Source organism: Streptomyces sp. NPDC012827, from assembly GCF_042900905.1.
Lineage (GTDB): Bacteria > Actinomycetota > Actinomycetes > Streptomycetales > Streptomycetaceae > Streptomyces > Streptomyces gulbargensis.
In genome coordinates this window covers 55,566-169,606 of record NZ_JBIBBY010000006.1, presented here as the reverse complement: position 1 = coordinate 169,606, position 114,041 = coordinate 55,566, and the positions used below count along the sequence as shown (strand labels likewise).

Genomic DNA, 114,041 nt, shown 5'->3' with positions numbered 1-114,041 from the left:
GCCACCGAGCGGGCGCCGGCCGGCATCAGACCGCTCGCCACGAGCACGTCACAGTCCTCGGCCGCCCGGGCGACCGTGTCGAAGTGCGCGGCGACCAGCTCCGCCGCGAACGCGGCCGCGTCCGACGGCGGTGCCCCGGTCCGCAGCGCGCGTACGTCCCGGCCGAAAGGGACCAGCTCCGCGCCGACACCGGCCACCAGTTCCGCGAACTCCTCGTCCGGCGGCGCGCAGACGCGCACCTCCGCCCCGTGGTGACGCAACTGCGCCGCCAGTCCCGCGAGCGGCGCGATGTCGCCGCGCGATCCGTACGCCATCAACAGCACACGCATGTCGTCCTTCTCATCTCTGTGGAGGCCGGCCTGGGCCGGTGCTCGAGGCCTGCCGGGGCCGCGGCGCCGCCAGGGAGTCAGGGGTCAGCGAGCCCAGGGCAGTTCACGGGTCCCCTCGGTGCCGGGTACGGAGGCCACCCCGTCCGCGCGCATGGAGACGTGGGCCTCGGCGTGCTGCGGGGCATGGACGCGGCGGACGAGGCCCGGCGGCAGGATGAAGGTGTGTCCGGCCGGAACCTGCTCGGTGCGGCCGTCGCAGGTCACCGCCAGGGCGCCCGCGGTGACCGTCCAGACCTGCTCGCGGTCGACGGAGTGCTCGGGGCCGGTCGCGCCGGCCTCCATCACGACCGTCCAGGTGCTGAGTTCGGCGCTGCCGCGGCTGGGCGCCGCCAGGCCGGTCATGGTGGCGTTCGGGGAGACGGTGACGTCGTCGGGCGAGGGAACGATCACACGCAGGGCGGCGGGGCTTTCGTGACCGCCCCCGTCGGGGGCGGTCACGGCCCGTTCGACGAGCTGGACGACGACCCCGTTGGGGTCGGTCAGCCGGAACGGCCGCTCGCGCAGGAACTCCTGTCCGGGAGGCGTGGTGACGGGGGCACCCGCCGCGCGCAACCGGGCCTCCTCCGCCGCCAGGCCGGTGACCGTGAGCGTGAGGACGAGGCCGCCCGCCTCGCGGTCCCGCCGGCCGGTGGGGAGAACTTGCGTACCCCTGCGGAGCAGGACGACGTCGACGGCGGCGTCGTCGCGGGTCAGCGAGCAGACTCCGTCGTCGGCCATGGCCACCTGGTAGCCGAGGTGGGTGCACAGGAAGTCACGCGAGGCGTCGACGTCGGCGACGGTCAGGGAAAGAGTGGAGGCGGACACGCGCACGGAAGCTCCTCGGAAGGTGCGGGCGGGGGAGTGGGTGGGACGGAGGGAGGAGGGCAACCGCTCAGGCGGCGGGCAGGTCGAGCTGGTATTCGTGGGTGCTGCGGTGGAAACGGAAACCCAGCCGGCGGTTCACGGCGAGCATGTGGGTGTTGTCCTGTGCGTTGTCGGTCTCGATCTCCACGATCTCGGGGTGCTCCGCGCGGAGCCTGCGCACCATCGCGGCCTTGACCCACAGCCCGAGACCCTGGCCACGATGAGCGGGCACCACGACGGTGTCGTACTGCAGGGCCCGGCGGGTCTCGCCGGCCCGGATGACGATCTCGGTGTATCCGGCCATCTCCCCCTCGCCGAGCGCGGCCGTCGTCAGCAGCAGGTCACCGCGATCGGCCAGCACTTCGGCCATGGCGCGGACGCGGTCCGCGGTCCAGGTCCGGCTGCCGTAGTCCATCTCGCCGGTGGGCATGTCGTTCATCGCGTTCTTCGCCGCGGCGAACGCCTCGGCCAGCTCGTCGGGAACCGTACCGGTCCAGACGACCAGCTCGTGACCCGGGTGCTCGACGTCGGCCTCGGCGTCGTCGGCGTCCGCGACGTCGAGCAGCAGGTGATCGAGCGCCAGTACGCGCCGGAAGCCACGCGCCGCGCAGAAGGCGCCACTCGGTCCGTCGCCCGGCGCGGCGGCCACCAGGCTGCGACGCCGGTCGGCCGTCGCCGCCCTGACCGCTGTGGCCAGCAGGTGCGAGCCCACCCCCGAGCGCCGCCGCTCCGGGGTGACGTGCAGCTCCAGCTCCGCCAGGTGGCGTTGCCCGGACGAGGTGAACAGCCGCAGCCCGGCCGCGCCGAGCACCGCACCGTCGGCGGCGCGGGCCAGCCACAGTGATCGGTGGTCGTCCCGGCCCGCGACGGCGAGTCGGGCGTGGACCTGTTCGACGGTGGGCAGGGGCTCCTCGGGCAGATCGTGGGCGAGCGAGGCCGCCACGACCGTGTGCCAGTCGGTGGCGTCCGCGGTCGAGACCTGGCTGAGGGGAACGATGTCGATCAAGGGGGACTCCTCGCTGAGGATGGTGCGGATGCGTCGGGGCGCGGGCCGGGACATCGGGTTCGGTCCGTCCGGCGGGAAGGCGTCCTGGTGTGCGTTCAGGTCGTCACGTTCCTTCAGTCGGTGTGGCGCACGAGCGGCCAGTCGATCTCGACGCGCGCCGCGGTGGCCAGGTAGGCGGTGAACACGCCGAGCGCCACATGGGCGATGACCTCGACGACGTGCCCGTCGGAGAGGCCGGCCCGCCGCGCCGTGTCCAGGTGCGCGTCGGACACGACGCCGTGGTTCCGGACCACCACGGCGGCCAGGTCCAGGACGGCGGCGGCCCAGGGGTCCTCGGCCTCGCCGTGCCGTGCGCGGGCGGATTCGGCGCTGGTCAGCCCGGCCAGTCGGGTGCCGCGGAACGCATGCACGGACAGGCAGTAGTCGGATCGGTTCTCCTGCGCCACCAGCAACGCGATGCGCTCGCGCACACCCGCCGACAGGGTGCCCTCCGCGCTCAGGGCGCTGACGACGCCTACGTATCCCTTCAGTACGGCCGGGCTGTTGGCCATCACCCTGGTCAGGTTGGGAACGACCCCCAGTACCTGGTGCGTGGCGGTGAACAGGGTCGCGGCTTCGCCGGTCGCCTCTTCCGGATCGACGGTGTGGAGGTGCATGCCGGCAACCCTGCCGGGGGGTCTTGATACATTCCCGATGCTTCTTCGATGCGCGCGCCGACGACCCCCGGAGTGACGGAATGCGGTTCAGGATCCTCGGCCCGGTGGAGGTCGTGGCTCCCGGCTCGGACGCTCCCGGCCTGGCGCCCCGTCACCGGGCGGTGCTCGCTTACCTGTTGTTGCACGCCGGCGTCGCGATCAGTACCGATCGCCTGGTCGACGCGATGTGGGGGCCACGGCCGCCGGACTCCGCCCGCGCGCAGATCCAGACCACGATCGCCGCGATCCGCCGGATGCTGCGCGCATCGGAAGCCGACCGGATGCTGGCCACGCGGCCGGCCGGATACGTGATCACCCCCGAGCCGGGGCAGCTCGATCTGGACGAGTTCACCAGCCTGATCGCCAAGGCGCCGGCCGTCTCCGACGACCCCGGGGACATCGCCGACCGGATACGTGCCGCGCTGGCGCTGTGGCGGGGAGAGCCGCTGGCCGGCATCACCGCCCCTTACGTGGAGAGCGCGAGAGCACGCCTGACCGGGCAGCGGCTGACCGCCGTCGAACGCCTGGCCGAGTTGGAGCTGGCCCGGGGGCGGCACGAGGACCTCATTGACGAACTGTCCGTCCACACGGCGGCGAACCCGTTGCGGGAACGGCTCTGCTGCCGGCTGATGCTCGCCCTGCACCGCGCCGGACGCCAGACCGATGCCTTGCACGTGGCCAGAACCTTCCGGTCGACCCTGGCCGAGCGGCAGGGACTGGACCCCGGCCACGCGTTCAACAAGCTGGAACAGGACATCCTGCGCGACGCCCCCGACCTCCGGCCGCCCGTCACCCCACCGGTCACCGCGCCCGCGCAGGCCAGGCCGCAGGGAGGCAACTTCCTGCCGTACGACGTCCCGGACTTCACCGGACGCGAGGGCGAGCTCGACGGGCTGATCCGCCTGTGGTCGAGCGACAGAGGCGGTGTCGTGACGATTTCGGCGATCGACGGCATGGCCGGGGTCGGCAAGACGACCCTCGCGGTCCACGCGGCTCACCGGCTCGCGGACCACTTCCCGGACGGACAGCTCTTCGTCGATCTGCAGGCGCACACCGCAGGCCAGGCGCCCCTCGACGCCGGTGCCGCGCTCGCATTGCTCCTGGGCCAACTCGGCGTACCCGCCTCCCTCGTACCGGCATCGGTCGCCGATCGCGCGGCACTGTGGCGGTCCGAACTTTCCGGCCGCCGGGTGCTGGCCGTGCTGGACAACGCCCTCGGCGCCGACCAGGTCCGCCCGTTGCTGCCCGGCGCCTCCCGCGCCCTCGTCCTGATCACCAGCCGCCGACGGCTGACCGACCTGGACGGGGCCCAAGCCCTGTCCTTGGACGTGCTGCCCGCCGCGGACGCCGTGGAGCTGTTCACGGCCATCGTCGGCGAACGGGCGTCCGCCGAACCCCTCGCCGTCCTCGACGTCCTGCAGCTGTGCGGATTCCTGCCGCTGGCCGTCCGCATCGCCGCCGCCCGACTGCACCACCGTCCCCGCTGGACCGTCGCCCACCTGGCCGGCCGTCTCCGTGACCAGCGCCGCAGGCTCTCCGAGCTGGCCACCTCGGAGCGCGGGGTGGCAGCGGCGTTCACCTTGTCCTACGAGCAGTTGACCGCGGATCAGCAACGCATGTTCCGGCTCCTGGGTCTCCAGCCGGGCCGTGACATCGGCCCCGAGGCGGCGTCCGCGCTGGCCGGTCTGCCGCTCGACGAGGCGGAGACCCTCCTGGAGGACCTGTTGGACGCCCATGTCGTGGCTCAGCACCAGCTCGGCCGCTACACCTTCCACGACCTGCTGCGCGAACACGCCCTCGCCACCGCGGCCGACCAGGAGCCCCCGAGTGCCCGGCGCGAGGCCCTCGGCCGGCTGTTCCACCATTACCTTCACACCGCGAGCGAGGCCATCGACCACCTTTACCCCGAGGGCAGGAACCGCAGGCCGCGCATCCCCGCGCCGGACGCCCCGGCACCGCCCCCGCAGGACGAGGCCGAGGCGATCGCCTGGCTGGACGGCGAACGCGCGAACCTCATCGCGACCGGTCAGTACGCGGCCGAGCACGACTGGCTCACCCACACCAGCCACCTGGCCGCCACCCTGCACCGCTACCTGCTGGGCCACGCCCATCAGGCCGACGCGCAGGCCCTCCACGAACTGGCCCTGCGAGCCGGCCGCCGGAGCGGTGACACGGCCGCCGAAGCACGCACGCTCATCGATCTCGGCGAGGTGCACTTCTGGTGGCACGGCGCCCACGAGCGAGCGGCCGAGCACTACCGGCAGGCCTTGGACCTCGCTCGCGGGACCGGCGACCGGGGCGCCGAGGCCCGCGCGTCGGCCGGCCTCGGCACCGTATCCAGGCGGCGGAGGGAGTACGACCGGGCCCACGAACACTGCGCACGGTCCCTCGTGCTCTTCCGTGAGCTCGGCGACCGTGGCGGCGAAGCCAGATGCCTGACCGATCTCGGCGTCATCCACGAACGGAGCGGACGGTACGAGGACGCCCACGAGTGCCACAGGCAGGCGCTGCGGGTGTACCGCGAGACCGGATCCCGCATCGGCGAGATCATCGTGCTGAACAACACCGGACTGCTGTACCAACGGCAGGGCCACTACGAAGAGGCCCGGCGCCGCCATCACGACGCCCTGGAACTGAGCCGCAGCTCCGACTTCCCCGGCGACGAGGCCGAGTCCCTCAACGCCCTCGCCGAGGCGGCCCGTTCCATGGGTGACCTCGACCGGGCGGCGGTCGAACACGACGCCGCGCTGACCCTCGCCCGCGAGTTCAGCTACCGCCCCGAACAGGCCCGCGCGCACCACGGTCTGGCCAAGGTCCACCGTGACCTCGACCGCGTCGACCTCGCCCACGACCACGCCCGACAGGCCCTCGACCTGTACACCGCCCTCGCCCTCCCCGAGGCCGAGGAGATCCGCACCTTCCTCACCGACCTGGCGCCGACCGCGGACGGGTCCCAGCGGTCGGAGACACCCGCCGCCCCCCGGCAGACACCTCCACCGACCGTGCCCGTTCCCTGACCGCACGAGCCGCACGAGCCGCACGATCCCTTCGGCCCGGCACGGTCCGCGCCGCCGCCATGAGGGGCCGCTCAGCGCGTGGCGTCGGCAGGGCCGTCCTCTCCCTCGTCCTGGGCGGACGGCTGCGGCGAGGGGGACGCGCCCGCCGGTCCCGCCGGGGGCCGGTCGGGTTCGGCCGACGCGTCGTCGGGCGTGTAGCCGCGCGGTTCGGCGGTGGACAGCAGGAAGGCGAGCTCCTGCGGGGTCAGATCACCGACCGGGACCCGGTCGTCCTGGCTCATCGTGCGTCACTCCTCACTGTGCGCCGGCCGGTCGGTCCGGTGGTCCGGGGGGTCGAGCAGTTCCAGTACGGCGACGTCCTCCGCCCGCACGTACAGGCCGGAGGTGCTCCCCACCCTGGCGCCGAACGTGCCGTCGGCCGCCATCCGGTAGGCGGACTCCAGGAACAGTTCCGGCCCCTGCGGGTAGGACGTCGCGTACGACTTCGTGCCGTACCAGCCGCCGACCCAGGTGCCGTCCTTCAGCCGGATCCTGACGAAACAGCCGCCCCGGTCCCGGAACATGTGGTCCCAGGCGGTCGGGGTCCCCCGGTACCGCGCCCGCAACCGCCGCTGTTCCGCCCAGGACACCGCCAGCGCGCCGAGCGCGGGGACGGCGAACAACAGGACGAGGGCGTGCAGGGCCGCCTCGCGCGTCCGGTCGGGAAAGCTCTCCGGCCGCAGCAGCGCGACGAGTTCGCCCCCGCGGACCAGGAAGTACAGGCCGTCCAGCACGACCGACGCCGTGAGCGCCCGCAGGAGCCGGTGGCCGAGGTCCGTCTCGCCGGGGACCGGACCCCGCCGGTGCTCGCGTACGAACTGGTAGACGACGCCGGGCAGAAGGGCCACCACCATCAGCACCAGCTGGATCACCGATGAGGGTGGTTGCATCGCATTCGTCACCTTCCGCGAGGGCGCGTCCCTGATAGTGGACAGGCTAGTCGGACGAGGGTACGGACGTGGGGGGAGCCGGAGATGCGGCGGGATCCGGGCCAGGTGGTGGCCGCGTTCATCGGATGGGTCGAGGAGGTGCTGGCGGCGCGCGACCGGGAGCGGCTGACCGACGACGAACTGGACCGGCAGGCGGCGAAGGCCCTCCGGCGGGCGAGGGGCAGCTATTCGCTCTGCGCGACGGTCTTCCGTACGCTGTCCGTCCTGCACCGGGAGCGTGGCCTCGCGCTCGACGGCGCAACGGCGGCCACGCACCACGATCTGGCCCTGCTGTTCCTCCACTCGCGGTACGCGGAGCGGCCGTTGGCCCTGTTACGGGAGGCGGACACCCTGGCCGGCGGCCGCCACCGGCCGGGAATCCGGCCGCGGCGCGGTGACCAGCGGCCGTTCACGGAGTACCTGTCCGGGAAGCGCACCCTGGTGGCGCAGCGGGGCGGTGTGCCGGGCGACGACGTGCTGCGGGACGCGCGCATGCTGTCCGAGGCCTTGCGCGACCCGTACCTGAAGGCCGACGTGGACGCCTTCCTGAGGTCGCTGGGCGCGGAGCCTCCGAAGCGGCCCGCACCTTCTCCGAAGGCGCCTTCCGCGTCCCGTACGGCCTCCGCCCTCTCCTCCGGTCCCACGGCCGCGGGGGCGGCGCCGCCCGCGCCACGGCCCCGGGTCCCCGGGCCGTCGGCGGAGCCCTCGCCGGCGGACCGGGACGAGGATGCCGCCGAGGAGACGTGGCGGGAGGGGATGGTCGCGCTCGCCCGGATCGCCCGTGGCGGATCGCCCGACGCGCCCGAGGCGGCGTCCCTGCTGCGGGAGTTCGGGACGCGGGCGCTGCGGGAGGCGGACGAGCAGGAGGGCCTGTACCACCGCACCGATGACCTCCACGCGCTCGAGCGGGCGATGAGGAGCACGAGCAGGGCGTCCCTCTGCGCCGTTCTGGCCGGCGACACGATGGGCGCGCTGGGGCACGGCATGAACGTCGGACGGCTGCACGCCGTGCGCTTCGCCCGCCTCGGCGTCTGGGACGACATCGTCCACGCCGTCGGCAGCATGCGCACCGTGATCGCGCAGCTGCCGCCGGACGACCCCGTCGAGGTGGGCTGCCGGATCCAGCTCGCCGTCACCCTGGCGGCCGCCCAGGAGCACATGACCGCCGTGTACGGGACGCACGGCGGTACGGAGAACGCCGACGCGGCCGTCGCCGAACTGCGCGAGGCGCGCCGGCTGGCCGAGCGGGGGATCGTTCCGCCCGGCGACGACGATCTGCCCGCGACGGTCCTGGTCCATCTCGGCCACGCCCTGATGTCCCGGGCCGTCGTCCAGGTCGCCGCCGACGCGGCGGAGCGGGATCTCGCCGAGGGGCTGGAGCTCCTTGACCGGGCCGCCGTCCTGCTCGGCGACGGAGGCGACGATCCCGACCGGCCCCTGGTCCCCGGCCGGGGGGCGCCGGGACGCGCCGAGGTCGTCACCCTGCTGCGGTTGTACCGGACGCAGGGGCGGCTGCTGCGCGCCGTCGCCGACGGCGACGTCACCGGCGCCGAGGAGGTGATCGCCACCGTGCGCGAGCGCATCCGTACCGGCGGCGACCCGCTGACCCGCCCGCAGTGGCAGACGCTCCTGGGCAACGCCCAGGTGTTCGCGGCCGCGTCGGCGGGCCGGAACGCCGTGGATCCGTCGGTGCCGGCGGTGCTGCGCGAGGCCGCGCGAGGACTCGACGGTCACCAAGGGCCGCAGCCTGCCCTGCGCGCCGCTCGCCTCGCCGCCTCGGTCGCGCTGGGGCAGGGCCGGTGGTCCGAGGCCGCCGAACTGCTGACCGGGGCGCTGGAACGGATCCACGACCTGCACGGACACGGCATTCCCGGCTCCGCACGGCGCGCCTGGCTCCGACAGGGACGCGATCTGACCGGCGACCTGGTCTCCTGCCTCGTCGCCCTCGGCCGCGAGCGGGACGCGGTGGTCGCGTTCGAGCGGCACCGCGCGGTCCTGCTGTCGGAGGTCCTCGGCGAACGGGTGGACACGGCGGGGCTCGACGAGGCCGCACCGGACCTCGCGCGGGCCCACCGGGCGGCGACGCGGGAACTGCGCCGGTTCGAGGCGGGTGCCGACGCGCATCGTCCCCATCACCCCGAGCGCCGCCGCCGGCTGCTCGGCGAACGTGAACGGGTGGCCGAGCGCGTCCGGGCGGTCCGGGGCTTCGAGCGGTTCGGGCAGGCGCCTCGGTACGAGGATCTGACGGCGGGCGGAGAGCAGGGGCCGACGGTCCTCCTGAACGTCGGCTCCCTGAGCGGTCAGGCCCTGATCCTCCAGGACGGTGACGTGTCCGCCGTTGCGCTGCCGGACATGCGGCGGGACCGGCTGGAAGGGGCGACCGGTGCGCTGCACCGGGCGCTCGCCGCCGCGGAGAAGGCCCGCGCGGACCGCGACGGCTCCGCGTACCTGCGGCACCAACGTGCGGTCGGATCGGTCCTGGAACAGCTCTGGGACGCGGTGGCGGCTCCGGTGTGGGAACGGATCGGTGCCGGGGAGACGGCGGGGGAGGCACCGCGGCGGGTCTGGTGGGTGCCGTCCGGGCCCCTGTGGTTCCTCCCGCTGCACGCGGCGACGGCAGCCGGGGGACCGTCCCTCACCGACCTCGCCGTCTCCTCGTACGCCCCCACCGTGCGCATGCTGCGGCTCGGCCGCCGGCGCGCGCCGGGCCGTCTGCGCCGTCCGCTCGTGGTCAGCGTCCCCCACGCGCCGGGCGCGGCACCGCTGCCGGGCGCCGCGGCGGAGGCGGACCTGCTGCGGGACCTGGTGCCGGGAACCGTGGTCCTGGAGGGGCCGGAAGCCACCCGCGACGCCGTGCTCGACGCCCTGGGCCGCCACCCCTGCCTCCACTTCGCCGGGCACGGGATCAACACGCCCGACGGCACGCTCCTCCTGCTCCACGACTGCCTGGAACGGCCCTTCACGACCCAGGACGTGCTGGACCGGGATTTGCCCGGCGGCGACCTCGCCTACCTGTCCGCCTGCGAGGCCGCGCAGACCTCCGTGCTGCTGCCCGACGAGGCCACGCACTTCGGTGCCGCCCTGTCGGTGGCCGGTTACCGGCACGTGATCGGCACGCTGTGGCGCGTCGACGACGAAGTGGCGCTCGGCGCAGCGGAGAACTTCTACGGTCGGCTGGCCCGCGCAACGGTCTTCGATCCGGCCCTCGCCCTGCACGAGACGGTACGCGCCTTGCGCACCGCCTACCCGAGCATGCCGGGCCTGTGGGCGGCGCACGTCCACATCGGTCCGTGAGCCCGTGACGGAAGCGGGGCGACCCGTCGCGGTCAGGTCAGGAAGTGGGCCGGTACGGCCACCGAGAGCAGGAGACCCGCGGCGGCCATCACCTTGGCGGCGGCCGGCCTCCGGCGCGGGTCCGAGCCGAGGGCCAGGAGCAGGTGGAGCACCGAGGGGAAGAAGACGAACATCCCGGCCATGGCGCCGACGAAGGACCAGAACAGCAGCACCGGGGCGAGACAGCCGATGAGGACCGCGAAGCCGGTCCGCCGGGCGTGGAGGACCAGGGGGAGGGCGATCACCACCATGGTGAGCACGGCGGCCGGCAGGTCGACGTACCCCTCGGCGGCGGCGACGACCACCGCGGGCAAGGGGGTGAGCGCCGCGAGCACGACGAGCCCGAACTGCCATGGATGAATGCTGTCCCGCGCCGTGCCCGGCATGACCCCGCCCCCCGGTTCGGTTACTTGAACGCGTTCAACTTACCTCAGGGCGGCGCCGGCCCGGTCGCCGGGGCGGGAGCGGCGTACAGGACGAGGTTCTCGTCGTACTGTCCGGCCTCGGGGTCGTAGTCACCGGCGCAGGTGAGGAGGGCGAGCCGCGCGGGGCCGGCCGACGAGAAGAGGTCCTCGGGGAGTTGGGTGCGCGGATAGGTCCGGCGTGCCGTCACCCGGTAGGCGTGCACCCGGCCGTCGGCCGAGTTCACCTGCACGCGGGTGCCCACGCCCAGTGCGTGGAGCGCCTCGAAGGAGCCGGGGCCCGCCGGGGTGTCGAGGTGCCCGGCCAGCAGGACCGTCCCCCGTGCCGCACCGGGCGCGGCGCCCAGCGCCCACCAGCCGGCGCTGTCGCCGTCCTCCGGGAGGTCGAGGCCGCCCTCACGGGTGGCGGCCACGGCCGCGACCGTGACGTGCAGCCGGTGCGGCCCGCTGACGGCCAGGGCGACCGGCGGCGAGGGCGGCGGCGCCGCCCGGCCCGGGCCCTGTGTCCGCAGGGCGACGGGCAGGGCCCCCTCGTCCCGCACGGGGCGGGAGTCGAGGAGGGTCCAGCCCGTCGCCATCAGCACCCCGCCGGCCACGACCGCCACCACGGCGCAGGCCTGGTGGAGTCGAGCCACGTCCGGTCAGCTCCCGCCGGCCGCCCGGCGGCGCCCGCGCAGGGCCCACCATCCGGCGCCGGCCGTGAGCAGTAGACCGCTCGCCAGGGTCGCCCCGGCGAGGGCATCACGGTCGTTGGCCGCGGCCGCGACGTGGCCACCGGAACCCGCTCCGACGGTCTTCGGCGCCTTCGCCGCGTGACAGGTTCCGGCCCGCACCATGTCGAGGTGCATGGCCACGACCGGCCGGGCCGAGCGGGCGGCGGCGAAGACCTCGCTGTTCCGGCCCTCCTCCAGCTCCCGGTCGATCAGCGCGAGCGTCTTGGTGTGGGCGACCTCCTGGTCGGCCAGCCAGGCGGCGTCGTAGGCCGGCGTGCCCGCCTTCGCACGGACCGCCGCCAGCTTCCGCTCGTCCTCCGGCGCCGGACCCGCGGGCAGGGACACGCCCAGCTTCGCCGAGAGTGCCGTCGTGGCCGCGTCGAGCTTCCGGTGGTCGCGCACCAGGGCGGCGCCGACCGTCTTCACACACTCCGTGGTCGCGTTCCTCTGGGCGTCCTGGCCCGCGGCGATCTCGGCCAGGTTGCCCTGGTGCGCCGCCTTGAGGAACGTCCTGTCGTGCTCGCCGAGCTCGGCCGCCAGGGCCTGCGGCGCCGCGAGAAGGGTCGCGGCGGCTATGAGTGCGGTGGTGGACGACATGACACTGATCCGCATGGGGTTCTTCCTTTCGCCCGGGGAGCGTCCCTCGGGCACGTCGTACGGGCGCCTCGATAGCACCTGTGTACGAGGCTTCCCCGCACGACACTCCGGAGCGTCACCGTGTCATCGCATTTCGCTACAACGGGTGAGTGGCCGCGCCGTCCGGTGCGGCGACACGGCCGCCTTCGCCCTGCCGTTCTCCGGCTTTCGCGCCGTCGGCCGCCGGCCGGCCTGCCCGCGGTGACCGCGGCCGAACGGCCGATCGGCCGTACCCTCCCGGTCCGGCACGGGGCGGTGCCGGACCGGGGACCGGTTACCTGTCAGAGGCCGTTGGTGAAGACCAGCCGGTTGGGCGAGGTCGGGCTGACGGACCGGAGGACGTCCTTGGTGGAGCTCCGGTCGAGCCAGGCGGCCACGTCCGCGCTGGAGGAGCTGGGGTTGGCGGCGAGGTAGAGGGCGGCGACGCCCGCGACGTGCGGCGCGGCCATCGAGGTGCCGTCCAGTGCCACACTGCCGCCGCCCAGCTTGGCGGACTCGATGTCCTGGCCGGGGGCGTAGAGCGACAGACACGGTCCCCAGTTGGAGAAGGAGGTCTGCTCGTCGTTCCGGTTCGTGGCACCGACCGTGAAGGCGCCGTCGGCGCTCGCGGGGGAGACGCCGCAGGCGTCGGCGGCGCTGTTGCCCGCGGCGGCCACGGGCAGCACACCACTGGCGTACAGGGCGTCGGCGGCGTCGTTCACCGCGGCGGAACGCTGGCCGCCGAGGGAGGCGTTGACGACGGCGGGCTTCACCGCGTTCTTCGCGATCCAGTCCATTCCCGCGATGATCCCGGCCCAGTCGCCCCTGCCGTCGCACCCCAGCACCCGGACGCTGACCAGCGAGGCCTTGCGGGCGACACCGTACGTGTCGCCGCCGATCGTCCCGGCCACGTGCGTGCCGTGGCCCTGGCAGTCCGCCCCCGCACGGCCGTCGCTCATCGCGTCGAAGCCGAACGACGCCCGCCCGCCGAACTCCGCGTGCCCGTAGTCGATCCCCGTGTCCAGCACGTACGCCCGCACACCGGCGCCGTCGCCGGCCGTGGTGAAGTCACCGTCCAGCGGAAGGGCCCGCTGGTCGATCCGGTCCAGGCCCCAGCTCTCGGCAGGGGCCGCCGGGCGGCCGCCCGCGCTGTTCACCACGACCTCGGCGTTCTCCTCCACGGCGGCGACCAGCGGCGACTTCCGTACGAAGTCGAGCTGCGCGTCGGTCAGGGTCGCCGCGAACCCGGAGAGCGCGGTCCCGTACGTGAACCGGGGTTTGGTCATGAGCGGGATCCGCGACACGAACGCCGACGAGTCCGCGCCCTCCTTCAGCGTGACGATGTAGCTGTCCGGGATCGGGACACCGGCGGTCCGCGTCACCGGGACGGGCACCCGCCGTTCTTCCTGGGCGGAGGCGCCGGGCAGGGCCAGCACGGGGGTGAGGACAAGAGGGACGGCGAGTGCCGCGCAGCGCGCGATCAAGCGCATGGAGTGCTCCCACGGTGAGTCGGTTTCCTGGGCGGACGGGGGACCGGCACCCGCCGGAGCCGCTCCCCGCGTCCCCGCACCGTTTCGGCAACTCCGGCCCGCCGCTGCACTCCCGACCGGCCACCCGGCCCACACGCCTCCGGCGGCGAACCTCCAGGTCACACCCCCGTACGCACCCACCGCCCGCACCCGCAGAAAGGATTAATCACAACCCCGCCAAGCCTCCGGCCGCCCTCGGCGCGCCGGTGGCCGGATTTCACCCGTAGGTTCGACGGCCGGACGCCCCGTTCGCTCGTACGGGGGAGGGGCGGCGGGAGCGCGGGGTGCAGCCGCCCGTCGTACGCCGGGCCGGGCGCGTCTCCACCGGCTTCGCGCGGCTCACCGCCCGGCCGCCACCGCCGTCCGATCAGTCACCGCCCGGCAGGTCCAGCCGGGCGGCCTCGGCCCGGTCCGCCGCCTCCCGTGCCCGGTCGAGAGCCCGGTCCGCCGCCTCCACCGCGCCGTCGGCCGCCGTCACGGCCTCCCGCGCCCGCCGCGCGGCTTCCTTCGCCCCCGCGAGTTCGCGCTCCAGGCGCTCGACCCGGCCGCCCGCGTCCTCCGCCTTCGCGGCCGCCGTCCGCCGCCGCTCCCGGGCACCGTCGCGTTCCCGCTCCCGGCGCGTGACGACCGCCGCCGCCTCCCCGGCCGTCGCGCGGGCACGCTCCAGCGCCCGCAGGCGCCGCGCCTCCCGGCGGCGCTCGGCGTCATCCGGCGCGGGCTCGGACGACGACCGGCGCTCGGTGTCCTTGCCCGGTCCGGGCCTGGGCCGGGACCGCCGCTCGGTGTCCCCAGGCGCGCGCCGTGACGGCGACCGCCGTCCGGGACCGGGCTTCGGCGCGGGCGCGGGCGCGGAGCGGGGCGGCAGGGCGTCCGGGGTGACGACGCCGAAGCCGACCGCCGCTTCCGGCACCTTGGCAAGGCGCCCCCGGGACCACTGCTCGGCGACGTCCGGACGGGCGAGCACGGCGTGCAGCGTCTGCTCGATCTCGGCCAGGACCGTGTCACTCACCGACTGCCCCGCCTCGCCCGCCAGCTCCGCCGCCGTCCGGGCCAGCGCGGTCACCAGCCGGTGCTGCTGACGGCTCGCCGTCCGCAGCTGGGCGCCGTCGAGCGAGCGGTGCGCCTCCCGCAGCATCTCCCCGAGGCGCAGGAGCTCCCCGGCCCGGTCCGGCTGCCGGCGGGCCAGCAGGTTCGCCGCCCAGGCCGCGAGCGTGGGACGCCGCAGGGCCGCGATCGCCTTCGCCGCCTCCGGGTCCTTCACCCGGCGCGCCTCGGCCGCGTACCGGTCGCGCGCCGCCGTGAACGCGCCCGGCGTCAGCCCGTACAGCTCGTCCGTGACCTCCTCGACGTCCACCCGTCCACCTTGCCCCGTCCTCCGAGGCCCCACCGGCCCGCGTCCGCCAGGTGCCCGCCGACATCACCCTCCCCGCCGTGACGGACCCACCGGCGAGTACCCGTCACGGCGGAGCGGAAAGGGCCTGGGCCGAGCCCGTGAAGTCGCGCCCGGCACCTGGCCTCTTCCCCGGAGCCCTTCGGGCCCGGGAGACGCTCCCGGCGTCACCGGTCACCCGCACGCCCGGTACGAGGGCGACCCGGTCGTCCCCCGGGCCCCGCGGCCGACGCCGTTACTTTCCGGACTTGCCCTCGCCCATCGTGCGCCGGATCGCGTCCCGCGTGCGGTCCATCAGGGCCGCCACCGGCCCCACGGCGAGGTTCGCGGCGGCGCTCTCGACACCCGGATGCGGGTGCGTCGGCGCGGTGGCCTCCGCCGCACGGACCGCCTTCGCCAGCAGGGTGAGCCGGGCCGGTGAGGTGGTGCGCCGCAGCAGCGCGAACTCGTACCGCTCCTCCGCCCGCGCGTGCACCAGGACCGCGTGCACGACCTCCTCGGCCGTCTCGTGCACCGCGAGCAGGCGCACCGGACGCCGGAAGGCGGCCGTCCCTCCGGAAGGGGGAGGCGGCCGCCGCGCGTGGGGACGGGCGCAGTGGGTAGCCGCCATGAGCCGCGGCACCACCACGGGGAGACACGACCGTCACGAGGAGCTGAGGGCCATGGTGATCCACATCGAGCGGGGGCTGAGGCCGCGCGTCTCGGATCCGTCCCACGTCCTGCGTCAGGGAGTGCACGACCAGATCCTGGGTCTGCTGATGTTCGCGGTCGGGGTGCTGCTCCTGGTCATGCCGATGATCACGGAGACGGGTCCCAAGGACGCGCAGATGAACGAGCTGCTGGTCGGGCTGGTCGTCGCGTTCACCGCGGGGTGGCGCGTCTACCGGGGCGCGGGGCTGTGGTCCGACGCCGTGATCGGTCTCGCGGGCGTCTGGCTGATCGTCTCGCCGTTCGTCCTGGATCTCCAGAACACGGCGGTCCACACGGCCGACCGCATGCTCGCGTTCGTGACCGGCGGCGTCCTGGTCGTCCTGAGCCTGCTGTCCCTGGCCGTCTGGCGCCTCGACCGCAAGCGCACCGGCCGTCCGTAGGCGGCGGGCCGCCGGCCGCGACGGGGAAGCGCCCCCTCCCGGACGACCGGGAGGGGGCGCCGCGCGCGGGGCGGTCAGGAGGTCGGCGGGTACGGGGCGTACTTCAGGCGCCGGGCCAGGTGGGCGGTGTTCGCGGCGAGGGTGCGCGTGGCGCGGGCGGTGGCCTCGGGGACCTTGTCGAGGTCCTGGTAGTCCGTGCCCTGCATCGCCTCGCCCACCCAGTAGGTGACGGCGTTCGCGGCCAGGGTGAAGCCCACGTCGTTCAGGCCCTGGAAGAGATCGGCGCTGACCTTGTGGGCGCCGTCCTCGTTGCCGACCACACAGACCGCGGCGACCTTGCCGAACGTGAGCAGCCGGCCCTCGTCGTCCGTCTCGGAGAGTTCCGCGTCCAGGCGTTCCAGGACCCGCTGGGCGATGCTGGAGGGGTGGCCGAGCCAGATGGGGGTCGCGAGGACGAGGATGTCGGCGCCCATCACGGTGTCCCGGATCTCCGGCCAGGCGTCGCCCTCACCCATGTCGAGCTGTACGCCCGGCCGCACGTCGTGGTCGGCGATCCGGATCGTCTTCCCCGTGACCCCGTGCTCGCTCAGCGCGGCCATGGTCTGCTCGGCGAGGAGCTGCGAACTGGAGGGGGCCGGGGACGGGGACAGCGTACAGACGAGCGCTACGGCCCGCAGGGGCGTGGTGTCGGTGGGTTCCATGATGGTCCGGATACCCCTGGTTCGGCGGGGCATCCCGGATCTCTTCATGACGAACCGGGTTATCTCACACCCGGCGGGCTTGCTCCCACGCCCCCGCGTACTGCCATGCTTCGGGTATGGCGGATGTGACGCAGGAGAGCGACGACTTCTTGGCGCGGGTGAGCGCACGGCTGCCCGGCGGCTGCGCTCGCGCCGGGGAGGCCCTGCCCGGGGCGGAGGTGGAGCGGGCGAAGGGCGTTCTCATGGCGCTGTCCGGCGCCTCCGCGGAGGCCGCCGAGGCGGAGCTCGTACGGCGCGCCGTACGAGCGGGCCGCTCCCTGACCGACGAGGTCAGGACGCTGCTGGCGGGCCTGCGCCCCCACGAGGCCGCCCCGGGAACCGGACCGGAGGTCCCGCTGGCGCTGCCGCCCGCCTTCGGGCCGGTCCCCGACCCCCTCGGGACGGCGGCGATCGCCCCGTGGGCGGCCCCGGGAGCCTTCGAAGGGGCGGGCGAGGCCGGGGAGCCCGGAGCGGAGGGCGGGGTGGACGGAGCCACCGTGCGCCTGTTCGAAGCACTCCCCGGAATGGTGGTTCTTCTCACCCCGCTGCGCGGCCCCGACGGGGACGTGACCGACTTCCGCATGGACGCCGCCTCGTCCGGGGCCGTCGACATCTTCGGCGTCTCCGGGCGGGACCTGATCGGGCGGCGGCTCCTGGTGGAGTACCCGCACCTGCGCGGGACCCCGCTGTGGGACGGCTACCTGACCGCGCTCGCGACCTCCACGGTCTGGAGCGGCGACCCCGTCGAGATGGAGGACGCCGCCGGCGGCGTCGTACGTCTCTCGCGGTTCTCGGTGCGCGCCGCCCCCTGGCGCGGACGGCTGGTCCTGTCCTGGATCCGGCTCAACGCCGACGCACGTGACCAGCGGCGGCTCGACATCATGCAGCGGCTCGGGAACCTCGGCTGGGCCGACTGGGACGTGGCCGCCGACACCGCCACCTGGTCCGAGCAGGCGTACGTGATCCTCGAGCGCGACCCCGCCGACGGCCCCGTGACACTCGCGGGGCTGTCCCGCCTCGTCGCGGGGGAGGACGCCGCGGGCCTGGAGGAGGACGTACGGCTCCTCCTCGCCGACGGCACCCCGGTCGACCGGACCTGCCGGATCGGCGCCCCGTCCGGGCTCCGGTACGTGCGGCTCGTCGCCGAGGCGGAACGGGCCGCCGACGGCACACCGATCGAGGTGCGCGGCTTCCTGCAGGACGTGACCGCCACCAAGCGGGCCGAGCAGGAGATCCTCGCGCACGAGCGCAACGCCCACCTGCAGCTCGGCCGGCTGCGCGCCGAGCGGGCGCTGGCGGCCCGGCTGCAGGAGGCGCTGCTGCCCATCGCGCAGCAGACCCGCACCCTGGCCGGGCTCCAGGTCGACGTCGCGTACCGGCCGGCCGAGCAGGGCCTGAACGTGAGCGGCGACTGGTACAGCGCGGTCGAGCTGCCCGACGGCAGCGCGCTCCTGGTCCTCGGGGACGTCGGCGGCCACGGCCTCGACTCCGTCGCCACCATGGCCCAGCTCCGCTTCACCGCCAAGGGCATGGCCGTCACCGGCACGCCGCTGCCGGACATCCTCGCCCGGCTCAACACGGTCCTGCTGCACACGGCGGACGGCCACATCAACACCGCGACCATGATCATGGCCCGCTACCGGCCCGACACCCGCCGCCTCTCCTGGGTGCAGGCCGGTCACCTGCCGCCGCTCATGATCCATGACGGCCTCCCCCTGATCCTCGACAGGCCCGCGGGCGTCCTCCTGGGGGCGACCCCCGACCCCGTCTACACCGAGGCGGTCGTCACCCTCGACCCCGGCGACGAGCTGGTCCTCTACACCGACGGCCTCATCGAGAAGCCGGGCGAGTCCCTCGACGACGGCTTCGCCCGTCTCACCGCCACCGCGGCGGCCACACCTCCCGGCGTCAACCTTCTCGACCATCTGCTCGCCCGGCTCGACGCCCCCGGCGGCCGGCGCGACGACATCTGCGCCCTGCACGTCCTGGCCGGCGCCTGAGGGGACGGCGCCTTCCGCACCGGCAGGTTTCGCGGCGCGGGGCCCGGTCATACGGACCTTCCCGGAAGTGACGATCACTCGGAAAGGAGCCGTCATGGCGGCCGACGAGAAGACGCGGGCCAAGGGCGAGAAGATCAAGGGCGCGGTCAAGGAGGAGACCGGACGCGCGCTCGGCAACGAACGGCTCACCGCGGAGGGCCGCGCCGAACAGGCCCGCGGGGACGCCCGTGAGGCCAAGGAGAAGACCAAGGACATCTTCAAGCACTGAGCCGCACGACCGGCACCCCCGCGGTCCCGCCCCTCCCGTAAGGGGCGGGACCCGCGTCGTACGGGCCGGCTTCCGGCGGTGGAAGTGGTGGGGGCGCGGAGCCCCCACGGGAGGACCGCGCCGCGCGGGGGCCGGCGCCGGGACGGTGCCACGGGGGACACGGGCGGGGAAGCGTCGACGAGCAGGGGAGGGGCTCCGGTGACAACGGCCGACGAGAACAGGGGCGCGCCGAGGCGCGGCTCCGCGGCGACGGCGCGGGATGCGGTGCTGGCGGTCGGGCTGGTCGGCATATGCGGCGGCGGCCTGGCCCTCTTCCTCCGGACCGCCGACCTGGCGGGGACCCCGGGAACCGGCTGGGGACTGCCGCTCGCCATCATCGCCGTGCTCGCCGTGGGAGTGGTCATGGCCCGCTGGGGCGTGGCCCCCGCCCGCCGCCGCCCGCCGCGCGCCGGGCCGGCGGCGCCGCCCGCCGACCTCCCCGAGGTCGGCGCCGACGCCCTCGACCACGCCGAGGCGGATCCCGACGGCTTCGAGCACACGGTCGCCGCGCTCTGCGTACGGGACGGCTGCGCCACCGTGGAGGTGGTCGGCGGCGCGGGCGACCTCGGCGCCGATGTCGTGGCGACGACCGCGGACGGGCGGCGCGTGGTCCTGCAGTGCAAGCACTACGCCGAGGACCACCGCGTCGGATCCCAGGACCTGCAGAGGTTCGGCGGCACCTGCTTCACCGTCCACCAGGCCGACGTGGCGGTCCTGGTCACCACCAGCTCCTTCACCGCCCCGGCCCTCGACTACGCCGCCACCTGCGGGATCGTCTGCGTCGACGGCGACGCGCTCGCCGCCTGGACGGAGTCGTCCGCGCCCCCGCCCTGGGAGGACTACGCCCGCACCGGCGCGGACGCGGCCGGCGACCGGGAGGCGGACCCGGCATAGCCCCGCTCCCGCTGGCCCTGCCCGGTGGCCCCGGGCGTGCTGCCCCGGGGGCCGACGCCGCTACTCCTCGGACCCGGTCCGGCCGGGCGCCGGAGGAAGGCTCCGGGGGCCCACGCAGCGGGCGCCGGTCTCCTCGACGCGGCGGCGCAGTTCCCGGTCGGCCGTCACGACCAGACACGGCCGGCCCCGCGCCGCGCGGGCCAGCTCGGCGATGAGGTCGTCACCGCTGCCGGGCGCCTCCTCGACGCGTACTCCCGGCACCGAGGCGACACCCCGGGCACGCCCCTCCAGCACCAGGACGATCTCGTACGGGCCGGGGTACGGTCCGTCGACGGGCCCGCCGGCCGCGGCGAGGCGGTCGCGCAACCGCTCGGCCGCCCCGCGCCGGTCGCGCCACCAGCCGTCCGGAACGGATCCCACGACGTTGGCCCCGTCCACGACGAGCAGCGGACGGGGCTCCGGGTCCTCAGCGTTCATGCCCCCAGCATGTCAGCCCCGCCGCCACCTCCGGCCGGCCCGGCCGGGTCACCGCGCCTCGCGGATCCGCAGCAGATAGGCGGCCGTCACGGCCACGGCGCGGTCCTCGTCCCGGGCGAGCTCCACGAGGGCGTCCGAGGCGGTGGCACTGGGGATGTCCGCCAGCGCCTGCGTGAGCCGGACGCGGGCGGGCGCCGGCGTCGCCCCGTCGGAGAGCCGGGCGAGGAGACCGCCGGCGATCCGGTCGGCCGCCGCCGTTCCGGCGGCGAGGACGCTCAGGGTGTCGGCGGCGTCGGTGTCCCGCATCCCCGCCACGATCATGTCGAGGAGCTCCGGCACCGCGGCGGCCGCCCCCCGGGCGCCGAGGGCCAGGGCCGCGTGCCCGCGGACCACGGCGTCGGCATGCCCGAGGGCGTCGCGCAGCCGGTCGGCCGGTTCGTCCCCGGGCAGGGCGGCCAGCGCCAGGACGGCGCGTTCCCGCACGGCGGCCAGCGGCGAGTCCAGCCCCTCCGCGAGCAGGGCCGTCCCACCGTCACCCGCGCGGGCAAGGGCCCAGCGCAGCGCCCCGGCGACATTCAGCTCGGTCTCCGCCAGAACCGCCTCGACCAGGGCCTCCACGGGCACCGGCACCTCGTCGACGGAGGCGAGGGCGGCCCGCTGCCGGGCGCCGGGGCTGTGCGACCGCAGGGCCTGGAGGAACGCCACGGCCTGCAGGACGTCGTCCCAGGCGGCGGGCTCCGCGGCGTCGATCCGGCGCAGCCGCGTGAGCAGCTCGGTCTCCGCCGCGATGCGCTCGCGTGTCTGCCGGATGAGGTCCTCCACCAGCGCGGAGGGCGCGAAGGCGGGGTCGTCCAGGGCGCGGCCGATCTCCCGCAGCGACAGCCCCAGCGAACGCAGGCTCTCGATGTGGAAGATGCGCCGGATGTCCTCGTCGGCGTACTCCCGGTAGCCGGTGCCCGTCCGGCCGGAGGGCCGGACCAGTCCGAGCGATTCGTAGTGCCGGAGCATGCGGGCGCTGACCCCCGACCTCCGCGCCACCTCGCCGATCAACACGTCCTATTCTCCTTCCCGCCCGGTCCCGCCCAGGGCCACGACGCGCTTCGCCTCCTCGATGGCGAAGGCGAATCCGGTGTCCGGGTCGCGCAGCAGCCGCTCGGTGGCGAGCGCGTGGGCCCGGGCGGCGGGACCGGCGCCCGCCGCCGCGGCGCGCACCACCGGCAGCACGCCCTCACCCAGCCCCACCAGGGCCCGGCTCAGACTCAGCTGCGTCTCGTGTCCGCCGCGCCCGAGCCGCGTGGCCAGTGTCTCCGCGAGACCGTTCTCCTCGCCCTCCGGTACGAGGACGACGGCGGCCCGCCAGGCGCTCCGGGCGACCTCCTCGTCGCCGTCGCACAGCAGGGCCCGGGTGATCGCCGGCCAGGCCCGTCCGTCCCCGATCTTCGACAGGGTGTGCAGTGCCTGGCTCCGTGCCTGCGTCCGTTCCGACCGCAGTTCGCGCAGCAGCGCGGGGAGCGTCAGCGCCACGGGGTGGCGGGTCAGCGCCCAGGTCAGCATGTCGCGGACGTAGAACTCGCTCTCCACCGCGCACCGTTCGACCAGCGGGCCGACGAACCGGTCCGCCGGCTCCGTCCCCACCGCCATCGCCGCCCGCAGCCGCACGGACGAACGGCCGTCCTCCAGGCCTCGCAGGGCGTCCTGGCTCGTCATGGTCATCGGGACCACCTCCTCCGCAGCAGTGAAGGGCTTGTCACCGTGTCAAGGTCAAGCGACGGGTGCCTGCCGGGGCGGGGGAGGGGACCGGGGCCCGGTCAGAAGGTGCTGGGAGGCAGCGGAAGGGGCAGGCCGGGCAGGCCGTCGATGCTGCGGGCGATGTGTTCCTTCTTGGCGAAGTACGCGCTCAGCGAGGCGTCGTCCTCGCGCGCGAAGCGCCGGCCGTGCAGGTCGCGGTCCTCGTCGTACGTCATGAAGGGCACGCCGTAGCCGCAGGAGTCGCGGACGAGTTCGGCCGTCACCACGATGATCGCGCGCAGCCCGTGCGCGCCCGGGTCGATGTCCGGGAAATGCGCGAGGAGCTCGGCGAAGCGCGGGTCGTCGCGGAAGACGGGCTCGCCCCGGCCGTGCACGCGGACGATGTTCGGCGGCCCTTGGAAGGCGCACCACATCATCGTGATCCGGCCGTTCTCCCGCAGGTGGGCGACGGTCTCGGCGGTGCTGCCGGCGAAGTCGAGGTAGGCGATCCGCTGCTCGTCGAGCACCGCGAAGGAACCCTTGAGGCCCTTCGGGGAGAGGTTGACCGTGCCGTCACCGGCCAGCGGTGCGGTCGCCGTGAAGAAGATCGGCTGCTGCTCGATGAAGGCACGCAGACGCCCGTCGATACGTTCGTAAGTCTTTCCCATGCCTAAGGATCATGCAAGAAAAATGTTCGCCTGTCTCACGAAATCCGGTCGTTCGGCGGGCCGGAAACGCGAACCGGGGCCCGCACCGGTGTGGTGCGGGCCCCGGCCGGGGTGCCTGGGTGATCAGGCGGGAACGATGTTCTCCGCCTGCGGGCCCTTCTGGCCCTGCGTGACGTCGAACGAGACCCGCTGGCCCTCCTGGAGCTCACGGAAGCCCTGGGTGGCGATGTTCGAGTAGTGGGCGAAGACGTCCGGGCCGCCGCCGTCCTGCTCGATGAAGCCGAAGCCCTTTTCCGAGTTGAACCACTTCACGGTTCCCTGTGCCATGACATTCTCCTTCTGTAGGCAGAGGCCCCATCCGGAGATGCCGGAAACAAAGAATGCGCCTGCGGAACTGCATTCCGGTCAGGCGCACACAGGTTCATGGGTACCAAAACTGCAACTCCCGTAACCGTAACACATCCCCGCCGCTCCCCTCACCGAGGGGAGCTCCGCGTATCGCCGGAGTGACGGGCGCCGTCAGGCGGCGGCCCGAGGGTCGCCGGGCGCGCCCGCGGAGCCGCGGGTGCGCCGGTCGAAGGTGAGGATGCCCGTGAGGCCGATCCGCAGGAGGGCGCGCAGTTCGACGTGCAGGGGCACCTTCGCGTCGGCGCTCCGGGTCCAGCGGTAGAGAAGGCCCAGGTAGGCGTCCCGGAGCATGTTGCCGGCCATGGCGGGGTCGACGTCGCGGGCGATCTCGCCACGGTCCTGTCCCGCGGAGATGACCTTGGTGAAGACGTGGCCGGCGTAGTCGGGCTCCTCCAGGAGCGGCTGGCCGGACTTGACCCACGCGGTCAGCATCACGCGCGTGAGGTCGTGCTCGGTCTCGTTGAACTCGGAGAGGGCCGCCATGCAGCGCTCCAGCTGGACGGTGACGTCGTCGTCCTCCCGGGCGAGCGAGTGCTCCATGAAGGCGCGCAGCTTGTCCCGGCGCTGCTCGGCCCACGTGGTGACGAGGTCTTCCTTGCGCTGGAAGTGGTTGAAGAAGGTCCCGCGGGCGACGTCGGCCCGTTCCGTGATCTGGTCGATCGTGGTGCGTTCGTATCCTTGCTCCGCGAAGAGCTCCAGCGCCGAGGTGTACAGGCGGTCGTGCACGTGCTGCCTGTTCCGTTCTCTTCTGCCGGGCGGACGCGTCTGCTGGGATTCCTCAACCGTCATCGGCTCTCTCTTTCTCTCGGCCCCCGTCGAGACGTCTCCCGTGAACTCTCCGGTACGGGCGGGGCGCGCGTCGGCCGTCGCGCCGGACGGGCCCTCCACGGGTCCCCGTGTTTGTACCATAGTCCATCGATGGATTGTGGTGCTAGAAGGGGGGCGGGGGAGCGGCCGCACCGCGCGGGAAGGCGCGGCCGCTCCGTCCCTGGATCAGCCGATGTCGGCGGCGATGCTGGCCGCGCTCTCGTCCCCGAGCAGGCGGCTGGCCGGGATCTCCACCCCGAGATCCTGCCGCAGCGTGTTCTTCAGCTGAATGGCCATGAGGGAGTCGAGGCCCAGGTCGCGCAGCGGACGGCGCGGATCCACCCGGTCCACGGTCGTGCCGAGCACCCGCGCCGTGTGGATGAAGAGACGGCTCACCGACGGCGTGCCGGCCCGAGTCCCTCCCGCCCCCGGCTCCTGCGGCCGGTCGGCCGGTTCCGCCACCGTGACCGGTGCGTGCGGTGACACCGGCTCGCGCGGTGCCACCTGCTCGTGCGCGGCCGGCGCGCGCACCAGGCGCACGCCCCGGAAGTCGGCCAGCACGCGTCCCTCCGGCGAGGTGAGCAGAAGGTCGCAGTGGACCCGCTCCGCGCCGGCGCCGCCGGTGCAGCGCGCCGTGCTCCAGACCTCCCCGCCCGGCTCCCCGGCCAGCAGGACGCTCTCGAAGGAGAGCGGCAGGTACGCGGCCCCCGCCCCCTCGGGGCCCGGCCAGGCGCCGGCCATCACCAGCAGCCCGGCCTCCAGGGCCCCGCCCGGGCAGGACGCCGGTATCCGCAGACGGGCCACCGCCTCGTTCTCGCCGCGCCACAGCTGCTCCACCGCGCGCAGCTCGGGCGCCACCGTGTATCCACGGGCCCCGACCTCACGGTAGAAGTCCCCGCCCGGCACGTACGTGCCGCAGCGGGCCAGCGCTCCGTCCCGCTGCCCCGGCCCGGGTTCGTACGACGGTACGGTCCCGGCCCGCGCCGTCCCCGTCACGCACGGCACCGCTCCACCGGTCCGGCCGGAGAGCGCCTCGACCGTGAAGCGCACCTCCCCCCACTCGGCGGCCTGTTCGAGACGGATCCGCAGACTGGTGTCCCCGGCGTCGGCGAGGTCCGGCAGCGCCTCCCCGAGCCGGACGTCCCGCAGCAGTACCGCCGCCTCGCCCGTGAGGTCCCGTACCGCCTCGGCCACCGCGTGGAGGTGCACGGCGGGCGGGACCGGCGAGAGCCCGCGGACCGACACGCCTCTGCCCAGCCGGTCGACGCCCAGGCGGGAGAGGCGGACCCGGCGTTCGGAGAGGACCGCCCCGGTCGCCCCGGGCGCCGCCGGCGCGGGGGAGGGCACCCGGCCGGCGCCGTGTCCGTGGTCCGGTTCCGGGCGGAACTCCTCGGTGTCCCACGGGTACCGCGGCAGCGGCACCCGGGTGCCGCCGCCCGCGCCGTACCAGCGCGCCCAGTCGACCCGTACCCCCAGGCAGAACGCCCGGCCCACGGCCCGGACGGACGCCCGCCCTTCCGCGTGCCCCCGGGTCAGCGTGGACACGGCCTTCGGCGGAGAGCCGAGCGCCCGCTGCGCCTCCGTGACCGCCTGGGACAGCAGCGGATGCGGGCTGACCTCCACGAACACCGCGTCGTGCTCCTCCGCGATCCGGCGCACGGTGTCGGCGAAGCGCACCGGCCGGCGCAGGTTGTCCACCCAGTACCGGGCGTCGAGTTCCCCGTCCCGCACCGGCGCGCACCGGACGGTGGAGAACATCGCGGTGCGCGGTGCGGCCGGCCGCACCCCGGCGAGCCGGTCGAGGAGGTCGTCGCGGATCTCGTCCATGACGGGGGAGTGCGAGGCGACGTTGACCTTGACCGGCCGGCAGAGGACACCGCGCGCCTCCAGCTCGCGGGCGATCCCGTCGAGCACCGTCACGTCGCCCGCCAGCACCGTGGCGCACGGCGAGTTCTCCACCGCCACGCAGACCTCGTCGCCGTACCCGGCGAGGAGGTCGTGCGCCTCGGCAGGCGAGAGCTCCGTCGCGAGCATCGCGCCCCGCCCGGCGAGCCGCTGCATCAGGGTGCTGCGCCGGCAGATCACCCGGGCCGCGTCCCGTACGGACAGGGCACCGGCCACGCACGCCGCGGCGGTCTCGCCCATGCTGTGGCCGACGCACAGGTCCGGTTCCACGCCCAGGGCCCGCCAGTGGGCGGCCAGCGCGACCTCCACGGCCCACAGGACCGGCTGCACGACGTCGACGGCGTCGGGCAGCTCCGCCTCCTCGTCCAGGAGCCGGTCCACGACCGACCAGCCGAGCTCCTCGCGCACCGCGGCGTCGCACTCCAGCAGGGCCGCGCGGAACGCCTCGGAGGTCGCCAGGAGCTCCCGCCCCATGCCGTGCCACTGCGAGCCCTGACCGGGGAAGACGAACGCCGCGGGGCGGGGGCCGGCGAAGCCCGCCTCCTCGGTTCCGCCGTCGGGGGTCGATCCGTCCGCCGCCAGGACCCGCAGCACGCCCGCCAGTTCGTCGTGGGAGTCACCGACGGCCCAGAGGCGGAAGGGCAGTGCGTCCCGGCCGGTCGCCGCCGAGCGGCACAGCTCCCGCAGGTCGTGGCCGCGGCCCGCGCCGCCCGGCTCCAGGTGGGCGGCGTACCGGGCGGCCAGACGGCGCAGGGCCCGGGGGGAGCGGGCGCTCAGCACCAGCAGGTGCGGGCGGGCCGTCTCGGCCGGAGCGGGCGCGGAGGTGTCCGGCACCGTGGTCGCGGCCCGCGCCCCGGGCGCGTCCGGGGCCGGGACGTACGTACCGATCACCGCGTGGGCGTTGGTGCCCGAGAGGCCGAAGGAACTCACTCCGAGCACCGCGCGCCCGCTCCGGCGGGGCAGCGGGGTGTTGCGGTCCACCACCCGGACCGGGCTGCCGGGTGCCGTGAGCGCGCTTCGGGGGGACGTCAGATGCAGTGAGGCCGGGACGAGGCCGTGCCGGGCCACCAGGACCGCCTTGATGAATCCGGCGATGCCCGCCGCGGCCTCCGCGTGGCCGATGTTGGTCTTCACGGAACCGACCAGGACCGGCTCCCGTACGTCCTCCCCGTCGCCGCCCAGCGCCTCGGCCAGCGCCCGCAGTTCCACGCCGTCGCCGACGGTGGTGCCGGTGCCGTGCGCCTCCACGTAGTCCACCTGCGCCGGTGTCACGCCCGCGCTGCGCCATGCCGCGCGCAGCATGGCCGCCTGCCCCGGCACGGCGGGCTGGAGGAGCAGACCGCTGCCGTCGCCGTCGTTGGTGACCGCGCTCCCGAGCAGCAGCGCGTGCACGGGGTCGCCGTCGGCGAGGGCGTCGGGGAGCCGCTTGAGGAGGACCGCGCCCACGCCCTCGCTGCGGACGAAGCCGTCCGCGGCGTCGTCGCCGAACTTGCAGCGGCCGTCCGGCGCGAGCATCCGGCCCTGGGAGTAGGCGATGGCGTCCGTGGGGGCCAGGATCGCGTTGACGCCGGCGGCGACGGCGAGGTCGCACTCCCCGGTCAGCAGGCTCTGGCGCGCGGTGTGCACGGCGACCAGCGAGGAGGAGCAGGCGGTGTCGAGGACGAGGCTGGGGCCGCGCAGGTCGAAGGCGTGGGAGACGCGCCCGGCGGTGACGGCGCGGAGCCGGCTGCCCGCCATCGCGCGGACGTCCGCCGAGGCCGGCGCACCGGTCGTCTCGCCGTAGTCGGCGGTCGCCTGGCCGACGAAGACGCCGGTGGTGCTGCCGCGCAGTGAGGAGGGGGGGATGCCGGCGTCCTCCAGGGCCTCCCACACGACCTGGAGGAGGAGGCGCTGCTGCGGGTCCATGGCCCGGGCCTCGCGCGGCGAGATGCCGAAGAAGGCGGCGTCGAAGCCGAACAGGTCGTCCAGGAAACCGCCGTGACGGGAAATCAGCTTGCCCGGGGTCGCGGGCTCGGCGTCGTACCAGGCGGAGACGTCGAATCTGTCCCGTGGGACCTCCGCGACGGCGTCGGTGTTGTCCACCAGCAGTCTCCAGTAGTCCTCCACCCCAGCTGCCGAGGGGAACCTGCACCCCATGCCGATGATCGCGATCGGGTCAACCGTGTTCACTCGAAGGCCTTCCTGACGGTCCAGCGGTCCAAAACTATACCCAAGGGCAAATTTGTTCTGGAGTCTTTCATGTGACGACCTGATGAGCGGAGTGTTACGCCGGAGTGAGCGGCGAAGGCAGGCCACTTGACCGGCTTTTGGGACGTCCTTGACCTGGCCTGTTCCCTCGGCGGCGAGGGCGAGTAAGGCATGCTCCATGGGCTCCGGTCAACTGTTGAACTCAAGTCCATGTTTGTGCTTCAGTGAGCGGGCCGAGAGGCGGCCCCGCGGATCCCGCGCCGGTCCGCCGCCCTCGTCCGCCCTGCGCGCGGCCCCGCCCCGCGTCACCCCCACCCCCTCCATCCCTCACCCCCACCACGAGGAGCAGGCATGCTGAACACCAGGAAGCTCGGCCGACAGGGCCTGGAGGTCTCCGAACTCGGCCTCGGCTGCATGGGCATGAGCCAGTGGTACGGCGCCACCGACGACCGCGAGTCGATCGCCACCGTCCACCGGGCCCTCGACCTCGGCTACACCCTCTTCGACACGGCCGAGGCCTACGGCCCCTACGACAACGAGGTCCTTCTCGGCCGCGCCCTCGCCGGCCGCCGCGAACGGGCCGTCATCGCCACGAAGTTCGGCTTCCCCATGAAGCTCAAGGACGGCAGCACGGCCGAGGCCGACAGCCGGCCCGCGCACATCGTGGAGGTCGTCGAGGCCTCCCTCCGGCGCCTCGGAACCGACTACATCGACGTGCTCTACCAGCACCGGGTCGACCCCAAGGTGCCGATCGAGGACGTCGTCGGCACCATGGCGGAGCTCGTCCGGCAGGGCAAGGTCCGCCACATCGGACTCTGCGAGGCGGGCGAGAACACCATCCGGCGCGCCCACGCCGTCCACCCGCTCTCCGTCGTCCAGAGCGAGTTCTCCGTCTGGGAGCGGAACCTCGAGGACGGCATCCTGCCGCTGCTGCGCGAACTCGGCATCGGCCTCGTCGGGTTCTGCCCGCTCGGCCGCGGCTTCCTCACCGGCGGGGTCCGCCGCGCCGAGGAGTACCCCGAGGACGACTTCCGCCACCACGACCCCCGCCTGCAGGGCGCCAACTACGACCAGAACATGGTGATCGCCGCCCGGGTCAGGGAGGTCGCGGAGCGCCACGGACTCACCCCCGCGCAGCTGGCCATCGCCTGGGCGCTCCACCAAGGCGACGACATCGTGCCGATCCCCGGCACCAAGCGGCGCACCTACCTGGAGGAGAACACGCGCGCCGCCACCGTCACCCTCGACGCCGCCACCCTCGCCGAACTCGACGGCGCCGTCCGCGCCGGCACGGTCGCGGGCCCCCGCTACAACGAGCGAATGATGGCGTACATCGACCGCTGAGCCTCCGCCTCCCGCAGCAGCAATCCGGCACGGCCGGACCCCGACCTCTCAGGAGCAGCAGTGGAGACATCCCCCATACCGTTCTGGCAACAGCGCTGGCAGGAGCGCCGCTCGCCCTTCGCGGAGGAGTGCCGGCAGGCCCGGGACGCCCTCCTGGCCGACCTCAAGCAACCGGAGGCGGCCCAGCGGCGCGTGCTCGCCGACGTCATCGACGTGAGCGCCGGCTCGGTCCACTGGAAGGAACGCGGCTACAGCGCCGTGGCCGAGAACCACGACCTGTTCCGCACGGTCCTCCCCGTCATGCGGTACGAGGACTTCGTCCCCGAGATCGAACGCGAGACCCGCACCAAGGGCGGCGTGCTGACGTGCAGCCCCGTCCTGCGCTGGTTGAAGACCAGCGGAACAACCGGCGTGCCCAAGCGCGTCCCCTACACCCTCCACTGGCTGCTCACCTACCGCATTCCCGCCATGAAGGCGATGTGGGGCACCTACCTGGAGCACCACCCGGAACTGCTGGCCCACCCGTACGCCACCCTCGACACCCAGACCGTCCGCGAGGACGTCTTCGACTTCGTGCACGGCATCGGCCACCAGGCCGTCAGCAACCGGCACCCGCGGATCAACAGCCACGACTGGAACCCGCCGTGGTACGAGTCACCGTGGTTCGGGCCCGACGTGCCGAACACCCATGAGGGCCGCATGTACCACCGGCTGCGGCACCTCGTCGGCAAGGACCTCCACACCATCTCGGCCATCAACCCCAGCACGCTGATCTCCCTGCGCGACCTGCTCGCCGAGCACGGTGCCGAGCTGGTGCGCGACCTGCGCGCCGGGACCCTCGAAGGCCGGCCGTACGGCGCACCGGACGAGGAGGCCGCCCGGCACCTGGAAACGGTGCTGCGCGACCCGGACTTCAGCCTCACCGACGTGTGGCCCTCCCTCTCGCTCTACACCTGCTGGCTCTCCGCCTCCGCCGGGCTGTACGCCGCCAAGCTCGACGCCGTCTTCCCCGGCGTGGCCAAGCTCCCGTTCATGAGCTGCGGCACCGAGGGCGTCACCACCATCCCGGTCGACGACTCCCTGCACAGCCAGCCGCTCGCCGTCGGCCAGGCGTTCTTCGAGTTCGTCCCCGCCGACGTGCCGCTCGGTGAGCTGGTCGAGCGCGGCGAGCCGGTGGAGACGCTGCTGTTCGACCAGGTGGAGCCGGACCGCGACTACCACCTGATCATGACGCAGGGCAACGGGCTCTACCGCCTGTGGACGGGCGACATCTACCACGTCGACCGGATCGTGGACGGCACCCCCTGGGTCCACTTCGTGCACCGCGCCGGCATCTTCCACTCCTTCACCGGCGAGAAGATCACCGAATCGCAGGTCACCCAGGCCATCGAGCGGGGCCTCGCCGCCCACGGGCTCGGCACCGGCCTCTACATGTGCGGACCGCACTGGGGCGAACCGCCCCACTACATCGTCGTCACCGAGGCCCCCGAGCCGTCCCCGGCACTGGACCTCTCCCTCTCGGCCGCCGTCGACACCGCCCTGCACGACATCAACATCGAGTACGCCTCCAAGCGGGACAGCGGCCGGCTCGGCGCCCTGGAGGTCGTCACCGTGCCGCACGACGCCATCACCGCCTACATCGAGAGCCGCCGCCAGGCCGGCAACGCCACCCAGTACAAGTACAAGCCGTTCCAGCAGGACATCGAGTTCGTCGCGGCCGTCACCGGCCGCTGAAGGGGGGAACGCGGAACATGATCGAGACCAAGAGGCCACCGCAGAACATCCGCCGCGAGATCATCGGACTGCCCGTCGACGGCGCCGAACTGGCCCTGCACCTGTGGCGGCCGCGCGGACCGGTGAAGGGCGCCGTCTTCTACTTCCACGGCCTCCAGTCGCACGCCGGCTGGCTGTGGGAGGTCGGCCCCCAGTTCGCCGACAACGACATCGCCTTCTTCGTCCTGGACCGGCGCGGCAGCGGTATCAGCGGCGGCCCCCGGCACGAACTGCCCGACGCCGACACCGTCCTCGCCGACTACGCCACCGCCGTCGCACACGTACGCGACACCATCGGCGACGACATCCCGCTCTCCCTCTTCGGCCACTGCCTCGGCGGCTCCTTCATGGCGGCCCTGATGCACCACCCCGACTTCACCACCCGCTACGACGCCGCCGTCTTCTGCTCCGCCTGGCTGGGCAAACTGCACGCCACCCTGGACGACGAGCAGCGGCGCCGGCTGGCCGCCGAGACCGCCACGGACCTGTGGGACGCCGGACTGCGGTCCGAGGACTTCACCGACGAGCCGCGCCACCGCCACTTCATCGACCACGACGACCTGGCCGTCCGCGCCCTCACCCGGCGCTCCCGTGCCACCCTCCTCGCCCTGGAGGAGCTGTACATGCGGCCGAGCCGCACCCTGCCGCCGGTCCCGGCCGCCTTCGTCTCCGGCATCGCCGACCCCCTCTGCGACCTCGACGACGCCCGCCGCACCTTCCTGCGGATGACCGGCAGCCACGGCGCCCTGCTCCAGTTCGCCACCGACAAGCACTACCTCTTCTACACCGGCGTACGGGAGCGGCTGGTCGACTGGGCGTCCACCTTCACCCTCCTCCAGGGGCTGGACCGCGATGCCTGAGGACGCCGGGGCCACCCTGTACCGGGTGCGGACGCCGATGGCGGTCGGCTTCGACCACCCCGCCCAGCGCCGCACCCGCGCCGACAGCCTGCTGCTGCGGCTCGACGCCGGCGGGACGAGCGGCCTCGGGGAGTGCGCCCCCCGCGCCTACGTCACCGGGGAGACCACCGCCTCCGTCACCGAAGCGCTCCAGGACGTGCCGATGGACGCCGTCCTCCACCGGCTGCGGACCGACGACCCCGCCGCGCTCCTCGCCGCGCTCCTGGACCGGGGCTTCTCCGAGACCTTCGGCGTCCGGGGCGGCAACAACCTCCTGTGCCTCCTGGAGACCGCCGTCCTCGACCTGCTCGGCCGCCGGCTCGGCCTCGGCGGGGAAGGGCTCGTGCCCCGGGACGGCGCCCCCGCCGCCCGCCCGGCGGCGCTGCCCGTCTCCCAGGTGCTCGACCTCGGCCTGGACGTCGAGGAATTCCTCGACACCCGCGGGCCCTTCCACTTCGTCAAGGTCAAGGCCTCGCGGGACATCCGCCGCGACCTCCGCACCGTCACCGCGATCCGCGCACGGCTCGGCGACCGGGTTCCCGTCCTGGTCGACGCCAACATGAGCTGGACGCCCGAGGAGGCCCCCGGTCACCTCACCGCCCTGCGCGACCACGGCACCGACTACGTGGAGGAGCCCCTCGCCAAGGGTTCCTGGGCGGACCTCGCCCGGCTGCGCGCCCTCGGCGGTCCCCGCCTCATGCTGGACGAGTCCGTCTGCACCCCGGGGGACCTCATGACGGCGGTCGCGAGCGGAGCCTGCGACCTCGTCAACATCCGCGTCGCCAAGAACGGCGGACCGGTCACCGCCGGGAAGATGATCGACCTCGCCCGGCGCGGCGGCCTCGCCTTCCAGATCGGCGTCCAGGTCGCGGAGGTCGGACCGCTGATCACCGCCGGTCGCGCCCTCGCCTTCGCCCACGCCGACGCGGTCACCGTCGAAGCCGGCCAGTCCGACCGCTTCTTCCCCGAGATGGTCGTCTCCCCGCGCCCCGCCGTGGACCGCGCCGCCAACACCGTGAGCCCCCCGCCCGGCCCCGGATTCGGGCTCGAACCCAACGCCCACGCCGCGCCCTGGGCCGTCCTGCGCCACCGTGCCGGCGACCCGGCCGGGTGGCGGGCCGCCGCTCCCGGAGGGCCGGACGGCCACCACGGCGCGGAGCCCCAGGACCGCCGCCCCGCGTCCCGTACGAAGGAACACGCATGACGACCACCTACTTCTCCGACCTCGTGGTCGAGTTCCTGCACCAGCAGGGCATCGACAAGGTCGCCTTCAACCCCGGCGCCTCCTTCCGCGGCGTCCACGACTCCCTCGTCCACGCCGACAACGCCGGCATCGCACCCGGCATCGTGATGACCTGCCACGAGGAGATCGCCGTGGCCGTGGCCCACGGCTACCACAAGGCCAGCGGCCGCCACATGGGCGTCCTCGTGCACGCCAACGTCGGTCTCCTGCACGCCTCCATGGCCGTCTTCAACGCCTGGTGCGACCGGGTCCCGCTGTTCGTCCTCGGCGGGAACGGACCCGTCGACGCCGGCAAGCGCCGCCCGTGGATCGACTGGATCCACACCTCGCAGAACATCGAGTCGGTCGTCAAGGACTACGTGAAGTGGTGCGACCAGCCCGTCGGCCAGCGCGCCACCGTCGAATCCCTCTACCGCGCCTTCAAGCTCATGAACACCCCCATGCACGCCCCCGTGTTCGTGGCGCTCGACTTCGACGTGCAGGAACAGCCCCTGGAGGACGGTGTACGGCTCCTCCCGGCGAGCGCCACCGAGCCGGCGCGGCTGCCCGCCCTCGGCGACGAGGACCTGGACGACCTGACCCGCCGGCTGCTCGACGCCCGGCTGCCCGTCCTGGTGGTCGACTTCTCCGGCCGCGACCCGGGCACCGTGGCGCCGCTCGTCGCGCTCGCCGAGGCCCTCGGCCTGGCCGTCGTCGACCGCGGCAACCGCATGAACTTCCCCACCACCCACCCCCTCAACGTCAGCCACACCGGCACCGACCTGCTCGCCGAGGCCGATCTGGTCGTCGCCCTCGAGGTCCAGGACCTCGTGGGCGCCCTCGGCGCCATCCTCCCGCTCACCGATCAGGGCACCCCCGCCAACGGCGCCGACCTCGTCACCATCGGCTTCAACGAACTCCTCACCAGCAAGTGGGCCGCCGACTACCAGCAGTTCGTACCCGTCACCCGGGCCGTCGCCGCGGACACGGCGGGCACCGTCGCCGCCCTGCGCGCCGCCGCCGAGGACCCGGACGGTCCCTTCGCGGCCCCCGCGTTCGTGGAGCGCCGCGAGGAACGCGCCAAGGTGTTCGCCGCCCGGCACACCGAGGCCCGCGCCGACTGGGCCCGGCAGGCCGAGGAGACGAAGGCCCGGCCCCGGATCCACGTGGCCGGCGCCGTGGACGAGATCCACCGGGCCGTACGGGACGAGGAGTGGATCCTCACCAACACCGGCAGCCTCACCATCGACGGCTGGGTGAAGAAGCTCTGGCCGCTGGAACGGCCCGGCAGCTACCTGGGCCTCAACGGCGGCGGCGGTCTCGGCTACGGTCTCGGCGCCTCCATCGGCGCCGCCCTCGCCCACCAGGACGGCCCGGCGCTCTGCGTCGACCTCCAGGCCGACGGCGACCTCCTCTACACGCCGAGCGCGCTGTGGACCCTCGCCGCCTACGACGTCCCGCTCCTGGTCGTCGTCATGAACAACCGCCTCTACCTCAACTCCACCCAGCACGCCGCGCGCATCGCCGGCCGGCGCGACCGCGACATCGACCGGGCCCACATCGCCACCAGCTTCTACGACCACCCCGTCGACTTCGTGACGATGGCCCGCTCGTACGGCATCCACGCCCTGCCGCGCGTGGAGCGCATCGACGCGGTCGCGCCCGCCGTACGCGAGGCCGTCGCCCACATCAAGGAGCACGGCAAGCCGGCCCTCGTCGAGATCCTCATGGAGTGAGCGCCCCCGCGCGCAGGACCCCGCGCGCCGAACCCCCGCCCCCCTCACGTACGTCCTCCAGGAGGCACCCACCATGACGGTGGTCTTCGAATGCGTCCACGACAACCGGCGGCACCTCGGAACCGGTGTGCCCGACGACGGAGCCCCGCTGCTCCTCCACCCCCTCGGCGACGACACCCTGGCCGGCCTGCTGCGCGGCACGGACGGCTCCCCGGAGGCCGTGTCCACCGTCCTCGCGGAGCGCGGCGCGCCGGTGAAGGTGCCGGCCGCCGAGCGCCACCGGGTGCGCATGCTGCCGCCGCTGCTGCCCGACCACCCGGGCGACGCCCTGGTCAGCGGCTTCATGATGACGCACAACGTGAAGGTCGACGCCGAGGTCCCGGACCAGCCGAACTGGTTCGTCAAGGGGCTCGGGGACGTCCTGAAGGTGTCCGGCGAGCCGCTGCGCGTGCCCGGGGACGCCGTGGCGGTGTGCGAGGAGGCCGAGGTCGTCCTCGTCTACACGGGCGACGAGCACGGCGTCCCGCGCTACACCGGCTACACCTTCGGCAACGACGTCACCGACATCGGCCGGTTCAAGCGGCACCCGGGACACCTGTCGTACGCGAAGCTCTGCGACGCGGGCGTGGCGCCCTGGCTGCACCTCGGCCCGCCGCCCCGCTCGGTGACCGGCGAGGTCACCGTCGAGCGGGACGGCGCCCCGGTGTGGAAGGGCCCCTTCACGACCGGCACCGACGCACTCCACTACGACCTGCCCACGATGATGTCCCGCCTCTTCGCGCACGAGGCGCTGCACCGCCCCGGCCGGACGCACTACGTGTACATCGGGGCGGACCGGGGCAGCTTCCACGCCGGCTTCCGCACGGCCGACGGCGACCGGGTCACGATCGACGTCGCGAGCCACGGCGTACGGCTCTCCCACACCCTCGCGTGGACCGGCCGGCCGCAGGCCGGCCCGGGGCGGGAGTGAGCGCCGTGACGGTCACGGCCCCCCAAGGCGCGGGGAGCGGCGTGGCCGCCCCGGCCGCCCGCCGGCTCAGCGACATCGAGGCCTCGTTCGCCTGGACGCACGCCCTCATGCGCGGAACGACCCAGGTCACCACCCATGTCACCGTCCGCGGCGACCTCGACCCCGCCCGTCTGGGGGAAGCCGTCCGGCGATGGGCCGCCGCGCTGCCGATCCTGTCGCTCCGCATCGACGAACGGCCCGACGGCCTGTGGTTCCGCCCGGAGCCCGGTGCCCCGCCCCCGCCCGTCCGCACCGGCGTGCCGGACCCGGGCACCAGCCCCGACGACGTGCTGCGCGAAGAGCTCAACGACGTCCTGGACACCGGCGGTCCGCTGTGGCGGCTGCGCCTGGTCCGCGACCCGCGCGGCGGGTCCGCGCACCTCTACTTCACCCGCAACCACGCCATCTCCGACGGGCATTCGACCGGCGCCGTCCTCCGGTCCCTCCTCGACCTGCTGTACGGCCGGGGCGAGGGGCCGGGCAGTCCGTACGACGTGGGCCGCCCGGCGCCCAACGCGGACGAACTGCCCTGTCCGCCCCCGGCGGCCGGGACCGGCACCCGGCCGGACGGTCCGGAGGTGCCGGCCGCCGGCGGCCCCGCACCGCTGCCGTTCGCCGACCACCGGCCGTGGGATGAGCGGGGCACCGACATGGTCCCGCTGGCCTTCACGGCGGAGGAGAGCCTCGCCGTACGGGCCTGGTGCAAGGAGCACGGCACCACCGTCAACCAGTTCTTCGCGGTGGCGCTCGCCGCCTCGTTCGCCCAGGTGACCGGCCGGACGGAGATCTCCTTGTACACGGCCGTGTCGCTGCGGCGGCGGTACGCGCCCCCCACTCCGCTGCCCGACGTGGGCTGCTTCATCAGTGTCCTCCCCGTCCCCCTGCGGCTCGACGGCGACGACCCGGTCCGGCAGGCACGCGCCTACGCCACCGCCCTGGCGCGGGCGGACGCCGCCTGGCGCCCGCCCCGGCGGGACCACGCGGAGATCCGCCGTGCGGTCGGAAACCTGGCCGCCGCCCGGTCCTCCCCGGGGATCTGCCTCACCAACGTGGGCGTGGTCGATCCGGCGCTCGGCCCGCACGCGGGCCGGGTCACCGGATTCCGGACGGTCGTCAACCGCACGGGCGCCAACTACGGCACGGTGCTCCATCTCGGCACCCTCCACGGAGCTTTCACCGCCACCCTCGCCTTCGGCACCCCGAGCACGGACCCGGCGACGGTACGGGGCGTGGCGAAGGCCCTGCGCGACCGCGTGCGCCACCCGGGACGCGCGGCTCCCTAGGGGGTGTCCTCGTCGCCGGAGCGCAGCACCAGGTCCAGCAGGCCGGGGAAGCGGGCGTCGAACTCGGCGCGCCGCAGCCGGTTGAGGCGCTTGGGGCCGGCGTCCCGCTGCTCCAGGAGGCCCGCCTCGCGCAGGACGGCGAAGTGCCGGCTCAAGGTCGCCTTGGTGACGGGCACGTCGAAGCTGCCGCAGGCCCGCTCCCAGTCCGCGGCGCCCGCCAACTCCCGTACGAGGGTCCGCCGTACGGGGTCGGCGAGTGCCGTGAGGGCCGTCTCCAGGGGGACGTCTGCGGGGTCCGCGTGGACCGGGGGCGGGCGGTGCCCCGCGGGCTCCGCCGCCCGCCGGACCTCCTTCCGCTCCCCACGTGCCGTCCGCCCCGTCCGCTCTTCCGATGCCGTCATACCGGCCGCTCCGTCCCGCTCCGGCGATCCGTGACACGGCCGTCACGGATTGCAGAGTGTTCGATGATCTGCGTACACTCAATCATGTTCGTCTATGGACGAACACTCTAGCGGAGCCGGTGACGTCCTGCCCGGACCGACCGCCTCCCCCTCACCCCTCCACCCGTCCTCACCGGCCGCCGCACCCGGCGCGCAAGGAAGGAAGACCCGTGACCCCCACCCCGACACCCCACGCCCGGCCGGGCCTGACGCTGTTCGCGGCCTGCCTCGGCTTCGTGGTCGTCATCCTGGACGTCAGCGTCGTCAACGTCGCCACCAAGGCCCTCGCCGAGGACTTCGGGAACAGCCTGTCCGGCCTGGAATGGGTGATCAACGGCTACACCCTCACCTTCGCCGCCTTCCTCCTCACCGCCGGCTCCCTGGGCGACCGCTTCGACCCCAAGCGGATCTTCATCGCGGGCTTCGGCCTCTTCGCCCTCACCTCCCTGGCCTGCGGCGCCGCCCCCTCACTCGTCACCCTCATCGTCGCCCGGATCGTCCAGGGCGTCGGCGCGGCGATGATCGTGCCCTCGTCCCTCTCCCTGGTGAACACCAACTTCCCCGACGCGGCCGGACGCACCCGCGCCGTCAGCCTCTGGGCGGCGGCCGGCGGACTCGCCCTCGCGCTCGGCCCCGTCGTCGGCGGCGTCCTGGTCGACTCGCTCGGCTGGCGGTCCATCTTCTACGTCAACGTCCCCATCGCCGCCGTCGGCATCCTCCTCGTCCGGGCCTACGCGCTGCCCGCCACCCGCACCCCCGCCGCCGGCGCGCCGGCCCGCCGCTCCCTCGACCTGCCCGGCCAGATCCTCGCCGTCCTCGCCCTCGGCGCGCTCACCGGAGCGATCGTGGAGGCCAACTCCCAGGGCTGGACCTCCCCGCTGGTCCTGAGCTGCGCCGCCGTCTTCCTCCTCTCCCTGGCCGCCTTCCTCGCCGTGGAGCGCCGCAGCGCCGACCCGATGCTGCCGCTGCACCTCTTCCGCCGGAGGGCGTTCAGCTCCACCTCCCTCATCGGCGTCCTGCTCAACTTCTCCTTCTACGGCCTCATCTTCGTCTTCAGCCTCTACTTCCAGCAGGTGTGGGCCTACTCGCCGCTCGGCGCCGGACTCGCGTTCCTGCCCATGACCGCCGCCATCATGGCCGCCAACCTCGCCTGCGGACCGCTCGTCAAGCGCTACGGCGCCCGGGCCGTCCTCCTCACCGGCAACACGCTGGCCGCCGTCGGCTACCTGGCCACCGTCCCGTTCGTCGACTCCGCCTCGTACCCCGTCATGATCGTCCAGTTCGTCGTGGCCGGCTTCGGCATCGGCCTCGTCGTGCCGTCCATGACCAACGCCATGCTCGGCGCCGTCGACCCCGCCAACGCGGGCATCGCCTCCGGCGTCCTCAACGCCTCCCGCCAGCTCGGCGGACTGATCGGCGTCGCCGTGATGGGCCTCCTCGTCGGCCAGGCCTCCGCCGGTCACTTCCTCTCCGGGCTGCGCGCGGCCCTCGTCTGGGCCGTCGTCGCCCTCGCCGCCGGCGCCGTACTGAGCGCGACGGGCATCCGCAGGCCCGAGCAGGCCACGGTACGGGCCCCCGGGGCCGCCGCCCGCGCGGCCGCGGACGCCCGCTGACACCGCCGCACCGCACCGCCCCCTCTCGCCGAAGGAGCTCTTGTGCCCCACCTCGTCCTCGAATACTCCGGCAACGCCCGCGACCGCGTGGACCCCGCCGTCCTCTTCGCCGAACTCCACCCCGTCCTCGCGGAGGCGGGAGGCTTCCGCCTCCAGGACTTCAAGAGCCGCGCCGTCCGCATGGACCGGTTCTTCATCGGCGACGGCACCCGCGAGCAGTCCTTCGTCAACCTCGACGTACGGACCTTCGCCGGCAAGTCCCCCGAGAGCCGGGCGGCGATCACCCGGGCCGCCCTGGACGTCCTCGCCCGCGCCTTCCCCGCCACCCTGCGCGAGACCGCCTGCGACATCTCGGTCCAGATCACCGAACTGGACCGCCCGAGCTTCGCCCGGACCCGCTCCGGTGACGACGGGGACGCCCACCGCGCGGCCTGACCGCCGCCCCGCCCCTTCCCCGTACCCAAGCCCCTCCCTCACGTACAGGAGCAGACCCCTCATGAACAGCTTCACCGGCCGGCGCGTCCTCGTCGTCGGCGGCACCTCGGGCGTCGGACTCGCCACCGCGCGGGAGTTCACCGCCCGCGGCGCCGACACCGTCATCGCCTCGCGCTCGGCCCGCAAGGTCGACACCGCCCTCGCCGCGCTCACCGCCGGCGGCGGCAAGGCCACCGGACTGCCCCTCGACATCCGCTCCGACGACGAGGTGGAGCGCTTCGCCGCCACCGCCGGAACCTTCGACCACGTCGTCGTCACCGCCGGCGAGACCCCCATGGGCCGCGTGGACACCCTGCCGCTCGCCGACGCCTACGCCGCCATGGACAGCAAGTTCTGGGGTGCCTACCGCGTCGCCCGCGCCGTCCGCGTCGCACCCACCGGCTCGCTCACCCTGGTCTCCGGCTACCTCTCCCAGCGGCCCGGCCGGGCCTCCGCCCTGCAGAGCGCCATCAACGCCGCCCTCGAAGCCCTGGTCCGCGGCATGGCCCTCGAGTACGCGCCGCTGCGCGTCAACGCCGTCTCGCCCGGCCTGCTGCGCACCCCCCTGTGGGAGGGCCTGGACGACGCCGACCGCGAGCGGATGTACGAGGCGGCGGCCGGCCGGCTGCCCGTACGGCGCGTGGGCGACCCGGACGACGTCGCCGAGGCGGTGCTGTTCGTCGCCGGGAACGCGTACACGACCGGGACCACCCTGTACGTCGACGGCGGCGGCATGATCGCCTGACGCGACCCGCCGTCCGGGGCGGCGTGGACGCGCCGGGCCCCACGGACCGAGGGCCGCGCCGCAGCCACCGCCCGGGCCTCAGCCCGTGAGGCCGTCGGGCGTCCGGTCCGGGGGAGCCGTCCGCCCGCCGCCCCGCCGCTCCTCCGCCGTACCCAGGCCCGCCGTCTCTGCCGCCTCGGCCAGGACCTCACGGAGCATGTCCACCGTCAGCCGGCCGGTGAACACATTGCGCTGGCTCACGTGGTAGCAGCCGAACAGGCGCAGCGGCGCGCCCCGCCCGTCCGCCGGCGCGAGGGCGGTCCGCGTGCCGTGGCCGAACACCGGCCGGGGCCGGGGCACCGCCCAGCCCGCCGCGCCCAGGGCCGGCAGGGCCGCCTGCCAGCCGAAGGCGCCGAGGACGACGACGGAACGGACCGTGGGACGCAGCAGCTCCAGCTCGCGGGCCAGCCACGGACGGCAGGTGTCCCGCTCGCCGGGGGTGGGCCGGTTCGCCGGAGGGGCGCAGTGCACCGGCGACGTCAGCCGCACCCCGTACAGCTCCAGACCGTCGTCCCTGTCCTCCACCGTCCCCCGGGAGGCGAGCCCGAGCTCGTGCAGGGTCGCGAACAGCACGTCGCCCGCCCGGTCCCCGGTGAACATCCGGCCGGTCCGGTTCCCGCCGTGCGCCGCCGGCGCGAGCCCCACGACCAGCAGGGACGCGTCCGGCGGACCGAAGCCGGGCACCGGACGCCCCCAGTACGTCCAGTCACGGAACGCCGCCCTCTTGACGGCGGCGGTCTCTTCCCGCCAGGCCACCAGCCGCGGACACGCCCGGCACTCCACCAGCCGCCCGTCCAGTTCCGTCAGCGTCGCGGCCCCGGGGGCCTGCCGGGCGGGACCGGGAACGGCGAAGGACATGCGGGGCCTGCTTTCGCGGATCGTCGGCGGGCACCCGCGACCGGCGCGCCCGTCCCTCCAGTTGTACGAGGTCACCACCGCCCCGCACAACACGCCCCCGCCGGGCGGGGCTCGTCAGCGCTCCAGCAGCCCCATCAGCGCGCGGGCCGCCGGGCTCGTCGCCTCCGGGGCAGGCAGCAGCGCCACCGTCTCGTACACCGCCCCGCCCGTCCCCAGCAGCGGCAGGGCGCGCAGCGAGGGCCGCTTGTGCCGGAAGTGCGCCGGTACGGCGGCCACCCCCAGGTTCTCGTCCACCAGGTCCAGCAGACTGTGCACGTCGTTCACCTCCAGGGCCACCGAGCGGCCTGCCCCCGCGGCGGCGAACGCGGCGTCCGTGGCGCGGCGCGGCCCCCACCCCGGGTGGAAGTCCACGAAGACCTCCCCGGCGAGGTCCGGCGGCGACAGCTCCGCGTCCGCGGCGGCGAGCGGATGGTCGGGGTGACACAGCAGGGTCATCGGCTCGGCCGCCAGCGGCACCGGCCGCACCTGCTCCGACTCGGCCCCCGCCCGGTAGGCGAACGCCAGGTCCAGCCGCCCCGCCGCGACCTCCTCGGCCAGTGCCAGGGAGCCCTCCTGCCGGAGCCGGATCTCCACGTCCGGATGGCGCCGCCGGAACGCGGCGAGGAGCCCCGCCACCGGCACGCCCGCGATGCACTGCTCGGTACCGAGGGCGAGCGTGCCGCGCAGGACACCCTGCACCGCGGCCACCGCCTCGTGCGCCGCACGCACCTGCGCCAGGACGCGTTCCGCCTCCACCAGCAGCGCGCGCCCCGCCTCCGTCAGCGTCACCCGGCGGGTGCTGCGCACGAACAGCGGCGCCCGCAGCTCCCGCTCCAGGGCCCGGATGGAGGCCGACAGACCCGACTGGGACACCAGGAGCCGTTCCGCCGCACGGGTGAAGTGCCGCTCCTCGGCGACGGCGACGAAATGCTGGAGATGGCGCAGTTCCACGGGCCTCAGCCTAGGGGGTGTCTCGCCTCCACATCCCTGTACCCTGCCCCCCCCGCCCCACCCATGACCACATAGGGCACGGTCTCAGGATTCCCTCTGCCCATCACCCGAACGGCACGGGACGGCGCGCGGCGTCCCCGCGCCTGATTCACCACTCTGTGTGCATGAGGACGTGGGAAGACAAAGGACGGTGGCTCCTGCTGGCGGCGGGCCTCTGTGCGACCGCGATCGAACTGGGCGCGTTCGGGCTGGCAGACGTTTCGAACGCCCTGACGTATGCGGGAAGGCTCAACGGTGTCGTCTTCCTCGCGGGAGCGCTACTGGAAGTGGCGGCCGTCGTCGCTCTGAACATCCGCCGGAAGTCGAGCACGGCGAAAATCTCCGGCGTAGTGGTCCTCGTGGGTGCTCTGGTGTCCCTGCTGGCGAACTTGGTTCTGCTCATCCTTCAGCTGGACGGCTGGAGCTACACGCACTACCTCTGGGTCTGGGCACTGCTTCTGCCGTGGTCGCTCTGGGCTCTGTGGGAGCTGTCCCCGGAGGTGTGGAGCCACATCCCCCACGCCAAGGGCATCGCCGTAGGTGTGATCATCACAGGCGTCCTCGCCGTCGCCAACTTCACGTACACGCAGATCTACCAGCCTTACACCTCGAAGGCCATGCTCACGAACTCGGTTGAGTTCGGGAAAGCGACCGTGACCGCTGAGGGTGTCAGCGTGCCGGTACGCCTGCGGACCCACAACACGGGACAGGTGGGCGTGTACGTCCTGGGCTCCCTGTATCAGGTGAGTGGGAGAAGCCCTTCGCTCGTCCCGACCCCGCGGAACTCCTCGGATTGGTTCCACGACTTCGGCAGTGGGCAGCGGGACTTCATGCGGTACACGAGCGTCAAGGAGAAAGGCTATGAACTCCTTGCGCAGGGCCAGTTCATCAGCAGGTCAGGGCCGGTGTTCGTCCTGGAACCCGGCGCAGAGGTCATGACCGAGAAGATCGTCCAGTTCCCTGCCGGAGCAGACTTCGAGGTGCTGGGTGCCACCGCGAACGTCACCTTCGTACGGAGGGACCGGGTGAAGATCATCGACAACTACGCAACGTCCGGTCGCAGTTCCTGGAACAAGAAGTACACGTGCTGCTCCGAGTACGTGGCGCCGCCGTGGGTCGCCAAGAAGGGCGTCGTCCACACCATCCGCTTCCGGTCAGGCATTGTCCACAGCAACGCCCTCCTGGAGAACACCAGGGCTCCGCACTATGTCACGCTCTGGTGGGTTTTGAACGAGCCTTCGCTCGAATCCGCCTACGGTCCGGAACTCAAGGCCCTGATCGGGCCGGAGGGCGCCCAGAACAGCGAGCCGACCCCGCCCGAAGTGCGGCAAATGAAGGAGCGGTACGGCTTGGCCCATGCTCCCAGCGGAACCGTGCAGAAGGCCATGGCGGAACTGCTCGAGCCGGAGGCGGACGGTCATTGACCCGGACGTCTCGCGTGACCGTGGCTGATACGCCCTACCGATGACGTGGTCGAAGAGAAGAGTGCGGTGTGCAGCGCCTGCCGGCCCGTGGGGTGGGGCCGGACCGGTCTGCTGACTGCCTCTCCGCTGGTCAGTGGCAGGGGTGGCGTCCGTAGGGGAGTGATGGATCGTCGTTTCGTCGCTCCCGTGGAGGTCGCGGATGCCGTCGATTGTCGGATTGCTGAACAGCACGAGAACAGCTACTGAGAAAGCCTGGCACTGAATCCCATCGGATTCTCCTGTTGGACCGATCCCCGCCCCCCACGGCAGATTGGGTCCCCGGCCCGGCCTCCGCGCCCGGCCCGTGCCTCCCCTCCCTCACCCCGTGGAGCCGTGTTGTACACCGCACACCCCGATCGCTACGCCGACCTCCCGTACCGCCGCACCGGACGCAGCGGTCTGAAGCTCCCCGCGCTCTCCCTCGGCCTCTGGCACAACTTCGGCCCCGATCGCCCGGCCGACCTCCAGCGCGCCGTCCTGCGCCGCGCCTTCGACCTGGGGATCACCCACTTCGACCTCGCCAACAACTACGGCCCGCCGCCCGGCGCCGCCGAGACCGCGCTCGGCGGCTTCCTCAGGACCGACTTCGCGCCGTACCGCGACGAGCTCGTGATCTCCACCAAGGCCGGTTACCTGATGTGGCCCGGGCCGTACGGCGAGTGGGGCTCCCGCAAGTACCTGTTGTCCTCGCTGGACCAGAGCCTGCGGCGGCTCGGCCTCGACCACGTCGACATCTTCTACTCGCACCGCTACGACCCCGACACCCCGCTGGAAGAGACGATGGGCGCCCTGCACACCGCCGTCCAGCAGGGCAAGGCGCTCCACGTCGGCGTCTCCAACTACCCCGCCGAGCAGACCCGTGAGGCCGCCCGCATCCTCGCCGGCCTCGGCACCCCGCTCACCGTCCACCAGCCCCGCTACTCCCTGCTCGACCGGCGCCCCGAGGACGAGGGCCTGCTCGACGCACTCGACGAGCTGCGGATCGGCTCCGTCGCCTACTCCCCGCTGGAGCAGGGCCTGCTCACCGGCCGCTACCTGGACGGCATCCCCGAGGACTCGCGGGCCGCGAGCGACAGCCCCTTCCTGAACCGGGAGGCCGTCACCGAGGACCTCGTGGCCCGGCTGCGCGGCCTGCACGACCTCGCCGCCGCCCGGGGGCAGAGCCTCGCCCAGCTGGCCCTCGCCTGGGTGCTGCGCGGTGGCCGGGTCACCTCCGCCCTGGTCGGCGCCAGCCGCCCCCAGCAGCTGGAGGAGTGCGTCGCCGCCGTGGGGAACCTCGCCTTCGACACCGAGGAGCTGGCCCGTATCGACGCCCTCGTGCGGCCCTGACGCGGAGGGCCGGCGCGCCCGGGCCTGCCGCGAGGGACGGGCCGGGCGCGCGGGGGTGTCAGTCGAGGGGGTCGAGGGTCAGATACGCGTTCTGCGGCCGGGCGTCGTGGACGAGGGACTCGTGCGCGCCGACGTCGTCGAACGCGAAAGCGTAGGCCTTGCCGTCGGCCGTCCTGGCGTGGACGTGGCGCGCGTAGTGGTTCGTCACCGCGTCCTGGTAGAAGCCGGCCGGGCCGGTGTCGGGCTGCTGGGGGTTGGTCAGCAGTGTCGAGCGGTTGAATCCGGCGCACAGGGTGCGGGAGAGGGGGCCGCGCACGGCGTCGTTGGGGGCGTCGAGGTGCTTGTGGCAGCCGAGGACGCTGTCGGAGTCGGGTTTTCTGAACGAGGTGACGACCTGGCCCGAGCCGTCGGTGAAGTTCATGACGCCACCGGAGACGCGGCCGTGGTACCTGATGTGGGGCTGGTGCGCGAAGGGCGTGACGGTGAGCGTCGACGAGGCGTACTTCGACCAGACCCGGTCGATGTAGTCGTCCAGGACTCCCGCGGACAGGGAGCCGGCTGCGATCCCGTGCCCGGGGGCGAGTGCCCGCAGGACGGTGCCGTCGGAGCGGGTCTGGACGAGGTTGCCCCAGCCGCCCGGCTGGGCGCGCAGGGCCGCGAAGAAACCGCGGTAACCGCCCGGCCGGAGGCGGCCGGTGGACGCGGTGGTGCCGTCCGCGCGCTTGACGCCCACGGCGTAGGGGACGGAGAACATGTCGACCTGGGTGCTGTTGATCCACAGACCGGCGTCGTTCAGCGTGTACTCGGACCAGTTGAAGAGGATGTCGCGGTTGGGGTCGGCCGGGTTCTGGACGGCGGGCTGGACCAGACCGCCGGTGGTGAGCTTGAAGACGAGCTTGCGGCCGTAGCTGAAGTAGACCCGTCCCGAGAACTTCGGCATGCGGATGGTCAGCGTCCGGCCGTTCGCGGGGCCGGCGATGGAGGCGTCCGGTGCGGGGGTCGGCGGGTTCCCGCCGGCGGGCCAGGGGTGGAAGGTACCGGAGGCGTCCGCCCAGCCCTGGCGGCCGGTCGAGAGTTCGGTGCCGATGTTGTAGACGTACACCTGGTCGGTGCGACCGGAGTCGTTGCTGATCGTCAGCGGCACGGTGTCCGGTACGGCGGCCCGGACGGCCGGGGCCGGGGCGGCGACGGTGACGCCGGCGGCGAGCAGGGCGGCGGCGACCAGATACGCCGACAGGGCCCTGCGGGGCCGTATGCGTGGGGGCATGTGCGACTCCTCGGACGTGGGGATTCCGGAGGACGGGCGGGACCCGGCTCGTGGCAACGGCCGACGCCCTCCCCGTAGCTGTGAGAGCGCTCTCAAATCCTCGCCAGAATGAAGGTGCCGTCGCGCGCATGTCAACGGGTCCGCGAGGGTCACTCCGTCGCTTTCGAGCCGGGAGTGGGCGAAGGAGGGCGCTGGGGAAGTGGTGACCGATTCTGGTATGGACCTGACAAGGCGGTGCCGCTAACGTGACGCCGGACGCTTCTGAGAGCGCTCTCAGCACTCGACTCCCCCACCTGGAGGTCTCGTGAAACGCCCCGCCGCCCTGCGTACCGCCCTCGCCGCACTGCTCCTGACCACCGGCCTGGGCGCCGCCCACGCGGGCACCGCACAGGCCGCTCGGGCCCCGGAGCGGGCGGCCTCCGCGCCCTCGGCCTCCGCCGGACTGCTCGACGCCATGCGGCGCGACCTCGGGCTGACCGCCGCCGAGGCCGAGGAGCGGCTCCGCGCCGAGAAGGCCGCGACGGCCCTGGAGAAGCCCGCCCGGGAGGCGGCCGGTTCCGCGTTCGCGGGCTCGTGGTTCGACCCGGCCACCGGCCGGCTCGTCGTCGCGGTGACGGACCGCGACGAGGAGGCCGAGGTCCGGGCACTGGGCGCCGACACCCGGCTGGTCCGGCACGGCGCCGCCGCGCTCGACCGCGCGAAGGCCCGGCTCGACGCGCTGCGCGCGCCGGCGGGAGTGGCCGGCTGGCACGTCGACCCCCGCGCCAACAGCGTCGTCGTCACGGTCGTCCGGGCCGAGCGGGAGAAGCCCGCCGTCCGCGCCTTCGTCGACCGGGCCCGGGCCGGTGGCCCCGTCACCGTCGCCGAGACCGCCGAGGCGCCGCGCACCTACGCCGCAGGCACGGTCGGCGGGGACCCGTACTACACCGGCAACGTCCGCTGCTCCATCGGTTTCTCCGTCCACGGCGGCTTCGTGACGGCGGGTCACTGCGGTCGCGCCGGAGCGGCCGTACGCGGCTGGGACGGCTCCGCCATGGGCACCTTCCACGGCTCCTCGTTCCCGGGTGACGACTACGCCTACGTCGGCATCCACAGCGGCTGGTGGACCGTGCCGGTGGTCCTCGGCTGGGGGACCGTCCCCGACCAGCTCGTACGCGGGTCGGCCGAGGCCCCCGTCGGCGCCTCGATCTGCCGCTCCGGCTCCACGACGCGCTGGCACTGCGGCAGGGTGCTGGCCAAGAACGAGACCGTGAACTACAGCCAGGGCGCGGTGCACCAGATGACCAAGACCAGCGTGTGCGCCGAGGGCGGCGACTCGGGCGGGTCGTTCCTCAGCGGCGACCAGGCGCAGGGCGTCACCTCCGGCGGGTGGGGCAACTGCTCCACCGGCGGCGAGACCTGGTTCCAGCCGGTGAACGAGATCCTCAACCGCTACGGGCTGCGCCTCCACACCGCCTGACGGCCCGGCCGGTCCGCACCCGCGCGGCCCGGCCCGGCCGGAGCACGGCACGGGCCGCCGCCGGGGCCCTTCCGGGAAGGACAACGGAAAGGGCCCCGGTGCCGCGAGCGCGCGGCCTCCGCTCCCGCCGGAACGGGCGGCTGCCCGGAGGGGTGCCTCGGAGCGTGTCCGGGCAGCGGGGCCGCCCGCCCGAGAGGCGGGGGCTGCGGCGTCCGGTGCTCGGGGTCCCCCCGGGCCTTCCGGGCCCGGGGAGGATCGCGAGGCGGATACGAGGCGTACCCGGGTGATCCCCACGACGCCGGGTGCGCCTGCCGTGCCCGAAGGGCCACGGGACGGGGCGCGCGTGCCGCGCCTAGTGCCGGTCGAGCGGACCCCACGCCCCCACCTGCCGGGCGATCTCCTCCTCGGCCTGCTCGATGACCTCCGGCGCGATCCAGCCCAGCGGCCGCACGTCGCGCACGAGGGGCTCGTTGTCCGGGCCCCGGGCGGCCTCCCGGCCGTGCAGCAGCCAGGGCCGGACCACGCCGTTCCTGATCCTGGGCAGGTGCGAGTAGTCGTACAGCCGCCGCGCCGCCCACGTCCGCAGCGAGCGGTCGCCCCACCACTCCTCGACGTCCAGGGGATTCGCGGAGAGGCCCGGCAGCTCGACGCCGGTGAGTCCGTCCCGGCTCGTCGGTCCCGCGAGATCCACGTACGGGCCGAGGGACCACCGCACGTACAGATGGCGTCGCGAGGCGATCAGGTCGGTCAGCTCGTCCAGTGAGGCGATGGTGGGCATCGCGTCCAGATGATCGGGCGTCCGGTGCATGAGCGGCGACTACCCGGTGAGGCCCGCTCCACTCGGCCCGATCGCGTGACTCGGCTCGCGACCGGGCCGGAAACCCCCTGCTCCGGCGGCCTACGGCCCGGCGGTCACCGGGTACGCCGCCGTGTCATCCCTGCCGGCTCAGGTGAGGACCACCGGCAGGTCGAACAGGTCGTTCTGCGTGACGACCGGCTTGTTCCGCAGCTCCCCGCGCGGCACCGCGAGCCGGAGCTCCGGGAAGCGGGCGTACAGGGCGGGCAGCGCCACCGAGGCCTCCAGCCGCGACAGGGCGGCGCCGGGGCACACGTGCGGCCCGTGCCCGAAGGAGATGTGACGGTTCGGGCTCCGGGTGACGTCGAAGTCGCCCGCCGTCGGGCCGTGCTGTGCCTCGTCCCGGCCGATCGCGCCGAACGACACGATCAGCGCCTCGCCCTCCGGCAGCACCCGGTCCCCGACCTGGACGTCCTCCCGGGCGAACCGGAACAGCACGTGCGAGGTCGGCGTCGACCAGCGCAGGGTCTCCTCGATCACGTTCTCCCAGGGCACCTCGCCCTTGAGCACCAGGGCCCGCTGCTCGGGGTGGGTCTCCAGGGCGACGACGGCGTTCACGATCAGGCTGATGGTCGTCTCGTGGCCCGCCGCCACCATCAGCTGGAGGGTGTTGGTGATCTCCTCCGTGGTGAGCCGGTCGCCGTCCTGCGAGGCCTCGATCAGCGCGCTGGTGAGGTCGTCACCGGGACGCTCCTTCTTCGCCGCGACGATCCCCGCGAACAGGGCGCCCAGGTCCGCCATCATCGCCGGCACCTCCTCGGGCGGCGTCTGCGTCGAGAAGAACTTGTCGAACAGCGTCTTCATCCGGGGGTGGTCCGCCGCGTCGACGCCCATCAGCTCGCCGATCACGTTCATCGGCAGCGGGTAGGCGAACTCCGCCTTCAGATCCACGACCTCGCCCGCCGGCCGCTCGGCCAGCCGGTCCAGCATGCCGTCGGTCAGGGCCTCGATACCGGCGCGCAGCCGCTCCACCCGGCGGGCGGTCAGCGCCTGCGCGACCAGGGTCCGCAGGCGCCGGTGCTCCTCGCCGTCCACGGTCAGCATGGACCGGCCGGGGTTCGCGAGTCCGATCAGCGGCCAGTCCTGCGGTATCTCGCCGCGCCGCCACGCGCCCCACACCTCGATGTCCTTGACCAGGCGCGCGTCGGTGAGCAGCCGGCGCGCCTCGGCGTGGCGGGTGACGGCGAAGCAGGGCACCCCGCCGGGAAGGACGACCCGCGCCAGCGGACCGGCCGCGCGCAGCCGGGCGCTCTCCCCGTCGAGGTCCGAGACGAACGGGTCCAGGGTGATCACACCGGTCCCACCGGTCTCACCGGCGGCACCGGACGCGGCGGGGTCGAACGGGCAGCTCACGAGAGGCCTCCCAGGGCAGGGGTCGGGGTGTACGTCACGGGCAGCGCGGTCAGGCCCCGTAGCCAGGGCGAGGGCCGGCGGGTCAGGCTGTCCTCCGGTACGGCGAGGTCCACGTCCGGCAGCCGGTCGAGCAGCACTTCGATGCCGGTCCGGGCGATGGTCTCGGCGACCTCCTGCGCGGGGAACGGGCAGCGGTGCTCGCCGTGGCCGAAGGAGAGGTGGGCGTTGTTGCCGCCGGTGAAGGCCCCGGCGTCGGCCCGTACGTGCGGATCGGCGTTGGCGGCGGCCAGGCCGAGCAGCAGCAGGTCGCCCTGTGCGATCCGGCGTCCGCCGAGACGGGTGTCGCGCGACGCCCACCGGCCGGCGACGTTCTGCGTCGGCGTGTCCTCCCACAGGACCTCGTTCATCGCCTCGCCGACGCTGTGCCGGCCGCCGGAGAGGGAGGCGGCGAACCGGTCGTCGGTGAGCATCAGGCGCAGCGAGTTGCCGATCCAGTCGGCGGTGGGCTGGTGTCCGGCGGCCATCATCACCATGAGGTCCTGGGCGACCTCCTCGACGGTGAACCCGGCCGTGTTGCCCAGCATCCGCGAGGCGACGTCGTCGCCGGGGCTCGCGGCCTTGGCGGCGAGCAGCGCACCCATCGACTCCGCGAGGTGGCGCTGGCCGTCGAGGGCGCCCGCGCCGCCGTTGATCATGCCGTTCATGGCGGTGACCAGGCCCGGGCCCTGCTCGTCGGCAAAACCGTAGAGCGCCGCGAGGACACGGACCGGCAGCAGCACGGCGTACTCGGCGATGAGGTCGCAGGCCCCCTTGCCGCACAGCGCGTCGATGAGCTCGTCCGCGTACCGCTCGGCGAGCTGCCGCAGCACGAAGGGGTCGACGGCCTCCAGGGCGCCGGAGACGACACCGGCCCGCTCGCGGTGCCGCTCGCCGACGGTGTAGAGGATCGACGGCTGCTTGCGGCCGATCATCGGCAGCAGCGGCCAGTCCGCCGGGATGGAGTCCCACTGGTTCCACAGGTCGGAGTCGCGCGAGAAGAGGACCGGGTCGCTGGTGACCTGGTGCAGCTCGCGGTAGCCCAGGACCAGCCAGGCGGGGACGTCGCCGTCGAGCAGCACGGGCGCGACGGCTCCGTGCTCCCGCCGGATCCGCCGGTACAGCTCCAGCGGCTCGGTGTGGAAGCGGGGGCCGCTCAGCGGGACGGGCGCGGACGCGGGGTGGGTCACGGGGTGGGCTCCGGGATCGGCTGTGGTTCCGAGGCGACGACGGTCCGCAGGTGCTCGACCAGCGAGATCAGGACCTGCTTGCTGGACTCGCGCGACCGGGCGTCGCAGAAGACCAGCGGGACCTCGTCGGCGAGGTCGAGGGCCTCGCGGATCTGGGCGGCGGTGTACGCGGGGCCGCCGAAGTCGTTGCAGGCGACGACGAACGGGGTGCCGTGGTGTTCCAGACGGTCCACGGCGTACCAGGAGTCGGCGAGCCGCCGCGTGTCGACGAGCACGACGGCGCCGAGCGTCCCGGAGAACAGCCGGTCCCACAGGAACCAGAACCGCTCCTGGCCCGGCGCGCCGAACAGGTACAGGACGTTGTGCGCGTCGAGCGAGATCCGGCCGAAGTCGAAGGCGACGGTGGTGGCCGTCTTGGCGGTGATGCCGGCGGTGTCGTCGACGTGCTCGCCCGCCTGCGACATGGTCTCCTCGGTGTTCAGCGGGCGGATCTCGCTGACCGACCGGACCAGTGTCGTCTTGCCGACGCCGAAGCCGCCGGTGACGACGATCTTCAGCCCGTTGTCGGCGGTGCTGCTGAGGTGCCGGTCCTGGCGCGGCGGCTGCCGCTGTTCAGAGGTTTCGGAGTCCAACGAGCACCTGCTCCAGGATGTCGTGATCGGGAAGGCGGTACGGGGCGGGGCGCGGGTGCCGTGCGCTGATCCGGCCCGTGTCGTGCAGGTCGGCCAGGAGGATGCGGGTGATCGAGACGGGCAGCCCGAGGCCCGCCGCGACCTCCACCACGGCCGTCGGATAGCGGCACATGCGCAGGATCGCGGCGTGCTCGGACTGCATGCCGGGGACCGGGTCGCTCTCGGCGACGATCAGCGTCACCAGGTCGAACGCGGTGGAGCCGGCGCGGGTGCGGCCTCCGGTGAGGGTGTAGAGCCGGTCGGGGGACTCGTCGCGACCCGGCCTGACGCGGCTCATCCCCGGGGCCTCGCGACGAGGTGCTCGCCCAGCTGCTCGACCAGCTCGGTCATGTTGTGCCCGACGAGGCCGGCGTCGGCGTCCTCGTCCGCGATCAGGGCGAGGTGGGCGCCCTCGCCGGCCTCGACGATGAAGAGGATGCCGCCGTAGAACTCGGCCATGGCGGAGCGGACCCCGCCGGTGCCGTCGCCGAACTCGACCGAGGCCCCGTGCGAGAGGCTCTGGATGCCGGCGGCGATGGCGGCGAGCTGGTCGGCCTGGTCGACGGAGAGCCCGGGCGTACGGCAGAGCTTGAGGCCGTCGCGGGAGAGCACCAGGGCGTGCCGGGTTCCCGGGGTGCGTTCCAGCAGCCCCTCCAGGAGCCAGCTCAGCTTCTCGTCGGTGGTGGTGCCGGTCATGCGGGACTGCCTTCCGGATACGGGGGGTTCGAGGACGGCGGCGTGGTCGGTGCGGCCGTCGCGGCGGAGGGAACAGGGGGAGCAGGGGGAGCGGACGGGGCCGAGGAGGTCTCGGGGGCGGCGGGGGCCTGTGGGGCCTCGACGTCCTGCGGGGCCTGTGAGGCCTCCGGGACGACTGGTGTCTCCGGGGCTCCGGCCGGCTCGGGACGGTCGTCGTCCGGGGCCGGGACCGTTCCCCGTACGGCGCGGTGGAAGCCGCCGAAGCGGGCGGAGGTCCTGGCCGCCCCGCCGGTCCGGGGAGCCGCGTCCCGGGCCGGGGTGGGGGACGGCTCGGCGTGCTTGAGGTGCGCGGCGAGTGTCCGGCCGCGCCGCCGGCGGGGGAGGGGTGCCTCATCCGTTCCGTCCGGGTCCGGCTCTCCCGTACCGCCGCCGGCCCGCGCCGCGGGGGAGTCCCGAGGGGCCTCGTGCCGGGGCTCCGGATCCGGCGCCGCAGGGGTGGCCCGGGGGGAGGGAAGGGCTCGCGCGCCACCGCCGGCCACGGGCAGCGGGGCCCCGCCCGCCGGGGCGGCGGCGGCCTCGGGGGAGCGGCTGATGAGCTCCTGCGGGATCATCAGGACGACACCGGTGCCGCCGCGCGCCGAGGGGCGGAACGACACGGTGAGGTGGTGCTTGCGGGCCAGCCGGCCGACCACGTGGAGGCCGAGGCGGGTGCCCGAGAGGCCGGCCAGGTCCTGCGCCGCCGCCCCGACGGCGGCTTCCGCCCGGCGCAGCTGCACGTCGCTCATCCGCAGGCCGCTGTCCTCGACGGTCACGACGACGCCCGCCGGCACCTCCTCCACGTACACGTGCACCTCGGCCGTGGGAGGCGAGAAGTTGGCGGCGTTGTCGAGGAGTTCGGCGAGCGCGTGCATGACGCCCTCGGCCGCGTGCCCGGCGACCGCGGCCTCGCAGTGCGAGTGGAGCCGTACGCGCTGGTATCCGGCGATGCGGCCCATGGCGCCGCGCAGGATCGACTCCATGACGATCGGGCGTGCCCAGCGCCGGCCGGACCGGGCGCCGGTGAGCACCGCGACGGAGTCGGCGAGCCGGCCCGCCTGGGCGGTGCGGTGGTCGAGGTGCAGCAGGTCGGTGAGGACGTCCTCGTCGGCGTGCCGGTGCTCCATCTCCCGCAGGTCGGCCATCATGCTCGTGGCCAGCGCCTGCATGCGTCCGGCGGCGTTCGCGGCGGCGGCCATGGCGGCGGAGCGGGCGGACTCGGCGCGGCGGAGCCGGTCCCGGAGCCGCTCGGTCTCGGCCCCGAGGCCGGCGGTGATCCGCTCCCGCTCGGCCTCGTGGGAGCGGAGGAGCTCCTCCACACGTGCCGCGTGCGCGGCGGTCGCGGCGGCCGTCTCCGCCTCGTGACGCTCCTTCAGGGCGGCGAGCTCGCGTTCGGCGGCGGTGGTCCGCTGGGCGGCGTACGCGTCCTGGGAGGCGACCTGCGCGGCGAGCCGCTCGGCCTTCCTCGCGAGCGTGCGCGCCGTGCGCCCGTACCAGGTGACGGCGAAGGCGGCGGCCGACAGCAGGACGACGCCGCAGACGGCGAACCAGCCGAGCGCGGGCCTGACCCCGGCCGGCGCGGCCGACACCGCCGCGGCCGCGAGGGCTCCTCCCGCGGCGGCCGTCAGCAGAGAGGCGGTCAGGGCAGGGCGGAAGGGGGTGGAGGACGCCGACATCAACCGACTCTCAAGCGGGCGCTGGTAAGGGTTCGCGCTCGCACTATAGAGGCGCTCTTGATCAGTTCGGAACTCTCCCGATCGGATCACTGTTCAGTGGTGCGCATGTTCTTGCACCCTGTCGACACTTTCTGATCGCCCGTCGGGGCCACGGTCGCCGTCCGCTGCCGAGTTATCAAGAAACCTTGCACAAAAGGTCATAGCCCTGTGAAGGCCCTTTGATTTGCACTCGTCAATCAGTCAGGGTTTCGAACAAGCCGCCGGAGCGCTTCCGCCCGGTGGTTCAACCCCCCACAAACCCTGATGAGGAGACCCCTCTCGATGACAACTCACAAGCGTCCGCGCCGTTTCCGCGCCCTCGCCGTTACGACCGCGATCGCCGCGGCGGCCGGAGTGACCGTGGCCGTCGGCCCGTTCGCGGGTGCGGCTCCCGCGCCCGCCGAAGGCACCGTGTTCGGGCTCGGCGCCCCGAACGCCGTGGCCGGCAGCTATGTCGTGCTGCTCGACGAGACCACCGACAAGGCCGGCAAGAGCCGGCTCGCCCAGGAGTACGGCGGCACCCTGCGCCGCAGCTACGACTCGCGCGTCAACGGCTTCTCCGTCAACAACCTGACGGAGACGGAGGCCAAGCGGCTCGCCGCCGATCCGGCGGTCGCCAAGGTCGTCCAGAACCGGATCTTCAGCATCAAGGCCACGCAGGAGAACCCGCCGTCCTGGGGGCTGGACCGCGTCGACCAGGCCGACACCGCGGGCGACCGGAAGTACACGTACCCCGACAACGCCGGTGAGGGGGTCACCGCCTACGTCATCGACACCGGCGTCCGCGTGAGCCACCAGGACTTCGGCGGCCGCGCCTCGGACGGCTTCGACGCCATCGACAACGACAACACCGCCCAGGACGGCAACGGCCACGGCACCCACGTCGCCGGCACCATCGCCGGTGCCACCCACGGCATCGCCAAGAAGGCCAAGATCGTCGGCGTGCGCGTCCTGGACGACAACGGCTCGGGCACCACCGAGCAGGTCGTCGCCGGCATCGACTGGGTCACCCGCAACCACCAGGGCCCGTCCGTCGCCAACATGAGCCTCGGCGGCAGCGCAGACCCGGCCCTCGACGAGGCGGTGAAGAAGGCCATAGCCGCCGGTGTCACCTTCGGTGTCGCCGCCGGCAACGAGTCCGCCGACGCCGGCCAGGGCTCCCCGTCCCGCGTGCCGGAGGCCATCACCGTGGCCTCCTCCACCAAGGACGACCAGCAGTCCGACTTCTCCAACTTCGGCTCCGTCGTCGACCTGTACGCCCCCGGCTCGGAGATCACCTCCACCTGGAACGACAGCGACACCGGCACCAAGACCATCTCCGGTACGTCGATGGCCACCCCGCACGTCGTCGGCGCCGCCGCCGTCTACCTCGCCGGCCACCCGGACGCCACCCCGGCCCAGGTCGCCGCGGCCCTCGTCGGCGGAGCCACCGCCGACAAGATCGGCAACGCGAGCCCCGGCACCGCCAACAAGCTCCTGAAGATCGTCGAGTAACCACCCGCGCCCGCACCACCGGCACGCGCACGCCCCGGACGGAGCCGACCGCGCCGCACGACCGGCGGACACCGTGCCCCCCACCACCGGCACGGCGCCACCGGCACCGGACGACCGGCCGGCTCCGTGCCACGACGGCCCGCCGCGCCCCCCGAGGGGCCGCGGCGGGCCGTTCCGCGTCCCGCGACGGCCGCGGCGGGACGCCCGGGTCCCCGCCGGTCTCAGCGCCCGGACGGGGTGAGCAGGACGAAGTCCGCCCCCGCCGGATCGACGCAGACGGCGAGCCGGCCGACTCCTTCCGCGTCCTCCGGGCCCATCTGCAGGCTGCCGCCGTGGTCGGTGACCCGGGCGACGGCGGTGTCGCAGTCCGTCACGTCGAAAACCGGGTGCCAGTAGGGCCGCCCGTGGGTCAGGACGAGATGCTCCTTGGGAAGCTGCATCACACCGCCGTGCATCCGCTCGTCGGGCAGGCTCGCCGGAGTGACCAGCGCGTACGTGCCCCCGCCGCCCGGCAGCTCCACGTCGTCGAACCGCCAGCCGAGGACCGTGCCGTAGAACTCCTTGGAGGCCGCCGCGTCGCTCGTGTACAACTCGGTCCAGGAGAGCGAGCCGGGCGCGTCCACCAGCTCGACGCCCTTGTTCGTCCCCGGCTGCCAGACCGCGAACTGCCCGCCCAGCGGGTCGTTGAACTGCGCCATGCGCCCCCAGTCGCCGAGATCCCTCGGCCGCACCCGCACGGCGCCGCCGCCCTGCTCGACGGCCCGGGTGGTGGCGTCCGCGTCGGTGACGGTGAAGTAGATCATCCAGGCCGAACGGGCGCCTTCCTCGGTGAGCCGGCCCAGTCCGGCGACGGTCTTCCCGTCCTTCCGGAACACACCGCCCTCCTCCTCCCCTTCCGCCATGGCCTCGTAGTCCCAGCCGAGCACGGCGCCGTAGAACGCCGCCGCGGCGGAGACGTCCGGCGCGCCCAGATCGAGCCAGCAGGGTGAACCGGGTGCGAAGTCGGTGGTGATCACGGTGTGGGTTCCCTTCCGCGGACCGTAGGTGCACCCAGCGTGACACCCGCCACTGACATCCGCCCGCCGGCCCGCCCCCACCGGGGTGACGCGCGGCCCCGGCCGGGGGAGGGCGCAGCGCTGGTCGGTACGGACGCGGAGTGGCACGCTGAGGAGAGGTCCGTGCCGACGACACGGGAGGACCGAATGGGACGTGACGTCCCGGCGCGGGAGTTCACACGGGACGACCGCCGCCGGTTCCGGGACAAGACCCACGCCTGCCTGGACGTCCTCGCCCGCATGCTGCGCGAGTCACGCTTCGACGCCGAGCGGCCGCAGGTCGGTCTGGAGATCGAGCTGAACCTGGTGGACGACCGGGCCGAACCCGCCATGCGGAGCGCCGACGTCCTGGAGGCCATGGCCGACCCCGCCTGGTCGAGCGAGCTGGGACGGTTCAACCTGGAGATCAACATCGCGCCCCGGCGGCTCACCGAGGGGGGACCCGACTCCTGGGAGCGCGAGATCCGGGCGGCGCTCGACCACGCCGAGGAGAAGGCCGCCGCCCTCGGCACGCACCTCGTCATGATCGGCATCCTGCCGACGCTGGAACTGAAGGACGTGGGCGCCGCGGCGCTCTCCGAGAACCCCCGCTACCGCCTGCTCGACGAGCAGATCTTCGCCGCCCGCGGCGAGGACCTGCTGATCGCCGTGGACGGTGTGGAGCGGCTCCGTACCTACGCGGACACGATCACCCCGGAGGCGGCCTGCACCAGCACCCAGTTCCACCTCCAGGTCGCGCCCGAGGAGTTCGCGGCCCACTGGAACGCCGCCCAGGCCGTGGCGGGCGTCCAGGTGGCGCTCGCCGCGAACTCCCCCTTCCTCTTCGGGCGGGAACTGTGGCGCGAGACGCGCCTGCCGCTGTTCGAACAGGCCACGGACACCCGCCCGCACGAGTTCAAGGAGCAGGGCGTCCGGCCCCGCGTCTGGTTCGGCGAGCGGTGGATCACCAGCGTCTTCGATCTCTTCGAGGAGAACACGCGGTACTTCCCCGCCCTGCTGCCCCTCTGCGACGACGAGGATCCCCGCCGGGCCCTCGACGACGGCCGGACCCCCGCCCTCGCCGAACTCACCCTCCACAACGGCACGGTCTACCGCTGGAACCGCCCCGTCTACGCGGTGGTCGACGGCGTCCCGCACCTGCGGGTGGAGAACCGGGTGCTGCCCGCCGGCCCCACCGTCGCCGACGTGCTGTCCAACGGCGCCTTCTACTACGGCCTGGTCCACGCCCTCGCCGAGGAGGACCGGCCCGTCTGGTCGCGGATGTCCTTCGCCGCCGCGGCCGACAACCTGCACGTCGCGGCGCGCCACGGAATCGACGCCGAGCTGTACTGGCCCGGCACCGGCCAGGTGCCGGTGACCGAACTGGTCCTGCGGCGCCTCCTGCCGCTCGCCCACCGCGGTCTGGAACAGCTCGGCCTGGACACGGCCTGGCGGGAACCGCTCCTCGGGATCATCGAGCAGCGGTGCGTCACCGGCCGGAACGGCGCCGTCTGGCAGACGGAGATGTTCCATCACCTCCACGACGCCGTCCACGCCGGCCGGCACGAGGCCCTGCGGCGTATGACGCGCCAGTACATCGACTTCATGCATCTGAACGCCCCCGTGCACACCTGGCCGGTCGACTGACCGCGCCCCGCGTCACCCGTTCGGGCGGACGGGCGCCGAATATGCCATACGCATGCTTCAGCGGTCCTACGGTGACGACCGCGCCGGTGCCGACGGCCGCGCCGCGCACCGCACAGGAGGGGCTCACCATGACCGCACACGCCGCCACCGCCGGGGCGCCGGACGACCTGTCGTCCGGCGTCTTCCTGCACCCCGACTGGTTCGAGTCCGGGTGGATCTTCGTTCTGCCCAAGCACCAGTCGTTCCTGCTCGCCCTCTTCCTCAGCACGGCCGTACGGCGGGGCCTGACCGGCACCCTCCAGGAGGTGGCCGGCCAGGTCGGCGCCGACGGGCTGCTCGACCGGCTCGGGGGAAGCCTCGACGCGCCCGTGCGCTGGCTGGAGCCCGACGAGCTCGATGGGCTGGGCGAGGACGGCGAGGACCCCGCCGAGGAGGAGGCCGGGATCCGCGCGGAGGCCGAGGCGTCCCGCGTCGCCTGCGAGGAGGCCCTGCGCGCCGCGGGCCTGCCCCTGCCCACCACGGTGCGCGGCCTCGCCGAGACCATGACGGCGCTGGGCATCGCGTCGCGCCAGGACGGCGTCTGGGTCATGCCCGAGCGACTGCCCCTCCCGGAGGACGTCCTCCCCCTGCCCGACGACCTGCGCGCCCGCCTCGGCGCGCTCCGGCACGACCAGGCGGTGGCCCCGGCCGAGCGGGCCCTCGTCGCCCACCTCACGGACGGCCTCGGCCACCCCGCCGAGGTCTTCACCTCCATCGACCGCCTCGCCCGCGCGCTCGACCTGACCGAGGACAAGGTCCGCGGCGGACTCCAGCGGCTCGTCGACGCCGGCGACGCCCGCCTGGAACGCGGCCTGCCCCGCGTCGGCACCGCCCCCGGCGACCTCGCGTCCCACGAGCGCTTCCACCTCGTCCCGGACTGGGACCACTTCCACGCCCACCGCGTCCACGTGCACAGGGTGTGACGCGCCCCGCCGGGAGGGCGTACCCGGCCGGCCCGGAACCGACGACGGGGCGGTGCGCGGCCGGAGGAAGATCCCTACGCTGCACGGGTGCATTCCTACGATGAGTTGACCGCGCCGGAGCGCGCACTGTGGGACGCGTTCCCCGAGGGCCGGCGGGTGGACCTGCGGACGGGGACGCCCGAGGAGGACCGGGTCCTCGACGGCGGACGGTGGGGACCCGAACGGACCGTACGGGCGGGGGTGATCGCCGCGCTGCTCCTGGGCGCCCCCTCGGAGCACCCGGGTGTGGTGGCGCGCCTGAGACTCACCGGAGCCCGCATTTCCGGCCGCCTCGACCTGTCCGGCGCGGAACTGACCCACTCCCTGTGGCTGGAGACCTGCTGGTTCGACGAGCCGGTGAGTCTTCTCGGCGCGTCGACCCGGACCCTGGTGTTCACCGGCAGCCGGATCCCCGGCGTCGAGGCCGACGCGGCCCGCGTCGAGGGCACCTTGTCCCTGCGGCACGCCGTCGTGGAGAGCGGCGCCCCCACGCCCTTCAGCCCCGTGACCACCGCCCTGTCGCTCACCGACGCCCGCGTGTCCGGCGCCCTGCTCCTCAACGGGGCCCGCCTGCTCGCACCCGGCGGATGGGCCCTCTCGGCCGGCGGCCTGGCCATGGAGGGAGGCGTCTTCTGCCGGAACGGATTCGTCGCCCAGGGAGAAGTCCGACTCGTGGGAGCCCAGTTGCCGGGCACCCTCGTCATGCAGGGCGCCCGGCTCGAGGGCGGTGGCCCGCGCGGAGCTGCCCTCGTCCTCGACAACGCCCGGGCCTCCTCGCTCGCCTTCTCCGAAGGGTTCACCGCGCACGGCACGGTACGACTCCGAGGTGCCCAGGTCACGGACGCCGTCACCTTCACCGGTGCCGTCCTCGGCGGCCCGGCCGGGGGCGACGGAGACGCCCCGGCCCTCGTCGCCACGCACCTGCAGGCCGTGGACCTCGACCTCACCTTCGCCCGGCCCCCGGGCGGCACCCTCGACCTGCGGGGCGCCCAGGTCGCGTACCTCCACGAGAACGAACACAGCTGGCCGGAGCGGGTGCGGCTGGACGGTCTCGTCTACGGCTCCGTCATGACGGCGGACGCGGACGGAGAACGCCACGAGGCCGTGGGAGGCCGCGGATCGGTGGCCCGGCGCCTGGCCTGGATACGCAGCAGCCCCGGGTACAACCCGCAGCCGTACGAACAGGTCGCGGCCTGGTACCGCAAGGCCGGGCACGACGACGACGCACGCCGTGTCCTCCTCGCCAAGCAGCGACACCGCCGCCGCACCCTGCCGGTGGCGTCCCGCGCGTGGGGCCATCTCCTCGACGTGACCGTCGGCTACGGATACCGCCCCTGGCTGGCCGGCGTCTGGCTCCTCGCGCTGACCCTGCTGGGCACCCTGTCCTTCCGTACGGCTTCCCCCAAGCCGGTCAAACCGGGTGAAGGGGCCCCGTTCCAGCCCCTCGTCTACACCCTCGACCTCCTGGTCCCCATCGGCGGCCTGGGCCAGCGCACGGCCTGGTACTGGACCGACGGCGCTCTCCAGGGACTGGCCTACCTCCTGATCGCCTTCGGCTGGGTCCTCACGACCGCCGTCATCGCCGGCGTCACGCGCACCTTGCAACGGAACTAGCCGTTCTCATCGGCATGAGCGACGAAAGCGTGATCACAGTCGAGGTCAAGGGCTGTCTCTGGGAGGGCGAGGCGCTCGGCCGGTCGCGCGGCGGGCTGACCAGCACGATTCACATGACCTGTGACGGCCGTGGCCGGCCCCCTCGCCTCCACCCTGACCGGCGGGACCGTCAACGACTGAACCCAGTTCGAGGCGGTCATGGACCGGCTCCGCGTCGCCCGCCCGGGACCGGGCAGGCCCCGGACCCGGCCCGAGCGGGTGGTCGCGGACAGGGGCTACTCGGCCCGCAAGATCCGCGCCCATCTGCGTCGGCGCGGCATCGCCGCGACGATTCCGGAGCGGATCGACCAGCATCCGCCGCGGCGAGACACTCCGCCGCTTGGACCGGGCCTCCTACCGGCGGCGCAATGTCGTCGAGGGCTGCTTCAGCCGGCTCAAGCAGAACCCGGCCCTGGCCACCCGCTACGCCAAACGCTGTCCATTTCCAGGCCATGGTCTCCCTCGCCTGCCTGTGGCTCTGGCTCCCATGGCTTTCCGGACACACGGTAGTCCGCGTCAACCGAGGCCAGGCGTCTGCGGGCGGCCAAGTTGTTCGACCAGAGACGTTCGGGCGTTGAGACCGCGCGGACGGGCGTCAGCGAGGAGGGCGTGCGGCGGTGGAATCGATCTGGTGGCACGTCCTTGACGCCGCAGAATCCTCCCGCATGCCTGCGGCACCGCCTGGGCGAAGCAGACCGGTCCTCCGCCGCACCGAAGGGATGCCCTGGGCCCCGGCCCCCTGATCTCGGGCACGGCTTGGCCGCGGACCCGGTGGCGGGAGCATCATCGGGCCGCGGCAGGCAACAAGGAGCCCATGACGACCGACAGCGGCGGGACCGCAAGACGAAAACGGCTCCTGTGGCTCGTGGCCGTACAGACCCTCGTGATGGCGGCGCTGGGACTGCTGATCACCCGCGTGGTCGCGGTCGGCGGACTCCTCGCCCCGGACGACACATTCGTCCGCGTACTCGCCGCGCACCGGGGGCCGCCCGCCGACCGAATCTCGCGCTGGCTGTCCGTGCTCGCCGACACCCCGGCCGTGGTCGGAGTGACCCTGCTGTGCGTCCTCGCGCTGCTGCTGCCGCCCACCCGACGCTGGTCCGAGGCACTGTTCCTGGGCGGATCGGTCGCGGTGCAGTCGGCCGTCTTCCTCTTGGTCGCGGCCGTCGTGGACCGGCCCCGCCCCGACGTCCCGCGGCTGGACGGAGCCCCGCCCACCTCCAGTTTTCCCTCTGGCCACGTCGGCGCGTCCCTCGCCCTGTACGGAGGACTGGCCGTCCTCGCCCTGACCCGGACCCGCAGCCGCTGGCGGTACCTCGCGGCCGGGATCCTGCTGCTGGTGCCGCCGGTGGTCGGGCTGTCCCGGATGTACCGGGGCATGCACCATCCCTCCGACGTGGTGGCCGGCCTGCTCAACGGAACCCTCACGCTCCTCGTGCTCGGATCGGTCTTCCTTGCCGGCCGCCGCGTCCCTGGCCCCTACACCGCCGAGTCCGGCGACGTCCCCGGTCCCGTCACCGCCGAGGCCGCGCGACAGGATGGCGGCCGGGCCGTGGTGGTCCGCCATCCCCATGCCTGTCCCGACGAGCTGGCCGCGCGCGTCCAAGCCACCCTCCTCCGGCACGGCCTCACCGACCAGCGGTGGATCTCCACCGGCCCGAACCGGCCCTGCGGCGACCTCGCCGCGGAGCTCGCCACCGACGGCGCCGACCTGGTCGTGGCCTGCGGCGGCGACGGCACCGTACGCGCCTGCGCCGAGGTGGTCGCCGGATCCGGCGTCCCGCTCGCGCTCGTACCCTGCGGCACCGGCAACCTCCTCGCCCGCAACCTGGGCCTCCCCTCGGACCCGGACAGGGCCCTCGAAGCGGCCCTGGACGGCGGGTACTTCGACATCGACACCGGACGGGCCTGGGGCGACGGCCTGGCACCGACGCTGTTCACGGTCATGGCGGGCGCCGGCTTCGACGCCGCCATGATCCGCGACGCCTCTCCCGCCCTCAAGGCCAGCCTGGGCTGGCCGGCATACGCCTTGGCCGCCACCCGGCATCTGACGGAGCCCCGCATGCGGCTGACGGTGCGACTCGACGGAGGCCGCCGGATCCGGCGGCAGGCCCGGATGGCTGTCATCGGCAACGTCGGCACGCTCCAGGCAGGTCTGCGTCTGCTGCCGCGGGCTCGGCCGGACAGCGGGCACCTGCAACTCGTCCTGTTCGACCCGCAGGGCCCGGCCGGGTGGCTGGCCGCCGCCGCCCACATCGCCGGCCGTCCGCTGCGCCGCACCCCCGCCGCCACGGACGGCCCCGTCGCCGGCGGTGCACTGGAGTACTTCAGCGCCACTCGCATCGACATCCGCTTCGCGCGGCCCCGCGCCCGGGAACTCGACGGCGAGACCCTGCCCGACGGTGCCCGGCTGACCGCCGCCGTCGAGCCGGCCGCCCTGCGCCTCCGGCTGCCCCGGCACCCCGCAGCCCCCCGGCCCTCGCCCGCAGACGTCCGGACGCCCGCGCTCCGGCGGGCGGGAGCCGCCACGGGGCCGCCCGCCGACGCGCGGGCGCCCGCCCCCCTCCGGGCTGCTCGCACCGCAGGCCGCTGATCCACCACACAGTCAGGAAACCGATGGGAACCGCGACCCGGGTGCCGCAGCAACGTGACGTGCGGGGCGAAGAACTGTCCGGCGACGAGGCGTGGGCCTCGCTGCGCCGCTACGGCGGCTGGCGCCTGGCCCGGGACTCCTTCGTACGCTTCCGCTATGCGGACGGCTTCAGCCACTCTCGCGCACTCGCCCTCCAGACCGTCCTGTCCCTCGTGCCGCTGGCCATCGCCGCGATCGGCCTGTCCGGGGTGTTGCACACGGAGGGCATCGGACGCGTCGCCGAGCTGACGATCAGTCGGCTCGCCAGCGGACCGAGCCAGGAGATGGTCGACGAGGCGCTGGCCCAGAGCCGGCGGCACGCCGGCGAGGGCGGCCAGGCCGCCCTGTGGCTGGGCCTGCTGTTCTCGGTCACGAACGTCACGACCGGCCTGTGCCAGGTCGAGCGCGGCGCCAACCGCATCTACGGCAACGAACGCGACCGGCCGTTCCTGCACAAGTACTTCCGCGGCCTGGTCATGGCCGTCCTGGCCGGACTCCCGCTGGGGCTGAGCTTCGTCCTCATCGTGCTCGGCGCCGACCTGACCCACGCCTTCGCGGAGGTCTACGGCCTGGACCCGGCCGCCACCCGGGCCTGGGGCCTGCTGCGCGTGCCAGTCGGCATCCTGCTGGCCGTGCTGGCCACCAGCGCGATCTTCCGTCTCTCGCCGCGCCGTGACCAGCCCGGCTACACCTGGCTCGCGTTCGGCGCCGTCGTGCACCTGCTGCTCTGGCTGACGGCGACCTGGGCCTTGAGCCTGTACGTCGGCGCGAGCAGCTCCTTCACCAGTGTGTACGGACCGCTGAGCGCCGTCATGTCGCTGCTGCTGTGGTCCTACCTCACCTCGCTCGCCCTCTTCCTCGGCCTTTCCTTCGCAGCCCAGTTGGAGGCCGTACGCGCCGGCACGAGGGAACCCGTCAGCCGGGACCCGGGCGTCTGACGTATGCACCGCCGCCGTTCCCGTTCCAGACTCAGACCCAGCCCTCACCCCAGGTCCCCAAACCGTTCCCGTTCCCGATCCCGATTCCGAGGGGAGGCTGCGCCCCATGGCACAGCGCCATATCCGGGCACTCCTGTCCCGACGCGGCGGGCCCGACGCGGCCTTCGGCCGGAGACTGGTGCTGGCGGTGGCGGCCACGGCCGTGGCGGCGGTGCCCTTCACCCTCGCCCTCGTGCTCGTCGAGTCCGGGTGGCCGCCGCTGCACCGACTCGACCGGGAGACCGCGGAGGGGATGCACCGGGCCGCCCTCGCCCGCCCGGTGCTGGTACGGCTTCTGGAGTTCCTCACCGGTGTCGTGTGGGACCCGGTGACGATGCGCCTGCTGGTGGCCGCCCTGGTGATCTGGCTCCTGACCCGCCGGGCCTGGAGGCTGGCGTCCTGGGCCGGCGTCACGGCCACGGCCGGCGGGCTGATCGGCGTGCTGGTCAAGAACGTCGTGGAGCGAGCGCGCCCGCACCTGCCGGACCCCGTCTCCCACGCACCCGGCTTCTCTTTCCCGTCCGGCCACGCCATGACGGCCACCACCTCCTGCGCCGTGCTGCTGCTTGTCCTGCTCCCGCTGGTCCCGCCGTCCCGGCGGCTCCTGGCCTGGGCCCTGGCGGCGATCAGTGTGGTCGGCGTCGGCTTCACCCGCGTCGCCCTCGGCGTGCACTGGGTAAGCGATGTCGTCGGGGGCTGGCTGCTCGGACTGGCCGTGGTCACGGCGACCACCCTCGCCTTCGAGTCGTGGCGGGCAGACACCGGCCTACGGCGCACCGACCCGGCGGAAGAGGGCCTGGAACCCGAACTCCGCTCCACCTCTCCCGAACCCGACATCGGCCTGCGCCAAAGCTCCGACGGGGGGCCCGTCGGTCGTTCCCATGAGGCTCCCGATCGTGGAAGGCGCACCGGTGACCGCAGAGAACGAGACCGAAGCCGAGGCCGCCGAGCAGTCTGAACCACGGCCTGCGGGGCTGGTGGACACCTGGCTGATCAACGAACTGGAGTCCCGTACCTAGGGGGTGTCCGGCCGTCTCCGCGGCCGGCGGCCGGGGAGACGTCGGGCCGCGCGGCCCTGATGTCCGCCGGGTTCGGCGCCGCCTGTGGTAGTGCCTTACCGGACACACGGGATTTTTCCCGTATGAGCGGCGAAAGGTGCAGAGGTGGTACAGGGAGAGCGGGACCCGGACGGAGGCGGTGCGGGCGCTGGCCGGCCCGGCCGGAAGGGCGGGGGTGGCGAACGGGAGCACCGGTTCAGGGGCCGGACGCCGGGCGGGGACTGGGGGCGGGTGGTGACCGCCGACCTTCCCGGTCTCCCCGAGAGCCACCGGCGGGCGCGGACCGACCGGATCGTGTTCGGTGTCACGGCCGTGCTCACCGTGGCCTTCGTCGTGTGGGGGGCCACCGCCACGGGCGCCCTGGAGCGGGTCTCGGGAGACCTCCTCGACGGGCTCATCCGCAACGGCGGATGGGCGTTCATGCTGGCCGCCTCCGGCTTCGTCGTCTTCGCGCTGTGGCTGGCCGTCAGCCGGTACGGCCGGATCACCCTGGGTCAGGAGGACGAGGGGCCCGAGTTCCGCACCGTGTCGTGGGTCGCGATGATGTTCAGCGCCGGCATGGGCATCGGGCTGATGTTCTACGGAGTGAGCGAGCCGCTGGCGCACTACGGCACCCCGCCGCCCGGCACCCGCCCCGCCGACTCGGCCGAGCGGATGGAGACCGCGATGGCCACGACCCTCTTCCACTGGACCCTGCACCCGTGGGCGATCTACGCGGTCGTCGGGCTCGCCATCGCGTACTCCACCTTCCGCCGCCGACGGCGCCAGACCATCAGCGCCGTCTTCGTGCCGCTCATGGGCGAGCGGCGGGCGTACGGCGGTCCCGGCCGGTTCATCGACATCCTGGCCATCTTCGCCACCCTCTTCGGCTCCGCCGCCTCGCTCGGTCTGGGCGCGCTCCAGATCGGCAGCGGCTTCAGGGAGCTGGGGTGGATGGAGAAGGCGGGCACCGGACTCCTCGTGGCCATCATCGGCGTCCTGACCCTGGCCTTCGTCCTCTCCGCGGTCTCCGGGGTGGAGAAGGGCATCCAGTGGCTCTCCAACACCAACATGGTCCTCGCGGCGGTCCTCGCCGTCTTCGTCTTCGTCGCGGGCCCCACCGTCATCGTGCTCGACCTGCTGCCCACCTCCCTCGCCGCCTACCTCGGCGACCTTCCGCAGCTGGCGGGCCGGACGGAGGCGACGAGCGGCGAGAACATCCACGCCTGGCTGGGCAGCTGGACCGTCTTCTACTGGGCGTGGTGGATCTCCTGGACCCCGTTCGTCGGCATGTTCATCGCCCGCATCAGCCGGGGGCGGACGATCCGGCAGTTCGTCGGCGGGGTCATCCTGGTGCCGAGCTCCGTCAGCCTGGTCTGGTTCGCCGTCTTCGGCGGTACGGCGATGCGGCTGGGGGAGAAGGGCGAGCTGGCGGGGGAGACCACCCCGGAGGGGCAACTCTTCGGTCTGCTCCAGCAGTTCCCGGTCGCCGGGGCCATGAGCCTGCTCGTGATGGTGCTGGTCGGGATCTTCTTCGTCTCCGGCGCCGACGCGGCCTCGATCGTCATGGGGACGCTCTCCCAGCGCGGCGCCTTCGAGCCCACCCGTCCGGTGGTGGTCTTCTGGGGCGTGGTGACCGGGGCGGTCGCCGCCATCATGCTCCTCATCGGCGACGGGCAGGGTGACGCCCTCGCCGGCCTGCAGAACCTCACCATCCTGGTGGCGGCCCCGTTCGTCCTGGTGATGCTCGGCATGTGCGTGGCGCTCATGCGGGACCTGCGGCACGATCCGCTCATCGTGCGGGGGGAGATGGGCGAGGAGGCCGTCGAACTCGCCGTGATCGCCGGGCACCAGCGGTACGACGGCGACTTCGAGCTGCGGATCGGGCCCGGGTCCTCCGGGGCCACGGCCACCGACGCCGGGGGTGCGGCCTCCCGCCCGGGATCCGGGCCCCCGGGCTCCTCGCCGGCCGACTCCGGTTCCACCCCGGGCACCGGCGGCTCCTGACCCTTACCCGGCCGCCTCTCTCCGGAGCGGCGGCCGACCGGTGCCGCCAACTCCGCTTGTGAGCACGGCTCCTGAGGGGTTGTCAGTGCAATTTCACATTACTATGTTACATCGCACACGCTGTGACGTGTCTTCGTCAACATCGTGCGTACCGCGACAGTTCTCGCCCCCTCGCGGGGCATTCCCCCACACACCCAGGAGTTCTGTTGTCCCTCCGCAGACGTGCCCGCACGGCCCTGCTCGCCTCGGCCGTGACCGCCACCCTCCTCGCCTCCGCGGCCCGAACGGCCGCCGCCCCGGTGGACCAGGACGCCCGCCCCGCCCCGGGGGCGCAGGCGTCCGCGGCCCCGGCGCCCACGCCGGCGCTCCGCGGCTCCCATCCCTTCGACGAGGTCGAGCGCCTCGCCACCGCGCCCCGCAGCGGGCTCGGACCGGCGCCCGCGCCGGGCGGCCACGCCGCGGGCCGGGTGCCCGGCCCCGCGCCGAGCCCCGCGACCGCCCGGACGGCCGCTCCTCCCCGTACCACCGCCGGCGTGCCCTGCACGCTCGAAGGGATCACCCGCCTCGGGCCCGAGGCGTTCGCCGACTTCCTCGCCGACCCGGCGGTCACGGCCGACGGCTGTCTGCGCGGCCTCGTCTGGAGCTGGGACGCCCGGCTCGCACCCGTGATGTCCGACGCCCACGTCCAGGCCGTCTCCCACCGGGCGTCCGGCCTGGCCGCCACCCACGACGGCCGCAACTCCACCCACCTGGAGGAGATGTTCACCTACCTCCACGCGGTCGCCTACCACGACTTCTCACGCGACGAGATCGACACCACCGACGCGCCCACCACCCAGGCGATACGCCAGGCGGTCGCCGGTCTCGGCGCCGCCGCCCGCACCTTCGACACCACGAAGAGCAACGCGAACACCCTGCGCGAGGCCCTCCACGCCGCGAGCGGGCCGGGCCTGCGCCACCACCAACTCGGCCTGATCCCCAAGGTCCTGGCCACCATGGACGCCGCGCACCCCGCGACGCACCACGACCCCGCCTGGGCGGGTGCGGCCCTCGCCGGCCTGTCCGTCAACTATCTGGGCACCTACCCCGGCAACCGCGACACCGCCTTCCATGCCGCCGTCGCCGCCGACCCGGCCTACCGCGCGGCCTTCCGGGCCTTCGCCCGCCACGCCCACCTCAAGGACACCGCCAACGAGTGGGTCGCCCGCGACGCCCTCGGCGAGTACGGCCGCTTCGGCCAGATCGACAGCCTGAGGACCGCCGTCGTCGCCGACCTCGGCCCCCTGCTCTCCCCTGTCGTGGAGACCTTCGGCCGCGGCAGCGAACCCTGGGCCAAGGTCGTCTCCTGGCTCAACGTCTACGAGGCCTGCGCGCCGTACGGGGTGTGCAAGGCCGACATCGAGAAGCAGCTGTTCCCGCACGCGTACAGCTACGACAACGGCGCCCTGAAGGTCCGCACCGGACTCGACAGGGCCACCGTCGACCAGCTCTACTACGCGAGCAAGCAGGTCAGGGCGCAGTTCCACCGTGTCCTCGGCGCCGAGCGGCCGCTCGCCGGCGACCCGCACAGCAGCCTCAACGTCGTCCTCTACACCTCGCGCGCCGACTACGAGACCTACCACCCGCTCCTGACCGGCATGGGCACCGACAACGGCGGCATCTACATCGAGCGCGGCGCCACCTTCTACACGTACCAGCGCCGCGTGCCGCAGGACTCCTCGCTGACGCTGGAGGAGCTGTTCCGCCACGAGTACACGCACTACCTCAACGGCCGCTTCGCCGTGCCCGGGTTCTTCGGCGAGGGGCCCTGGTACCAGGGCGACCGCACCACCTTCATGGACGAGGGCACGGCCGAGTTCTTCGCCGGCGCCACACGCGACGACGGGATCGCCGTCCGCAGGTCGCTCGTCCGCTCCGTGATCGCCGACACCGCCGGCGGCGGCCCCCGGATGACCCTGCCCCAGATCCTCAACGCCACCTACGACGGCGACGGCTTCCGCTTCTACAGCTACGCCGGCACGTTCTTCGAGTACCTCTGGACCGAGCGCCCCTCCCTGCTGCGCGAGATGTACGCCCACCTGCGCGCCGACGACGTACGGGCCTACGACGCCTGGCGCACCCGGCTCGGCGCGGACGCCGTGCTGCAGCGCGGCTACGACCGCTTCCTCGACGAACAGATCGCCAAGGTGGACGAGCTGTTCGTTCCGGACACCACCTACACGCCCAACGAGCGGCTCCGCGACGCGGAGCCCGGTGCGGTCAGGTCGTCCTTCGCCGCCGCCACGTACATGAACCCGGAGTGCGTGCAGAACGGTGACCCCGTCAAGCGCCGGTTCGTGTGCACCGGACGCGTCACCGCCAACCTGGCCGACGCCGCCGACCAGGACCGGATCTTCCGCGACATGTCCGAGACCGTCGACCGTTTCATCCTCGACCGGGCGGGCGCCGCCTCGAACAACCTGGCCGACATGAACTGCAGCTTCGGACCGGTGGAGGTGTGGGCGAACAAGCGGGCGGGAACGGCGAGTTACCGCTGCGAAGGTCCGCTGCGCAGCTGACGCCGCCCGCACGCCCTCCCCGGCGCGAGGGCCTTGGCAAGCTCAGTACCATGTGAAATATTACTGAGGTGCCCACGAGACCCGTGAGACCCACGCGCCGGACCCCGTCCGTCACCCGGGAGGCCCCGGACGTCATCGTCGTCGGCGCCGGAGTGGTCGGCGCGGCCTGCGCCTTCCATGCCGCCCGCGCCGGCCTCACCGTCACCGTCGTCGACCGCGGTGCCGTCGCCGGAGGCACCACCGGAGCGGGCGAGGGAAACCTCCTCGTCTCCGACAAGGAACCCGGACCGGAACTCGAACTCGCCCTGCTCTCCACCACGTTGTGGGCCGAGCTGGCCGAACTCCTGCCGGACGACATCGAGTACGAGGCGAAGGGCGGCCTCGTCGTCGCCTCCGACGACACCGGGCTGCACGCCCTGCGCGCCTTCGCCGCCCGGCAGGAGAAGGCGGGCGTCACCCTCCGCGCCGTCCCGGGCGACGCGCTCCACGACCTGGAGCCGCACCTCGCCCCCGGACTCGCGGGCGGCGTCCACTACCCCCAGGACGCCCAGGTGATGCCCGCCCTCGCCGCCGCCCGGCTGCTGCGCGCCGGAGGCGGGCGGATCACCCTCCGGCTCGGCACGGAGGTCACCGATGTCCTCACCGGCCCGGACGGCGCCGTCCGGGGCGTCCGGACCACCGCCGGCGACCTCCACGCCCCTCACGTGGTGAACGCCGCCGGCACCTGGGGCGGCGAACTCGCCCGGCTCGCCGGCGTCCACCTGCCCGTCCTGCCCCGCCGGGGCTTCGTCCTCGTCACCGAACCCCTGCCCCGGCTCGTCCGGCACAAGGTGTACGCCGCCGATTACGTGGCCGACGTCGCCAGCGACTCCGCCGCGCTCCAGACCTCGGCGGTCGTCGAGGGCACCCCGGCCGGACCCGTCCTCATCGGCGCCAGCAGGGAACGCGTCGGCTTCGACCGCACCCTCTCCACCGAGGCCCTCCGCCGCCTCGCCGCCGGCGCCACCGCCCTCTTCCCGGTCCTCGCCGGCGCCCGCGCCCTGCGCACGTACGCGGGCTTCCGCCCCTACCTGCCCGACCACCTGCCGGCCATCGGACCCGACCCCCGCGTCCCCGGCCTGCTGCACGCCTGCGGGCACGAGGGCGCCGGCATCGGACTCGCCCCGGCGACCGGGCTCCTCGTCACCGCCTGCCTCACCGGCGCGCGGCCACCCCTCGACCCGCACCCCTTCCGGCCCGACCGGTTCCCCGCCGGCACGCCCTGAACCGCGCCCGTACCGTCCCGAGAGGAGGGCCCGTGTCCCCTACCCCCGCCGGCGCCCGGCCCGAGCCGTTCACCATCACCTTCGACGGCCGGCCCGTCCCCGCCCTGCCCGGCCAGACCCTCGCCGCCGCCCTCTGGGCCGCCGGCATCCTCACCTGGCGCACCACCCGCGTCGGCGGCCGGCCGCGCGGCGCCTTCTGCGGCATCGGCCAGTGCCACGACTGCCTCGCCACCGTCAACGGGATGCCCAACCGGCGGGCGTGCCTCGTCCCCGCCCGCCCCGGCGACGCCCTCACCACCCAGGAAGGACACGGCCATGACCGTCCCGGCAGCTGAACCCGACGACCCGGGCATTGAGAGCCCGCACCCCGCCACGGACGCCTCCGCCGATCCGTACGACCTGGTGGTCATCGGCGCCGGCCCGGCCGGCCTCACCGGCGCCGTCACCGCCGCCGAACTCGGCCTCACCGTCGCCCTGGTGGACTCCGCCGCCCGGCCCGGCGGCCAGTACTACCGGCACCCCGCCCCCGCCCTGGGCGCGGGACGGCCCCCGGCGCCCCACCACGACTGGGCCTCCTTCACCGACCTCGGCCGCCGCCTCGCCGCGAACCGCACCCTCACCCACCTGCCGGAGCACCACGTCTGGACGGTGGTACGGGAGTCGGACGGCACCTGGACGGCGCACGCCGTCACCGGCGCGGACGGCACCGACGGCCGGCCCGTCCGGACACGCGGGCGCGCCCTGCTCCTCGCCACCGGCGCCCACGAGCGCCACCTGCCGTTCCCCGGCTGGACCCTCCCCGGGGTCGTCGGAGCCGGCGGAGCGCAGGCCATGCTCGGCGCCGGTCTCGTCCTGCCCGGCCGTCGTGTCGTCGTCGCCGGCAGCGGGCCCCTGCTGCTCGCCGTCGCCGCCTCCCTGGCCGCCGCCGGCGCGCGGGTCCCCGCCGTCGTCGAGGCGGCCGGCTACCTGCGGTACGCGCGGACCCCGCGCGTCCTCGCCGCCAACCCCGGCAAGGCCGCCGAAGCCCTCACGTACAGAGCCGGCCTCCTCCGGCACCGGGTACGGCTCCGTACGCGCAGCGCGGTGACCCGGGTCCACGGCACCGAACGCGTGGAAGCCGTCACCGTCGCGCGCCTGGACCGCGACTGGCGGCCCCTGCCCGGCACGGGCCGCCGGATCGCCTGCGACGCGCTCGCCGTGGGCCACGGACTCGTCCCCCAGATCGAACTGGCCACCGCCGTCGGCTGCGCCACCCGCGTCCTCCCCGACGGCACCCGGGGCCTGGCCCTCGGCGCCGAACAGGAGACCTCCGTGCCCGGAGTGTGGGCCGCCGGGGAGACCGGCGGCGTGGGCGGGGCCGAACTCGCCCGCGCCGAGGGCGAGACGGCGGCCCGCGCCATCGCCGCCCGCCTCCTCGGCCGGCGGGCCGACCCGGAACGGACCGCCCTGCTCCGGCGCCGCGGGGACCGGCTGCGCGCCTTCGCGGACGCGATGGCGGCCGCCCACACGCCGGGCCCCGGATGGGCCGGGTGGCTCACCGACGACACGGAGATCTGCCGCTGCGAGGAGGTTTCCGCCGGGCGGGTCCGCGAGGCGGTGACCGGCCTCGGCGCCCGGGACCCCCGCACCGTCAAGCTCCTCACCCGCGCGGGCATGGGCTGGTGCCAGGGCCGCATGTGCGGGACGGCGGTCGCCTGCCTCGCCTCCCGCGGCACCTCCGCCCCGCCGCCCGACCGCCGCCTGCTGGCCGTGCCGGTGCCGTTGTCGGCCCTCGCTGCGGGGGAGGGGGAGCCCCCGGGGCCGGGGTTCCCGGAGGTCCGGGAGGTCGCGGAGGATCCGGAGGCACCGCGGGGCCCGGAGTCTCCGCCCGCCCCCCGGCCGCCGGACTCCCCGCGCACCCCCGGTCCACCCGGGGCCCCTCCCGCACCCCGTCCCCGCTCCACCCCCTGAGACGCGGCGGACCGCCGTCCGCCCCCGCCCTTCGCCCCCCGAGGAGAACGCCCGACATGACCACCGCCACCTGGAACCCCGAGCGCCCCTGGCGCGGCATCATGGTCGCCACCGCCCTGCCCCTGCGCGAGGACCTCTCCGTCGACCACGACGCCTACGCCGAGCACGTCGCCCGGCTGATCGCCCACGGCTGCGACGGCGTCGTCCCCAACGGATCCCTCGGCGAGTACCAGACCCTCACCGATGACGAACGCGCCCGCGTCGTCCGCACCGCCGTCGAGGCCGCAGGCGACGGCGCCCGCGTGATGCCCGGCGTCTCCGCGTACGGCAGCGCCGAGGCCCGCCGCTGGACCGAACAGGCCGCCGAGGCCGGGTGCGGCTCGGTGCTGCTCCTGCCGCCCAACGCCTACCGGGCCGACGAACGGGCCGTCCTCGCCCACTACCGGGACGTCGCCGACGCGGGCCTGCCCGTCGTCGCGTACAACAACCCGATCGACACCAAGGTCGACCTCACCCCCGCCCTCCTCGCCCGACTCCACGTCGACAGCGGCATCGTGGCCGTCAAGGAGTTCAGCGGCGATGTCCGGCGCGCCTACGAGATCGCCGAACTGGCCCCGGAACTCGACCTGCTGATCGGCGCGGACGACGTCCTCCTGGAACTCGCCACGGCCGGCGCGGTCGGCTGGATCGCCGGCTACCCGAACGCCTTCCCCGCCGCCTGCGCCGCCCTGTACCACGCCGCCGTCCGGGGCGACCTCGCCACCGCCCTGCCGCTCTACCGGTCCCTGCACCCCCTGCTGCGCTGGGACTCCAAAACGGAGTTCGTCCAGGCCATCAAGTGCTCCATGGACCTCGTCGGCCGCCGCGGCGGACCCAGCCGCCCGCCCAGGCTGCCGCTCACCGCCGAGGACCTGGCCGCCGTACGGACCGCCACCGAGAAGGCCCTCGCCGACGGGCACCACTGACGGTTCGCACAGGGCCCGCCGCCCCCGCACCGCCCCACCCCTCCCCGTAACGCACCGCCCACCGAGAGGAACCCCGTGCGCACGCGTCATGTCTTCCACGCCGTCGACTCGCACACCGAGGGCATGCCCACCCGCGTGATCACCGGGGGCGTCGGCGTCGTCCCCGGCGCGACCATGGCCGAACGCCGGCTGCACTTCACCGAACACCTCGACCATCTGCGGACCCTCCTCATGTACGAGCCCCGGGGCCACGCGGCGATGAGCGGCGCGATCCTCCAGCCGCCCACCCGGCCCGACGCCGACTACGGCGTCCTCTACATCGAGGTCTCCGGACTCCTCCCGATGTGCGGCCACGGCACCATCGGCGTCGCCACGGTCCTGGTCGAGACGGGCATGGTCCCGGTCACCGAGCCGGTCACCACCGTCCGCCTCGACACCCCCGCCGGCCTGGTGAGCGTCGACGTCCAGGTCAGCGGCGGCCGGGCGACGGCGGTCACCCTCACCAACGTGCCCGCCTTCGGCGTCGCCCTGGACCGGACCGTGGACGTGCCCGGGCACGGCACCGTCCGCTACGACCTGGCCTTCGGCGGCAACTTCTACGCCTTCGTCTCCCTCGACGACCTGAAACTCCCCTTCGAGCGGGACCGCAAGGACGACCTCCTCACCGCCGGACTCGCCGTCATGGAGGCCGTCAACGCCTCACCGGACCGGCCCGTCCACCCCCTCCACCCCGAGATCGCCGGGCTCAAACACGTCTACCTCGCCGCACCGGGCTCGGACGCGCGCCACTCGCGCCACGCCATGGCCATCCACCCCGGCTGGTTCGACCGCTCCCCGTGCGGCACCGGCACCAGCGCCCGCATGGCGCAGCTGCACGCGCGCGGCGAACTCCCGCTCCACCAGGACTTCGTGAACGAGTCCTTCATCGGCACCCGCTTCACCGGCAGGCTCACCGCCGAGACGGAGGTCGGCGGGGTGCCGGCCGTCGTGCCCACGGTCACCGGACGCGCCTGGATCACCGGCACCGCCCAGTACTTCCTCGACCCGGACGACCCCTTCCCCGCGGGCTTCCTCCTGTGACCGCCGGCGGCTCCGGCCGGGCCGGCGGCGTGACATCGTACGGTGGTCACGTTCACCGGACCGAAGGGATCACCACCGCCATGGGGCACCTGACCCGACGCGACCTCAACGCCTCTCGCGAGCGGCTCCGTGACCAGGTCGCCCACGCCCTGCGCGCCGCGCTGATCTCCGGCGAACTCCGCCCGGGCGTCGTGTACTCGGCGCCCACCCTCGCCGAGGACTTCGGCATCTCCGCCACCCCCGTCCGGGAGGCGATGCTCGACCTCGCCCGGGAAGGCCTGGTCGAGCCCGTCCGCAACAAGGGCTTCCGGGTCACCGAGGTCGACGAACGCGACCTCGACCAGTACACCGAGATCCGCGCGCTCATCGAGATCCCCATGGTCGGCCGCATCACCACGACCGCGGCCCGTGAGGACCTGGAGGCCCTGCGCCCCATCGCCGAGGACATCGTCCGCGCGGCCCGCGCCCACGACCTCATCGGCTACCTGGAGGCCGACCGGCTGTTCCACCTGAGCCTCCTCGGCCTCGCCGGCAACGAGCGCCTGGTCGAAACGGTCGGCGACCTCCGCAAGCGCTCCCGCCTCTACGGCCTCACCGCCCTGGACGAACGCGGTGACCTCGTCCCCTCGGCCGAGGAACACCTCGAACTCCTCGACCTGATGCTCACCGGCGACGCCCCGGCCGCCGAAGCCTGCATGACCCGCCACCTGGGCCACGTCCGCTCCCTCTGGGCGGACGGCACCGGGCCGGCCTGAGCCCGGCCGTCAGCAGGCCGCTGAAGCACCGCCGTCCACGTGCGTCTCGACACCGACCCGATAGCGGGTGCCGACGCGGAGGTCCCGGCGGTCGCCGTGGCCGTTCTCGGCAAGGCGCTCGGGGGTGAGGAGGACGACGGCCAGGGTCGTGCCGTCCCGGGTGAAGCACAGGTCGCCGGGCCGGGACCCGGAGGACGGGATCCAACCGTCGCGCGACGCCGCCGTCCGGTAATGCGCGGCGACGGCCTCCCCCGTGCCGGAGAAGACGTACGTACGGTCCGCGTACAGCACGACGTCACCGCTGTCCGCCCAGCATCCCGCATCGGCCTGCTCGAAGCCCCGGGGCACCGTCGCCCCGGCGGGCCGGGAGTCCAGGATGCCGAGAGCCGCCAGCTCCCTCACCCGTGCGCCGGTCCCCTCGCAGTCCGCCGCGACGGATTCCACGAGCGCGCAGCCGGTGAGGGCACCGGCCGCGAGTGCGGTGGTCAGGAGAAGGGACAGTGCGTGGGCGGAACGGCTCCGCCGAGGCGTGGAGGGCAGGACGGGCTCCAGGTCGAAGTAAGGGGGAGGCGGGACGCCGCCGGAGACAGGGGGAGCCGGGGCGGCGCGGCCGGGTCTCACGTCCGGAGGTACGAGGCCCCGTTGAGGTCCAGGACGGTGCCGGAGGACCATTCGGCGGCGGGGGAGGCGAGCCACAGGACGGCGTCCGCGATCTCCTCCGGTGCGGCGACCCGGTGGAAGGGGCTCTGCGCGCGGATCGCGTCGCCCTCGGGGCCCTGAAGGCGGGCGGCCACCCGTTCCGTCGCGAAGAAGCCCGGTGCGACCGAGGCGACGGCGATGCCGTAGGGGGCGAGGGAGACCGCGAGCGACTGGCCGAGGGCGTGGACGGCCGCCTTCGTCGCCCCGTACGCGGGATGGTCCGGCTCACCGCGGAAGGCGCCGCGCGAACCGACGTTGACGATCCGGCCGCCGTTTCCCGCGTCGATCATCCGCCGCGCCGCGAGATGGCTCAGATGGGCGGTGGCCAGCAGGTTCACGGACACGTGCCGCTGCCAGACGGCCACCCACTCCTCGTACGAGGTCTCGGGCAGCGGGTGCCGGATGTTCACGGCCGCGTTGTTCACCAGGACGTCGATGCCGCCCAGCGCGTCCGCCGCGGCGTCGGAGAGTTCCGCCGCGCCGGCCGGATCCGTCAGGTCCCGCCCGATGAGCGCGTGCCCGCTGCCGGCGAGGGACGCGTACGTCTCGCGGGCCTCCTCCCCGCGCGAGGAGTAGTGGACGGCGACCCGGTCGCCGTTGGCGGCGAACGCCCGGGCCACCGCCCGGCCGAGGCCCCGCGACGCCCCGGTCACGAGCACGCGGCGGCCTGACGCGGGCAGCTTCATGACGGTGCCCCTCTCCCTCCGGACGGCGACGGCCGGACGGCTGCCCGGCCCGTGATCACGCATTCTGCCGGTGCCCCGGGCGGGACCGCCGCCCGGGTGGCCGCGGGGCCTGGAGAGGGAGCGCGGCGGTCAGTCCAGCTTCTTCAGCAGCTCGGCGGCGAGCGGAGCGGACGACGCCGGGTTCTGGCCGGTGATCAGAGTGCGGTCCTCGATCACGTACGGAGCCCACGGCTCACCCGTGCTCACCTCGAGGCCCGCGTCCACGAGCCGGGTCTCCAGGAGCCACTTCGCCCGGTCGGCCAGACCGCCCTGGGTCTCCTCGGCGTTGGTGAACGCGGTCACCCGGTAGCCGGCGAACGCGTTCGCCCCGTCCTCGGTGGTGGCGGCCAGCAGCGCGGCCGGACCGTGGCAGACGATGCCCAGCGGCTTGCCCGAGCGCAGGATGTCGACCAGCAGCCGGCCGGAGACCGCGTCCACGGCGAGGTCCTCCATCGGCCCGTGCCCGCCGGGGTAGAAGACGGCCGCGTAGTCGTCGAGGCGTACGTCCTCCAGCGCGAGCGGGCGGCGCAGCTCCTTCATCCCGTCCAGGGCGGCGGCGACCCGGTCCGCGCCCGCCCGGCCGCCGTTCACCTCGGGCGCCAGGCTGGCCCGGTCGACCGTCGGCGCGACACCGCCCGGGGTGGCGACGACGACCTCGTGGCCCGCGGCGGTGAAGGCCTCGTACGGGGCCACGGCCTCCTCGGCCCAGAAACCGGTCGGGTGCCGGGTGCCGTCCGCCAGCGTCCAGTGGTCGGCGCCGCTCATCACGAAAAGGATCTTCGCCATCGGGTTGCTCCAGAATTACGGGGGCCGGTCGGCCCGGGGATGCCGTACCCCCTGGGCCTTCCCCCTTCCGCGGAACCTATGAACGAGCCGGTGCCGCCTTCCGGCCCGACCGTGACGCGAGGAGGGGCCCGGCGGGTGTCATCCCCGTGCTCCCGGCGCCCCGGCCGTCGTGAGCCCGTCCAGCCACGCGGGCGGCAGCTCGGCCGCGTCCCACTCCTTGCGCAGCGCAGCGGGCGCCGTGGCCAGGCGCTCCATGACGGCGACGCTGGCGGGGGAGTGGAGGAGCGAGTAACGGCCGTGGATCGCGATGGGGCTTCCGGGCCCGTACGCGGCGAACAGCCGTTCCAGCTCCGCCCGGTGGTCCTCGACGTAACCGGCGAGCCGGCCCGCGTAGGCGGCCCGCTGCCGGGGGCCCATGGTGCCGAGCACGGCGGTCAGCACCTGCTCGGAGACCTCCGGGTCGAGGTCGGAGAGCTCGGTGAAGGTCAGGTAGTGCGGCAGGACCGCCACCTTCGCCCGCTCCAGTTCCATCCGGCCCACGGGCGGCCACGCCTCGTCGGCCGGCCCGTCCGCGTCACCGGCGCCGACGGCCTCCCGGAGCGCGCGGTCGGCGAGGGCACCGAGCGCGTCGGCCACCGCCCGCGCACCGTCCCGACGGCCGGCGGCGTACGACCCGCCCTCGTCCGCGCCGTGCCGGCCCCCGCCGTACGACCCGCTCCCGTCCCCTTCGCCTCCCGGTCCCGCCGCGCCGGCCGACGGGGTCCCGGCCGGGGACTCGGCCACGCCCGCGATCTCCCGGTGGGCGACGGCGAGGACACCCGCCTCCACGAGGCCGATCAGCTCCTCGGCGTCGGCGGAGTGGACACCGGCCCTCGCGAGGAGCTGGAGGAGGGTCCTCTTCGCGGTGAGAACGCTGATCGTGTCCAGGTGCTGCCGTCCTTCTCCGGCGGTGTTCATGGAGCCCTCCTCGTACGGTCCTCGGCCGACGAGGCTTTCAGGTCCGCGTGTCGGCGTCCAGCCGACTTCCCGAAGGCGCGCGGCGGTCCGGGACGCCGCGTGCGGCGGCGGAGGAGGAGAGGACCTGACGGAAACCTCCACAACGTGCGCGTGTGGAGCACGTCCGCCTTCACCGTTCCCCGACCCGGGCGGCGCGGCGCGCGGCCGTCAGGCCCCTGTCCGTCCCGTTATGTCCGCCGGGGTCGGCGGCGGCCCCGAATCTGTTACTCGGTTCCGAGGAGAAGTTGTCGGCATCCGGTGAAATTCGCTGCACGGTCGGCGCCCGAGATGCCGAAATGCGCATGACGAGGCGTCAACCGAATTGGTTCGGTCACCCGGTCGCGTGATTTGATCAGCCCGCTGCGGCCGCAGAAGACGGATTCCCCCCAAAGAACGAAGGGTGCGCATCATGCGTCACGACCTTGAGACCGCCGAGATCTCCGACGCCGACCTCGACGCCGTGTCCGGTGGCCTCGTCACCGTCTCCGGCGGCCTCGCCGGCGCGCTGACCAACGACGTCACCAACGTCCTCGGCACCGTCGGCTCCCTCCAGACGGTCCAGGGCGTCGAGAGCCTCGCCGCCGGCGTCCCCGGCCTGGCCTCCGGCATCACGGGTGTCTCGGTGAACACCGCGGGCATCACCGGTCTGGCCGGCATCTGAAGCTGAGCGGAATTCCGCCGCGAACCCCGGAACCTTCCCCGGTTCCGGGGTTCGCGGCACGCCGCGCCCGCCCGACAAGAATGCAGTCGAAGGAATAGTCCGTGCAGTTCCGCCAAAAGGCGCTTTCCAAGCTGCAATCGCCCGAAGAACTCGACGTTCCCGTGCGTTTCGCCCGCCCGCAGGGACGTCTGGTCCTCGCCGTCACCGTCGCCGTCATGGCGGCCGCGACCTTCTGGGCCGTCACCGGCACCGTCACCTCCAAGGTGAGCGCCGCCGGTGTCCTCACCCATGCCGAGGGCAGCTACCTCCTCCAGAGCCCCGTCGCCGGACAGGTCGTCCGCGTCCTCGCCGACGAGGGCCGGCCGGTGGCCGCCGGCGCGCCCCTGCTCCTGGTCCGCACCGCCGGCGGTGACAGGCCCGTGCGCGCCGTGGCCGGAGGGCGGGTCACCACCCTGTACGCGCGGACCGGTTCCGTCGTCACCACCGGCGCGGACGTGGCGACCGTGGAGCGCGTGACCGATCCGAAGGCGCCCCTGACGGCCGTGCTGTACCTGCCCGGCGAGAGCGCCGCCACCCTGCGGGCGGGCGCCCCGGTCGACCTCGGCGTACAGGCGGTCCCGCGCGACCGCTTCGGCGTCCTGCGCGGGCGCGTCCGCGAGGTGAGCCGTACGCCCCAGACCCCGCAGCGCATCGCCTCCTTCCTCGGCGACAACGGGCTCGCCGCCCAGTTCGCCCGCCAGGGGCAGGGCACCCCGGTCGCCGTCCTCGTCGACCTGGAACGCTCCACCACCCCCTCCGGCTACGCCTGGTCCACGGCCGGCGGCCCCCCGCACGGCCTCGCCTCCGGTACGCCCGTCACCGGGGCCGTCCACCTGGCCGCGCAGCGCCCCGTCGACTGGCTCCTGCCGTGAGCGCCCCGCGTCAGCCCGCCGGTCCGGGCACCGCCGCTGCCCGGCGCCCCGCCGACTCCGCCGCCCCCGGGGACCGGGGCCCGGGCGCGCGCGCCGCCGCCCGCGCCGTCGGCCGCAAGGGCCGCTCCGCGCCGGCCCGCTCCCTGGCCGCCCTCCCGGGGACCGGCCGTGCCGGGGCCCGCCGGCAGCCGGCCACCGCCTCCCGGCGCCGCACCGCCACCCCCCGGGGCAGGCGCCCCCGCGCCGTCCGCACCCCCACCGTGCTCCAGATGGAGGCCGTCGAGTGCGGCGCCGCCGCCCTCGCCATGGTCCTGGGCCACTTCGGCCGCTTCGTCCCGCTGGAAGAACTGCGCATCGCCTGCGGCGTCTCCCGTGACGGCTCCCGGGCCAGCAATCTCCTCAAGGCGGCCCGCGGGTACGGCCTCCGGGCCAAGGGCATGCAGATGGACCTCGCGGCCCTCGCCGGGGTGGCCGCCCCCGCCATCCTCTTCTGGGAGTTCAACCACTACGTCGTCTACGACGGCATGGGCCGGCGCTTCGGCCGCCGCGGTGTCCACATCAACGACCCCGACCGGGGCCGCAGGTTCGTCACCATGGAGGAGTTCGACTCCGCCTTCACCGGCATCGTCCTCACCTTCGAGCCGGGTCCCGCCTTCCGCCGGGGCGGCCGCAGGCCGGGCGTCCTCGCCGCCCTGCCCGCCCGGCTGCGCGGCACTTCCGGCACCATGGCCGCCGCCGTCCTCGCCAGCCTCCTCCTGGTCGTCGTCGGCGCGTGGCTGCCCGCGCTCAGCCGCACGTACATCGACCTCTTCCTCATCGGCGGCCAGACCTCCCTCCTCGGGGTGGTGTTCACCGCGATGGCCGCCGCCCTCGTCCTCACCGCCACCCTCACCGCCCTCCAGCAGGCCAACCTGCTGCGCGGGCGCCTCATCTCCTCCACCCTCGGCAGCGCCCGCTTCCTACGGCACCTGCTGCGGCTTCCGCTCGGCTTCTACGCCCAGCGGAGCCCCGCCGACCTCGTCCAGCGGCTCCGCTCCAACGACGCCGTCGCCGAGACCCTCGCCCGCGACCTGGCCGCGGCCGGCGTCGACGCCGCCGTCGTCCTGCTGTACGCGGTGGTCCTGTGGACGTACGACCCCCACCTCACGGTCGTCGGTGTCCTGATCGCCCTGCTGAACGTCGTCGCCCTGCGCGTCGTGCTCCAGCTGCGCGCCACCGGCACGCAGAAGCTCCGCGCCGAGAGCGCCCGGCTGACCAACACCTCCTACAGCGGCCTCCAGCTCATCGAGACGATGAAGGCCACCGGGGGCGAGGACGGCTTCTTCCGCCGCTGGGCCGGCCAGCACGCCACCACCCTCGACGTGCAGCAGCGGCTCGGGGTGCCGGGCGCGTGGCTGGCCGTCGTCGCCCCCACCCTGGCCACTCTCAACAGCGCCCTGATCCTGATGACCGGCGGCCTGCGCGCCGTCGAGGGGCACCTCACGGTCGGCCTCCTGGTCGCCTTCCAGGCCCTGGTCACCAGCTTCACCGCCCCCCTCACCCGCCTCGGCGGGGTGGCCGGACGCATCCAGGACTTCGCCGCCGACGTGGCCCGGCTCAAGGACGTGGAGGACTTCCCCGCCGACCCCGCGCACACCCGCGACGACCCCGGTGCCCGCCCACGCCGCCTCACCGGCCATGTCGAACTCGACGGCATCACCTTCGGCTACAGCCCTCTGGACCCCCCGCTGCTGCGGGATTTCTCGCTCTCCGTCGGCCCCGGCCGCCAGGTCGCGCTGGTCGGTGGCTCCGGCAGCGGGAAGTCGACCGTCTCCCGGCTGATGTCCGGCCTGTACACCCCCTGGGAGGGCACGCTCCGCATCGACGGAACGAGGCTGGAGGACATCCCGCGCGGCACTCTGGCCGCCTCCGTCGCCTTCGTGGACCAGGACGTGTTCCTCTTCGAGGGGACCGTCCGCGACAACGTGACGCTGTGGGACCCGACCGTCCCCGACGAGGCCGTCACCGCCGCCCTGGAGGACGCCGCCGTCCTCGACGTGGTCGCCCGCCGCCCCGGCGGCATCCACAGCCGGGTCGAACAGGACGGCCGCAACTTCTCCGGCGGCCAGCGACAGCGCCTGGAGATCGCCCGCGCGCTGGTCCGCCGGCCCAGCGTCCTGATCCTGGACGAGGTGACCAGCGCCCTCGACGCCGCCACCGAGCAGATCGTCATCGACAACATCCGGCGCCGCGGCTGCGCCTGCGTGGTCATCGCCCACCGGCTGAGCACGGTCCGCGACAGCGACGAGATCCTGGTCCTGGACCGGGGCACGGTCGTGGAGCGCGGCCGGCACGAGCAGCTCGTCGCCGCGGGCGGGGTCTACGCCGACCTGGTCAAGGAGCGCTGAGGTGACGTTCCCGCAGCAGCCCACCGCCGCGCCCGTGGCCGCCGCCTCTCCCGCGGATCCCGCCTCCGACCCGGTCGTCGCGGCCCTCGGCGGCCTCGGCACACCCGTCGACGGTGCCGGCCTGAACAGCGTCCTCCTCGAAGGCCCCCACGTGCTGTGGCTCGTCGCCGAGGGCGCCATGGACCTGTTCGCCCTCGACGCCGCCCTGGTCGGCCCCTGGCACTTCCTGGGCCGCCTCCCGGCCGGCACCCTCCTCCTCGGCCCCGTCCAAGGCCCCGGCCACACCCTGATCGGCAGGCCCCTGGAGGGCTGCCTCCTGCGCCGCGTCGAGCTGGGTGAACTGACCGCGCCCGCCGCCCCGGACCCGTACGGCGGGTACGACGGACAGACCGCGTACGGCGGCGGGGACGGCACGGGCGGAACGGGACCCGGGCCCCTCGAACAGGCCTTCGCGCTCGGCATCGGGCGGGGTCTGCGCGTCCTCTACCAGGCCCCGCTCGGCGGCCGTGCCGGACTCGACCCCGGTGCCGCGGACGACGACATCCTCTGGGTGCCGGTCGCTCCCGGCGGCGTCGCGTACGGCTCCGGAGCCTACGGATCCGGAGCGTACGGCGGCGGCCCCGCCCTCCTCGTCGACCCCGTGATGTGGCAGGGCATGGTCGACCTCCAGTACCGCCTGCTCCACGCCTTGGACGGCTGGATCGAGGAACTCGAACGCGCCCACGAGGACCGCGCCGCCGCCGGCATCGAGGCGGGCCGGGCCGCGCGTACGGAGGCGGACCGCACGCTGCTCGCCTCCCTCGGCCGCACCGGGGACGGCCCTCGGGCCACCGGGGGCGGGGACGACGCCACCTACGCCGTCTGCCGCGCCGTCGCCCGCGAGGCGCGCGTCACCCTGGCGGAACCCACCGCCGTCGGCGCGGTCGCGGGCCGGCTCGACCCGGTCGAACGCATCGCGCTCGCCTCCCGCGTCCGCACCCGCGCCGTCCGGCTCGACGGCGACTGGTGGCGCGAGAACAGCGGCCCCCTGGTCGGCCGGCGCACGGCCGACGCCCGTCCCGTCGCCCTGCTGTGGCGGCGCGGCCGGTACGAGGCGGTCGACCCCGCCGCCGGCACGCGCGTCCGGATCGGCCGGGCCGAGGCGGCGGAACTCGACCCGCGCGCCGTCATGTTCCACCGGCCGCTGCCCGACCGGCCGCTCGGCCTGCTCCGGCTGCTGCGGTTCAGCCTCGTCGGCACCCGCGCCGACCTGCGCGCGCTGCTCCTCGGCGGCCTGGTCTCCGTCGGTGCGGGAGCCCTCGTCCCCCTCGCCACCGGCAGGGTCCTCGGCTCCTACGTACCCGCCGCCGAGGAGGGCCTCATCGTCCAGGCGGGACTCGCGATCATCGCCACCGCCGTGGTCTCCGCCGCCTTCATGCTCCTGCAGAACACCGCCATCCTCCGCATGGAGGGCCGCATCGAGGCCACCTTGCAGCCCGCCGTCTGGGACCGGCTCCTGCGCCTGCCGGCGACCTTCTTCACCGGGCGCTCCACCGGCGAGCTCGCGGGCGCCGCCATGGGGATCAGCGCCATCCGCCGGGTCCTGTCCGGCACGGGCCCCGTCGTCGTCCAGGCGAGCACCGTCGGCACCATGAGCCTCGTGCTGCTCCTGACCCACAGCGTGCCCCTGGGGCTGGTCGCGATCGGCCTGCTGCTGGCGGTGGCGGCGGTCTTCCTCGGCCTGGGGCTGTGGCAGCTGCGCTTCCAGCGGCAGCTGATCCGCCTCGGCGACCGCCTCGACAACCAGGCCTACCAGACGCTGCGCGGGCTGGCGAAACTGCGCGTGGCGGCGGCCGAGAGCTTCGCCTACGCCGCCTGGGCGCGGGAGTTCGCCCGTACCCGCGAACTCCACCGGCGGGTGGGACGGATCAAGAACGTCCTCGCGGTGCTGAGCGCGGTCTGTCTGCCGCTGTGCACCCTCGTGATGTTCATGCTCCTCGCCGGCCCCGCGCGCGGCACCCTGACGCCCAGTGAGTTCCTCACCTTCGGTACGGCCCTGACGATGCTGCTGTCGTCCGTCACCCAGGTCACGGGCGCACTGCTCTCGGCCGCCGCCGTGCAGCCGATGTTCGAGCGGGTCCGGCCCATCCTGCGGGCCGTGCCCGAGGCGGCGGGCGCGGGCGCCCCGCCGGGCGGCCTCACCGGCGAGATCGAGGTCACGAACCTCTCCTACCGGTACGCGGAGGACGCCCCGCTCGTCCTCGACGACGTCAGCTTCCGGATCGCGCCCGGCGAGTTCGTCGCGATCGTCGGGGCCAGCGGCAGCGGCAAGTCCACCCTGCTCCGGCTGCTCATCGGCTTCGACGAACCGCTCTCCGGCAGCGTGCTGTACGACGGGCAGGACCTGGCGGCCCTCGACCGCGCGGCCGTGCGCCGGCAGTGCGGGGTCGTGCTGCAGAACGCCCAGCCCTTCGCCGGCTCGATCCTCGACTGCATCCGCGGCGCCGAGGCCCACTCGCCGGAGGAGGTGTGGGAGGCGGCCGCGATGGCCGGCCTGGCCGAGGACATCAAGGCCATGCCCATGGGCCTGCACACCATGCTGTCCGACGGCGGCGGCACCGTCTCGGGCGGCCAGCGGCAGCGGCTGATGATCGCCCAGGCGCTCGTCCGGCGGCCGCGCGTCCTCTTCCTGGACGAGGCGACCAGTGCCCTGGACAACGAGGCGCAGCGCGTGGTCATCGAGTCGACCAAGGCTCTGCAGGCCACCCGGATCGTCGTCGCCCACCGCCTGTCCACGATCATGGACGCGGACCGGGTGATCGCCCTGGCGGACGGCCGCGTCGTCCAGGAGGGCACCCCGGCGGAACTGCTCGCCGACACCACCGGCCTCTTCCACGAACTGGTCCGCCGCCAGCTGCGCTGAACCGCCCCCGGTGCGCGGGGCGGGTGCGGCGAGGTGCAACCAGGGTGAGTCCCGGGGCGTGTTGAGTGGTGTCAGTGATCATCAGCGGAAGGACTCACGTGCACACCGACCGGCCGGCTCCCTCCCGTCGTACCGCGCTCGCCCTGGGCGCGGGCACGGCCCTCACCGCCGCCCTCGCCCTCGGCGGCGGCACCGCCCACGCCGCACCCGAGGACGGCGGCGCCGTCGCCAGGCTGCGGAGACTGGAACGGGACCACACCGCCCGGCTGGGCGTCTTCGCCCGCAACATGCGCACCGGACGTACGGTCGCGTACCGCGCCGCCGAACGCTTCCCGATCGCCTCCGTCTTCAAGACCCTCGCCGCGGCGGCCGTCCTGCGTGACCTGGACCGCGACGGGGAGTACCTCGGCCGGCGTGTCCACTACACCGCCGCGTACGTGGAGCGGTCCGGGTACTCCCCGGTCACCGGCGAGCCGAAGAACATCGCCGGCGGCCTGACCGTCGCCGAACTCTGCGACGCCACCGTCCGGCACAGCGACAACACCGCCGGGAACCTGCTGCTGCGGGAGCTGGGCGGACCCACGGCGGTCACCCGCTTCTGCCGCAGCCTCGGGGACCGCGTGACCCGGCTCGACCGCTGGGAGCCCGAGCTCAACTCGGCGGAGCCCTGGCGCGTCACCGACACCACCAGCCCGCACGCCATCGGCCTGACGTACGCCCGGCTCGTCCTCGGCGACGCGCTGGACGCCCCGGACCGGGCCCGGCTCACCGACTGGCTGCTGCGCAACAGCACCAACAGCGAGCGGTTCCGCCGCGGCCTGCCCGCCGACTGGCTCGTGGCCGACAAGACGGGAAGCCCCCGCTACGGCGGCGCCAACGACGTCGGCGTCGCCTGGGCCCCGGACGGCACCCCCGTCGTCCTCGCCGTCCTGACGGCCCAGCCCGAGGAGGACGCCGCGAACGACAGCGCGCTCGTGGCGTCGACGGCCGCCGTACTCGCCGGGGCACTGGTCTGAGCCGGACGCCGTAGGCCGGGTCACAGGGCCGTACGGCGCCGGGCGCGGCGCCCTGGCCGCCCCGCCCCCTTGCCGGGGGCGGGGCGCTTCAGGCGCCGGGCGTCATGTCGTACGTGACCCACATCGTGCGCGTGGCCACCTGGTCGTACTTGGCGCGGGCCCGGTGGTTGTCGTCGGCGGTGATCCAGCGCACCACGCTCCAGCCGCGCTCGGCGGCGAGCCCGCGCAGAGCGCCGAGGAGGAGGTCCGCCGCCCCGGAGCCGCGACGGGCCGGGTCGACGAACAGGTCGTCCAGGAAGCAGCCGGTGGTGGCCGACAGGGGGCGGGCGAAGGGCCGGTAGTGCGCCAGGCCGACGAGGCGGCCCTCGCCGTCCTCGGCGACGAGGGCGCCGACCTCGTGGCCGGGATCGTTGACCCAGGACCAGACGAGGCCGGCGGCCTCCTCGGTCTGCTCGACCCCGTAGAAATCGGCGTACCCCCGGTAGAGGGCGCGCCACTGGGGGAAGTCGCCGGCGCGTACCGCGCGGACCGTGATGTCGGTCGACATGGAGCTCACACTCGCTTGTTCCGGTGCCCGCCGAAAGGGACACGACGAGCAGAGGAACCGATCATCCCGGAGGGCGGGGGACGCCGGCGCACCGGGGTCGCGCCCCGTCCCCCGTCTCAGGCCCCTTCCCGGCCCGGGGAGGCGGCCCGGTGCTCCCGCCAGGCCGCTTCCCACCTCCGCTCCAGGGCCGGGTAGACGATGCCGTACCGGAAGGGCGCGATGGCGGCCATGTACAGCCGTCCGAACCGTCCGTTGGGCTTGACGAGCACCGCCATGCGCAGCTCGTGGTCGCCGTCCGCCCCGCGCACCCAGCCGAGGTGCATCACGCTGTGCACGGTCTTGTTGGCCAGCTCCCGGGCCGACTCCGTGGCGAGTTCGTAGACCCCCTTCAGCGGCAGCGCGTCACTGTCCTCGCCCGGCGGCACGTCCCGCATGTCGGCGGGCAGCCGCTCCCGGAGCGAGGTGACGCGCCCGCCCACGCCGGCGCGGGGGTCGTCCCAGCCGAGGAGCGCGCCGAGCTTCCAGCGGAGGGCGAAGAGGAGGCGGGCGGGCCCGGGCTGCCGGGCGAGGCCGCCGGAGGCCCGCAGCGCCGCCAGCGCGACGGGGAAGTCACCGGGCCCGGAGCCGGGCATCCGGAAGGACCACACGTCCTCGACCGTGAAGTCGGGGGCCACGGCGTGGATGCGCCACGGCTGTTCGGTGTGCACGGACTTCGGAAGACGAGCCATGGTGCGGCCTCTCGTTCTGTACGGTGCCGTATGAATGATGTGTACGGTAGCGTACGGAACGCCGCCCCGACGTCCCCACGAGCAGGTGAAAGCGTGCCCCCCACCCCTCGCACCCCCCGGAACCGCTGGATCGAAGCCGGTCTGGAAGCCCTCGCCAGGGGCGGCCCCGACGCCGTGCGCGTGGAGGTTCTGGCCGCCGACCTCGGGGTGACGAAGGGCGGCTTCTACGGCCACTTCGACGGCCGGGCGGCGCTGCTCGCCGAGATGCTCGACACGTGGGAGCGCCGGTGCACCGGCGACATCCTGGACCAGGTGGCCGGGGAGGGCGGCGACCCCGCCGAACGCCTGCGCAGGGCCGGCCGCCTCACCTTCGCCGAGGAGCTGCACCGCGTCGACCTCGCGGTACGCGAGTGGGCCCGCCACGATCCGGCGGTCGCCGCCCGTCTGCGGCGGGTGGACAACGTACGGATGGACTTCCTGCGGTCGATGTACGGCGGCTTCCTCACCGATCCCGACGAGGTGGAGGCCCGCAGCATCCTCACCTTCACGCTCGCGATCGGCCGCCACTTCATCGCCGCCGACCATCCGGGGCGCACCACCTTCGAGGCCGTGGGCCTGGCGGGGGAGTTCCTGCTGCGCCCGCCCGGCTGACGGCCGGGCGCGCCGTGCCCGCCGGGCGGCCCCGTCGCGGGCGGGACCGAGCGGCACAACACGGGTGGACCGGCCGGGCCGGCCGCCCGCCGGCGGCCCGGATTGCGGCGCCCCGCGGCCCGGCCGAGCATGAACGGGGGTGGGTGTCCACCCCCGCCCCGCGGATCCCTCCCGCGGGCCGGCCGCGCTCACCGCAGGAGGCGTCACCATGGCCGATTCCGCGACCGGCGACCCGTTCGGCCCCTGGACCGAACGGCTGCTCGGGCTCGCCGACGGCATCTCGCGCGAGGACGCCCGGCAGTTCGTGCACGACCTGTACGCGCACGCCCAGTCCGACCTCGACCAGGAGCGCGCGGAAGCCGACTTCGAGCGCGACGAGTAGCCGGGCCGCCGCCCCGCTCGCCGGGACCGTCAGGGTACGGCCCCGGCGCCCGGCGCCGGGCCGAGGCGGCGGGTGGTGCCCGTGGTCGCCGCGGCGAGGACGAAGGTGACCGTGATCAGCAGGGCCCAGGCACCGAACTTGGCGACCGGCACCGGCTCCCAGCCGTCCAGCTGGTGCGGATAGCTCCACGCGCCCAGGTACGTCGCCGCGTTCTCGGCGACCCACAGGAAGAAACCGATCAGGACGAAGGAGAGGGCGAGCGGCATCCGGTGGTCCCGCGTCCCGACGCGGAAGCGCACCCAGGTCCCCGCCGTCGCCAGGAGGATCAGCGCCGCGAGTGCCCAGCGGGCGTCCGGCAGCCAGTGGTGGCTGAAGAAGTTGACGTACACGGCGCCGGCGAGGACGGCCATGAGACGGGGACGGTAGCCGGTGAGCCGCAGGTCCATCAGGTGCCAGGCCCGGCACACGTAGCTGCCCACGGCCGCGTACATGAACCCGCCGTACAGCGGGACGCCCCCCACCTTCGTCAGGGCCTCCTCCGGGTAGCTCCAGGACCCCAGCCGCACCTTCACCAGCTCGAACAGCAGGCCGATCGCATGACAGCCGGCGATCACGGCGAGGTCCCTGCCGCTGTCCCAGCCGAGCCGCCAGGACAGGAGGGTGAGGCCGGCGCCGTGGAGGAGCAGGAGGTCGTAGCGGGCCAGGGGGAGCTCCGGCAGCAGGCCCGAGACGGCGATGCCCCCGACGAGCGCGACGGCGAAGGCGCAGCAGCGCGCCTCGAGGACCGCGAAGCGCAGGAGGTGGCGGGCCGCGCGGATGACTGTCTCCATGCGGGGAGGGACGCGGCCGGCTCGCACACGGTTTCGGGCGGATGTCCGTATCGTGGGCGCGATGACTGCTCACATGTTCGGGGGCCGGGTGCGCATCGCGGATCACGCCACGTGGGACCGGGGCTTTCCGGTGAAGTACCTCCTGGTGCGGGAGGACCAGGAGGGCGGGGAGGAGTTCTGGGGGAGGTGCGCGGGTGCCGAGGGATTCTTCGTCGACCCGGTCCCGCCCCCACGGGAGGTCCTCACCCTCCGCGGGTGCCGCCCCGACGGTCTCCTGAGCGAGGTCCTGGCCGAACCCGGCGCCCCACGGGGCCTGGGTGACGTATGCGTCGAGGTGTGGGACGGCGGGAGGCCCGTGCAGTGGTGGACCCTCGTCGACGCGGTCGTGGTGGCCCACCGCCCCCACCCGGCCGACCCGGGACGGTACGACATCGTGCTCGGCGCCGGTGTCAGGAACGAGGACGCCTTCGTCGCGCCGCCGTCGGTGCCGCGCTTCGAGCTCTTCGCGGGAACGACGGTCGCCGCGGAGAGTGCGGGCCGGTGCTCCGGGGTGGACGGCCTGTTCGAGGCGCGGGTGGACCCGGCTCCCGTCCCGCTGGAGCTGATCGGCTGCGAGCCCGCGGAACCGCTGCTCGCGGCGCTGCGGCGGCCCCGCCGGTCGGAGCGGGACCGGGCATGCCTCCTGGTTCTGGACCGTCAGGGCGCCGTGACGGCCTCCCGCCCCGTCGGCCTGGCCGTCGCCGGAGCGCGGCCGTCGGTCCTCGGCGGCACTCTCCTCGACATCACCCTCACCGACGGTGGTGACGACCGGCCGACACCGGCGGACCGCCCGGTCTGGGCCGCGTGGTACCCGGGCCCGCCGACGGAGCCCAACCTGTGGGCGCCGTACGACGCGCGGGGCAGGGCCGCGTGGCTGGACCTCACCACCCGCGCCTGGCGGGTGCCCCCGGCCCGGCCGGACCGGTCCGGAGGCGAGCACCATCTCGACGGCCGGTTCGTCACGGACGTCCCCGGCCTGCACTGCGCGATGGCCGAGGCCCTGCTCGGGCCCGGGCGCTACTTCGGCCGGGAGTGGAACGCGTTCGAGGACTGCCTGGGCGGGGGGTTCGGAGTGGTCCCTCCCTTCACCCTGACCTGGCACGACTCCGGGACGGCGCGCCGAGCGCTCGCGGACGTCGTGGGGGATCCGCAGGACGGTCTCTCCTACGTCGAGGCCATCGTGCGGCTTCTCGAACGGCGCGGCGTCACGGTCGTGCTCCGGTGAACCGAGGGTGCCGGGCCCCACGCGCCTCCGCCCCCGGTGCCGTTCGCCCCGCGCGCCCGCGGCGGCCGGGGGAGAGGGCGCACCGGTACGGAGAACGGCGGCGCGCCGCCCCCCGTGAGAGGGTGCGGCGCGCCGCCGTCGTGCGTACGGACGCGGGAGATCAGACCGCCGGAGCCGGGAAGGTCGGGTACTCCACGCCGGAGACGTGCTGGACGACCCGGATGACCTGGCACGAGTAGCCGAACTCGTTGTCGTACCAGAGGTACAGGATCGCGTTGTCGCCGTCGACCTTGGTCGCGCCGGCGTCGACGATCGACGCGTGGCGCGAGCCCACGAAGTCCATCGAGACGGCGTCGGGGGCCGTGGTGAAGTCGATCTGGCGCTTGAGCGGCGAGTGCAGCGAGACGTCGCGCAGGTACTCGAGGACCTCCTCGCGGGTGGTCTCGCGGCCCAGGCGCAGGCTCAGGATCGCGATCGACACGTCCGGAACGGGGACGCGGATCGAGCTGCCCGTGATCGGGGCCTTGAGGTCCGGCAGCGCCTTCGCGACGGCCGAGGCGGCACCGGTCTCGGTGATGACCATGTTCAGCGGCGCGGAACGGCCGCGGCGGTCGGCCTTGTGGTAGTTGTCCAGCAGGTTCTGGTCGTTCGTGAACGAGTGGACGGTCTCGACGTGACCGCGCAGGACGCCGTACTCGTCGTCCATCGCCTTGAGCGGCGGCACGATCGCGTTGGTGGTGCAGGAGGCGCAGGAGAGGATCTGCTCGTCCGGCTTGATCGTGTCGTGGTTGACGCCGTGCACGATGTTGGGCACGTCGCCCTTGCCGGGCGCGGTCAGGACGACCTTGTCGATGCCGGGGCGCAGGTGCTTGGAGAGGCCCTCGCGGTCGCGCCACTTGCCGGTGTTGTCGATCAGGATGGCGTTGTCGATGCCGTGCGCCGTGTAGTCGACCTCGGACGGGTCGTTGGCGTAGATGACCTTGATCGTGTTGCCGTTGGCGACGATGGTGCTGTTCGCCTCGTCGACCGTGATCGTGCCCTGGAACTGGCCGTGGATCGAGTCGCGCCGCAGCAGCGAGGCGCGCTTGACGAGGTCCTGCTCGCCGCCTCCGCGCACGACGATGGCGCGCAGCCGCAGGCCGTGGCCGGAACCGGCCTTCTCGATGAGCAGACGGGCGACGAGCCGGCCGATGCGGCCGAAGCCGTACAGGACGACGTCGCGGCCCTCGCAGCGCTCGATCTTGTTCTCACCGGTGGCGCCGGCGACGGCCTCGGCGGTGAACTCCGCCACCGACAGACCGCGGTCGTCGGTCTTGTACGTCGCGGCGAGCATGCCGATGTCGATCTGGGAAGGGCCGAGGTCGAGAGTGGTGAGCGCCTCGAGGAACGGCAGGGTCTCGGTGACCGAGAGCTCCTCGCCGGCTATCTGGCGTGCGAAGCGGTGGGTCTTGAGAATGCTGACCACCGACTTGTTCACCAGGGAGCGGCTGTGGACCAGGACGGTCACGTCCCGCTCCCGGTGCAGCTTCCCGATGATCGGGATCATCGACTCCGCGATCTCCTCGCGGTTCTTCCAGCTGGTGAACGAGTCATCATTGACAGTCACAAGTTTATCTTTCGAGCTAGGCGGCGCTCATATGGTAACCCCCGCCCGTCCCGCTCCATCAAGGGGTCCCGAACCCACGTGCGGCGGATCACTCCCGGGGTGGGTTCTGGCCAGGATGGCCGCAACGCGATCTGTCGCCGGGGCCGACCGGCCCCCCACCCTGAGGAGGCGTAGCCGACCGAAGGGAACCGCCGTGACCCCGCCCGACCGCCCGATCGTGCTCGACCCGACCGGAACCGACCCCGACGCGGAACACGCCCTGCTCCGCGAGCGCGGCCCCGCGACCCCGGTCGACGTCCTCGGCGTACGGGCCTGGTCCGTCTCCGACCCCGCCCTCCTCAAGCGGTTGCTCACCAGCCCCGACGTCTCCAAGGACGGCCGGCGCCACTGGGCCGACTTCGACCGGGTCGTGCCGGGCTGGCCGCTCGCCCTCTGGGTCGACGCCCGGAACATGTTCACCGCCTACGGCGCCGACCACGCCCGTCTGCGCCGGATCGTCGGCCCCGCCTTCGGCGCCCGCCGCGTCGCCGCCCTGCGCGCGGGCATCGAGAGCGTCGTCGCCGACCTCCTCGACGGCCTCGCCGCGGAACCGCCCGGCACCGTCGTCGACCTGCGCGAACGCCTCGCCCACCCGCTGCCCATCACCGTCATCGGCCAGCTCCTCGGCGTGCCCGCCTCCCGGAACGCCGGATTCCGCGCCGTGGTCGACGGCATCTTCGACACCCGCCTCAGCGCCGAGGAGGCCGCCGCCAACACCGCGCGCCTCTACGTCCTCCTCGACGAGTTCATCGCGGAGAAGCGGGTCCGCCCCGGCGACGACATGACCTCCTTCCTCATCGCCACCCGCGACGAGGAAGGCGACGGGTCCGCCCTCACCGAGGACGAACTCCGCGACACGCTGCTGCTCATGATCGCCGCCGGTTACGAGACCACCGTCAACGTCATCGACCAGGCCGTGACCGCCCTCCTCACCCACCCCGAACAGCTCGGCCACGTCCGCGCGGGCCGCGCCGGCTGGCAGGACGTGGTGGAGGAGACCCTGCGCCACGAACCGGCCGTCCGGCACCTGCCACTGCGCTACGCGGTCGCCGACGTCCCGCTCCCCGACGGCCGGGTCATCGCCAAGGGCGAGGCCATCCTGGCCTCGTACGCGGCGGCCAACCGGCACCCCGACTGGCACGGCCCCACCGCCGACACCTTCGACGTCACCCGCGCGGGCAAGGAGCACCTCGCCTTCGGCCACGGCGTCCATTTCTGCCTCGGCGCCCCGCTGGCCCGCCTGGAGGTGGCCACCGTGCTCCGCGAACTGTTCGCGCGCTTCCCCGGCATCCGGCTCGCCGTCCCCGCGGGCGAACTGCGCCGCAGCCCCTCCCTCATCAGCAACGGCCACCGGACCCTGCCGGTGTTCCTGGCCTGAGAGGCGGAGGTACGACGGGAGCGGACGGCGAAGGAGCGGGCGGTACGGCTCAGGCGAAGGCGCCGGCCCGGAAGGCGTCCCGGAGGCGGGAGAGCGGACCCGGGTCACGGGTGACGTACAGCCGGTTCGTCAGCAGCACCGCCCAGCGCCCGCGCGCGGGCGAGACCCACAGGGCGGTGCCGGTGAAACCGAAGTGCGCCCACACGTCGTCCGCCTCCTCCGTGCCCGGCGCCGGATGCCAGAACAGGCCGCGCGGCGGCAGCAGTTCACCGGTCCGCACCCGCAGCGAGGCGGCCGTCCATCCGGCGGAGAAGGTGCCCGGACGCGGGTCGAGCAGCTGCCGCAGGAACCGGCCGACGTCCCCGGTGGTGGTGAAGACGCCCGCGATCCCGCAGGCGCCGCCGAGCAGCCGCGCCGAGAAGTCGTGGACGGTGCCCTGGAGAGGGGCGCCGGTCCCCTCGTCGTACTCCGTCGGCGCGCACCGCTCCACCGTCTCCGGCGGCAGCGGACCGTACCGGGTCTCCGTCATGCCCAGGGGCTGCCACACCCGCTCCCGGGCGAGCCGGGGGAGCGGCCGGCCGGTGAGGTGCTCGGCGAGGTAGCCGAGGATCAGCGCCGCCCGGTCGGTGTACGCGACGGCCGCGCCGGGCCGGTGCCGCAGGGGCTCGGCCAGCACCCCGTCCCGGACGGCCCGCGGGTCGGAGCCGTACAGGTGCCGCAGGTTGGCCCGCAGCGGCAGTCCGGCGGTGTGGGTGAGGAGGTGGAGCGCGGAGACCTCCGCCACCGGACGCCCGGCCGCCTCGGGCCAGTAGGTCCCGAGCGGGGCGGCGAGATCCAGCTCGCCCGTGTCGGCCAGCGTCCCGACGACCGCCCAGACCGCCAGGATCTTGGTGAGGCTCGCCACGTCGAACAGGGTGTCCCGGCGCGCCGGTACGTCCGGGCGCGCGGGGTCGGGGAGCCCGACGGCCCCCTCCGACAGGACGGAGCGGGCATCGCCCACCGCCCAGACCGCGCAGGGGTACACGCCGGCGCGCACACCCCCGTCGAGGAGGCGCTCGAAAGGGTCACGGGGACGAGGGCTGCGCGGGACCATGACGGGCCTCCGGCGGGTGCGGCGGGACGGGGCGGCCGGCGTGACCGTCCCCCGGGGGCGCCGCACGCCGCTCCCCTGTGATGCCCGCGCCGTACGGGAAGACACCCTTCCGCGCGCCGGCGGCCCCCGCCCTCAGGCAGCCGCCGCCCGACGGGTCACTTGCAGACGACCTCGTCCCGCGGGGTGTAGTGCGTCTTGAAGTTCTCGCGCTTCACCTCGGCCCCGCCGTTCTTGAACACCCGGTCGACCGAGATGTCGAAGCCCTCGAGCGGCGGCTGCGGCACGCACTCCTCGCCGGTGCCCTCGCGCTTGGCGGGCTCGGTCAGGTTGGTGCGCGGACCGGCGACGGCCTCCACCGAGTCGTACTTCTTCGTGCCGAGGAAGCTGACGGTGAGGGAGGAGTCGGTGGAACTCGCCTTGATGTAGAGCGGCTTGCCGGAGTCGTTGCGGAACTTCAGGTCCAGGGAGCCCCAGGCGACGGTCGCCTCCCGGCCGGCCGGGTACCGCTCGATGTAGAAGGAGTGGGCGCCGTACTCGACCGGCTTCACCCCGGCGAAGAACATCGCGTTGAACACGGTCGTCGCGACGGCGGAGACGCCACCGCCCGGCGCCTGGCGGTACTGGCCGTCCAGGATCATCGTGCCGTCCACGAACCCGTTCTCCTCGGTGCGCTCACCGACGGTCCGGTTGAAGCTCCAGACCTCGCCGGGGTGCACCAGGGAACCGTTGATCAGCTCGACGGCCCGGCCGATGTTCTTCGTCCGGTACGGGGCGCTCGGGAAGTTCACGGTGAAGGTCGACATCTCCTCGGTGATGCCGAGCCGCGCCAGGGAGGCCGCCGTCAGCTCCGGCTGCGTGACCCTGGTCGCGACGGGGCCGGTGCGGGCCGCCTCGCCGGTCTTCGCGAGGAGCGGGCGCACGGCGTCTCCGAGGGCCTTCGCCGTGACCTCGCGGCCCGGGCGGCCCTCCTTCTCGACGACGACCTTGCCGTCCCGCACGCCGAGCACCGACTCCACCGGGGCGCCGGTCATCGCGGCGAGCGGCCGGGCCACGTCCGGGTCCCGCAGCAGGCCCTCGGCGTCGAGGGTGCCGGCCAGCCGGCCGTCCTCGGAGCTCACCGAGAGGTGGTCGCCGAGCGTCTCGGCGGAGATCCGCAGCCGCTCCCCGTCGACCAGGAGCGTCACCGGGCCGGAGACGGCGGGCCTGGCGTACGAGCCGAGGAAGTGGGCGATCTCGGCGGCCGGCAGCTTCGGTTCGGTCGTCGTCACGGGCAGGGCGGCCGCCGAGGCGCCCGGGGCCGCCGGATAGGCGGCGCGCAGGGTGCCGACGGCGCGGTCGGTCTCCAGCTTCTGCCCGGTCACCGGACGGGTCGAGACGGCCTTGCCGTCGCGGAAGGCGACGGAGCCCTCGCGGACCTTCCGGTCGTTGTGCTTCGCCAGCTCGGCCAGAACGGCCTTCGTGCGCGCGGTGTCCTGGACGAACACCGGCTGGATCTCGCGCTCGTCGGGGGAGAAGAGGCGCCGGATCACGGTCACCGGGTCGCGGGAGGGGTCGGCGGCGCGCTCGGCGGTCCTGTCCGTGTCCACCCGCAGTCCGGCGGCGGCCGGGTCGACCGAGGTGGTCCTGGCACCGATCGCGACCGGGATCGGCGCGGTCCAGGAGGCGGGAGCCTCGGCGGAGAGCCGGGCGCTCGCCTCGGCGCGGCTCATGCCGCCTATCCCGATGCCCGCGACCCGGGTACCGGCGGATATCTCGTCCCCGGTGGTCGCGAGCCCCGCCACGTACAGGCCGCCCGCGGCGACGGCGACGACCCCCGTGGCGACCATCACCGCCCGCAGACGCGGACGGCGCCCCTCGCGGGGCTGGGCGGCACGGTCGGTCCTGGGGCGGGGCACACGCTCTCCCGGGCGTCGGGGACAAGGGGGATCCTCACGACCGTACGCCGAAAGTGTGTTTAATGCACATAAGGCCCGTTTGACCTGCGCTGATACGGGGGGTGGCGAGGGGACCACGGGAGGTGAGGGACCCGCGTGCCCGGGGCGGCCCCCGCGCCCCGGCGGCCGTCGTCGCGAGCGGCCCCCGCGCCCTCCGGTGCGTCCCGGGGCGTGCCGGCCGGGGCCCCGCGAAGCGCTCTCGACCGCCGCCTAAGCTGGGCCGATGCCCGTTCCTTCCCGCCCGAGCGGCGGACCGCAGTCCGTCGAACGCGCCCTCGCCGTGCTCGACGCCGTCGCCGAGACCGGGCGGCCCGTCGCCGCGAAGGCGCTGGCCCGGCGGCTCGGCTGCGCCCTGTCGACCGTCTACCACGTCGCCGGACCGCTGCTCGCCCGCGGCTACCTGGTCAGGACCGCCGACGGCTTCGCGCCGGGCCCGCGCGTCCCGGCGCTGCACCGCGCCCACCAGCACCACCACGGCCTGGCGGCCGGGACCGGCGAACTCCTCGGGCGGATCCGCCGGGCCACCGGCGCGGAGGCGTACCACACGGCCTACCGCGAGGGCCTGATCACCGTCGTCGACACCACCGCCCCGGTCACCGACACCGCCCACCCCTTCGCCCCCGGCCCCGAACCCCGCGCCCACGCCACCGCCCACGGCAAGGCGCTCCTCGCCGCGCTGCCCCGCCCGCTGCGCCGCCGGTACCTCGCCGAGCACGGCATGGCCCGCTTCACCGAGCGGACGATCACCAGCGCCGAACGCTTCGAGGCCGAGGCCCGCCGGGTGCGCGAACAGGGCTTCGCGGTCTCCGTGGGCGAGGCCGACCCGGCGTACACCTGCCTCGCGGTGGTCCTTCCGGAGCGGGGCGACGGCATCGTGCACGCCCTCTCCGTCTCCCTCCCCACCGCCGACTTCGCCCGCCGCCACGGCGACATCAGGACCGCCCTGGCCCGTGCCGTCCCCGCCTTTCCGGCCCTGCCGGAATCCTGAGCGGTCCGATCCGCACCGCGCGGCCGGCCCGGCGCACGGTGGGCGCATGATCTTCATCGCCGTACGTTTCACCGTCCGCCCCGAGCGCGCCGACGACTGGCTCGACGTGGTCGCCGACTTCACCCGGTCCACCCGCGAGGAGCCCGGCAACCTCTTCTACGACTGGTCCAGGAGCGTCGACGACCCCTGCGTCTACACGCTCCTGGAGGGCTTCGCCGACGCCGAGGCGGGCGCCGCGCACGTCGCCGCCCCCCACTTCGCGGCCGGTCTGGCCGCGATGGCACCGGCCATCGCCACCACCCCCGAGATCATCCACGTCGACACCCCGCAGCAGGGCTGGGCGGCCATGGCCGAGCTCACCCCCGTCGACGCCACCTGATCGACCCCGAGGCGCCCCGCCCCGCCTGATAGGTTTCGCCGCACACGCAGGCGGGGCGGCGGCCCGAGGGGAGAGGCGGCAGATGGCGGTGAGCGGGCGGCGGACCGGCAGACCCACCCTGGAAGAGGTCGCGGCCCTGGCCGGAGTCGGCCGGGGCACGGTGTCCCGGGTCATCAACGGCTCGCCCAAGGTCAGCGACCAGGCCAGGAAGGCCGTCGAACAGGCCGTCGCGCAGCTCGGCTACGTCCCCAACCGCGCGGCCCGCGCCCTCGCCGGCAGCCGCACCGACGCCGTCGCCCTGGTGGTCCCCGAGACCGAGGCCCGGCTGTTCGCCGAACCGTACTTCCTCGACATCATCCGCGGCGTCAGCGCCGAACTGGCCGACGCCGACAAGCAGTTGCTCCTCACCCTGATCCGCAGCGAGCAGGAGCGCCAGCGGTTCGAGCAGTACCTCGCCGCCCAGCGCGTCGACGGCGTCCTCCTCGTCTCCGTGCACGCCGACGACCCGCTGCCCGACCAGGTGAGGGCCCTCGGCCTGCCCGCCGTCCTCAACGGCCGCCGCACCGAGGACGAGCGCGTCGCCTTCGTCGACTCCGACAACACCGGCGCCGGGCGCGCCGCCGTCGTCCACCTCGCGGCGCGCGGCCGCCGGACGGTCGCCACGATCACCGGACCGCTCGACATGTACGGCGCCCGCTGCCGTCTCGACGGCTACCGGGAGGGCCTCGCCGAGGCCGGGCTGACGCCCGACGACGGACTCGTCGCCACCGGCGACTTCACCGAGGAGGGCGGTCGCCGAGCCATGCGGGAACTCCTGGAGCGGCGCCCGGACCTCGACGCCGTCTTCGCCGCCTCCGACGTCATGGCCGCCGGCGCGCGGGCCGTCCTGCGCGAGGCGGGCCGCCGGGTCCCCGACGACGTGGCCCTCGTCGGCGTCGACGACTCCGCCGTGGCCCGGCTCATGGACCCGCCGCTCACCAGCGTCCGCCAGCCCATCGAGGAGATGGGCCGCACCATGGCCCGCCTCCTCCTCCAGGAGATCGCCACCCCCGGCGACCCCGACGACCAGCCCCGCCGCATGCTCCCCACCGAGCTCGTGGTCCGCGCGTCCTCCTGAGCCGGTCTTTCACCGGCGGACCGGGGAACGGAGCCTCCCGGTGGGCCCCGGGCCGGGCCGCCCCCCGCCGCCCCGGCGTGTCGTTCGGGTGTCTCCAGCGGGCGCGGGCGGCGCGGCTGGGGTCGAATCGGGGCATGGCTTCCTACGACAGGCCCCGCGCCGGCGGCTCCCCGAGGCCGCTGGAGACCGGTGCCACCTGGTGGTACGCCGCCGTGGCCGGCGAGGTCCCCCGCTCGTTCAGCACCCGCGTCCGCACCCGGACCCGGCGTGCCTGCCTCGGGGCCGTCCTGCTCCTCACCGTCGTGTACGCGGGTCTGGTGCTCACGGCCACCGGCCGCCGCTGGGGCGACGCCGCCGTGACCGGCCGCCGCGCCGACACCCCCGTCGCCACCTTCCTCCGCGAGCACCCCTCCCTCGCCGGACTCACCACCCTCTCGCTCGTCGCCGGCGCCGTCCTCCTCCTCACCGTCGGCCTCCTGCGCAAGCGATACGTCCTCACCGGCCTCGCGGGCGGCGCCCTCGTCACCGCCCTGGCCGTCGCCGGCCTGCTCCAGCGGTACGCGCCCCGCCCCCGTCCCGGCGACGCCGCGGGCGCCCTCGTGCCCAGCGGCTTCCCCAGCGCGCAGACCACGCTCGCCCTGGGCATCGCCTTCGGGCTCGTCCTCGTCGTCCCGCACCGCCTCCGCGCCCCCGTGACCGGCGCCGCCACCCTGTGGGCCGTCGCCGTCGGCGCGTACACCCTCGCCGCCGGGCAGCACCGGCCGGGGGACGTCATCGCCGCCGCCCTGCTCACCCTCGCCGTCCTCTGCGGCCTCGTGGCGCTCCTGGCCCGCCGGAACAAGGTCCGCCCCGCGCGCCGCGGTGGTACCGCCCTGCGCGGCCTCGCCGGCACCGTGCCCCTCGCGCTCGTCGCCGCGGCGGGTCTCGGCGCCGGGTTCCTGCTGCTCGGCGACACCCTCGGCCTGCCCGCCACCGCCCCGTACGACCCGGCCGAGCTGCGTCTGGCCCACCGCTGCGGCCAGGCCCTCGCCGCCGGGGTGACCGCCGCCGCGGCACTGCTCCTCCTCGCCGTCCTCCGGCACGTGGACGTGGAGGGCGGCCCCGCCTCGTACCGCCTCGGCGGCCCCTTCGTGGAGGCCGCGGGCGTGCCCGACGAAGAGGAGCTCGTGGGCCCCTTTACCGAGGACCGCGATCACGAGATATCTTGATGTCGAGCAATCTCGCATACGCAGACGTGGAGCGGAGCACCTGGTGACTGACTCGACCATCATCTACACCCACACTGACGAGGCGCCTGCCCTGGCGACGTACTCGTTCCTGCCCGTGATCCAGGCGTATGCCTCGACGGCCGGCGTCACGGTCGAGACCCGGGACATCTCCCTCGCGGGCCGCATCATCGCCCTCTTCCCGGAGTACCTGGAGGAGGGGCAGCGCATCGGCGACGCCCTCGGCGAGCTCGGCGAGCTGGCCAAGCGCCCCGAGGCCAACATCATCAAGCTGCCCAACATCTCCGCGTCGATCCCGCAGCTCAAGGCCGCGATCGCCGAGCTCCAGGCGCAGGGCTACGCCCTCCCGGACTACCCGGACGACCCGCGGACGGACCAGGACAAGGACGTCCGCGCCCGGTACGACAAGGTCAAGGGCTCGGCCGTCAACCCGGTCCTGCGCGAGGGCAACTCGGACCGCCGCGCCCCCGGCTCGGTCAAGAACTACGCGAAGACCCACCCGCACCGCATGGGCGCCTGGACCTCCGAGTCCAAGACCAACGTGGCCACCATGGGCCGTGACGACTTCCGGTCCACCGAGAAGTCCACGGTCATGGCCGAGGACGGCACCCTGCGCATCGAGCACGTCGCCGCCGACGGCACGACCACCGTGCTCCGCGAGTCCGTCCCGGTCCTCGCCGGCGAGGTCGTCGACGCCTCCGTCATGCGCGCCGCCGCCCTGCGCACCTTCCTGTCGGAGCAGGTCGCCCGCGCCAAGGCCGAGGGCGTCCTCTTCTCCGTGCACCTCAAGGCCACGATGATGAAGGTCTCCGACCCGATCGTCTTCGGCCACGTCGTACGCGCCTTCTTCCCGAAGACCTTCGCCAAGTACGGCGAGGTCCTCGCCGGCGCCGGCCTGTCCCCGAACGACGGCCTCGGCACCGTCCTCAAGGGCCTGGAGTCCGTCCCGCACGGCCTCGGCGAGGAGATCAAGGCCTCCTTCGACGCCGAGCTCGCCGAGGGCCCGGCCCTCGCGATGGTCGACTCCGACAAGGGCATCACCAACCTGCACGTGCCGTCCGACGTCATCGTCGACGCCTCGATGCCGGCCATGATCCGCACCTCCGGCCACATGTGGGGCCCGGACGGCCAGGAGGCCGACACCCTCGCGGTCCTCCCGGACAGCTCCTACTCCGGTGTCTACCAGGCCGTCATCGACGACTGCCGCGCCCACGGCGCCTTCGACCCGTCGACCATGGGCTCCGTCCCCAACGTCGGCCTCATGGCGCAGAAGGCCGAGGAGTACGGCTCCCACGACAAGACCTTCGAGATCGCCGCGGCCGGCACCGTCCGCCTCGTCGACGCCGCGGGCAACACCGTCCTGGAGCAGGAGGTCGCCGAGGGCGACATCTTCCGCGCCTGCCAGACCAAGGACCTGCCCATCCAGGACTGGGTCAAGCTCGCCGTCACCCGCGCCCGTGCCACCGGCGCCCCGGCCGTCTTCTGGCTGGACGAGACCCGCGCCCACGACGCGCAGCTCATCGCCAAGGTCGAGGAGTACCTGCCGCAGCACGACACCGAGGGCCTGGAGATCAAGATCCTGTCCCCGGTCGAGGCGACCAGGTTCTCCCTGGAGCGCCTCCGCCGCGGCGAGGACACCATCTCGGTCACCGGCAACGTCCTCCGCGACTACCTGACCGACCTCTTCCCGATCCTGGAGCTGGGCACCAGCGCCAAGATGCTCTCCGTCGTCCCGCTGATGGCCGGCGGCGGCCTCTTCGAGACGGGCGCCGGCGGCTCCGCCCCGAAGCACGTCCAGCAGCTCGTCAAGGAGAACTACCTCCGCTGGGACTCCCTCGGCGAGTTCTTCGCCCTGGCCGCGTCCTTCGAGCACCTGGCCACCACCACGGGCAACGCCCGCGCCCAGGTCCTCGCCGACACCCTGGACCGCGCCACCGGCACCTTCCTCAACGAGGACAAGTCGCCGACCCGCCGCCTCGGCGGCATCGACAACCGCGGCAGCCACTTCTACCTGGCTCTCTACTGGGCCCAGGAGCTGGCCAGGCAGACCGACGACGCGGAGCTGGCCAAGGCCTTCGCCCCGCTCGCCGAGACCCTCACCGCCAACGAGGGCAAGATCGTCGAGGAGCTGAACGCGGTCCAGGGCTCCCCGGCCGACATCGGCGGCTACTACCGGCCCGACCCGGCCAAGGCCGCGGCCGTGATGCGCCCGTCCGCCACCTTCAACGAGGCCGTCGCGACCCTCGTCTGACCGGACCCGGCGACGCCCGGCCGCGCGGTCGCCCGCGCGGCCCGGCGTACGGCACGACGGCCCCGGCCGGACATCCGTCCGGCCGGGGCCGTCCCGTCGGTGGCGCATCCGGGTGACCGGTGTGAGTCTGGATGGATGAGCTTCGCATCATGGACGACCACCGGTGTCTACACCGGGCGTGGTGGCGTGCTGACCGTCGAGGCCGGTGTCATCACGGGCGATCTGACCGTGCACACGACCTGGGCCGAGGGCGAAGCACGCGTGGCCGTGCAGTACAGCGGCGCCTCCGACTGGTTCACCATGTCGGGAAGTCCCGTCCCCTGCTCCTCGGAGCCCGACAGCCGTGACCTGCACGACGCCGTCGTGGAGGCCGTGAGGGAGGGCCACGGGGCGACCGTCCCGGTCCTGCCCGCGTAACCGTTATCGCTCCCGCGCCCACGGCTCTCCCAACGACGGGGGACACGAACCGGGGACAAGGGAGCACGACCCATGCACACAGACGAGCACCGCACCACCGCCCTGGTGGAGGCGGCGCGCGCGGGCGAGCCGTACGCCAGGGAGGAGCTGGTACGCGCCTACCTGCCGCTCGTCCACAACATCGTCGGCCGCGCCCTCGACGGACACGCCGACACCGACGACATCGTCCAGGAGACGATGGTCCGCGCCCTGGACGGCCTGCCCGGCCTCCGCGACCCGGCGCGGTTCCGTTCCTGGCTCGTCGCCATCGCCATGAACGGGGTACGGCGCCGCTGGCGCGAACGGCAGAGCGCCCCGCTGACCGGGCTCGACCGGGCCGCGGAGCTCGCCGACCCCGCCGGTGACTTCACCACCCTCACCATCCTCCGGCTGGGCCTCTCCGGACAGCGCCGGGACGTGGCCCGCGCCACCCGCTGGCTGGACGAGGACGACCGCGACCTGCTCAGCCTGTGGTGGCTGGAGGCGGCCGGTGAACTGACCCGCGCCGAGGTCGCCGAAAACCTCGGGGGCATCTCCCCGCAGCACGCCGCCGTCCGCATCCAGCGCATGAAGGAACGCCTGGAGACCGGCCGCGCCGTCGTCCGCGCCCTCGACGCCACCCCGCCCTGCCCCGGCCTGGGCGACACCCTCGCCACCTGGGACGGCCGCCCCTCGCCTCTCTGGCGCAAACGCGTGGCCCGCCACCTGCGCGACTGCTCCGCCTGTACGCGGGCGGTGACCGGCCGCGGCGCCCTCGCCCCGGTCGAAGGCCTCCTCGTCGGCCTCGGCCTCGTCCCGCCCCTCGCGGTGACGCTCACGGGCCCCGGGGCCGACGGCGTCCTGGCGGCCGAAACCGCCGCCCACCTCATGCCGGCCGGGGAGGCGGCCCCCTGGCCCGCCGGCGCGGAGGCCGGCGGCATCGGGCCGGTGTCCGCCGCACCCGTCCGGGCGGAGGGCGGGGGCGGCGCGGCGCCCATGCAGCCGGGGGCGGACGGAGGCGCCCGGCCCGTGGAGCCCGGGCCCGGTCGCACCGACGCGGGGCCCGTCCCGCACGGAACCGCCGGGGACGGCGTGCCGAAGCACACGGGTGGCGGGCACGCGGCGCCCACGCGGTGGACGCCCGGCCGGCGTGCCGGGCTCGCGGGGGCCGCCGTGCTCGCCGCCGTCCTCGGCGCGCTCGCCCCACAGCTCCTGCCCGAGCGGCCACCGGCGCGTCCGGCGCCCGCCCGGCCCACCGCCGCGCCCCCGCCGTCCGCCACCCCGCCCCGTACCCCGGTCGGCACCCCCGCCCCGGCCCCCACCACGAAGACCCCGCCGCCGCCGAGCGCGCGCCCCGCCCCGCGCCGGACGACGGCGCCACCCGCCCCCGCGCCCCCGGCCGGCGAGCGGGTGACCGCGCTGGTCAACCAGTTGCGGGCCGCAGCCGGCTGTGCCCCGCTGCGAACCGATCCGCGGCTCGTCCGCGCGGCCCGCGCCTACGCCCGTGACATGGCCGCGCGCGGCTACTACGGGCACAGCAGCCCGGAAGGCGCCTTCGCCGACAGCCGCATCACCGCGGAGGGCTACGCCTGGAGCGCCTGGGCCGAGAACCTGGCGCGCGGCACGGACGACCCCGCCGGCGTCGTGGAGGGCTGGACGGACGGGGCCGCGCACGAGGAGAACATGCTCGACTGCCGGTACCGGGACACGGGCGTGGCATCCGCGCCCGGCCCCGGCGGCACGATCTGGGTGCAGAAGCTCGCCGCCCCGTGAGCCACGGGGCGGCGCGGCCCGTCAGCGCCGGCTGCCGAAGTTCTGCACCCACCAGGGACCGTTGGAGGCGAGGGACACCCCCACCCCGATCTCCTCGAAGGAGCAGTTGAGGATGTTCTCGCGGTGGCCGGGGCTCTCCATCCAGTCCTCCATCGCGCGGGCCGGTGTCTTCGGTCCCCGGTGGATGTTCTCCGCCCACGCCGACCAGCTGTACCCGGTGGCGCTGATCCGGTCGCCCGCGTCCCGGCCCTCGGGGGTGTCGTGGGCGTAGTAGTCGCGGGCGGCCATGTCGTCGGCGTGCCGCTGCGCGGCGAGCCGCAGGCGCTTCTCCGCGCGGAGCGGACCGCATCCGGCCTTCTGCCGCTCGGCGTTGACCAGCGCGATCACGTGCTGGGCGTACTGGGCCGCACCGCCCCCGGCCCGGTCGGCGGCGTCGGACCCGCCGGTCTCGGCCGGCCCTGCGGACGGCCCGGCGGAGGAGGGGGACGCGACCGGTTCCGACCGGGCGGGCGCGGGAGCGACGGCCGTCGGGGTACGCGGCGCGGTGGCGGCGGGGGAGGAGCTGGTGGGCGCGGCGGCCGGCGGGCGGGAGACCGCCGCGGAACGGGGCGCGGACGGGGACGCCGGCGCGGACACCGGAACCGACGGGCCGGCGGGCGCGGACACGGGGACGACGGCCGCCGTGGTGGCGTCCGAGGGCGGCGCCGGAGCGGCGAGCGGGGGCTGCGCCGGGTCGGCGGCAGGTGCCGGTGCCGCCACGTACACCGCCGTCGCGGCGGTCAGCACGGCGGCCGCGGTGCCGGCCAGGGCGACGGCGGTGCGGCCCGCCGGCCGCCGGGACGCGCGCCGCCGCCCTCCACCGCCCCTGCGGTGCCGGCCGCTCGCGGGGACCGGCCCGCCCTCCTGGGTGTCATGTGCTTCGGGGTGTCCGGGGTGTTCGTGGTACCGCATGGAACTCCGCTCTCTTTCCGGGGTCGCCGGACGATCCGGCACTGGGGGAGAGCCACCGGGTCGACGGCGACAACACTTTCCGTCCCCCCTCTTCCCGACACACCTCGTCAACCCGTGGGGTCAACCCGGTGGCGGGACCTGCCGCTTGCGGACCGCCCTCAGTCCGGCGGGACGACCGCCACCGGGCACGGCGCGAGATGCAGCGCCGCGTGCGCCACCGAGCCGATGCGCGGCCCGACGGCCCCGCGCCGCGCCCGGCGCCCGACCACGAGGAGCTGTGCGGCGCCCGAGGAGGAGAGCAGCACCTGCCCGGCGCTGCCCAGTTCGACGTGCTCGCCGACGGGTACGTCGGGGAAGCGTTCGCGCCAGGGCGCGAGGGCGTCGCGCAGCGCCTTCTCCTCGTACGGGACGAGTCCGCCCGCCTCGTCGGCCAGTTGCATCGACGCCGGGCTGTACGCGAAGAGGGGCGGCAGGCTCCACGCCCGGACGGCCCGCAGCGCGGCACCGCGCGCGGCCGCCGTCTCGAAGGCGAACCGCAGGACGGCCGCGCTGTCCTCGGGGCCGCCGAGCTGGCCCACCAGGACCTCCCCGGTGGGGGGTTCGGCCGGATCGCCGTCACGGGACCGGACGGCCACCACCGGCCGGGCCGATCCGGCGATGATCTGCTGTCCGTAGGAGCCCAGCAGGAATCCGGCCACCGCGCCGTGTCCGCGCGACCCGACCACCAGCATCTCGGCCCGCTCGCCGGTGCCCAGCAGCGCGGCGACCGGGGTGTCCCGCAGCAGTTCGGCGGTGACCGGCACCTCCGGGTACTGCCGTGCGATCGCCGTCCGTGCCTCGCGCAGCACGTCCTCGGCCGCCCGCTCCTGTTCCTCCGGGTCCTGGACCAGGGGGAGATCGAGCGGTTCCCAGCGCCACGCGTGCACGAGGCGCAGCGGGAGGCCCCGGTGCAGGGCCTCGCGGGCGGCCCAGTCGGCCGCGGCGAGGCTCTCGGGGGAGCCGTCCACGCCCGCGACGATCTCACGAGACATCGGATGTCCTCCTGAGGACGCTGCCGGACCCGCCCGGTGGCCGGGCCCTCCTCCCTCCAGCTTGGGCCCTTTCGGCCGAACGGCGACAGGGACGGTGGCCCCCGGCCCGCGGTCCGGCGCGCCCCGCGCGGTGCGCCGGCCCTCCTTCCGAAGCCGCCGGAAACCCCGCCACCGCCGGGTACTTCCGCTCCTCGCCGTCCGCCGCCCGGCGGCGCCGGTGCGCGCGGACGGCCGGTTAGGCCGGAAGGGTGAGGCGGGTGTCGGTGCCGTGCAGGTAGTGGTCGCCGATGTCACGGAGCCGGTGCGCCGTGCGCGTCCGCGCGGTCAGCGCCCGCGCGTTGCGCCAGAAGCGGTCGAAGCCGGGGGCGCCGTCGTGGCCGGCGGGGCCGCCGGCGCCGTCGACCAGTTCGAGGACGCGGGTGGTGACGCGTACGGCGGCCCGGCCGGTCACCGTCTCGGCCGCCGCCACCAGGACGCCGATGGCCGACCGCTGCTCGGCCCCGAGGCCGCGCCCGGTCAGCAGCCCGTACGCGAGGGCGTCGTCCGCGCGTTCCACGACCGAGGCCGCGGCGTGGGCCTCGATCGCCAACTCGCCGTAGGCGAGCGGGAGGTACGGGTCGTCCGACGACACCGTCCGTACGGCTCCGGAAAGGCGGGCGGCGGGGTCGCCGGCGGGGGCGGTCCGGTCACCCGCCCGGCCCGCGCGGGTGACGTCCCGGGCCTCGGCCAGCGCCCCCTCGGTGATGCCGAGCCCGACGTGGACCAGGAGGAGCCGCAGGGCCAGGGGGGCGAGCGTGGTGAAGGGGGCGGAGGTGTCCTCGTCCTGGGGAAGGACCCCGAGGACGTCGGCCGGGGCCACGGGCACACGGTCGAAGGTGACGGTGCCCGCGCCGGCGAGCCGCTGTCCCACCCGGTCGGGGCCGCCGTCCGTGAACACGCCGGGACAGGCCGGGTCGACCAGGACGACCAGGGCGTCGCCGCTGCCGCCGGGGCGGGCGGCGACGACGAGGCGGTCGGCCACCGTGACACCGGAGGCGAAGGCGCGCCGTCCGTCGAGGAGCCAGCCGTCGTCCGACGGGGTGAGCGTGAGACCGGGCCCGGATCCGGCGCCCGGAGGCGGGGGTTCGACGGCCCCGGCGAGCAGCCAGTGCTCCCGTGCGGCGCGGGCGCCGAGGGAGACCCGCGCGGTCCGTTGCCGCCGCGCGGGCGAACCGGTCCCCGTCTCCTGGCCGAAGAAGTGGCTCGCCCAGGAGAGGAGGTAGTGGTGGGCGAGGAGTTCGCCGACCGAGCTGTCGGCCGCGGAGATCTCGCGGATCACCGCGCAGGCGGCCCGCCAGTCGCTGCCGCGGCCCTCGTCCCCCGGGGGTGTGAGCAGCCCCGGAAGCCCCGCTTCCTGGAGCCGGGCGACCTCGTCGTACGGGGTCTTGCCCGCACGGTCCCCGGCGGGGGCGTCCACGGCCAGGTCGTCGGCGAGTTCGCGGGTGACCCGCGACCAGATGCCGTCGCCCGTACCGCCGCCGGGGGACCACCCGTCCTCGGAGGGGGTGGAGGCGTCCGGCGGGGCCGCCGTGGAGGCGGTGGAGGCGGCGCGTATCGCGGGTCTCGTGGTCGACTTCCTCTGCGTGCTCACGTCACCTCACATGATCCCTAGTATTCCCATTGGAATAGTGGGGATGGTGACAGAGGAGGAACCGCAGCCCCAAGGGGCGTCCATATCGCGGATAAGGGCATCCCGTCATGTGAGACGCCGTCAGCCTCCCGCCGTGCGGGCGGCGGTGGTCAGGGGTTGGTCCAGGCCTCCGGGTCCCGGGTGAGCGCCGTGATCTCGGCGGGCAGTTCGGCCGCCGCCACGTCCGCGAGCGAGACGCCGAGCACCGCGCGCACGCTCGCGCGCAGGGCGATCCACAGGGGGAGGAGGGATTCGGCCGGGCCGGTGTAGGCGAGGTCCGGGGGGCGCTCCCCGCGCACGGAGACCAGGGGGCCGTCCACGCAGCGGATGACCTCCGCGACCGAGATGGACTCGGCGGGCCGGGCCAGCCAGTACCCGCCGTTGCCGCCGCGCTGGCTCTGCACGAGGCCGCCCTTGCGCATGTCGCCCAGGATGCCCTCCAGGAACTTGTGGGAGATGCCCTGGCCCTCGGCGATGGCCTCGGCCTTCAGGGGGCCGGCGTCCCGGGCCGCCGCGAGCTGGAGGGCCGCACGGACCGCGTAGTCGGCCCTGGCTGAAATGCGCATGCGCGCATTATCCCGCACCGGACCTCCCCCGGCCCCGCCCGGCGCGGGCGGCGCGGGCGGCCGCTCCGCGTGCGCCACGCGCGCCCTTGACGGCACCGGGACGCGGCCGGACACTCGGGACCACAACCCCACCGAACAAGTAGGAAAAGGTCGGCCGGTGAGCACCCGCCACCCCCGGCCCCGCCGTCACCACCCCCGACCGGCGAGCACGAGCGCCCCGAGAACCGAGCTCCGAGCTCCGAGCACTCCGAGGGAGAAGCATGTCCGTCGTCCCGTCCTCGCTCCTGCCCGCCTCCACCGCGCCCCATTTCCGGGGGCGCATCGGCCGTGACATGCGCAGCGGCCACTACGCCGTCCCACGCCGCTACCGCCTCCACATCGCCCCCTCCGGCCCCGGCTGTCTCGCCCTCGCCGTCACCCACGGCCTGCTCGCGCTCGACCGCACGGTGCCGCTGACCGTCCTGCCGCCGATCCCCGACACGCCCGACGGCGGGTACACCGTCCTCCGCCCGCTCTACGAGGCCAGCGCCCACCTGTACGGCGGACCGGCCGCCGCCCCCGTCCTCAGCGACCACTGGACCGGACGGATCGTCAGCACCCATGTCCCCGACATCCTCGGCGACCTGGCGCTCCGCTTCCGGGGCGACGGCCCCGACCTGCTGCCCGAGCGGCACCGGGACGAGATCGGCGCGATCGCGGAGCGGTGCGCGCGCGACATCGACCGGGCCGCCCGCCGGGCCGGTACGGCGCGGACCGGAGAGCGGGTCTCCGGGGACGACCCGCTCGCCGTCCTCCTCGCGGAACTCGCCTTCCTGGAGCACCGCCTCGCCGGCCGGCCGTACGTCCTCGGCGACCGGCCCACCCTCGCCGACGCGTACGTGTGGAGCACCCTGGTGCAGCTCGACACCGTCCACCTCGGACGCCTCACGCCCGAGGGGCGGGCACGGGTGACCGCTCACCCCGCCCTGTGGGCCTACGCCCGCCGGCTCACCGCGGAACCCGCCTTCGGTCGGCACCTGAGCCGCACCCACGGGTGGCGGTGAGCCCGGCCGGAGGCGCCGGAGCGGGCACCTCCGGCCACGGCCTCAGCCGATGCTGCGGCCGCCCAGCGGGGCCGTGCTGTCGCCGGCGCCCGCCCGGACCCCGCGCAGAAAGGCCTCCAGGGCCTCCACCGACGTCGCCGACGGCTCCCACTCCAGCTCCCGCCGGGCCCGCTCGGTGGACATGACCGGAATGTGCCGCACCGCGTCGAACAGGCCCGGGGAGGCCGGAGCGAGCCGCAGGTGATGGGCCGCCGAGAGCGCGCCCCGTACCGCCCCGGCCGGCACCTTCACCGGACGCGCGTCGAGCACCCGGCCCAGGAGCCCCGCGTCCACCACCGGGTCCGCGGCCAGATTGAACGGCCCCCGCACATCGCGCAGGAGCGCCCTGCGGTAGGCGTCGGCGGCGTCGTCGGTGTGCATCACCTGGAACCGGAGCCCCGGGAACTCGGGCAGCAGCGGCAGCAGTTCCGGACGCATCAGCCGGCCCGGGAAGTAGCGGCCCGCGAAGATCCGGCGCTGCTCGCTGGCCGCTTCCTCCTTGAACAGGAACGCCGGACGCATCCGGACCACCCGCACCTGCGGATGGTCCCGCTCGAAGGTGTCGAGGACCCGCTCCAGGTAGGACTTCTCCCGGGTGTACGCGGCCCCCGGCCAGCCGTGCGTCGGCCACTCCTCGGAGACCGGGGCGCCTCCCGGCGGCCCGGGGGAGTAGGCGCCGACCGACGAGGCGTGCACGAGAACCGGCACCCCGGCCGCCGCCACCGCCTCGAAGACGCGCATCGAGCCGAGGACGTTCGCCCGCCACGTCACCACCGGGGCGTGCGTCGGGTTGAAACGCCACGCCAGGTGCACCACCGCGTCCGCGTCCGCCACCAGGCGGGCGAGCCGCGGCTCGTCGCCCTCGCGGGAGACGTCCGCCTCGGCCCACTCCACCCCCGGGAGTTCCAGATCGGGTCTGCGCCGGGCCACGCCCAGCACGGAGCCGACCCGCGGCTCCCGGGACAGGGCCCGCACCAGACTCGTACCGACATTCCCGGTGGCTCCGGTGACCACCACGCGCGCGAGTGAACTCGAATTCATGTCTCCGACCCTCCGTCATCCGCGGCCCGCGCGCACGCCGGCAGGCCGGTCCGTCACACGCCGTGGCCGCGCGGGTCGCGAAGGTGACGTTCCGCCGCGACTATGAAGCGAATGCCTACCGAGGGGGTCAGGGAAACGCAGGAGGACTCCATGCTGCTGCCCGACAGGAAGACGGTCGAACGGCTGCTGCACCACTACCGCTCCCAGGAGCGCTCCGTCCTGGCCAGGCCGTGCGACCTGTCGGTCCGCCGGCGCTTCGAGGACACCGCGTACACGCTCTGCGTCCTGATGGGCAAACGCACCGCCCCGGAGGCGGTTCGCGCCGCCGAACGCTACGTCGCCCATGAGGAGCCGGACCCCTGGAAGCCCCTGGAGGGCCTCCCGGGCGCCTGACCCGCGGCGGGCGCGCCGCCCCCGGACTCCCCGGAGCCGTCGGGCACGCCCGCACACCCGCGGTGGCCCCGGCGGCGGCGCCGGCCGGCACGCACGGCCGTCCCTCAGTCCCGCCGTGCGGCGCGGCGCCGCAGGGCCCAGAGGGTGAGGGCCGCCGCGCACGCCGTCCCCAGGAGCGTGAGCGGGAAGGCCGCGGAGGCGGACGGGGGCGGCGCGTCCTGGCCCGCGTCCGTCCGCCCGGCGGCGGCCGTGCCGGGGACACCCCGCGTGCCCGGGGGCGCCTCGCGCGGGTCGGTCCGCTCGCCGGCCGCGCCGTTCCGCGGGGCCGACACCGGGCGCGTGCCGGCGTCCGGCGCCGCCGACTCCGCCCGGCGCGGAAGCAGCGAACCGACCGGCCGCACCCGGCCCGCCGCCGCGAAGCCCCAGTCCAGGAGCGATCTGGCCTCCTCGTACACGGCGAGGCCCCCGCCCGAACGGGGGTTCATCACCGACACGACCAGCGTCCGGTCGCCCCGCCGCGCCGCCGCGATCAGCGTGTTGCCGGCGTTGCTCGTGTAGCCGTTCTTGACGCCGATCAGACCCGGGTAGCGGGCCACCCCGTCGGCCCCCGTGAGCAGCCGGTTGGTGTTGGCGATGCCGTACGACCAGGAGCCGGCGGGGAAGTCGGCGTACGCGGTGGAGCAGTACCGGGTGAACTGGGGGTCCTGCAGGCCGGCCCGCCCGAAGACGGCCAGGTCGAAGGCGGAGGAGACCTGGCCCGGCGCGTCGTACCCGTCCGGCGACACCACCCGCGTGTCGACCGCCCCGAGCGCCCGCGCCTTCTCCTGCATCTGGCGGGCCATCTCCTCCCAGCCGCCGTTCATCGCCGCCAGCACGCGCACC

Annotated in this window: 99 protein-coding genes and 2 pseudogenes (2 of these 101 cut by a window edge); 53 read left to right on the top strand and 48 right to left on the bottom strand. The window is 74.2% G+C overall.

The features are described from left to right. The 4 genes from ACFY60_RS15455 to ACFY60_RS15440 form a co-directional block, all read right to left on the bottom strand. Positions 1–329, bottom strand: the 5' portion of a protein-coding gene (locus tag ACFY60_RS15455) for a glycosyltransferase (RefSeq protein WP_388615603.1). Its footprint begins 934 nt before the window's first position; the window shows 329 of its 1,263 coding nt (coding positions 1–329); it begins with the start codon at positions 327–329; the stop codon falls past the left edge of the window. A gap of 84 nt (positions 330–413) precedes the next feature. After that, positions 414–1,199 (bottom strand): cupin domain-containing protein, encoded by a 786-nt coding sequence (locus ACFY60_RS15450; RefSeq protein WP_389458452.1) that lies wholly within the window; start codon positions 1,197–1,199, stop codon positions 414–416. A 61-nt stretch (positions 1,200–1,260) separates the two neighbouring features. Beyond that, complete coding sequence (locus ACFY60_RS15445; RefSeq protein WP_388615597.1) at positions 1,261–2,238, bottom strand: GNAT family N-acetyltransferase; 978 nt, start codon at positions 2,236–2,238, stop codon at positions 1,261–1,263. A gap of 113 nt (positions 2,239–2,351) precedes the next feature. Then, positions 2,352–2,894 carry a carboxymuconolactone decarboxylase family protein gene (locus tag ACFY60_RS15440; protein ID WP_388615595.1) on the bottom strand — a complete coding sequence of 181 codons (543 nt, stop codon included), beginning with the start codon at positions 2,892–2,894 and terminating at the stop codon, positions 2,352–2,354. A gap of 80 nt (positions 2,895–2,974) precedes the next feature. Here ACFY60_RS15440 and ACFY60_RS15435 point away from each other — a divergent pair, with 80 nt between their 5' ends. Next, positions 2,975–5,950, top strand: a complete 2,976-nt coding sequence (locus tag ACFY60_RS15435; RefSeq protein WP_388615592.1) for a BTAD domain-containing putative transcriptional regulator — start codon at positions 2,975–2,977, stop codon at positions 5,948–5,950. A 71-nt stretch (positions 5,951–6,021) separates the two neighbouring features. Here the strand turns inward: ACFY60_RS15435 and ACFY60_RS15430 are convergent, their stop codons facing one another. Beyond that, positions 6,022–6,231, bottom strand: coding sequence for a hypothetical protein (locus ACFY60_RS15430; RefSeq protein WP_388615589.1), 210 nt, complete (start codon positions 6,229–6,231; stop codon positions 6,022–6,024). A 6-nt stretch (positions 6,232–6,237) separates the two neighbouring features. Continuing rightward, positions 6,238–6,879 carry a DUF6338 family protein gene (locus tag ACFY60_RS15425; protein WP_388615587.1) on the bottom strand — a complete coding sequence of 214 codons (642 nt, stop codon included), beginning with the start codon at positions 6,877–6,879 and terminating at the stop codon, positions 6,238–6,240. A gap of 84 nt (positions 6,880–6,963) precedes the next feature. On the opposite strand from ACFY60_RS15425, the gene ACFY60_RS15420 reads away from it, so the two are divergent. After that, complete coding sequence (locus ACFY60_RS15420) at positions 6,964–10,212, top strand: CHAT domain-containing protein (RefSeq protein ID WP_388615584.1); 3,249 nt, start codon at positions 6,964–6,966, stop codon at positions 10,210–10,212. Between the two features lie 32 nt (positions 10,213–10,244). On the opposite strand, the gene ACFY60_RS15415 is transcribed toward ACFY60_RS15420, so the two are convergent. From ACFY60_RS15415 to ACFY60_RS15390, 6 genes and pseudogenes are all read right to left on the bottom strand, one after another. Next, a complete protein-coding gene (locus ACFY60_RS15415; protein WP_388615581.1) occupies positions 10,245–10,637 on the bottom strand; it encodes a hypothetical protein in 393 nt (130 codons plus the stop codon). Positions 10,638–10,681: 44 nt separating this feature from the next. After that, a complete protein-coding gene (locus tag ACFY60_RS15410; RefSeq protein ID WP_388615579.1) occupies positions 10,682–11,308 on the bottom strand; it encodes a class F sortase in 627 nt (208 codons plus the stop codon). A gap of 6 nt (positions 11,309–11,314) precedes the next feature. Then, positions 11,315–11,998, bottom strand: coding sequence for a DUF4142 domain-containing protein (locus ACFY60_RS15405; protein ID WP_388615576.1), 684 nt, complete (start codon positions 11,996–11,998; stop codon positions 11,315–11,317). A 305-nt stretch (positions 11,999–12,303) separates the two neighbouring features. Continuing rightward, positions 12,304–13,491, bottom strand: a complete 1,188-nt coding sequence (locus tag ACFY60_RS15400; RefSeq protein ID WP_388615574.1) for a S8 family peptidase — start codon at positions 13,489–13,491, stop codon at positions 12,304–12,306. A 406-nt stretch (positions 13,492–13,897) separates the two neighbouring features. Next, positions 13,898–14,884 carry a hypothetical protein gene (locus ACFY60_RS15395; protein ID WP_388615571.1) on the bottom strand — a complete coding sequence of 329 codons (987 nt, stop codon included), beginning with the start codon at positions 14,882–14,884 and terminating at the stop codon, positions 13,898–13,900. A 271-nt stretch (positions 14,885–15,155) separates the two neighbouring features. Continuing rightward, positions 15,156–15,464, bottom strand: a pseudogene (locus ACFY60_RS15390) (hemerythrin domain-containing protein); the annotation flags it as partial. A 64-nt stretch (positions 15,465–15,528) separates the two neighbouring features. Between ACFY60_RS15390 and ACFY60_RS15385 the strand changes: the two are divergent. Beyond that, positions 15,529–16,011 (top strand): hypothetical protein, encoded by a 483-nt coding sequence (locus ACFY60_RS15385; protein ID WP_388615568.1) that lies wholly within the window; start codon positions 15,529–15,531, stop codon positions 16,009–16,011. Between the two features lie 74 nt (positions 16,012–16,085). Here ACFY60_RS15385 and ACFY60_RS15380 read toward each other — a convergent pair whose 3' ends face one another. Then, positions 16,086–16,712: a flavodoxin family protein gene (locus ACFY60_RS15380; protein WP_388615565.1), complete on the bottom strand. Its 627-nt coding sequence runs from the start codon at positions 16,710–16,712 to the stop codon at positions 16,086–16,088. A gap of 116 nt (positions 16,713–16,828) precedes the next feature. On the opposite strand from ACFY60_RS15380, the gene ACFY60_RS15375 reads away from it, so the two are divergent. The 3 genes from ACFY60_RS15375 (at position 16,829) to ACFY60_RS15365 (ending at position 19,952) form a co-directional block, all read left to right on the top strand. Further along, positions 16,829–18,751 carry a SpoIIE family protein phosphatase gene (locus ACFY60_RS15375; RefSeq protein ID WP_388615562.1) on the top strand — a complete coding sequence of 641 codons (1,923 nt, stop codon included), beginning with the start codon at positions 16,829–16,831 and terminating at the stop codon, positions 18,749–18,751. Positions 18,752–18,845: 94 nt separating this feature from the next. Next, entirely contained in the window at positions 18,846–19,019 is a 174-nt protein-coding gene (locus ACFY60_RS15370; RefSeq protein ID WP_309055296.1) for a CsbD family protein, read from the top strand. Positions 19,020–19,217: 198 nt separating this feature from the next. Further along, the gene (locus ACFY60_RS15365) at positions 19,218–19,952 is read left to right on the top strand and encodes a restriction endonuclease (RefSeq protein ID WP_388615559.1); all 735 of its coding nucleotides are present in this window, start codon (positions 19,218–19,220) and stop codon (positions 19,950–19,952) included. A gap of 60 nt (positions 19,953–20,012) precedes the next feature. On the opposite strand, the gene ACFY60_RS15360 is transcribed toward ACFY60_RS15365, so the two are convergent. The 7 genes from ACFY60_RS15360 to ACFY60_RS15330 all read right to left on the bottom strand — a co-directional run bounded on the left by ACFY60_RS15360 (position 20,013) and on the right by ACFY60_RS15330 (position 28,114). Beyond that, positions 20,013–20,429, bottom strand: a complete 417-nt coding sequence (locus ACFY60_RS15360; RefSeq protein WP_388615556.1) for an NTP pyrophosphohydrolase — start codon at positions 20,427–20,429, stop codon at positions 20,013–20,015. 48 nt (positions 20,430–20,477) lie between these two features. Then, on the bottom strand, positions 20,478–21,482 hold the full coding sequence (locus ACFY60_RS15355; RefSeq protein WP_388615553.1) for a MerR family transcriptional regulator: 1,005 nt from the start codon (positions 21,480–21,482) through the stop codon (positions 20,478–20,480). Positions 21,483–21,485: 3 nt separating this feature from the next. Then, on the bottom strand, positions 21,486–22,142 hold the full coding sequence (locus ACFY60_RS15350) for a HEAT repeat domain-containing protein (RefSeq protein WP_388615550.1): 657 nt from the start codon (positions 22,140–22,142) through the stop codon (positions 21,486–21,488). 95 nt (positions 22,143–22,237) lie between these two features. Continuing rightward, complete coding sequence (locus ACFY60_RS15345; protein ID WP_388615547.1) at positions 22,238–22,825, bottom strand: pyridoxamine 5'-phosphate oxidase family protein; 588 nt, start codon at positions 22,823–22,825, stop codon at positions 22,238–22,240. 123 nt (positions 22,826–22,948) lie between these two features. Next, positions 22,949–23,152, bottom strand: coding sequence for a cold-shock protein (locus ACFY60_RS15340; protein ID WP_007502648.1), 204 nt, complete (start codon positions 23,150–23,152; stop codon positions 22,949–22,951). A 192-nt stretch (positions 23,153–23,344) separates the two neighbouring features. Beyond that, the gene (locus ACFY60_RS15335; RefSeq protein ID WP_388615543.1) at positions 23,345–23,959 is read right to left on the bottom strand and encodes a TetR/AcrR family transcriptional regulator; all 615 of its coding nucleotides are present in this window, start codon (positions 23,957–23,959) and stop codon (positions 23,345–23,347) included. Positions 23,960–24,226: 267 nt separating this feature from the next. Beyond that, positions 24,227–28,114 (bottom strand): type I polyketide synthase, encoded by a 3,888-nt coding sequence (locus tag ACFY60_RS15330; RefSeq protein WP_388615540.1) that lies wholly within the window; start codon positions 28,112–28,114, stop codon positions 24,227–24,229. 369 nt (positions 28,115–28,483) lie between these two features. On the opposite strand from ACFY60_RS15330, the gene ACFY60_RS15325 reads away from it, so the two are divergent. From ACFY60_RS15325 to ACFY60_RS15295, 7 genes are all read left to right on the top strand, one after another. Then, entirely contained in the window at positions 28,484–29,476 is a 993-nt protein-coding gene (locus ACFY60_RS15325) for an aldo/keto reductase (RefSeq protein WP_388615537.1), read from the top strand. A 60-nt stretch (positions 29,477–29,536) separates the two neighbouring features. Continuing rightward, positions 29,537–31,210, top strand: a complete 1,674-nt coding sequence (locus tag ACFY60_RS15320) for a GH3 auxin-responsive promoter family protein (protein WP_388615534.1) — start codon at positions 29,537–29,539, stop codon at positions 31,208–31,210. A 17-nt stretch (positions 31,211–31,227) separates the two neighbouring features. After that, positions 31,228–32,109, top strand: a complete 882-nt coding sequence (locus ACFY60_RS15315; protein ID WP_388615532.1) for an alpha/beta hydrolase — start codon at positions 31,228–31,230, stop codon at positions 32,107–32,109. Further along, entirely contained in the window at positions 32,102–33,352 is a 1,251-nt protein-coding gene (locus ACFY60_RS15310) for an enolase C-terminal domain-like protein (RefSeq protein WP_388615529.1), read from the top strand. The genes ACFY60_RS15315 and ACFY60_RS15310 overlap by 8 nt, the downstream gene beginning before the upstream one ends. Continuing rightward, on the top strand, positions 33,349–35,106 hold the full coding sequence (locus ACFY60_RS15305) for a thiamine pyrophosphate-binding protein (RefSeq protein ID WP_388615527.1): 1,758 nt from the start codon (positions 33,349–33,351) through the stop codon (positions 35,104–35,106). Before ACFY60_RS15310 ends, ACFY60_RS15305 begins: the two co-directional genes overlap by 4 nt. A 73-nt stretch (positions 35,107–35,179) precedes the next feature. Continuing rightward, positions 35,180–36,076: an FAH family protein gene (locus ACFY60_RS15300; RefSeq protein ID WP_388615525.1), complete on the top strand. Its 897-nt coding sequence runs from the start codon at positions 35,180–35,182 to the stop codon at positions 36,074–36,076. A 5-nt stretch (positions 36,077–36,081) separates the two neighbouring features. Beyond that, complete coding sequence (locus ACFY60_RS15295; RefSeq protein ID WP_388615523.1) at positions 36,082–37,398, top strand: hypothetical protein; 1,317 nt, start codon at positions 36,082–36,084, stop codon at positions 37,396–37,398. Here the strand turns inward: ACFY60_RS15295 and ACFY60_RS15290 are convergent. After that, a complete protein-coding gene (locus tag ACFY60_RS15290; protein ID WP_386336147.1) occupies positions 37,395–37,799 on the bottom strand; it encodes an ArsR/SmtB family transcription factor in 405 nt (134 codons plus the stop codon). The genes ACFY60_RS15295 and ACFY60_RS15290 overlap by 4 nt on opposite strands. Positions 37,800–38,008: 209 nt before the next feature. Here ACFY60_RS15290 and ACFY60_RS15285 point away from each other — a divergent pair, with 209 nt between their 5' ends. The 3 genes from ACFY60_RS15285 (at position 38,009) to ACFY60_RS15275 (ending at position 40,670) form a co-directional block, all read left to right on the top strand. Then, positions 38,009–39,451, top strand: coding sequence for an MFS transporter (locus ACFY60_RS15285; protein ID WP_388615519.1), 1,443 nt, complete (start codon positions 38,009–38,011; stop codon positions 39,449–39,451). Positions 39,452–39,493: 42 nt separating this feature from the next. Further along, positions 39,494–39,886, top strand: coding sequence for a 5-carboxymethyl-2-hydroxymuconate Delta-isomerase (locus ACFY60_RS15280; RefSeq protein ID WP_388615515.1), 393 nt, complete (start codon positions 39,494–39,496; stop codon positions 39,884–39,886). A gap of 61 nt (positions 39,887–39,947) precedes the next feature. Then, entirely contained in the window at positions 39,948–40,670 is a 723-nt protein-coding gene (locus tag ACFY60_RS15275) for an SDR family oxidoreductase (protein ID WP_388615512.1), read from the top strand. A gap of 78 nt (positions 40,671–40,748) precedes the next feature. On the opposite strand, the gene ACFY60_RS15270 is transcribed toward ACFY60_RS15275, so the two are convergent. Both ACFY60_RS15270 and ACFY60_RS15265 read right to left on the bottom strand, forming a co-directional pair. Beyond that, positions 40,749–41,567: a uracil-DNA glycosylase gene (locus tag ACFY60_RS15270; RefSeq protein ID WP_388615510.1), complete on the bottom strand. Its 819-nt coding sequence runs from the start codon at positions 41,565–41,567 to the stop codon at positions 40,749–40,751. Positions 41,568–41,681: 114 nt separating this feature from the next. Next, on the bottom strand, positions 41,682–42,557 hold the full coding sequence (locus ACFY60_RS15265; protein WP_388615507.1) for a LysR family transcriptional regulator: 876 nt from the start codon (positions 42,555–42,557) through the stop codon (positions 41,682–41,684). A gap of 164 nt (positions 42,558–42,721) precedes the next feature. Between ACFY60_RS15265 and ACFY60_RS15260 the strand changes: the two genes are divergently transcribed. Both ACFY60_RS15260 and mgrA read left to right on the top strand, forming a co-directional pair. Then, positions 42,722–44,020: a hypothetical protein gene (locus tag ACFY60_RS15260; RefSeq protein WP_388615505.1), complete on the top strand. Its 1,299-nt coding sequence runs from the start codon at positions 42,722–42,724 to the stop codon at positions 44,018–44,020. 375 nt (positions 44,021–44,395) lie between these two features. Then, positions 44,396–45,388, top strand: a complete 993-nt coding sequence (mgrA, locus tag ACFY60_RS15255; protein ID WP_388615687.1) for an L-glyceraldehyde 3-phosphate reductase — start codon at positions 44,396–44,398, stop codon at positions 45,386–45,388. A 58-nt stretch (positions 45,389–45,446) separates the two neighbouring features. On the opposite strand, the gene ACFY60_RS15250 is transcribed toward mgrA, so the two are convergent. Continuing rightward, on the bottom strand, positions 45,447–46,655 hold the full coding sequence (locus ACFY60_RS15250; protein ID WP_388615502.1) for a glycoside hydrolase family 64 protein: 1,209 nt from the start codon (positions 46,653–46,655) through the stop codon (positions 45,447–45,449). A gap of 304 nt (positions 46,656–46,959) precedes the next feature. On the opposite strand from ACFY60_RS15250, the gene ACFY60_RS15245 reads away from it, so the two are divergent. Beyond that, positions 46,960–48,114, top strand: a complete 1,155-nt coding sequence (locus ACFY60_RS15245; RefSeq protein ID WP_388615499.1) for a S1 family peptidase — start codon at positions 46,960–46,962, stop codon at positions 48,112–48,114. Positions 48,115–48,466: 352 nt separating this feature from the next. Here ACFY60_RS15245 and ACFY60_RS15240 read toward each other — a convergent pair whose 3' ends face one another. From ACFY60_RS15240 to ACFY60_RS15210, 7 genes are all read right to left on the bottom strand, one after another. Continuing rightward, positions 48,467–48,922 (bottom strand): DUF6098 family protein, encoded by a 456-nt coding sequence (locus ACFY60_RS15240; RefSeq protein WP_388615496.1) that lies wholly within the window; start codon positions 48,920–48,922, stop codon positions 48,467–48,469. Positions 48,923–49,060: 138 nt separating this feature from the next. Continuing rightward, positions 49,061–50,263: a cytochrome P450 gene (locus ACFY60_RS15235; RefSeq protein WP_388615685.1), complete on the bottom strand. Its 1,203-nt coding sequence runs from the start codon at positions 50,261–50,263 to the stop codon at positions 49,061–49,063. A 56-nt stretch (positions 50,264–50,319) separates the two neighbouring features. Next, on the bottom strand, positions 50,320–51,549 hold the full coding sequence (locus tag ACFY60_RS15230) for a cytochrome P450 (RefSeq protein WP_388615493.1): 1,230 nt from the start codon (positions 51,547–51,549) through the stop codon (positions 50,320–50,322). Beyond that, positions 51,546–52,181, bottom strand: a complete 636-nt coding sequence (locus ACFY60_RS15225; protein ID WP_388615490.1) for an ATP/GTP-binding protein — start codon at positions 52,179–52,181, stop codon at positions 51,546–51,548. The genes ACFY60_RS15230 and ACFY60_RS15225 overlap by 4 nt, the downstream gene beginning before the upstream one ends. Further along, the gene (locus ACFY60_RS15220) at positions 52,162–52,518 is read right to left on the bottom strand and encodes a DUF742 domain-containing protein (RefSeq protein ID WP_388615487.1); all 357 of its coding nucleotides are present in this window, start codon (positions 52,516–52,518) and stop codon (positions 52,162–52,164) included. Before ACFY60_RS15220 ends, ACFY60_RS15225 begins: the two co-directional genes overlap by 20 nt. Further along, the gene (locus tag ACFY60_RS15215; protein ID WP_309055242.1) at positions 52,515–52,916 is read right to left on the bottom strand and encodes a roadblock/LC7 domain-containing protein; all 402 of its coding nucleotides are present in this window, start codon (positions 52,914–52,916) and stop codon (positions 52,515–52,517) included. The genes ACFY60_RS15220 and ACFY60_RS15215 overlap by 4 nt, the downstream gene beginning before the upstream one ends. Then, positions 52,913–54,628, bottom strand: coding sequence for an ATP-binding protein (locus tag ACFY60_RS15210; RefSeq protein ID WP_388615484.1), 1,716 nt, complete (start codon positions 54,626–54,628; stop codon positions 52,913–52,915). Before ACFY60_RS15210 ends, ACFY60_RS15215 begins: the two co-directional genes overlap by 4 nt. 321 nt (positions 54,629–54,949) lie before the next feature. Between ACFY60_RS15210 and ACFY60_RS15205 the strand changes: the two genes are divergently transcribed. Beyond that, positions 54,950–56,161 carry a S8 family serine peptidase gene (locus ACFY60_RS15205; RefSeq protein WP_388615481.1) on the top strand — a complete coding sequence of 404 codons (1,212 nt, stop codon included), beginning with the start codon at positions 54,950–54,952 and terminating at the stop codon, positions 56,159–56,161. 221 nt (positions 56,162–56,382) lie between these two features. On the opposite strand, the gene ACFY60_RS15200 is transcribed toward ACFY60_RS15205, so the two are convergent. Further along, positions 56,383–57,177, bottom strand: coding sequence for a VOC family protein (locus ACFY60_RS15200; protein ID WP_388615478.1), 795 nt, complete (start codon positions 57,175–57,177; stop codon positions 56,383–56,385). 186 nt (positions 57,178–57,363) lie between these two features. Between ACFY60_RS15200 and ACFY60_RS15195 the strand changes: the two genes are divergently transcribed. The 15 genes and pseudogenes from ACFY60_RS15195 (at position 57,364) to ACFY60_RS15125 (ending at position 76,722) form a co-directional block, all read left to right on the top strand. Next, on the top strand, positions 57,364–58,842 hold the full coding sequence (locus ACFY60_RS15195) for a glutamate-cysteine ligase family protein (protein ID WP_388615476.1): 1,479 nt from the start codon (positions 57,364–57,366) through the stop codon (positions 58,840–58,842). 128 nt (positions 58,843–58,970) lie between these two features. Continuing rightward, on the top strand, positions 58,971–59,804 hold the full coding sequence (locus ACFY60_RS15190) for a DUF6042 family protein (protein ID WP_388615472.1): 834 nt from the start codon (positions 58,971–58,973) through the stop codon (positions 59,802–59,804). A gap of 87 nt (positions 59,805–59,891) precedes the next feature. Further along, positions 59,892–61,457 carry an oxidoreductase gene (locus tag ACFY60_RS15185; protein WP_388615469.1) on the top strand — a complete coding sequence of 522 codons (1,566 nt, stop codon included), beginning with the start codon at positions 59,892–59,894 and terminating at the stop codon, positions 61,455–61,457. Between the two features lie 47 nt (positions 61,458–61,504). Continuing rightward, positions 61,505–61,984 (top strand): annotated as a pseudogene (locus ACFY60_RS15180) (IS5 family transposase); the annotation flags it as partial. 326 nt (positions 61,985–62,310) lie between these two features. Next, positions 62,311–64,089: a diacylglycerol kinase family protein gene (locus ACFY60_RS15175; RefSeq protein ID WP_388615467.1), complete on the top strand. Its 1,779-nt coding sequence runs from the start codon at positions 62,311–62,313 to the stop codon at positions 64,087–64,089. Between the two features lie 23 nt (positions 64,090–64,112). Then, the gene (locus tag ACFY60_RS15170) at positions 64,113–65,066 is read left to right on the top strand and encodes a YihY/virulence factor BrkB family protein (protein WP_388615464.1); all 954 of its coding nucleotides are present in this window, start codon (positions 64,113–64,115) and stop codon (positions 65,064–65,066) included. A 106-nt stretch (positions 65,067–65,172) separates the two neighbouring features. Beyond that, on the top strand, positions 65,173–66,063 hold the full coding sequence (locus ACFY60_RS15165; protein WP_388615461.1) for a phosphatase PAP2 family protein: 891 nt from the start codon (positions 65,173–65,175) through the stop codon (positions 66,061–66,063). 334 nt (positions 66,064–66,397) lie between these two features. Next, entirely contained in the window at positions 66,398–68,149 is a 1,752-nt protein-coding gene (locus ACFY60_RS15160) for a BCCT family transporter (protein WP_388615458.1), read from the top strand. A 206-nt stretch (positions 68,150–68,355) separates the two neighbouring features. After that, complete coding sequence (locus ACFY60_RS15155; RefSeq protein ID WP_388615455.1) at positions 68,356–70,707, top strand: collagenase; 2,352 nt, start codon at positions 68,356–68,358, stop codon at positions 70,705–70,707. An 83-nt stretch (positions 70,708–70,790) separates the two neighbouring features. Then, positions 70,791–71,972: an NAD(P)/FAD-dependent oxidoreductase gene (locus tag ACFY60_RS15150; protein ID WP_388615451.1), complete on the top strand. Its 1,182-nt coding sequence runs from the start codon at positions 70,791–70,793 to the stop codon at positions 71,970–71,972. A gap of 32 nt (positions 71,973–72,004) precedes the next feature. Continuing rightward, complete coding sequence (locus ACFY60_RS15145; protein WP_388615448.1) at positions 72,005–72,307, top strand: (2Fe-2S)-binding protein; 303 nt, start codon at positions 72,005–72,007, stop codon at positions 72,305–72,307. Further along, positions 72,288–73,922, top strand: coding sequence for an FAD-dependent oxidoreductase (locus tag ACFY60_RS15140; protein ID WP_388615445.1), 1,635 nt, complete (start codon positions 72,288–72,290; stop codon positions 73,920–73,922). The genes ACFY60_RS15145 and ACFY60_RS15140 overlap by 20 nt, the downstream gene beginning before the upstream one ends. A 56-nt stretch (positions 73,923–73,978) precedes the next feature. Continuing rightward, complete coding sequence (locus ACFY60_RS15135; RefSeq protein ID WP_388615442.1) at positions 73,979–74,887, top strand: dihydrodipicolinate synthase family protein; 909 nt, start codon at positions 73,979–73,981, stop codon at positions 74,885–74,887. A 75-nt stretch (positions 74,888–74,962) separates the two neighbouring features. Then, a complete protein-coding gene (locus ACFY60_RS15130) occupies positions 74,963–75,967 on the top strand; it encodes a proline racemase family protein (protein ID WP_388615440.1) in 1,005 nt (334 codons plus the stop codon). Between the two features lie 80 nt (positions 75,968–76,047). Beyond that, positions 76,048–76,722 carry a GntR family transcriptional regulator gene (locus ACFY60_RS15125; RefSeq protein ID WP_388615437.1) on the top strand — a complete coding sequence of 225 codons (675 nt, stop codon included), beginning with the start codon at positions 76,048–76,050 and terminating at the stop codon, positions 76,720–76,722. Positions 76,723–76,731: 9 nt separating this feature from the next. Here the strand turns inward: ACFY60_RS15125 and ACFY60_RS15120 are convergent, their stop codons facing one another. From ACFY60_RS15120 to ACFY60_RS15105, 4 genes are all read right to left on the bottom strand, one after another. Next, on the bottom strand, positions 76,732–77,343 hold the full coding sequence (locus ACFY60_RS15120) for a hypothetical protein (RefSeq protein ID WP_388615434.1): 612 nt from the start codon (positions 77,341–77,343) through the stop codon (positions 76,732–76,734). Beyond that, entirely contained in the window at positions 77,340–78,107 is a 768-nt protein-coding gene (locus ACFY60_RS15115) for an SDR family NAD(P)-dependent oxidoreductase (protein ID WP_388615431.1), read from the bottom strand. The genes ACFY60_RS15120 and ACFY60_RS15115 overlap by 4 nt, the downstream gene beginning before the upstream one ends. A 129-nt stretch (positions 78,108–78,236) precedes the next feature. Next, positions 78,237–78,932, bottom strand: a complete 696-nt coding sequence (locus ACFY60_RS15110) for a type 1 glutamine amidotransferase domain-containing protein (protein WP_388615429.1) — start codon at positions 78,930–78,932, stop codon at positions 78,237–78,239. A gap of 138 nt (positions 78,933–79,070) precedes the next feature. After that, complete coding sequence (locus ACFY60_RS15105) at positions 79,071–79,889, bottom strand: hypothetical protein (protein ID WP_388615426.1); 819 nt, start codon at positions 79,887–79,889, stop codon at positions 79,071–79,073. Positions 79,890–80,337: 448 nt separating this feature from the next. Between ACFY60_RS15105 and ACFY60_RS15100 the strand changes: the two genes are divergently transcribed. From ACFY60_RS15100 to bla, 5 genes are all read left to right on the top strand, one after another. Next, a complete protein-coding gene (locus tag ACFY60_RS15100; protein WP_388615424.1) occupies positions 80,338–80,589 on the top strand; it encodes a hypothetical protein in 252 nt (83 codons plus the stop codon). 101 nt (positions 80,590–80,690) lie between these two features. Continuing rightward, a complete protein-coding gene (locus ACFY60_RS15095) occupies positions 80,691–81,500 on the top strand; it encodes an HlyD family efflux transporter periplasmic adaptor subunit (protein ID WP_388615421.1) in 810 nt (269 codons plus the stop codon). 269 nt (positions 81,501–81,769) lie between these two features. Beyond that, positions 81,770–83,887, top strand: coding sequence for an NHLP family bacteriocin export ABC transporter peptidase/permease/ATPase subunit (locus ACFY60_RS15090; RefSeq protein WP_388615682.1), 2,118 nt, complete (start codon positions 81,770–81,772; stop codon positions 83,885–83,887). 1 nt (position 83,888) lies between these two features. Beyond that, positions 83,889–86,789 (top strand): NHLP bacteriocin export ABC transporter permease/ATPase subunit, encoded by a 2,901-nt coding sequence (locus ACFY60_RS15085; protein ID WP_388615418.1) that lies wholly within the window; start codon positions 83,889–83,891, stop codon positions 86,787–86,789. Between the two features lie 98 nt (positions 86,790–86,887). Beyond that, entirely contained in the window at positions 86,888–87,805 is a 918-nt protein-coding gene (gene bla, locus ACFY60_RS15080; protein WP_388615415.1) for a class A beta-lactamase, read from the top strand. An 88-nt stretch (positions 87,806–87,893) separates the two neighbouring features. Here bla and ACFY60_RS15075 read toward each other — a convergent pair whose 3' ends face one another. Both ACFY60_RS15075 and ACFY60_RS15070 read right to left on the bottom strand, forming a co-directional pair. Continuing rightward, positions 87,894–88,352, bottom strand: a complete 459-nt coding sequence (locus ACFY60_RS15075; protein WP_388615413.1) for a GNAT family N-acetyltransferase — start codon at positions 88,350–88,352, stop codon at positions 87,894–87,896. Between the two features lie 116 nt (positions 88,353–88,468). Continuing rightward, positions 88,469–89,080, bottom strand: a complete 612-nt coding sequence (locus ACFY60_RS15070) for a DUF2867 domain-containing protein (protein ID WP_388615410.1) — start codon at positions 89,078–89,080, stop codon at positions 88,469–88,471. A 93-nt stretch (positions 89,081–89,173) separates the two neighbouring features. Here ACFY60_RS15070 and ACFY60_RS15065 point away from each other — a divergent pair, with 93 nt between their 5' ends. Both ACFY60_RS15065 and ACFY60_RS15060 read left to right on the top strand, forming a co-directional pair. After that, on the top strand, positions 89,174–89,731 hold the full coding sequence (locus tag ACFY60_RS15065) for a TetR/AcrR family transcriptional regulator (RefSeq protein WP_388615407.1): 558 nt from the start codon (positions 89,174–89,176) through the stop codon (positions 89,729–89,731). Between the two features lie 208 nt (positions 89,732–89,939). Further along, positions 89,940–90,113 (top strand): hypothetical protein, encoded by a 174-nt coding sequence (locus tag ACFY60_RS15060; protein WP_388615404.1) that lies wholly within the window; start codon positions 89,940–89,942, stop codon positions 90,111–90,113. Positions 90,114–90,142: 29 nt separating this feature from the next. Here the strand turns inward: ACFY60_RS15060 and ACFY60_RS15055 are convergent, their stop codons facing one another. Beyond that, entirely contained in the window at positions 90,143–90,943 is an 801-nt protein-coding gene (locus ACFY60_RS15055) for a DUF817 domain-containing protein (RefSeq protein WP_388615402.1), read from the bottom strand. A 61-nt stretch (positions 90,944–91,004) separates the two neighbouring features. Between ACFY60_RS15055 and ACFY60_RS15050 the strand changes: the two genes are divergently transcribed. Beyond that, positions 91,005–92,207 carry a barstar family protein gene (locus ACFY60_RS15050; RefSeq protein ID WP_388615400.1) on the top strand — a complete coding sequence of 401 codons (1,203 nt, stop codon included), beginning with the start codon at positions 91,005–91,007 and terminating at the stop codon, positions 92,205–92,207. 160 nt (positions 92,208–92,367) lie between these two features. Here ACFY60_RS15050 and ACFY60_RS15045 read toward each other — a convergent pair whose 3' ends face one another. Then, positions 92,368–93,813: a glyceraldehyde-3-phosphate dehydrogenase gene (locus ACFY60_RS15045; protein WP_388615397.1), complete on the bottom strand. Its 1,446-nt coding sequence runs from the start codon at positions 93,811–93,813 to the stop codon at positions 92,368–92,370. A 193-nt stretch (positions 93,814–94,006) separates the two neighbouring features. On the opposite strand from ACFY60_RS15045, the gene ACFY60_RS15040 reads away from it, so the two are divergent. Then, complete coding sequence (locus ACFY60_RS15040; protein ID WP_388615395.1) at positions 94,007–95,230, top strand: cytochrome P450; 1,224 nt, start codon at positions 94,007–94,009, stop codon at positions 95,228–95,230. A 49-nt stretch (positions 95,231–95,279) separates the two neighbouring features. Here the strand turns inward: ACFY60_RS15040 and ACFY60_RS15035 are convergent, their stop codons facing one another. Continuing rightward, entirely contained in the window at positions 95,280–96,323 is a 1,044-nt protein-coding gene (locus ACFY60_RS15035; RefSeq protein ID WP_388615392.1) for a serine hydrolase domain-containing protein, read from the bottom strand. Positions 96,324–96,478: 155 nt separating this feature from the next. Then, positions 96,479–98,218 carry a VanW family protein gene (locus tag ACFY60_RS15030; RefSeq protein ID WP_388615389.1) on the bottom strand — a complete coding sequence of 580 codons (1,740 nt, stop codon included), beginning with the start codon at positions 98,216–98,218 and terminating at the stop codon, positions 96,479–96,481. A 262-nt stretch (positions 98,219–98,480) separates the two neighbouring features. Between ACFY60_RS15030 and ACFY60_RS15025 the strand changes: the two genes are divergently transcribed. The 7 genes from ACFY60_RS15025 (at position 98,481) to ACFY60_RS14995 (ending at position 106,426) form a co-directional block, all read left to right on the top strand. Continuing rightward, positions 98,481–99,245 (top strand): IclR family transcriptional regulator, encoded by a 765-nt coding sequence (locus ACFY60_RS15025; RefSeq protein WP_388615386.1) that lies wholly within the window; start codon positions 98,481–98,483, stop codon positions 99,243–99,245. Positions 99,246–99,291: 46 nt separating this feature from the next. After that, a complete protein-coding gene (locus ACFY60_RS15020) occupies positions 99,292–99,624 on the top strand; it encodes a putative quinol monooxygenase (RefSeq protein WP_388615384.1) in 333 nt (110 codons plus the stop codon). Positions 99,625–99,706: 82 nt separating this feature from the next. Continuing rightward, on the top strand, positions 99,707–100,741 hold the full coding sequence (locus ACFY60_RS15015; RefSeq protein WP_388615381.1) for a LacI family DNA-binding transcriptional regulator: 1,035 nt from the start codon (positions 99,707–99,709) through the stop codon (positions 100,739–100,741). A gap of 134 nt (positions 100,742–100,875) precedes the next feature. Beyond that, positions 100,876–101,949 (top strand): phosphatase PAP2 family protein, encoded by a 1,074-nt coding sequence (locus ACFY60_RS15010; protein WP_388615378.1) that lies wholly within the window; start codon positions 100,876–100,878, stop codon positions 101,947–101,949. A gap of 43 nt (positions 101,950–101,992) precedes the next feature. Beyond that, positions 101,993–104,218 carry an NADP-dependent isocitrate dehydrogenase gene (locus ACFY60_RS15005; RefSeq protein WP_388615375.1) on the top strand — a complete coding sequence of 742 codons (2,226 nt, stop codon included), beginning with the start codon at positions 101,993–101,995 and terminating at the stop codon, positions 104,216–104,218. Between the two features lie 135 nt (positions 104,219–104,353). After that, complete coding sequence (locus tag ACFY60_RS15000; protein WP_309055687.1) at positions 104,354–104,635, top strand: hypothetical protein; 282 nt, start codon at positions 104,354–104,356, stop codon at positions 104,633–104,635. A gap of 72 nt (positions 104,636–104,707) precedes the next feature. Next, positions 104,708–106,426 (top strand): sigma-70 family RNA polymerase sigma factor, encoded by a 1,719-nt coding sequence (locus ACFY60_RS14995; protein ID WP_388615372.1) that lies wholly within the window; start codon positions 104,708–104,710, stop codon positions 106,424–106,426. A 21-nt stretch (positions 106,427–106,447) separates the two neighbouring features. On the opposite strand, the gene ACFY60_RS14990 is transcribed toward ACFY60_RS14995, so the two are convergent. From ACFY60_RS14990 to ACFY60_RS14975, 4 genes are all read right to left on the bottom strand, one after another. Next, on the bottom strand, positions 106,448–107,377 hold the full coding sequence (locus ACFY60_RS14990; protein ID WP_388615369.1) for a CAP domain-containing protein: 930 nt from the start codon (positions 107,375–107,377) through the stop codon (positions 106,448–106,450). Positions 107,378–107,535: 158 nt separating this feature from the next. Continuing rightward, complete coding sequence (locus ACFY60_RS14985; RefSeq protein ID WP_388615366.1) at positions 107,536–108,408, bottom strand: universal stress protein; 873 nt, start codon at positions 108,406–108,408, stop codon at positions 107,536–107,538. Between the two features lie 235 nt (positions 108,409–108,643). Continuing rightward, positions 108,644–110,038, bottom strand: coding sequence for an acyl-CoA dehydrogenase family protein (locus ACFY60_RS14980; protein ID WP_388615363.1), 1,395 nt, complete (start codon positions 110,036–110,038; stop codon positions 108,644–108,646). A 149-nt stretch (positions 110,039–110,187) separates the two neighbouring features. Next, positions 110,188–110,643: an RrF2 family transcriptional regulator gene (locus tag ACFY60_RS14975; RefSeq protein WP_388615360.1), complete on the bottom strand. Its 456-nt coding sequence runs from the start codon at positions 110,641–110,643 to the stop codon at positions 110,188–110,190. A gap of 260 nt (positions 110,644–110,903) precedes the next feature. Between ACFY60_RS14975 and ACFY60_RS14970 the strand changes: the two genes are divergently transcribed. Continuing rightward, positions 110,904–111,686 carry a glutathione S-transferase C-terminal domain-containing protein gene (locus tag ACFY60_RS14970; protein WP_388615357.1) on the top strand — a complete coding sequence of 261 codons (783 nt, stop codon included), beginning with the start codon at positions 110,904–110,906 and terminating at the stop codon, positions 111,684–111,686. Positions 111,687–111,728: 42 nt separating this feature from the next. Here the strand turns inward: ACFY60_RS14970 and ACFY60_RS14965 are convergent, their stop codons facing one another. Further along, positions 111,729–112,766 carry an NAD-dependent epimerase/dehydratase family protein gene (locus ACFY60_RS14965; RefSeq protein ID WP_388615355.1) on the bottom strand — a complete coding sequence of 346 codons (1,038 nt, stop codon included), beginning with the start codon at positions 112,764–112,766 and terminating at the stop codon, positions 111,729–111,731. 150 nt (positions 112,767–112,916) lie between these two features. On the opposite strand from ACFY60_RS14965, the gene ACFY60_RS14960 reads away from it, so the two are divergent. Continuing rightward, entirely contained in the window at positions 112,917–113,159 is a 243-nt protein-coding gene (locus ACFY60_RS14960) for a DUF5133 domain-containing protein (protein WP_388615354.1), read from the top strand. A gap of 104 nt (positions 113,160–113,263) precedes the next feature. Here ACFY60_RS14960 and ACFY60_RS14955 read toward each other — a convergent pair whose 3' ends face one another. Further along, on the bottom strand, positions 113,264–114,041 hold the 3' portion of the coding sequence (locus ACFY60_RS14955; protein WP_388615352.1) for a D-alanyl-D-alanine carboxypeptidase family protein. Its footprint extends 542 nt past the window's final position; the window shows 778 of its 1,320 coding nt (coding positions 543–1,320); its start codon lies beyond the right edge, outside the window; its stop codon occupies positions 113,264–113,266.

What these genes read in the sequence shown, in the direction of transcription:
- ACFY60_RS15010 (WP_388615378.1), top strand. Translation starts at nt 100,876, where the DNA reads ATGGCTTCCTACGACAGGCCCCGCGCCGGCGGCTCCCCGAGGCCGCTG.
- ACFY60_RS15170 (WP_388615464.1), top strand. Translation starts at nt 64,113, where the DNA reads ATGGGAACCGCGACCCGGGTGCCGCAGCAACGTGACGTGCGGGGCGAA.
- ACFY60_RS15210 (WP_388615484.1), bottom strand. Translation starts at nt 54,628, where the DNA reads ATGTCGGCGTCCTCCACCCCCTTCCGCCCTGCCCTGACCGCCTCTCTG.
- ACFY60_RS15125 (WP_388615437.1), top strand. Translation starts at nt 76,048, where the DNA reads ATGGGGCACCTGACCCGACGCGACCTCAACGCCTCTCGCGAGCGGCTC.
- ACFY60_RS15055 (WP_388615402.1), bottom strand. Translation starts at nt 90,943, where the DNA reads ATGGAGACAGTCATCCGCGCGGCCCGCCACCTCCTGCGCTTCGCGGTC.
- ACFY60_RS15345 (WP_388615547.1), bottom strand. Translation starts at nt 22,825, where the DNA reads ATGGGAAAGACTTACGAACGTATCGACGGGCGTCTGCGTGCCTTCATC.
- ACFY60_RS15430 (WP_388615589.1), bottom strand. Translation starts at nt 6,231, where the DNA reads ATGAGCCAGGACGACCGGGTCCCGGTCGGTGATCTGACCCCGCAGGAG.
- ACFY60_RS15375 (WP_388615562.1), top strand. Translation starts at nt 16,829, where the DNA reads ATGGCGGATGTGACGCAGGAGAGCGACGACTTCTTGGCGCGGGTGAGC.
- ACFY60_RS15070 (WP_388615410.1), bottom strand. Translation starts at nt 89,080, where the DNA reads ATGGCTCGTCTTCCGAAGTCCGTGCACACCGAACAGCCGTGGCGCATC.
- ACFY60_RS15140 (WP_388615445.1), top strand. Translation starts at nt 72,288, where the DNA reads ATGACCGTCCCGGCAGCTGAACCCGACGACCCGGGCATTGAGAGCCCG.
- ACFY60_RS15100 (WP_388615424.1), top strand. Translation starts at nt 80,338, where the DNA reads ATGCGTCACGACCTTGAGACCGCCGAGATCTCCGACGCCGACCTCGAC.
- ACFY60_RS15270 (WP_388615510.1), bottom strand. Translation starts at nt 41,567, where the DNA reads ATGTCCTTCGCCGTTCCCGGTCCCGCCCGGCAGGCCCCCGGGGCCGCG.
- ACFY60_RS15115 (WP_388615431.1), bottom strand. Translation starts at nt 78,107, where the DNA reads ATGAAGCTGCCCGCGTCAGGCCGCCGCGTGCTCGTGACCGGGGCGTCG.
- ACFY60_RS15350 (WP_388615550.1), bottom strand. Translation starts at nt 22,142, where the DNA reads ATGACCATGACGAGCCAGGACGCCCTGCGAGGCCTGGAGGACGGCCGT.
- ACFY60_RS15240 (WP_388615496.1), bottom strand. Translation starts at nt 48,922, where the DNA reads ATGCACCGGACGCCCGATCATCTGGACGCGATGCCCACCATCGCCTCA.
- ACFY60_RS14975 (WP_388615360.1), bottom strand. Translation starts at nt 110,643, where the DNA reads ATGCGCATTTCAGCCAGGGCCGACTACGCGGTCCGTGCGGCCCTCCAG.
- ACFY60_RS15415 (WP_388615581.1), bottom strand. Translation starts at nt 10,637, where the DNA reads ATGCCGGGCACGGCGCGGGACAGCATTCATCCATGGCAGTTCGGGCTC.
- ACFY60_RS15380 (WP_388615565.1), bottom strand. Translation starts at nt 16,712, where the DNA reads ATGGAACCCACCGACACCACGCCCCTGCGGGCCGTAGCGCTCGTCTGT.
- ACFY60_RS15190 (WP_388615472.1), top strand. Translation starts at nt 58,971, where the DNA reads ATGACCGCACACGCCGCCACCGCCGGGGCGCCGGACGACCTGTCGTCC.
- ACFY60_RS15435 (WP_388615592.1), top strand. Translation starts at nt 2,975, where the DNA reads ATGCGGTTCAGGATCCTCGGCCCGGTGGAGGTCGTGGCTCCCGGCTCG.
- ACFY60_RS15400 (WP_388615574.1), bottom strand. Translation starts at nt 13,491, where the DNA reads ATGCGCTTGATCGCGCGCTGCGCGGCACTCGCCGTCCCTCTTGTCCTC.
- ACFY60_RS15215 (WP_309055242.1), bottom strand. Translation starts at nt 52,916, where the DNA reads ATGACCGGCACCACCACCGACGAGAAGCTGAGCTGGCTCCTGGAGGGG.
- ACFY60_RS14985 (WP_388615366.1), bottom strand. Translation starts at nt 108,408, where the DNA reads ATGTCTCGTGAGATCGTCGCGGGCGTGGACGGCTCCCCCGAGAGCCTC.
- ACFY60_RS15205 (WP_388615481.1), top strand. Translation starts at nt 54,950, where the DNA reads ATGACAACTCACAAGCGTCCGCGCCGTTTCCGCGCCCTCGCCGTTACG.
- ACFY60_RS14990 (WP_388615369.1), bottom strand. Translation starts at nt 107,377, where the DNA reads ATGCGGTACCACGAACACCCCGGACACCCCGAAGCACATGACACCCAG.
- ACFY60_RS15050 (WP_388615400.1), top strand. Translation starts at nt 91,005, where the DNA reads ATGACTGCTCACATGTTCGGGGGCCGGGTGCGCATCGCGGATCACGCC.
- ACFY60_RS15075 (WP_388615413.1), bottom strand. Translation starts at nt 88,352, where the DNA reads ATGTCGACCGACATCACGGTCCGCGCGGTACGCGCCGGCGACTTCCCC.
- ACFY60_RS15275 (WP_388615512.1), top strand. Translation starts at nt 39,948, where the DNA reads ATGAACAGCTTCACCGGCCGGCGCGTCCTCGTCGTCGGCGGCACCTCG.
- ACFY60_RS15015 (WP_388615381.1), top strand. Translation starts at nt 99,707, where the DNA reads ATGGCGGTGAGCGGGCGGCGGACCGGCAGACCCACCCTGGAAGAGGTC.
- ACFY60_RS15300 (WP_388615525.1), top strand. Translation starts at nt 35,180, where the DNA reads ATGACGGTGGTCTTCGAATGCGTCCACGACAACCGGCGGCACCTCGGA.
- ACFY60_RS15175 (WP_388615467.1), top strand. Translation starts at nt 62,311, where the DNA reads ATGACGACCGACAGCGGCGGGACCGCAAGACGAAAACGGCTCCTGTGG.
- ACFY60_RS15425 (WP_388615587.1), bottom strand. Translation starts at nt 6,879, where the DNA reads ATGCAACCACCCTCATCGGTGATCCAGCTGGTGCTGATGGTGGTGGCC.
- ACFY60_RS14965 (WP_388615355.1), bottom strand. Translation starts at nt 112,766, where the DNA reads ATGAATTCGAGTTCACTCGCGCGCGTGGTGGTCACCGGAGCCACCGGG.
- ACFY60_RS15090 (WP_388615682.1), top strand. Translation starts at nt 81,770, where the DNA reads ATGGAGGCCGTCGAGTGCGGCGCCGCCGCCCTCGCCATGGTCCTGGGC.
- ACFY60_RS15385 (WP_388615568.1), top strand. Translation starts at nt 15,529, where the DNA reads ATGAGCCGCGGCACCACCACGGGGAGACACGACCGTCACGAGGAGCTG.
- ACFY60_RS15195 (WP_388615476.1), top strand. Translation starts at nt 57,364, where the DNA reads ATGGGACGTGACGTCCCGGCGCGGGAGTTCACACGGGACGACCGCCGC.
- ACFY60_RS15025 (WP_388615386.1), top strand. Translation starts at nt 98,481, where the DNA reads ATGCCCGTTCCTTCCCGCCCGAGCGGCGGACCGCAGTCCGTCGAACGC.
- ACFY60_RS15370 (WP_309055296.1), top strand. Translation starts at nt 18,846, where the DNA reads ATGGCGGCCGACGAGAAGACGCGGGCCAAGGGCGAGAAGATCAAGGGC.
- ACFY60_RS15260 (WP_388615505.1), top strand. Translation starts at nt 42,722, where the DNA reads ATGAGGACGTGGGAAGACAAAGGACGGTGGCTCCTGCTGGCGGCGGGC.
- ACFY60_RS15315 (WP_388615532.1), top strand. Translation starts at nt 31,228, where the DNA reads ATGATCGAGACCAAGAGGCCACCGCAGAACATCCGCCGCGAGATCATC.
- ACFY60_RS15020 (WP_388615384.1), top strand. Translation starts at nt 99,292, where the DNA reads ATGATCTTCATCGCCGTACGTTTCACCGTCCGCCCCGAGCGCGCCGAC.
- ACFY60_RS15405 (WP_388615576.1), bottom strand. Translation starts at nt 11,998, where the DNA reads ATGCGGATCAGTGTCATGTCGTCCACCACCGCACTCATAGCCGCCGCG.
- ACFY60_RS15305 (WP_388615527.1), top strand. Translation starts at nt 33,349, where the DNA reads ATGACGACCACCTACTTCTCCGACCTCGTGGTCGAGTTCCTGCACCAG.
- ACFY60_RS15440 (WP_388615595.1), bottom strand. Translation starts at nt 2,894, where the DNA reads ATGCACCTCCACACCGTCGATCCGGAAGAGGCGACCGGCGAAGCCGCG.
- ACFY60_RS15325 (WP_388615537.1), top strand. Translation starts at nt 28,484, where the DNA reads ATGCTGAACACCAGGAAGCTCGGCCGACAGGGCCTGGAGGTCTCCGAA.
- ACFY60_RS15420 (WP_388615584.1), top strand. Translation starts at nt 6,964, where the DNA reads ATGCGGCGGGATCCGGGCCAGGTGGTGGCCGCGTTCATCGGATGGGTC.
- ACFY60_RS14995 (WP_388615372.1), top strand. Translation starts at nt 104,708, where the DNA reads ATGCACACAGACGAGCACCGCACCACCGCCCTGGTGGAGGCGGCGCGC.
- ACFY60_RS15290 (WP_386336147.1), bottom strand. Translation starts at nt 37,799, where the DNA reads ATGACGGCATCGGAAGAGCGGACGGGGCGGACGGCACGTGGGGAGCGG.
- ACFY60_RS15340 (WP_007502648.1), bottom strand. Translation starts at nt 23,152, where the DNA reads ATGGCACAGGGAACCGTGAAGTGGTTCAACTCGGAAAAGGGCTTCGGC.
- ACFY60_RS14970 (WP_388615357.1), top strand. Translation starts at nt 110,904, where the DNA reads ATGTCCGTCGTCCCGTCCTCGCTCCTGCCCGCCTCCACCGCGCCCCAT.
- ACFY60_RS15105 (WP_388615426.1), bottom strand. Translation starts at nt 79,889, where the DNA reads ATGAACACCGCCGGAGAAGGACGGCAGCACCTGGACACGATCAGCGTT.
- ACFY60_RS15220 (WP_388615487.1), bottom strand. Translation starts at nt 52,518, where the DNA reads ATGAGCCGCGTCAGGCCGGGTCGCGACGAGTCCCCCGACCGGCTCTAC.
- ACFY60_RS15135 (WP_388615442.1), top strand. Translation starts at nt 73,979, where the DNA reads ATGACCACCGCCACCTGGAACCCCGAGCGCCCCTGGCGCGGCATCATG.
- ACFY60_RS15250 (WP_388615502.1), bottom strand. Translation starts at nt 46,655, where the DNA reads ATGCCCCCACGCATACGGCCCCGCAGGGCCCTGTCGGCGTATCTGGTC.
- ACFY60_RS15060 (WP_388615404.1), top strand. Translation starts at nt 89,940, where the DNA reads ATGGCCGATTCCGCGACCGGCGACCCGTTCGGCCCCTGGACCGAACGG.
- ACFY60_RS15000 (WP_309055687.1), top strand. Translation starts at nt 104,354, where the DNA reads ATGAGCTTCGCATCATGGACGACCACCGGTGTCTACACCGGGCGTGGT.
- ACFY60_RS15310 (WP_388615529.1), top strand. Translation starts at nt 32,102, where the DNA reads ATGCCTGAGGACGCCGGGGCCACCCTGTACCGGGTGCGGACGCCGATG.
- ACFY60_RS15110 (WP_388615429.1), bottom strand. Translation starts at nt 78,932, where the DNA reads ATGGCGAAGATCCTTTTCGTGATGAGCGGCGCCGACCACTGGACGCTG.
- ACFY60_RS15035 (WP_388615392.1), bottom strand. Translation starts at nt 96,323, where the DNA reads ATGGTCCCGCGCAGCCCTCGTCCCCGTGACCCTTTCGAGCGCCTCCTC.
- ACFY60_RS15165 (WP_388615461.1), top strand. Translation starts at nt 65,173, where the DNA reads ATGGCACAGCGCCATATCCGGGCACTCCTGTCCCGACGCGGCGGGCCC.
- ACFY60_RS14960 (WP_388615354.1), top strand. Translation starts at nt 112,917, where the DNA reads ATGCTGCTGCCCGACAGGAAGACGGTCGAACGGCTGCTGCACCACTAC.
- ACFY60_RS15360 (WP_388615556.1), bottom strand. Translation starts at nt 20,429, where the DNA reads ATGAACGCTGAGGACCCGGAGCCCCGTCCGCTGCTCGTCGTGGACGGG.